Source organism: Planosporangium thailandense (assembly GCF_011947195.1).
Taxonomy (GTDB): Bacteria; Actinomycetota; Actinomycetes; order Mycobacteriales; family Micromonosporaceae; genus Planosporangium; species Planosporangium thailandense.
In genome coordinates this window covers 286,389-400,386 of sequence record NZ_JAATVY010000004.1, presented here as the reverse complement: position 1 = coordinate 400,386, position 113,998 = coordinate 286,389, and the positions used below count along the sequence as shown (strand labels likewise).

Annotated in this window: 110 protein-coding genes, 3 pseudogenes and 1 riboswitch (1 of these 114 running past the window's edge); of the genes and pseudogenes, 36 read left to right on the top strand and 77 right to left on the bottom strand. The window is 67.2% G+C overall.

Annotated features, from left to right (window positions below; translation table 11 throughout):
* The 3 genes from HC031_RS09555 to HC031_RS09545 form a co-directional block, all read left to right on the top strand.
* Positions 1–1,219 carry the 3' portion of an MmgE/PrpD family protein gene (locus HC031_RS09555; RefSeq protein ID WP_167924815.1) on the top strand. It extends 194 nt beyond the left edge of the window, so 1,219 of the gene's 1,413 nt are visible here — the last part of the coding sequence; its start codon lies beyond the left edge, outside the window; it ends in the stop codon at positions 1,217–1,219.
* Positions 1,220–1,221: 2 nt separating this feature from the next.
* Entirely contained in the window at positions 1,222–2,385 is a 1,164-nt protein-coding gene (locus HC031_RS09550; protein ID WP_167924814.1) for an acyl-CoA dehydrogenase family protein, read from the top strand.
* A gap of 65 nt (positions 2,386–2,450) precedes the next feature.
* The gene (locus HC031_RS09545; RefSeq protein ID WP_167924813.1) at positions 2,451–3,287 is read left to right on the top strand and encodes an HpcH/HpaI aldolase/citrate lyase family protein; all 837 of its coding nucleotides are present in this window, start codon (positions 2,451–2,453) and stop codon (positions 3,285–3,287) included.
* A 496-nt stretch (positions 3,288–3,783) separates the two neighbouring features.
* Here HC031_RS09545 and HC031_RS09540 read toward each other — a convergent pair whose 3' ends face one another.
* A complete protein-coding gene (locus HC031_RS09540; protein WP_167924812.1) occupies positions 3,784–4,506 on the bottom strand; it encodes a FadR/GntR family transcriptional regulator in 723 nt (240 codons plus the stop codon).
* A 359-nt stretch (positions 4,507–4,865) separates the two neighbouring features.
* On the opposite strand from HC031_RS09540, the pseudogene HC031_RS09535 reads away from it, so the two are divergent.
* The 5 genes and pseudogenes from HC031_RS09535 (at position 4,866) to HC031_RS09520 (ending at position 8,309) form a co-directional block, all read left to right on the top strand.
* A pseudogene (locus tag HC031_RS09535) lies at positions 4,866–5,725 on the top strand (IS5 family transposase).
* A complete protein-coding gene (locus HC031_RS09530; RefSeq protein WP_205862471.1) occupies positions 5,716–6,123 on the top strand; it encodes a hypothetical protein in 408 nt (135 codons plus the stop codon). Before HC031_RS09535 ends, HC031_RS09530 begins: the two are co-directional and overlap by 10 nt.
* Positions 6,124–6,789: 666 nt before the next feature.
* The gene (locus HC031_RS33005; RefSeq protein WP_240942254.1) at positions 6,790–7,062 is read left to right on the top strand and encodes a hypothetical protein; all 273 of its coding nucleotides are present in this window, start codon (positions 6,790–6,792) and stop codon (positions 7,060–7,062) included.
* A 77-nt stretch (positions 7,063–7,139) separates the two neighbouring features.
* Entirely contained in the window at positions 7,140–7,886 is a 747-nt protein-coding gene (locus HC031_RS09525) for an integrase core domain-containing protein (RefSeq protein ID WP_338090558.1), read from the top strand.
* Between the two features lie 45 nt (positions 7,887–7,931).
* The gene (locus tag HC031_RS09520) at positions 7,932–8,309 is read left to right on the top strand and encodes an integrase core domain-containing protein (RefSeq protein WP_167924811.1); all 378 of its coding nucleotides are present in this window, start codon (positions 7,932–7,934) and stop codon (positions 8,307–8,309) included.
* Here HC031_RS09520 and HC031_RS34735 read toward each other — a convergent pair.
* Positions 8,199–8,429 (bottom strand): annotated as a pseudogene (locus HC031_RS34735) (hypothetical protein); the annotation flags it as partial. The gene HC031_RS09520 and the pseudogene HC031_RS34735 sit on opposite strands and share 111 nt — an antisense overlap.
* Positions 8,430–8,622: 193 nt before the next feature.
* On the bottom strand, positions 8,623–11,505 hold the full coding sequence (locus HC031_RS09515; protein ID WP_167924810.1) for a tetratricopeptide repeat protein: 2,883 nt from the start codon (positions 11,503–11,505) through the stop codon (positions 8,623–8,625).
* A 215-nt stretch (positions 11,506–11,720) separates the two neighbouring features.
* On the opposite strand from HC031_RS09515, the gene HC031_RS09510 reads away from it, so the two are divergent.
* Entirely contained in the window at positions 11,721–11,966 is a 246-nt protein-coding gene (locus HC031_RS09510) for a hypothetical protein (RefSeq protein WP_167924809.1), read from the top strand.
* Between the two features lie 211 nt (positions 11,967–12,177).
* Here the strand turns inward: HC031_RS09510 and HC031_RS09505 are convergent, their stop codons facing one another.
* The 3 genes from HC031_RS09505 to HC031_RS09495 all read right to left on the bottom strand — a co-directional run bounded on the left by HC031_RS09505 (position 12,178) and on the right by HC031_RS09495 (position 13,020).
* Entirely contained in the window at positions 12,178–12,393 is a 216-nt protein-coding gene (locus tag HC031_RS09505; protein ID WP_167924808.1) for a hypothetical protein, read from the bottom strand.
* Between the two features lie 30 nt (positions 12,394–12,423).
* Positions 12,424–12,561 (bottom strand): hypothetical protein, encoded by a 138-nt coding sequence (locus HC031_RS09500; protein WP_167924807.1) that lies wholly within the window; start codon positions 12,559–12,561, stop codon positions 12,424–12,426.
* 93 nt (positions 12,562–12,654) lie between these two features.
* Complete coding sequence (locus HC031_RS09495; RefSeq protein ID WP_167924806.1) at positions 12,655–13,020, bottom strand: IS3 family transposase; 366 nt, start codon at positions 13,018–13,020, stop codon at positions 12,655–12,657.
* A 703-nt stretch (positions 13,021–13,723) separates the two neighbouring features.
* On the opposite strand from HC031_RS09495, the gene HC031_RS09490 reads away from it, so the two are divergent.
* Together HC031_RS09490 and HC031_RS09485 are read left to right on the top strand one after the other, a co-directional pair.
* Entirely contained in the window at positions 13,724–14,098 is a 375-nt protein-coding gene (locus tag HC031_RS09490) for a helix-turn-helix domain-containing protein (RefSeq protein ID WP_338090556.1), read from the top strand.
* A complete protein-coding gene (locus tag HC031_RS09485; protein ID WP_167924804.1) occupies positions 14,086–15,216 on the top strand; it encodes a tyrosine-type recombinase/integrase in 1,131 nt (376 codons plus the stop codon). Before HC031_RS09490 ends, HC031_RS09485 begins: the two co-directional genes overlap by 13 nt.
* Before the next feature lie 951 nt (positions 15,217–16,167).
* Here the strand turns inward: HC031_RS09485 and HC031_RS09480 are convergent.
* Complete coding sequence (locus HC031_RS09480) at positions 16,168–17,139, bottom strand: aldo/keto reductase (RefSeq protein ID WP_167924803.1); 972 nt, start codon at positions 17,137–17,139, stop codon at positions 16,168–16,170.
* 34 nt (positions 17,140–17,173) lie between these two features.
* Positions 17,174–18,547, bottom strand: coding sequence for an MFS transporter (locus tag HC031_RS09475; RefSeq protein WP_167924802.1), 1,374 nt, complete (start codon positions 18,545–18,547; stop codon positions 17,174–17,176).
* A gap of 120 nt (positions 18,548–18,667) precedes the next feature.
* On the opposite strand from HC031_RS09475, the gene HC031_RS09470 reads away from it, so the two are divergent.
* On the top strand, positions 18,668–19,162 hold the full coding sequence (locus tag HC031_RS09470) for a MarR family winged helix-turn-helix transcriptional regulator (RefSeq protein ID WP_167924801.1): 495 nt from the start codon (positions 18,668–18,670) through the stop codon (positions 19,160–19,162).
* Here the strand turns inward: HC031_RS09470 and HC031_RS09465 are convergent.
* From HC031_RS09465 to HC031_RS09420, 10 genes are all read right to left on the bottom strand, one after another.
* Positions 19,129–20,232, bottom strand: a complete 1,104-nt coding sequence (locus HC031_RS09465) for an alkene reductase (RefSeq protein WP_167924800.1) — start codon at positions 20,230–20,232, stop codon at positions 19,129–19,131. The two genes, HC031_RS09470 and HC031_RS09465, sit on opposite strands and share 34 nt — an antisense overlap.
* 41 nt (positions 20,233–20,273) lie before the next feature.
* A complete protein-coding gene (locus HC031_RS09460; RefSeq protein ID WP_167924799.1) occupies positions 20,274–20,738 on the bottom strand; it encodes a cupin domain-containing protein in 465 nt (154 codons plus the stop codon).
* 23 nt (positions 20,739–20,761) lie between these two features.
* Positions 20,762–21,535, bottom strand: a complete 774-nt coding sequence (locus HC031_RS09455; protein ID WP_167924798.1) for a cyclase family protein — start codon at positions 21,533–21,535, stop codon at positions 20,762–20,764.
* 10 nt (positions 21,536–21,545) lie between these two features.
* The gene (locus HC031_RS09450; RefSeq protein ID WP_167924797.1) at positions 21,546–22,766 is read right to left on the bottom strand and encodes an FAD-dependent oxidoreductase; all 1,221 of its coding nucleotides are present in this window, start codon (positions 22,764–22,766) and stop codon (positions 21,546–21,548) included.
* Positions 22,767–22,783: 17 nt separating this feature from the next.
* Positions 22,784–23,539: an SDR family oxidoreductase gene (locus HC031_RS09445; protein WP_167924796.1), complete on the bottom strand. Its 756-nt coding sequence runs from the start codon at positions 23,537–23,539 to the stop codon at positions 22,784–22,786.
* Positions 23,536–24,264, bottom strand: coding sequence for an SDR family NAD(P)-dependent oxidoreductase (locus tag HC031_RS09440; RefSeq protein WP_167924795.1), 729 nt, complete (start codon positions 24,262–24,264; stop codon positions 23,536–23,538). Before HC031_RS09440 ends, HC031_RS09445 begins: the two co-directional genes overlap by 4 nt.
* On the bottom strand, positions 24,254–26,131 hold the full coding sequence (locus tag HC031_RS09435; RefSeq protein WP_205862470.1) for an AMP-binding protein: 1,878 nt from the start codon (positions 26,129–26,131) through the stop codon (positions 24,254–24,256). Before HC031_RS09435 ends, HC031_RS09440 begins: the two co-directional genes overlap by 11 nt.
* On the bottom strand, positions 26,128–27,096 hold the full coding sequence (locus tag HC031_RS09430; RefSeq protein WP_338090555.1) for an aromatase/cyclase: 969 nt from the start codon (positions 27,094–27,096) through the stop codon (positions 26,128–26,130). Before HC031_RS09430 ends, HC031_RS09435 begins: the two co-directional genes overlap by 4 nt.
* Positions 27,097–27,124: 28 nt before the next feature.
* Positions 27,125–27,904: an SDR family NAD(P)-dependent oxidoreductase gene (locus HC031_RS09425; RefSeq protein ID WP_167924899.1), complete on the bottom strand. Its 780-nt coding sequence runs from the start codon at positions 27,902–27,904 to the stop codon at positions 27,125–27,127.
* Positions 27,905–27,972: 68 nt separating this feature from the next.
* Positions 27,973–29,550 (bottom strand): GMC family oxidoreductase N-terminal domain-containing protein, encoded by a 1,578-nt coding sequence (locus tag HC031_RS09420; protein ID WP_338090554.1) that lies wholly within the window; start codon positions 29,548–29,550, stop codon positions 27,973–27,975.
* Between the two features lie 235 nt (positions 29,551–29,785).
* On the opposite strand from HC031_RS09420, the gene HC031_RS09415 reads away from it, so the two are divergent.
* Positions 29,786–30,223, top strand: a complete 438-nt coding sequence (locus HC031_RS09415; protein ID WP_167924517.1) for a nuclear transport factor 2 family protein — start codon at positions 29,786–29,788, stop codon at positions 30,221–30,223.
* A gap of 69 nt (positions 30,224–30,292) precedes the next feature.
* Here HC031_RS09415 and HC031_RS09410 read toward each other — a convergent pair whose 3' ends face one another.
* The 8 genes from HC031_RS09410 to HC031_RS09375 form a co-directional block, all read right to left on the bottom strand.
* A complete protein-coding gene (locus HC031_RS09410; protein WP_167924793.1) occupies positions 30,293–31,213 on the bottom strand; it encodes an amidohydrolase family protein in 921 nt (306 codons plus the stop codon).
* A 26-nt stretch (positions 31,214–31,239) separates the two neighbouring features.
* A complete protein-coding gene (locus HC031_RS09405; RefSeq protein WP_167924792.1) occupies positions 31,240–32,613 on the bottom strand; it encodes an acetyl-CoA carboxylase biotin carboxylase subunit in 1,374 nt (457 codons plus the stop codon).
* Positions 32,614–32,634: 21 nt separating this feature from the next.
* Complete coding sequence (locus HC031_RS09400; protein WP_167924791.1) at positions 32,635–33,114, bottom strand: acetyl-CoA carboxylase biotin carboxyl carrier protein; 480 nt, start codon at positions 33,112–33,114, stop codon at positions 32,635–32,637.
* Positions 33,111–34,820: an acetyl-CoA carboxylase, carboxyltransferase subunit beta gene (gene accD, locus HC031_RS09395; protein WP_167924898.1), complete on the bottom strand. Its 1,710-nt coding sequence runs from the start codon at positions 34,818–34,820 to the stop codon at positions 33,111–33,113. The genes HC031_RS09400 and accD overlap by 4 nt, the downstream gene beginning before the upstream one ends.
* 2 nt (positions 34,821–34,822) lie before the next feature.
* A complete protein-coding gene (locus HC031_RS09390) occupies positions 34,823–35,080 on the bottom strand; it encodes an acyl carrier protein (protein WP_167924790.1) in 258 nt (85 codons plus the stop codon).
* A 29-nt stretch (positions 35,081–35,109) separates the two neighbouring features.
* Positions 35,110–36,330, bottom strand: coding sequence for a beta-ketoacyl synthase N-terminal-like domain-containing protein (locus HC031_RS09385; protein ID WP_167924789.1), 1,221 nt, complete (start codon positions 36,328–36,330; stop codon positions 35,110–35,112).
* Positions 36,327–37,619, bottom strand: coding sequence for a beta-ketoacyl-[acyl-carrier-protein] synthase family protein (locus tag HC031_RS09380; protein ID WP_167924788.1), 1,293 nt, complete (start codon positions 37,617–37,619; stop codon positions 36,327–36,329). The genes HC031_RS09385 and HC031_RS09380 overlap by 4 nt, the downstream gene beginning before the upstream one ends.
* Before the next feature lie 220 nt (positions 37,620–37,839).
* Entirely contained in the window at positions 37,840–38,694 is an 855-nt protein-coding gene (locus HC031_RS09375) for an AfsR/SARP family transcriptional regulator (RefSeq protein WP_167924787.1), read from the bottom strand.
* A gap of 489 nt (positions 38,695–39,183) precedes the next feature.
* Between HC031_RS09375 and HC031_RS34730 the strand changes: the two are divergent.
* Positions 39,184–39,626 (top strand): annotated as a pseudogene (locus HC031_RS34730) (transposase family protein); the annotation flags it as partial.
* Between the two features lie 462 nt (positions 39,627–40,088).
* Here HC031_RS34730 and HC031_RS09365 read toward each other — a convergent pair.
* The 7 genes from HC031_RS09365 to HC031_RS32980 form a co-directional block, all read right to left on the bottom strand.
* Positions 40,089–41,090 carry a zinc-binding dehydrogenase gene (locus tag HC031_RS09365; protein ID WP_167924785.1) on the bottom strand — a complete coding sequence of 334 codons (1,002 nt, stop codon included), beginning with the start codon at positions 41,088–41,090 and terminating at the stop codon, positions 40,089–40,091.
* A 31-nt stretch (positions 41,091–41,121) separates the two neighbouring features.
* Entirely contained in the window at positions 41,122–41,829 is a 708-nt protein-coding gene (locus tag HC031_RS09360; protein ID WP_167924784.1) for an HAD family hydrolase, read from the bottom strand.
* Positions 41,829–42,650 carry a carboxymuconolactone decarboxylase family protein gene (locus tag HC031_RS09355; protein ID WP_167924783.1) on the bottom strand — a complete coding sequence of 274 codons (822 nt, stop codon included), beginning with the start codon at positions 42,648–42,650 and terminating at the stop codon, positions 41,829–41,831. Before HC031_RS09355 ends, HC031_RS09360 begins: the two co-directional genes overlap by 1 nt.
* A 56-nt stretch (positions 42,651–42,706) precedes the next feature.
* A complete protein-coding gene (locus HC031_RS09350) occupies positions 42,707–43,441 on the bottom strand; it encodes an AfsA-related hotdog domain-containing protein (RefSeq protein WP_167924782.1) in 735 nt (244 codons plus the stop codon).
* A gap of 145 nt (positions 43,442–43,586) precedes the next feature.
* Positions 43,587–44,999: an NsdA family TPR-like regulatory protein gene (locus HC031_RS09345; RefSeq protein WP_205862468.1), complete on the bottom strand. Its 1,413-nt coding sequence runs from the start codon at positions 44,997–44,999 to the stop codon at positions 43,587–43,589.
* A gap of 737 nt (positions 45,000–45,736) precedes the next feature.
* Entirely contained in the window at positions 45,737–46,351 is a 615-nt protein-coding gene (locus HC031_RS32985) for an integrase core domain-containing protein (RefSeq protein ID WP_338090553.1), read from the bottom strand.
* A gap of 140 nt (positions 46,352–46,491) precedes the next feature.
* On the bottom strand, positions 46,492–46,749 hold the full coding sequence (locus tag HC031_RS32980) for a hypothetical protein (protein ID WP_240942253.1): 258 nt from the start codon (positions 46,747–46,749) through the stop codon (positions 46,492–46,494).
* A gap of 629 nt (positions 46,750–47,378) precedes the next feature.
* Here HC031_RS32980 and HC031_RS09330 point away from each other — a divergent pair.
* Both HC031_RS09330 and HC031_RS09325 read left to right on the top strand, forming a co-directional pair.
* Entirely contained in the window at positions 47,379–47,549 is a 171-nt protein-coding gene (locus tag HC031_RS09330; RefSeq protein ID WP_167924781.1) for a hypothetical protein, read from the top strand.
* A 179-nt stretch (positions 47,550–47,728) separates the two neighbouring features.
* Complete coding sequence (locus HC031_RS09325) at positions 47,729–48,544, top strand: alpha/beta hydrolase (protein WP_167924780.1); 816 nt, start codon at positions 47,729–47,731, stop codon at positions 48,542–48,544.
* 292 nt (positions 48,545–48,836) lie between these two features.
* Here the strand turns inward: HC031_RS09325 and HC031_RS09320 are convergent, their stop codons facing one another.
* Both HC031_RS09320 and HC031_RS09315 read right to left on the bottom strand, forming a co-directional pair.
* Complete coding sequence (locus HC031_RS09320) at positions 48,837–49,052, bottom strand: hypothetical protein (protein WP_167924779.1); 216 nt, start codon at positions 49,050–49,052, stop codon at positions 48,837–48,839.
* Between the two features lie 452 nt (positions 49,053–49,504).
* Positions 49,505–50,503, bottom strand: coding sequence for a LysR family transcriptional regulator (locus tag HC031_RS09315; protein ID WP_167924778.1), 999 nt, complete (start codon positions 50,501–50,503; stop codon positions 49,505–49,507).
* Between the two features lie 71 nt (positions 50,504–50,574).
* On the opposite strand from HC031_RS09315, the gene HC031_RS09310 reads away from it, so the two are divergent.
* Together HC031_RS09310 and HC031_RS09305 are read left to right on the top strand one after the other, a co-directional pair.
* Positions 50,575–51,513: an EamA family transporter gene (locus HC031_RS09310; RefSeq protein WP_167924777.1), complete on the top strand. Its 939-nt coding sequence runs from the start codon at positions 50,575–50,577 to the stop codon at positions 51,511–51,513.
* A 297-nt stretch (positions 51,514–51,810) separates the two neighbouring features.
* Positions 51,811–52,875 carry an integrase core domain-containing protein gene (locus tag HC031_RS09305; protein ID WP_167924776.1) on the top strand — a complete coding sequence of 355 codons (1,065 nt, stop codon included), beginning with the start codon at positions 51,811–51,813 and terminating at the stop codon, positions 52,873–52,875.
* On the opposite strand, the gene HC031_RS32480 is transcribed toward HC031_RS09305, so the two are convergent.
* A complete protein-coding gene (locus HC031_RS32480) occupies positions 52,850–53,197 on the bottom strand; it encodes a virulence activator alpha C-terminal domain-containing protein (protein WP_205862467.1) in 348 nt (115 codons plus the stop codon). The genes HC031_RS09305 and HC031_RS32480 overlap by 26 nt on opposite strands.
* A 299-nt stretch (positions 53,198–53,496) precedes the next feature.
* A complete protein-coding gene (locus HC031_RS09295; RefSeq protein ID WP_205862466.1) occupies positions 53,497–54,411 on the bottom strand; it encodes a maleylpyruvate isomerase family mycothiol-dependent enzyme in 915 nt (304 codons plus the stop codon).
* A 130-nt stretch (positions 54,412–54,541) separates the two neighbouring features.
* On the opposite strand from HC031_RS09295, the gene HC031_RS09290 reads away from it, so the two are divergent.
* Positions 54,542–55,513: an integrase core domain-containing protein gene (locus HC031_RS09290; RefSeq protein WP_338090569.1), complete on the top strand. Its 972-nt coding sequence runs from the start codon at positions 54,542–54,544 to the stop codon at positions 55,511–55,513.
* Positions 55,514–55,802: 289 nt separating this feature from the next.
* Positions 55,803–56,114, top strand: a complete 312-nt coding sequence (locus HC031_RS32475) for a hypothetical protein (RefSeq protein ID WP_205862465.1) — start codon at positions 55,803–55,805, stop codon at positions 56,112–56,114.
* Positions 56,115–56,474: 360 nt separating this feature from the next.
* On the opposite strand, the gene HC031_RS32975 is transcribed toward HC031_RS32475, so the two are convergent.
* The 11 genes from HC031_RS32975 to HC031_RS09235 all read right to left on the bottom strand — a co-directional run bounded on the left by HC031_RS32975 (position 56,475) and on the right by HC031_RS09235 (position 66,749).
* Positions 56,475–57,020: an OsmC family protein gene (locus HC031_RS32975; RefSeq protein ID WP_167924773.1), complete on the bottom strand. Its 546-nt coding sequence runs from the start codon at positions 57,018–57,020 to the stop codon at positions 56,475–56,477.
* Positions 57,021–57,050: 30 nt separating this feature from the next.
* Positions 57,051–57,677, bottom strand: a complete 627-nt coding sequence (locus HC031_RS09275; protein ID WP_205862464.1) for a VOC family protein — start codon at positions 57,675–57,677, stop codon at positions 57,051–57,053.
* 34 nt (positions 57,678–57,711) lie between these two features.
* Positions 57,712–58,311 (bottom strand): alkylhydroperoxidase domain protein, encoded by a 600-nt coding sequence (locus HC031_RS32970; RefSeq protein ID WP_167924771.1) that lies wholly within the window; start codon positions 58,309–58,311, stop codon positions 57,712–57,714.
* 1 nt (position 58,312) lies between these two features.
* Positions 58,313–58,918 carry a CMD domain protein gene (locus HC031_RS32965; protein WP_167924770.1) on the bottom strand — a complete coding sequence of 202 codons (606 nt, stop codon included), beginning with the start codon at positions 58,916–58,918 and terminating at the stop codon, positions 58,313–58,315.
* A complete protein-coding gene (locus HC031_RS09260) occupies positions 58,915–59,952 on the bottom strand; it encodes a putative FMN-dependent luciferase-like monooxygenase (RefSeq protein WP_167924769.1) in 1,038 nt (345 codons plus the stop codon). The genes HC031_RS32965 and HC031_RS09260 overlap by 4 nt, the downstream gene beginning before the upstream one ends.
* Positions 59,949–61,568 (bottom strand): dipeptide ABC transporter ATP-binding protein, encoded by a 1,620-nt coding sequence (locus tag HC031_RS09255; RefSeq protein WP_167924768.1) that lies wholly within the window; start codon positions 61,566–61,568, stop codon positions 59,949–59,951. Before HC031_RS09255 ends, HC031_RS09260 begins: the two co-directional genes overlap by 4 nt.
* A complete protein-coding gene (locus HC031_RS09250; RefSeq protein WP_167924767.1) occupies positions 61,565–62,425 on the bottom strand; it encodes an ABC transporter permease in 861 nt (286 codons plus the stop codon). The genes HC031_RS09255 and HC031_RS09250 overlap by 4 nt, the downstream gene beginning before the upstream one ends.
* Positions 62,422–63,366, bottom strand: a complete 945-nt coding sequence (locus tag HC031_RS09245; RefSeq protein ID WP_167924766.1) for an ABC transporter permease — start codon at positions 63,364–63,366, stop codon at positions 62,422–62,424. Before HC031_RS09245 ends, HC031_RS09250 begins: the two co-directional genes overlap by 4 nt.
* Positions 63,367–63,381: 15 nt before the next feature.
* Positions 63,382–65,016, bottom strand: a complete 1,635-nt coding sequence (locus HC031_RS09240) for a TIGR04028 family ABC transporter substrate-binding protein (RefSeq protein WP_167924765.1) — start codon at positions 65,014–65,016, stop codon at positions 63,382–63,384.
* A gap of 256 nt (positions 65,017–65,272) precedes the next feature.
* The gene (locus tag HC031_RS34310) at positions 65,273–65,380 is read right to left on the bottom strand and encodes a putative leader peptide (RefSeq protein WP_338090552.1); all 108 of its coding nucleotides are present in this window, start codon (positions 65,378–65,380) and stop codon (positions 65,273–65,275) included.
* Between the two features lie 100 nt (positions 65,381–65,480).
* Positions 65,481–66,749, bottom strand: a complete 1,269-nt coding sequence (locus tag HC031_RS09235) for an aminotransferase class V-fold PLP-dependent enzyme (protein ID WP_167924764.1) — start codon at positions 66,747–66,749, stop codon at positions 65,481–65,483.
* A gap of 31 nt (positions 66,750–66,780) precedes the next feature.
* A riboswitch (SAM riboswitch) is annotated at positions 66,781–66,898 on the bottom strand.
* Positions 66,899–67,328: 430 nt separating this feature from the next.
* On the opposite strand from HC031_RS09235, the gene HC031_RS09230 reads away from it, so the two are divergent.
* Complete coding sequence (locus HC031_RS09230; protein WP_167924763.1) at positions 67,329–67,484, top strand: hypothetical protein; 156 nt, start codon at positions 67,329–67,331, stop codon at positions 67,482–67,484.
* A 746-nt stretch (positions 67,485–68,230) separates the two neighbouring features.
* Here HC031_RS09230 and HC031_RS09225 read toward each other — a convergent pair.
* The 3 genes from HC031_RS09225 to HC031_RS09215 all read right to left on the bottom strand — a co-directional run bounded on the left by HC031_RS09225 (position 68,231) and on the right by HC031_RS09215 (position 70,792).
* On the bottom strand, positions 68,231–69,391 hold the full coding sequence (locus HC031_RS09225; protein ID WP_167924762.1) for an epoxide hydrolase family protein: 1,161 nt from the start codon (positions 69,389–69,391) through the stop codon (positions 68,231–68,233).
* Between the two features lie 227 nt (positions 69,392–69,618).
* Positions 69,619–70,041 (bottom strand): tautomerase family protein, encoded by a 423-nt coding sequence (locus tag HC031_RS09220; RefSeq protein WP_167924761.1) that lies wholly within the window; start codon positions 70,039–70,041, stop codon positions 69,619–69,621.
* A 49-nt stretch (positions 70,042–70,090) separates the two neighbouring features.
* Positions 70,091–70,792 (bottom strand): SDR family oxidoreductase, encoded by a 702-nt coding sequence (locus HC031_RS09215; RefSeq protein ID WP_167924896.1) that lies wholly within the window; start codon positions 70,790–70,792, stop codon positions 70,091–70,093.
* 495 nt (positions 70,793–71,287) lie between these two features.
* Between HC031_RS09215 and HC031_RS34305 the strand changes: the two genes are divergently transcribed.
* Positions 71,288–72,100 carry a sensor histidine kinase gene (locus tag HC031_RS34305; protein ID WP_338090551.1) on the top strand — a complete coding sequence of 271 codons (813 nt, stop codon included), beginning with the start codon at positions 71,288–71,290 and terminating at the stop codon, positions 72,098–72,100.
* On the top strand, positions 72,100–73,665 hold the full coding sequence (locus HC031_RS09205; protein WP_167924760.1) for a DHA2 family efflux MFS transporter permease subunit: 1,566 nt from the start codon (positions 72,100–72,102) through the stop codon (positions 73,663–73,665). Before HC031_RS34305 ends, HC031_RS09205 begins: the two co-directional genes overlap by 1 nt.
* Positions 73,666–73,871: 206 nt before the next feature.
* On the opposite strand, the gene fumC is transcribed toward HC031_RS09205, so the two are convergent.
* Positions 73,872–75,350: a class II fumarate hydratase gene (gene fumC / locus HC031_RS09200; protein ID WP_167924759.1), complete on the bottom strand. Its 1,479-nt coding sequence runs from the start codon at positions 75,348–75,350 to the stop codon at positions 73,872–73,874.
* Between the two features lie 5 nt (positions 75,351–75,355).
* Positions 75,356–77,071 carry an NAD-dependent malic enzyme gene (locus tag HC031_RS09195; protein WP_167924758.1) on the bottom strand — a complete coding sequence of 572 codons (1,716 nt, stop codon included), beginning with the start codon at positions 77,069–77,071 and terminating at the stop codon, positions 75,356–75,358.
* Between the two features lie 244 nt (positions 77,072–77,315).
* Between HC031_RS09195 and HC031_RS34725 the strand changes: the two genes are divergently transcribed.
* Positions 77,316–78,611, top strand: coding sequence for an LLM class oxidoreductase (locus HC031_RS34725; protein ID WP_420813622.1), 1,296 nt, complete (start codon positions 77,316–77,318; stop codon positions 78,609–78,611).
* 1,076 nt (positions 78,612–79,687) lie between these two features.
* Here HC031_RS34725 and HC031_RS09175 read toward each other — a convergent pair.
* The 17 genes from HC031_RS09175 to HC031_RS09095 form a co-directional block, all read right to left on the bottom strand.
* Positions 79,688–80,029, bottom strand: a complete 342-nt coding sequence (locus tag HC031_RS09175) for a hypothetical protein (protein WP_167924757.1) — start codon at positions 80,027–80,029, stop codon at positions 79,688–79,690.
* Positions 79,984–80,823 (bottom strand): polysaccharide deacetylase family protein, encoded by an 840-nt coding sequence (locus tag HC031_RS09170; RefSeq protein WP_167924756.1) that lies wholly within the window; start codon positions 80,821–80,823, stop codon positions 79,984–79,986. The genes HC031_RS09175 and HC031_RS09170 overlap by 46 nt, the downstream gene beginning before the upstream one ends.
* Before the next feature lie 54 nt (positions 80,824–80,877).
* Positions 80,878–81,642 carry an aspartate/glutamate racemase family protein gene (locus tag HC031_RS09165; protein ID WP_167924755.1) on the bottom strand — a complete coding sequence of 255 codons (765 nt, stop codon included), beginning with the start codon at positions 81,640–81,642 and terminating at the stop codon, positions 80,878–80,880.
* Positions 81,643–81,704: 62 nt separating this feature from the next.
* Entirely contained in the window at positions 81,705–82,079 is a 375-nt protein-coding gene (locus HC031_RS09160; protein WP_167924754.1) for a cupin domain-containing protein, read from the bottom strand.
* Positions 82,080–82,129: 50 nt separating this feature from the next.
* On the bottom strand, positions 82,130–82,615 hold the full coding sequence (locus HC031_RS09155) for a MaoC/PaaZ C-terminal domain-containing protein (RefSeq protein ID WP_167924753.1): 486 nt from the start codon (positions 82,613–82,615) through the stop codon (positions 82,130–82,132).
* 73 nt (positions 82,616–82,688) lie between these two features.
* Positions 82,689–83,915: an NAD(P)/FAD-dependent oxidoreductase gene (locus HC031_RS09150; RefSeq protein ID WP_167924752.1), complete on the bottom strand. Its 1,227-nt coding sequence runs from the start codon at positions 83,913–83,915 to the stop codon at positions 82,689–82,691.
* Positions 83,916–84,077: 162 nt separating this feature from the next.
* Positions 84,078–84,929 (bottom strand): substrate-binding periplasmic protein, encoded by an 852-nt coding sequence (locus tag HC031_RS09145; protein ID WP_205862463.1) that lies wholly within the window; start codon positions 84,927–84,929, stop codon positions 84,078–84,080.
* Between the two features lie 33 nt (positions 84,930–84,962).
* Entirely contained in the window at positions 84,963–85,610 is a 648-nt protein-coding gene (locus HC031_RS09140) for an amino acid ABC transporter permease (protein WP_167924750.1), read from the bottom strand.
* On the bottom strand, positions 85,607–86,260 hold the full coding sequence (locus tag HC031_RS09135) for an amino acid ABC transporter permease (RefSeq protein WP_167924749.1): 654 nt from the start codon (positions 86,258–86,260) through the stop codon (positions 85,607–85,609). Before HC031_RS09135 ends, HC031_RS09140 begins: the two co-directional genes overlap by 4 nt.
* Positions 86,257–87,039 (bottom strand): amino acid ABC transporter ATP-binding protein, encoded by a 783-nt coding sequence (locus HC031_RS09130; RefSeq protein ID WP_167924748.1) that lies wholly within the window; start codon positions 87,037–87,039, stop codon positions 86,257–86,259. Before HC031_RS09130 ends, HC031_RS09135 begins: the two co-directional genes overlap by 4 nt.
* A gap of 200 nt (positions 87,040–87,239) precedes the next feature.
* Positions 87,240–88,787, bottom strand: a complete 1,548-nt coding sequence (locus tag HC031_RS09125) for an AMP-binding protein (protein ID WP_167924747.1) — start codon at positions 88,785–88,787, stop codon at positions 87,240–87,242.
* Positions 88,788–88,835: 48 nt separating this feature from the next.
* Complete coding sequence (locus tag HC031_RS09120) at positions 88,836–89,888, bottom strand: NAD(P)H-dependent flavin oxidoreductase (RefSeq protein WP_167924746.1); 1,053 nt, start codon at positions 89,886–89,888, stop codon at positions 88,836–88,838.
* 102 nt (positions 89,889–89,990) lie between these two features.
* Positions 89,991–90,770 carry an SDR family oxidoreductase gene (locus HC031_RS09115; RefSeq protein WP_167924745.1) on the bottom strand — a complete coding sequence of 260 codons (780 nt, stop codon included), beginning with the start codon at positions 90,768–90,770 and terminating at the stop codon, positions 89,991–89,993.
* Positions 90,771–90,816: 46 nt separating this feature from the next.
* Positions 90,817–91,239 carry a YbgC/FadM family acyl-CoA thioesterase gene (locus tag HC031_RS09110; RefSeq protein ID WP_205862462.1) on the bottom strand — a complete coding sequence of 141 codons (423 nt, stop codon included), beginning with the start codon at positions 91,237–91,239 and terminating at the stop codon, positions 90,817–90,819.
* A complete protein-coding gene (locus HC031_RS09105) occupies positions 91,236–92,135 on the bottom strand; it encodes a nitrilase-related carbon-nitrogen hydrolase (protein ID WP_167924744.1) in 900 nt (299 codons plus the stop codon). Before HC031_RS09105 ends, HC031_RS09110 begins: the two co-directional genes overlap by 4 nt.
* Before the next feature lie 87 nt (positions 92,136–92,222).
* Positions 92,223–93,437: an FAD-dependent oxidoreductase gene (locus tag HC031_RS09100; RefSeq protein WP_167924743.1), complete on the bottom strand. Its 1,215-nt coding sequence runs from the start codon at positions 93,435–93,437 to the stop codon at positions 92,223–92,225.
* A gap of 64 nt (positions 93,438–93,501) precedes the next feature.
* The gene (locus HC031_RS09095) at positions 93,502–94,302 is read right to left on the bottom strand and encodes a citryl-CoA lyase (protein ID WP_205862461.1); all 801 of its coding nucleotides are present in this window, start codon (positions 94,300–94,302) and stop codon (positions 93,502–93,504) included.
* 357 nt (positions 94,303–94,659) lie between these two features.
* On the opposite strand from HC031_RS09095, the gene HC031_RS09090 reads away from it, so the two are divergent.
* A complete protein-coding gene (locus HC031_RS09090) occupies positions 94,660–96,129 on the top strand; it encodes a PucR family transcriptional regulator (RefSeq protein WP_167924741.1) in 1,470 nt (489 codons plus the stop codon).
* A gap of 239 nt (positions 96,130–96,368) precedes the next feature.
* Here HC031_RS09090 and HC031_RS34720 read toward each other — a convergent pair whose 3' ends face one another.
* From HC031_RS34720 to HC031_RS09080, 3 genes are all read right to left on the bottom strand, one after another.
* Positions 96,369–96,956 (bottom strand): CocE/NonD family hydrolase C-terminal non-catalytic domain-containing protein, encoded by a 588-nt coding sequence (locus tag HC031_RS34720; protein WP_420813621.1) that lies wholly within the window; start codon positions 96,954–96,956, stop codon positions 96,369–96,371.
* Positions 96,875–97,276, bottom strand: a complete 402-nt coding sequence (locus tag HC031_RS34715) for a CocE/NonD family hydrolase (RefSeq protein ID WP_167924893.1) — start codon at positions 97,274–97,276, stop codon at positions 96,875–96,877. Before HC031_RS34715 ends, HC031_RS34720 begins: the two co-directional genes overlap by 82 nt.
* A gap of 138 nt (positions 97,277–97,414) precedes the next feature.
* Positions 97,415–98,617, bottom strand: a complete 1,203-nt coding sequence (locus HC031_RS09080) for a zinc-binding dehydrogenase (protein ID WP_205862459.1) — start codon at positions 98,615–98,617, stop codon at positions 97,415–97,417.
* Between the two features lie 765 nt (positions 98,618–99,382).
* Here HC031_RS09080 and HC031_RS09075 point away from each other — a divergent pair.
* Together HC031_RS09075 and HC031_RS09070 are read left to right on the top strand one after the other, a co-directional pair.
* Positions 99,383–99,826: a squamosa promoter-binding protein 15 gene (locus HC031_RS09075; RefSeq protein ID WP_167924740.1), complete on the top strand. Its 444-nt coding sequence runs from the start codon at positions 99,383–99,385 to the stop codon at positions 99,824–99,826.
* Positions 99,823–100,224, top strand: a complete 402-nt coding sequence (locus HC031_RS09070; RefSeq protein WP_167924739.1) for a hypothetical protein — start codon at positions 99,823–99,825, stop codon at positions 100,222–100,224. Before HC031_RS09075 ends, HC031_RS09070 begins: the two co-directional genes overlap by 4 nt.
* A gap of 268 nt (positions 100,225–100,492) precedes the next feature.
* On the opposite strand, the gene HC031_RS09065 is transcribed toward HC031_RS09070, so the two are convergent.
* Positions 100,493–100,705, bottom strand: a complete 213-nt coding sequence (locus tag HC031_RS09065; protein ID WP_167924738.1) for a hypothetical protein — start codon at positions 100,703–100,705, stop codon at positions 100,493–100,495.
* A gap of 292 nt (positions 100,706–100,997) precedes the next feature.
* Between HC031_RS09065 and HC031_RS09060 the strand changes: the two genes are divergently transcribed.
* The 3 genes from HC031_RS09060 (at position 100,998) to HC031_RS09050 (ending at position 103,041) form a co-directional block, all read left to right on the top strand.
* Positions 100,998–101,339 carry a hypothetical protein gene (locus HC031_RS09060; RefSeq protein WP_167924737.1) on the top strand — a complete coding sequence of 114 codons (342 nt, stop codon included), beginning with the start codon at positions 100,998–101,000 and terminating at the stop codon, positions 101,337–101,339.
* A gap of 162 nt (positions 101,340–101,501) precedes the next feature.
* Positions 101,502–101,783 carry a hypothetical protein gene (locus tag HC031_RS09055; protein WP_167924736.1) on the top strand — a complete coding sequence of 94 codons (282 nt, stop codon included), beginning with the start codon at positions 101,502–101,504 and terminating at the stop codon, positions 101,781–101,783.
* 193 nt (positions 101,784–101,976) lie between these two features.
* The gene (locus tag HC031_RS09050; RefSeq protein WP_167924735.1) at positions 101,977–103,041 is read left to right on the top strand and encodes an integrase core domain-containing protein; all 1,065 of its coding nucleotides are present in this window, start codon (positions 101,977–101,979) and stop codon (positions 103,039–103,041) included.
* 632 nt (positions 103,042–103,673) lie between these two features.
* On the opposite strand, the gene HC031_RS09045 is transcribed toward HC031_RS09050, so the two are convergent.
* Both HC031_RS09045 and HC031_RS09040 read right to left on the bottom strand, forming a co-directional pair.
* The gene (locus tag HC031_RS09045) at positions 103,674–104,267 is read right to left on the bottom strand and encodes a hypothetical protein (protein ID WP_167924734.1); all 594 of its coding nucleotides are present in this window, start codon (positions 104,265–104,267) and stop codon (positions 103,674–103,676) included.
* Between the two features lie 79 nt (positions 104,268–104,346).
* Positions 104,347–109,176, bottom strand: a complete 4,830-nt coding sequence (locus HC031_RS09040; protein WP_167924733.1) for a polymorphic toxin-type HINT domain-containing protein — start codon at positions 109,174–109,176, stop codon at positions 104,347–104,349.
* A 314-nt stretch (positions 109,177–109,490) separates the two neighbouring features.
* Between HC031_RS09040 and HC031_RS09035 the strand changes: the two genes are divergently transcribed.
* From HC031_RS09035 to HC031_RS33830, 6 genes are all read left to right on the top strand, one after another.
* Positions 109,491–109,634, top strand: a complete 144-nt coding sequence (locus tag HC031_RS09035; RefSeq protein WP_167924732.1) for a hypothetical protein — start codon at positions 109,491–109,493, stop codon at positions 109,632–109,634.
* Between the two features lie 471 nt (positions 109,635–110,105).
* The gene (locus HC031_RS09030; protein WP_167924731.1) at positions 110,106–110,261 is read left to right on the top strand and encodes a hypothetical protein; all 156 of its coding nucleotides are present in this window, start codon (positions 110,106–110,108) and stop codon (positions 110,259–110,261) included.
* Positions 110,262–110,588, top strand: coding sequence for a hypothetical protein (locus tag HC031_RS09025; RefSeq protein ID WP_167924730.1), 327 nt, complete (start codon positions 110,262–110,264; stop codon positions 110,586–110,588).
* A 273-nt stretch (positions 110,589–110,861) separates the two neighbouring features.
* Entirely contained in the window at positions 110,862–111,146 is a 285-nt protein-coding gene (locus HC031_RS09020; RefSeq protein WP_205862458.1) for a hypothetical protein, read from the top strand.
* Between the two features lie 725 nt (positions 111,147–111,871).
* Positions 111,872–112,345, top strand: coding sequence for a metallophosphoesterase family protein (locus HC031_RS09015; RefSeq protein ID WP_205862457.1), 474 nt, complete (start codon positions 111,872–111,874; stop codon positions 112,343–112,345).
* 163 nt (positions 112,346–112,508) lie between these two features.
* Positions 112,509–112,637: a hypothetical protein gene (locus HC031_RS33830; RefSeq protein WP_277349653.1), complete on the top strand. Its 129-nt coding sequence runs from the start codon at positions 112,509–112,511 to the stop codon at positions 112,635–112,637.
* 224 nt (positions 112,638–112,861) lie between these two features.
* Here the strand turns inward: HC031_RS33830 and HC031_RS09010 are convergent, their stop codons facing one another.
* On the bottom strand, positions 112,862–113,971 hold the full coding sequence (locus HC031_RS09010) for an ADP-ribosylglycohydrolase family protein (RefSeq protein ID WP_167924728.1): 1,110 nt from the start codon (positions 113,969–113,971) through the stop codon (positions 112,862–112,864).
* Positions 113,972–113,998: the final 27 nt, after the last annotated feature.

The following is a 113,998-nucleotide window of genomic DNA, read 5'->3' as shown; positions in this document are numbered from 1 at the left end:
TACTGGCCGGCAAGGCCTTTCGGCTCCGGCGGCAACGCTTGCCACCGGAGCGCTCGTGCATGCCCTCGACTTCGATGACACTCATTCGTTGGGGCTGGTCCATGCCACGACGGTCAGTCTGCCCGCCGCCTTTAGCGTGGGACAGGAAGTGCAGGCAAGCGGGGCCGAGATCCTTACCGCCGCAGTCGTGGGGCTGGAAACCGTCTGTCGCCTGGGTGCCGCCAGCCCGCATGGCTTTCATGCGCGCGGGCTGCACGCCACGGCCGTGTGCGGAACGCTGAGTTCGGCGCTGGTCGCCGCGCGGCTGGCAGGAATGCCCGTGCCCCGGATGGTTGACGCCTTGGGAATCGCCGGATCGGCGTCGGGTGGCCTGATGGAGTTTCTCCATACCAGCGCCGACACGAAGTCACTGCACCCCGGGATGGCCGGGCTGAACGGCGTCCTCGCCGCCCGGCTCGCTGCGGCTGGCGCGTCCGGTCCCGAATCAGTGATCGAGGGCAGCCACGGTATCTATCGCGCACTGTCTGCGCACGCCTTCGAACCAGAGGCCGTAACCCGCGGTCTCGGCGACTTCTGGGAGACCGAACACATCTCGATCAAGCCGTACCCGTCCTGTCAGCTCATGCACGCCACGCTCGATGCCGTGGCTGCGGCTTGCCGCGCCGCCACGGAGCCGGTGGAATTGCCGATGATCTCCGCCGTCGATGTGGAGGTGCATCCGGACAGCATCTCGATCGTCTGCGTGCCCCGCGCCGGAACCGCCGTCCCCCGCAGCAGTTATGGCGCCAAGTTCGACCTACCCTGGAGCGTCGCAGCTCTACTCACCGACGGCGCCGTGACGCTGGAAACTTATACCGCCGATTCCATCGCAAGGCCCGACGTGGCCGCCCTCGCCGATCGCGTTCACGTACTTCCCATGTCCACCGAAGGCCCCGCTGCGGACGCACCGGGACGTGCGGTTATTCACCTCGCGGACGGCGGCACCGTGATCGGAGAGGTGGCGGGAAGCCGCGGCACCCGCGCCAATCCACTGACCGACGACGAGGTACTGACGAAGTTCACAGCCAACTGTGGTGGGCACCGCCGCGCCATCGAACTCGCTGACCGGATCCGGGGCCTCGCCGATGAGAGCTCCCTTGACGCCGTACTGGCTCTGGCCGCCGACATCGCCGAGTCCGACACCGCCGACCGTAGGTCGCGCGCCTCAAGCAAGGGGTAGACATGCACTTCGAGTTCACGGAGGAACAGCAAGACTTCCGGGCCGCTCTGCGCGCCATGGTGGACCGGGAAATCGTCCCCGTGGCAGTGGAATGGGAGCGTACCGGGCGCTACCCGACCGAGATCGTGGCTCACTTGCGTGCAATGGGTCTGTTCGGGATGACCACTCCCCCGGAATACGGCGGGCTTGGCCTGGACTTTGTCTCCTTCGCCCTTGTCTATGAAGAGATATCCAGAGGATGGATGGGCATCGCCGGCATCCTTGGCAGTCACAATCTGGCCTGTTGGATCATCGCCCGGCACGGTACTGAAGAGCAGAAGCGAAAGTTCCTTCCCCGGCTCGCCTCCGGTGAGCATCGAACCGGGATCGGTCTGACAGAGCCCGGAGCAGGCACCGACCTACAAGGCATCTCCACGAGGGCGCGCCTGGACGGCGACCACTACATCGTGAACGGAACGAAGACCTGGATCACCAATGCTCGCCATGCCGACGTGCTTCCCGTTCTCGTCAAGACCGACCCTTCGTCGACACCGGCTCATCGCGGGATTAGCCTCCTGCTCGTCGACACCGCAAGCCCAGGCTTCTCCGTCAGCCGAGACCTGGGCAAGCTGGGCTACAAGGGCACCGAGTCCTGTGAGGTCGTGCTCGAGGACGTGGTGGTGCCGGCGTCGGCACTGCTGGGCGGCGTCGAGGGCCGAGGCATGCAGCAGGCGCTTTCCGGCCTCGAGATTGGACGGATCAACGTCGCGGCCCGCGCGGTGGGCGTCGCACAGGCGGCGTACGACGCCGCGTTGCGTTATTCCCGGGAACGCCACGCGTTCGGACAGCCCATTGCGAACTTTCAGGCGATCCAACTCAAGCTCGCCGACCTCGCCACACGGCTCCAAGCCGCCCGCCTCCTCACCTACTGGGCCGCGGCAAAAGCCGACTCCGGGGAGCGGGTGGACTCCGAGGCAGGGATGGCGAAGTACTTCGCCTCGGAAACAGCACTGGCCGCCTCGCTGGAGTCGATGCGAATCCACGGCGGATACGGCTACTCAACCGAGTTCCCGGTCGAGCGCTACTACCGCGACGCCCCGCTCATGGCCATCGGGGAGGGGACCAACGACATCCTCCGGATCGGCATCGCCAAAGCCCTTGTGAACGGCGCCTGCACGATCGGTTGAACGATCCAGGAGTCCGGCTCACTTTCGGATTCGGTGCCGTTGCAGGGACGAAGGGGACACAACTCATGGCGTACCGCAGCTGGCTGTACGTACCGGGTGATCAACCCGCCATGCTCGACAAGGCACTCACGCGGGGTGCGGACGCGGTGATCGTCGACCTGGAAGACGGCGTAGCGACACGTGACAAGGACAGTGCGAGAGTGCTCGTGGCACGGTGGCTGTCCGAACTCGATCCGGATCACAACCCCCACGTCTGGGTTCGCGTCAATCCAGGTGCCCTGCGCGAGCGCGATGTCCGGGCTGTCGCGACGATGCCGGCCCTGCATGGAGTGTGCACCGCGAAGACCGACAGGGCCGAGGAAGTCGCAGTGGTTGACCAGCTGCTCACCGAGCTGGGCTCGACAGCGCTCGTCAGTCCGTTGTTGGAGTCTGCGGCGTCCCTGCTCGACGCGCTGAGAATCGCGAGTTCCGCCCGAGTGCGGTGTCTCCAGATCGGTGAGGTCGACCTGACCGCCGACCTCGGCATCACCCCCGGCGCGGCAGAGCTGGAACTGCTGGCGATCCGGACTCACGTCGTCGTCTGCAGCGCCGCGGCACGCATTGAGCCGCCCGCTGGTCCAGCATCGCCTGACTTCCGCGACTTGGACCGCTTCCGTCGCTCCACGATAGCGCTGCAGCGATTGGGCTTTCACGGACGCGTGTGCATCCACCCGGCCCAAGTCGAGGTTGCCAACGAGGTCTATACGCCGACAACAGAAGAGATTCGCGCAGCGACGTCATTACTTGAAAGATTTGAGGCCTGCAATTCGGGCGTCACAGTCGACGACGACGGTCATATGGTCGACGAGGCTGTACTCCGACACGCGCGTCGCGTCCTGGAGGCGGCCCCACACCAGCGGTAGGCGGCAGCTGCACTTATGTCTCGGCAGCGAGCAGCTGCGGACGACTATCGCCGACCTTGGGGAGGTCGCCCAGCTCAGCAGCATGACATCACGCCGGTAAACCGTGTCCGCGGTACACGTTGCGTGATCAACCAGTCTGAATGACCGATAGTCCACACTAGAGGAAACTGCCGCCGACCGCGCCCGCCGCCGTAACGGCGGTCGCCACCCCGGCGTCACCCCGCACCGGTCCAACGTCGTTCAGCAGATCGCCGAATATTCGACTTCTCAATCCACTGGAATCGTGGCGCACTGCGTTATGCGGCCCGGACGTCCAGGGCCCAGTGGCAACACTCCGGTCCCGGCCGCCCGGCACACGACCGACTGGATCATTCGACCCAACGACAAGCTCGCCGACGACCACCGAGCCGGGCTGACGGACGTACCGCTGCTACGGGAGACCTCGAGGCGAGGTGCAAGATGATCCGACGGGTTTGTCGCATCTGTCCGGGTCTGGTCAGCGGACGCCGAGACAATCGATCTGGGTGTAGACGTGGCCTAGATGATCCAGGTGCCGACGCATCGCCGCCATGGCGCCGAGCGAGTCACCGTCCTCGACGATCTCCAGAATCTCGCGATGGTCAGCGTCCACCTTCATCCAAAAGTCGGCGGGAGCACGATCCCGACCGAATCGACTTGCCATAACCCGGAACACCGGTGCGGTGGTGACCTCGAGCAACGGGTTCTTCGCGGCGCGCAACAGCACGAGGTGGAATTCTTGGTTCTTGGCGTAGGTACTGGGCCCCGGCGTACCGGCAGGGTCGAAGATCGTATCTCGGAGTGCTTTGAGTCCAGACTCGTCAATCCGGTGAGCGGCAATCCCGGCAGCAGGGACCTCCAGGATTTGCCGGGCCTCCATCAACTGTTTGACGGAGACATCCTGCGCGGCCGCCATCAACCCGACACCCGTCTCGAGATGGGCGCTCATCGAATCCACGGTGGGGATCACGACGAAACTCCCACCTGTTACCCCGCGGGTAGTCAGGATGAGGTTTTGGCTGGCCAGAGCGATCAGCGCCTCCCTAACCGTGCTGCGCCCCACCCCAAACTCAGCACTGAGCTCGGACTCGTTCGGCAGCCGGGAACCTGCTGGAAGTTCCCCGTTCAGTATCCGGGCGCGTAAGGCGTCGGCTAACGCCGCGTAGGCGGGGCGAGCGGGAAGGGCCTCGTCCTTGGACATGGGTCGAGTTTATTGGGTGTCGCGAAATACAGGTGATCCGGCGGTTCACCTCCACCGCTCGAGCCTCGCCCAGCTGGTTGCGCCCGCCCGGCCAGTGCCACCGCGCTGTCCGCTTGGCGCTTGGAGGGCCATGGTAGTCCCGATGTTGGCGTGGTGCGTCTTCGTCGAGACGACCTACTACGTCACGGCGATCACCCGCCTGTTGGGCAACCGGACCTATCTTCGCCTACAGGTCGGCTACCTCGTCCTCGCGCTCGGGGCATCGCCCGGTTCGGATTGTTGCCCGCAGCCCTGGTCGCCTAGGGCGTGTTTTAGAAGAGGGTTCCTGGTCAGTTCGCTCGCCGCGATGATCTGACGGCGTGGGGCGTGGAGATCTGTCGGATGAGCAGTGGGCGGTGTTGCTGCCGGTGGCGGGCGTGGGTCGTCCAGCGGGGTGTAGGCGGAGGCTGATCGACGGAATCCGGTGGCGGGTGCGCACGGGCGCGCCGTGGCGGGACATGCCAGCGGAGTACGGGGCCTGGCAGACGGTCTACGGACTGTTCCGCCGGTGGCAGCGCGAGGGTGTGTAGGCGCGGGTGCTCACCGGCTTGCAGGCGCGGGCCGACGCGGCCGGGTTGATTACCTGGGAGGTCAACGTCGATTCGACGATCTGCCGGGCGCATAGCACGCCGCCGGCGCCCGCCGCGACGGGGCCGGGCAGAAGGAACCGCCCGACGGCGTGGGCGTCGAGCCGGCCGACCATGCGCTGGGCCGATCCCGAGGTGGGCTGACCAGCAAGATTCACCTGGCCTGTGAGCAGGGGCAGAAGCCGTTGGCGCTGCTGGTCACCGCTGGCCAACGTGGCGATAGCCCGCAGTTTGTGACCGTGCTGGAGGCCATCCGCGTGCCGCGGCTCGGGGCGGGTCGGCCGCGGGTGCGACCGCTGCGGGTGCGCGCGGACAAGGCGTACTCCTCTCGGGTCAACCGGGACGACCTGCGCCGACGCGGAATCCGGTGCACGATTGCCGAGCCGGCCGACCAGATCCGCAACCGCCGGCGACGCGGGCCGGCCGGTGGCCGACCGCCGGTGTTCGACCGCGACGACTACAAGGCCCGGCACGCGGTCGAGTGCGGCATCAATCGCCTCAAGCGCCACCGGGCGGTGGCCACCCGCTACGACAAACTTGCCCTCCGGTTCGAGGCCACCGTCCATATCGCCGCGATCAACGAATGGCTGTGATCGTTGCTGCCGTGCGTGCCATGCTGACTGCTGCACCTGGTCAGCGCATGGCACAAGGGGGATCGCCGGTGGCCGCCACCTACTACTGCGCCGACAGCGAGAGCGGCGATCATATCGACGACCCGTCCGAGGACGCCCTGTTCATGCTGATCGGCGACCTCAACACCAGCGACAACACCTTCGTCGTTATCCAGCCTGACGAGGACGAACCGGCCTGGTACACCTCGGTCACCCTGCTCGATACCGGCAGCTACGAAGTCGTCCGCCACGACAGCACGCGGCGAGAACACGAGGCCGCCACCCACACCGATCCCGACGCGATTGCCCGGGACCTCACCATCTGGATGGCCGCCCGGGACTTCCCCGGTCAGTCATCCCCGCAGGCAGTCGACTTCTGAAACACGCCCTAGCTGTCAGTGTGGGCTGCACCGCTTGCTGGACCTGGATGACACCGAGACAGACCGGCTGGTGGAGATCGTCAACTGGCCGCTGTTGTCGGGTCACGGGTACGGCGCTGTCATAGCGCACGCTGAGTTCGCGGAAGCCTCTTCCGTACGGGGCGGTGTCCCTATGGGCTTCGTCAAGGCCTCAGGTCGTGTCGGCTGCAGTTGGTAGGCGTGGTCAGACGCGGTAACTGAGGTCGGCTGTGGTCAGGAAGGTGGGACGCAGCCGTAGCCAGACGGTGCCGCGTTCGGTCGGGTCGTCGTGTAGGTAGTCACGGAAGCGAGCGTCCCAGCGGGCTCGATGGCGACTGCCGCTACCTCCTACCCGACGACCGACGGCCTGGTCGCCGACGCGGATGCAATCGCCGTGGCCCGAGAGGCTCAGTCGAGCGAGGTCTCCGGTCGGGAACTGTAGGCCAGCCGTATGACCTCAAGCTCGGCGGCGACGTGGTCGGCCCAGGTGTTCGTATTGTGACGGATACTGCGCGCGCTGAAGTCGTAGGAGGATTGCGCCTGCCGAAAATGCCATCCGTGCAGGTGGCGGGCTCTGCCTGGCTCCTCATGGCCAACGCGTGGCCCCGGCCGTCAAAGCGGTAGCGGAACGGAGCAGGATGATCTCTCGTGCTGCTGCGCCTGGCTTATCTGACCGTCACGAACGCGTTCGCCGCGCTGCGGCTGCTGCCGGTGGGGGACCGGGACAAGGACGCAGAGATTCTGGCTCTGCGGCATCAGATCACCATCCTAGAACGGCAACTCGGCGCTAACCGGGTGACGTTCGCGCCCGAGGACCGGGCCCTCCTCGCTGCCCTTCTCGCGCCCCTGCCCCGCCAGGTACTGCGCCGGCTGCGGTTGCTCGTGGACCGGACACTGTCCTGCGCTGGCACCGCGACCTGATGAACCGACGTCATGCGCGCACCTGCCGACCCAGGCGTCCCGGGCGCCCGCCCACCGTCCGCTCCATCCGCGTCCTCGTGCTGCGCCTGGTCAGGGAGAACCCGAACTGGGGCTACCGGCGGGTGCACGGCGAGCTCGCCACCCTCGGCATCAAGGTCGCCCCCTCCACCGTCTGGGAGATCCTCAAGGCCGAGAGCATTGACCCCGCGCCCCAACGCGGCGCCGCCACCTGGGCCGACTTCCTACGCTCCCAAGCCGAAGCGCTGCTCGCCTGCGACTTCATCGAGACCCTCACACTGACAGGGCAGCGCCAATACATCCTCACGGTCATCGAGCACGCCAACCGCCGTATCCGCATCCTCGGCACCACCGCGCACCCGACCACAGACTGGGTCGCACAGGCCATCAAGAACCTCGTGATGGATCTCGAGGACGCGGGCCGCCGGGCGCACTACCTGATCAGGGACCGGGACGGGAAGTTCCCCACCATCATCGACGAGATTCTCACCGACGCCGGCATCCAGACCGTCCGCTGCGGCGTTCGTGTCCCGAGAATGAACTCGATCATGGAGAGATGGATACAGTCCTGCCGCCACGAGCTGCTCGACCGCACCCTGATCTGGAACGAACGCCACCTACGCCACGCGCTACGCCAGTACGAGCAGTTCTACAACACCCACCGCGCCCACCAGGCCATGAGGCAAGCCGCACCCCTACGAGCTGTCCCCCCACCAATCACAGATCGGGGACGAATCGACCACCTCGACATACGCCGACGAGACCGACTCTGCGGTGTCCTCCACGAGTACCAACACGCCGCTTGAGCTGCACGGACGAGATATTCGGCACACGCAGACGCCGGCGCCACCGTGAAGTACCTGGTCCGCGACCGCGACGGCAAGTACACAGCCGCATTCGACGCCATCGTCGAAAACGAAGACATCACCATCGTCAAGACCGGTATCCGCGTACCGCGCATGAACGCCATCATGGAACGCTGGGTGCGCTCATGCCGGACCGAACTCCTCGACCGCACCGTGATCCTGAACCAGGCCCACCTGATGCACGCGCTGCGCGAGTACGAGACCTTCTACAACCAGCACCGGACCCACCGCACGCTCCACGCCGCAGCGCCCCTACGCCCGCTCCCCCAACCAATCACCAAACCGGAACAGCTTGACCGCCTCGACATCCGACGACGCGATCGACTCGGCGGCATCCTCCACGAGTACCGACACGCCGCTTGACCTGCCCGGACGGCATTTTCGGCACCTACACCGCTCCACCACCCAGCGTCGAGATAGCACGTGGACGCCGGTCGCGCTGTCACTGCGCTTGACGATCTCCAGCCAGATGCCCAGTTCCTGGTCGACCCAGTCGATCACGCTGGCATCCACGCTGTTGCGCACGGGTAGTCTCGACGGCGTCATCCCCGCCAGCGTTGCAGCTCTCACAAACCTACGACCTCGCGGGGATGACCCAATCGGGTCACCTCGACACGCCGCAATCCTCGCGTCGCAACGGATCCCGGCGCCCGGATCGCTTCAGGTGATTACCCGGTTACCCAACACTCTCTGAGCCGATGGCCGCAGTCAGCTTCGCGACAATGGACTTGGCGCGAGCGAGATCGGAGGTGCTGTCTGGATGAGTCTTCGCCAGACTCTCGAGCATCCGAACCGCTTCAGTCGATGCGTCCAATGCCACTGGTAGCTCGCACCGATCGCGCGCACAGATGGCGACGAACTGCAACAAGGCCTCAGCGAAATCGCGGGAATGACGTTTGCTCCGGCGCAGATAGTGTGCTGCCGGACCGTGGATGGCCTCACGAATGGCGACCGAAGCGTCGTCAAACTGCCCGGCGTTCAAAAATAGGCAACCTACCTTCGCTAACATCATTGTAGACGATGACGCGTATGCCGCCGGGTCTGCGGCGGCCAAGTGCCGGAGGACGTCCAGCGCCTCGGCCGCCGACTTCAACGACTCCGCCCGTTCGTGCATGCCGAACAAGGTAGTGGCAAGGTTGTACAAGGACATTCCGAGTTGCAGCCCGTAAACGGCGGTGTTCTTACTGGCCAGGCGGCGATAGATCTCGACCGCGTTTCTGCCGGCCACCACCGCCGACTCCTGCTGCGAGAGTGCGGACAGGTGATTTCCGAGACTCATCAGCGCTGCGGCAAGTTTCGGCTCGACCGACCCGTCTCGGGGCAGGAGCCGTTGATAAATGTCAACAGCCCGTTGGCCGCTCGCCGCCGCTTCCTCATATTTCCCCGTTCGCGCAAGGTCGACACCGAGGTTGTGCAGGGCACCTGCCAAGTAGGTCTCGAAGCTGTCGTCGCGTACTGCCAGTTGTTCGTATATTTCCGCTGCGGACCGCGTTGCCGCCTGGGCCTCGTCGAACCGACCGAGTTCGGATAGAGCCAGGCTGAGGGCCTGAAATCCCTGCCCGACGTGATGCTGGTATACGTCGAGGTCGTCCTGGGGCATCTGTTGCCACAGCCGCAGGGCCTCCCGGGCTGCATGCAAAGCTTCCTCATGCCTGCCGAAGACCGCCAGGTCCCGTGCCTGGTTCCGCAAGGCGGCGGCCAGCCCTCCTGCGCTGGTACGAGGGTTCCTCTCGAGAACCTCGCGATGGATTTCCGCGGCCTTGGTGGAACAGGCTAACGCTCGTTCGTACAGGCCCGCTTCTCCCAGCCATTTGCCTAATCGGGCGTACAGGAAAGCGCGCCCGCGGTCGTCTGTCGTGGGTAACCGGAGCTCGGTCAGCCGTTGGGCGACTGCTGCGATTCCCGCCGGAACGTCGCTGTGCCAATTCGATGGGAACTCGGTCTCGATTGCCTCGAGCACCTCGACGTCGATATCCGGAAGGCTGGCGACAGCGGCAAGAGCCGCGCTGCCGGCGGCGAACGCCAGCCGAGGGCGCGTACGCAACAAAGGGAAGAGCTGAGAACGGCCGACGTGGGGCCAGCGACCAGCAGCCTCCGCGAGGACGCTCACCAATCTCGGTAAGTAGGTGGGTGTCGGATCCTCCAGCGTCGGCAACAGGCGCTGAACGGCGCGGCTGGCCCAAGGGTCGGACGGGCCGGGCACGCCGTGGCCGGGAATTTGGAGTGCGACGAAGTCCTCGGCAAGACGATCCGGGTACAGTGGCTCCAGGACGGCCAGCTCGTCTGCCGGGGGGTAACAGATGGCGTGATCGTCCACTATCTGCTCCGGCGACGTGTCCGAGCCGATGCCCACGCGGTTGAGTACCGATATTCCGTAGTCCCAGTCATGCGGCCCGGTCAGCGTGGCGGCGAAAACAGCGCGAGCCATGACGCTCGGTGGCGTCGGGAGGCGGTTCTGTGGTTTGTCGTGCATCGCGTACCAATGATCACGCTCGCGCTCGAGTAGATGCCGAGAGAACGACGCCGGGTCGGTCGGCGGCCGAATGCCATGTTTCTTGGCGTCCACGGCGATCAGCGCCGCCATGTGCAGAGTGAGTACCTGACCTGGCCCGGCGTTTTCCAGCAGGCTGGAAGGTGGTGAAATTCCTTGGAATTCCGTCATCCCGAGGAGTTCGGCGAACCGGTCGCGCGCCGCGTCAAACACGGCGAGCCGGTCTATGCGACCGGGTGCAATGCGTGGAAGCGGCATGTGATCCGCGATCACGTCGGACTTCTCAAGGCGCGTGTGGAGAACATTCCACCACGTTCCACCTGAGCGCGCGATGAGCAGAATGCGGACAGGAACTCCAGTGGCGAGCAGCGGGTCGTTGACGAGGTCAAGGAGGTCCGTAAGCGGCCAGCGTTCCGCGTAGTCGACAATCAGCAGAAGTCCGCGTGCCTGGGAGACTCGTCGCGCGCTTACGGCTCTCCCCGGACGGTGAGGTTGCGTTCCATGGAACGCCTCCGCGACCACCCAGCCTTTGGACTGGCGCGCAAAGTAGGTGGCCAAGCGTGTCTTCCCTTCACCGCCAGCCCCGGTGATCAGCTTGGCGGTGATGTCGTCCCGGCCGTCGCGCCACGTCCCGAGTTCGCGCAGCTGATCCGAACGGCCGAAGAAGTCGATCACTTCATACCGCTCGGCCAGGAGCGCGCTCAGCGCCATGCCGTTCTCGATCAGCGTCTCGGCCGGCGGCACGGCGCGACTCCAGGTCTGCACGGAGTAGTGGGCCACCGGAACGCGGGCCGGCGGCTTGGGGTCATCCTGCGCTCTCTCCGCGTAGAACCGAGCGAGCCGCGTCTCGACCGGCGTAGCCCCTAACGCCGCAGCCAACCGCTCCGCGACGTCGGGCGAGGGCGTCTTCTGTCCTCCCAGGATCTCGCTTACGTACCCCGCCGAGATCTGTGCCTGTCTGGCGAGTTGTCGCACCTTCGGCCGGGACTTTCGTGCGAGCAGCTGCGACCACAGGTCCATCAGGTCGCGTGCGCCACCGTACGAAGGCGATCTACTGTCGCGGTCCATTCGTCATCCTCGGACGAGATCGATGCTGCTCCGTGACCGGGCAGCATATCCCGACGTCCCCGGTCTTTGCGTCTGTTCGCTGACAGTCAGCGAACACGGCAGGATATGGCCTGATCAAGGCCCCGCGTCACCCCAACATTTCACTGGAGGGCCGCGGTTCCCGCGCGGCCTTCCAGCCTGGATCTGTCAAACCCGTGCTTACCCTGGAGGTTCCCGTGCGGCAGATCCGCTTGCCCCTACGAACGGCGGTCATCCTTGGAACCGCGATCTTCGGCGGTTCGTCGGGAGGGACGGTCGCTCACGCTTTCGAGACAGCGGGGGGACACGTCATCCCCGGAGCCAGTCAGCTCGCGAGTGCGGTCATCGCGCTCTGGATTGCGGAGAAATTGGACCGACTCATCGATGACCGGGAGAACATTGAGTCCAATGCCTCGAACACCGAAGCGGACGACGGCTCCTGACGTTGATCGACTCGGCCGGTCGCACCACCGTCAGCGGTGCGACCGGCCGATGACACCGACACAACGGACCGAAGCGCACCGCGGCCTCGCCGCCCGCAGTTCGCGGTGCCTTCAAGAGGCCCGAAGTCGTGCCGGATCCCGATCTGGTCCATGGGGTTGTTGGGGTGGTTACATAAGCGCCGGCCCCGCTGGATCAGCCCGTCTAGCTACCTCACTTAGGCCGCGGCCCGTACTTGCACTCCAACTCGGTTTTGTCTTCCGCCTTCTTCGGGGACAACCGCTTACTGGCGAACCGCTTCGGGTCTTGCTCGTCGGTCACGTCGACAACGATGGATTCGAGCGGGTTGAGCTTGCTCGTCCACACCAGTCGCACCGCTTGGTCAAGCACTGAATCCAGGTCGGCGCCGGGCTTCACGATCGCGGTCACGCTCGCCGTGCCGGGTGCGGTGATGTTGTCCTAGTAGACGACCCTGGCTTGGGTGACGGTGGCCTGTTGCCCGATCGTCGTCTGGATCTGCTGGGCAATCGCGTCCATGGCCTTCTGGTCCGTTGGCTGCTTCGGCTTGGCCGACATGCACGCGGTGGCGAGGGTCATCACGAGCACTGCCGATGCCGTCGCCTGCGCGGCCTGTACTAGCCGAGCGGCTTCGCCGGTGCGCCTCTGGCGCATGGTGGTTTGAAGTGACCCCTATCGGCCGGACACCTCGATGTCTGTCAGGGACTCGTGGTAGATCGTCTCGTATGTAGCCGGGCTGACGTTACCCAGACGGCTGTGTCGGCGGCGGGGGTTGTAGAAGCCCTCGATGTAGGAGAACACCTCCATCTCCAGTTCGTGCCGGCTCGGCCAGGCCCGGGTGTAGACCAGTTCGGTCTTCAGGGTGGCGAAGAACGTCTCGGCCAGGGCGTTGTCGAAGCAGTCGGCGACCGAGCCCATCGAGGCGAGCACGCCGCAGGCGCGTAGGGTGCGGCCGAACTCGAACGAGGTGTACTGGGTGCCGCGGTCGGAGTGATGGATGAGCTGGTCGCGGGCGGGTCGCCGGGCCTGGATGGCCATGCCACCCGCCCAGAACTGATCTGCGCACGGCAGCTCCACCCGGCCGCACAGCCCCGATGAAGATCCGCCGGCACGGTCACGACGTCGGTCCGGAAGGTGTACCGGAGTTGCTCACCGATCCGTATGCCATGGTCGAGACGCTTTGCGGCCGCGCTTTCGATAGCACGGGCCGGCCGATGCCGGGGCCGCGTGGCGTGGGTTCGGCGCGGGCTGCGGCAGCCAGCCTATGAACTGGTCGTGCAGCTCACCTGCTGGCGTGGCCCGCAGGTCGGCCGCCGACTCCACCATCGCCGTGCTCAACACCAGGACAAGACTTGCCGGTGCCCGGTCATAGTGCGCCCGCAGTTGCCGTCGCCTGGTCTTGCAGGGCCACGGCAGCCAGCACGAATCGCACAAGGCGATAACACGCTTTATGTAAGGCAAATAGGTCACACGGTGCAACTATTGCCGTGGCTTGCCACGCAGCGCCGTCTCCTCCATTACCAACGGCTGGCATTAGACTTCAGCGATCTTCTAATCCTACAGTCGCAGGCTCGAATCCCATCGCTGCGCCTGGCGGAGCTGGCGGCGGTCCGCCGCAGCGAGGCATTCGCAATTCCTGAATACGAAGGTCCGGACCGCTCGAAGTACGAGGTCCGGACCTTGCCATGTCCCCTCGCCGTCGTGGCTAACGCTGCGGCGGCATTCCAATTTGGAGTTCGTCGTGTCCACTCCCCAGTCACCGTGCCCCCAGCATTGGGACGCCACCGGTCAGCCAACCAGAGCCACCGTCACCGAACCGTTGCTCTACACCCCCGCCGAGGCCGCGCAGCGGCTACGCGTGCGCGAGTCCTGGCTGCGCAAGAAGGCCGCCGCCCGCGAGGTGCCCTGCACCTTCCTGGGCAAGCACCTGCGCTTCTCCCCCACCGATCTCGCCGCGATCATCGCCAACTCTGCCCGTCCGGCTGTCGGCCGCAGTGGCCGGCGGAAGACGCCGCCCACCGTCCGGGATCGTGACTTGCCACCCGGCCCAAGGCGAAGCGTCCATGCACACGTCAATGACCACACATCGAATGGGAGCACCTCATGGCGTGGGTAGAACAACGCGGCTACAGCTTCCGCGTGCGCTACCGCAACCCCGACGGCAGCGTCGGCACCGACTCCTCACACCCGACCCGTGCCGCGGCCGAGATCCGCTGCAAGCAGGTCGACGTCGACCTAGCTCTCGACACCTACCTCGCCCCTGCCGCCGGGCGGATCACTCTCGCCGAATGGGTAGAAATCTGGGAAGCCGGCCACCTCGCCGGCGACGCGAAACGGGCGGCCTACCGCAGCCACCTGCGCAACCACATCCTGCCCCGCTTCGGCCACGTGCAACTGTCAAAGATCACCCGGCAGGCGGTGAAGGTCTTCGTTAAAGACCTCAAAACCCACCTCGCCGACTCCAGCGCCGCCAACGTCATGGCACTGCTCAGCCGGCTCATGCGCGAAGCCGTCGGCGACCGGCGCATCGGCTACAACCCCTGCACCGGCGTAAAAGTCATCACCCGCCCGGCTCCGGAACGCCCGCACGCCACCCCGGCTCAGGTCAACACCATCGCCGCCCGCATCGACCGGCGCGCCGACCAGATCCTGGTCATCACCGCCGCCTACACCGGCATGCGCTGGGGCGAACTCACCGGTCTGGCCCGGGCCAACGTCCACCTCGGCGAGGGATTCCTCCGGGTGCACGCAGAGGTCGGCGCCATGCACGAGGTCCAGGGTCGCTTCTACCTCGGCCCACCCAAGACCGTCAGCTCCGCCCGCGACGTCCACCTGCCGCCGTTCCTGATCGGCCTGCTGCAGGAGGTGCTTGACAGCCACGACCAGGACATCGTCTTCTGCGGTGCCCGCGGCGCCTTCCTGCGCCGCTCCAGCATGTCCCGCCGCGTCTGGGGGCCCGCCGTCAACGGCAACCCGCGCACCCGCACCGGCCCAGTCATCGAAGGCATGCACTTCCACGACCTCAGGCACACGCACAAGACCTGGTTGATCGAAGACGACATCCCCGAGATCGCCCAAGCCAAGCGCCTCGGGCACCGGCTCCCGGGCGTGCGTGGCATCTACAGCCACGTCACCCCCGCCATGCGCCAGCGCATCACCGACGCCCTCCAGGCCCGTTGGCTGGCCACCCAGCCCGCGCCCGCCGCCACAGTGCGGCACCTGCACGCCGCGTAATCCACACGGCATCCGTCTGCGGGGCCGCGCCGATGACGGCGCGGCCCCGCCGCCGTTCACCGTACCGGCGGCGCCACCCACCAGCCCGTAGCGAATCCACCCGCCGAGACCGCCGCGCACCCCTGGTGACGCTAGAGAGATAGACGATTATGCGCTCCCATTGTGCTCCCAATGTAATGGGCAAAACGCGAAAGGCTCGTTACCGAAGATCCGGTAACGAGGCTTTGACCTGCTGTTTCTCTGGTGGGCGATACTGGGTTTGAACCAGTGACCTCTTCCGTGTCAACGAAAATCCGATCTTGCGCCGGCCTGCACAAACACGAGAACCGGCAGGTCACGGCGAGACGATGCGAGAAGCTCAGCCCTGTCGGGCGCGGTTCAGCACCGTTGAACGCGCCCCGCTGCTCCCATTCTGCTCCCTACCTCGCCCCGGATCCTGCCGTGGATTACGGGTCGGATGGCGCGGGTTCAGGGCGTGATGGTGGGCGCTGAGTCCCACGGCCCGGGTCGTCGTGCGGCTACCACGTCGACGTGGGTGCGGACGCGTTCGTCGAGCAGCGTGGGGTCGGTCGGACAGTCGGGAAAGGTCAGCACCTCGGCTCGGGCGCGTCGTGCCACTGACACCCGCCGACGGAAGTGCCGGACGGCGTGCACGTCGAACCCGCCGGAGCTCCGGTACGCCTCGCCGGCCACGGCCGGGGTCGAGGCCCGACGGTTGAAGTTGGAGCGGCCTGGAAGCTGCCCCTAGCGCCGGGAAACACGATCGGGAAGTCATAAGCCGTGGGGGCCTGGGCGAACGGCTTTCTGGCACCCAGCCGGCGATCGCCACCGCTCCTCCTTCGGGAGAATCTGGCTGATCCGATACCGTCAGACTCTCCCGAAGAAGAAACGCTCTCCGCTACCTACATGACGAAGACGAGCCGAACGTGATGATCACGCCCGACGTACTGATCAACGATCGATAGTCTTGAGTAGGGCCGGATTGTAGCGGTCACCGCTCGCCGCGGGGATCATGGTGCTGAGCTCTTCGAGCTCACCGTCGCTCAACGAGATACCAGCGGCCTCGATGTTCTCCTCAAGGTACTTGCGACGCTTGGTGCCCGGGATGGCGATGATGTCGTCGCCCCGGGAAAGCACCCAGGCGAGGGCGAGTTGGGCCGCGGTCACACCCTTCTTGTCCGCGAACTCCTGAACCGCGGTGAGCAGCCTGAGATTCTGGTTGAGGTTGTCACCCTGCAGCCGCGGATCCCCAAGCCGGAAATCACCACTCCGCAACCGGTCGACAGTCACCTTGCCGCTGAGGAAACCACTGCCGAGGGGCCGGTACGCCACCAAGGCGGTGCCAAGCTCCCGCAGTGTCGGCAGAATCTCCGCCTCAACATGCCGCTCCCACAGCGAGTACTCCGTCTGCAGCGCGGCGATCGGATGCACCTTGCTGGCTCGGCGAAGCGTCTTCGCCGAGGCCTCACAGAGCCCGACGTGCCTGACCTTACCGGCGGCGACCATGTCAGCCAGCGCCCCCACCGACTCCTCGATCGGCACCTCCGGGTCGACCCTCGCGAGATAGTAGAGATCGACGTAGTCGACCCCCAGGCGCTCGAGCGACCCATCGAGCTGCGACTTGATGAATTCCGGCCGGCCGTTCGGCCGAGGGCCGCCGGGACCGAACTGCATCCCGGTCTTCGTCGCTACTACTGCGTCATCGCGGCGTCCGGCCAGTGCCGCCCCCACGGCACGCTCGCTGGCGCCCGCACCGTAGAAGTCAGCAGTGTCGATGAGGCTGATCCCGCGGTCGAGCGCAAGGCGGACCGTATTCAATGCCTCCTCTTCGTCGGCCGGACCGTAGGAACCCCCAATGCCCATGGTCCCCAGTCCGATCGCCGATACGGAAGGCCCACTCGATCCCAATTTCCTCGTCAGCATGCCCGGTCCCTTCTGTTGACAACGCAGGATTAGGTCAGGTAGTTCCTGCTGATTCCATGTGTGCCCCGGTCATCGGCACCCGAGCGGATCGCGCGTGCAGGCCGCACGCCAGTGCCAGCACGCCGCACGCGGCCGCCAGCGCGAAGCCGACCCGCATGCCAGGCAATCGATAGTCACTGAATGCCCAGGCCGCCGAGGCGAGCGCCGGGCCGAACGCGAAGCCGAGGTTCTGCGCCAGGCCGCTGGCCGCGCTGGCCACGGTGGCGAGTCCGTCCGGCGCGGCGCCGACGATCGCGGACTGGTTGGGCGCGGAGAACAGCGCGAGTCCGCTACCGAGGATGCCCAGCCTCCAGGCGAGCGACAACGGACTCCACGCCGTGCCCAGATTCACGAGCAGAGCGAGGCCTGCGATCAGCGCGATCAGGCCTACCAGCGCCACCCGCCTGGCGCCGAACCGGTCCGCGAGGATGCCGCTCATCGGCCCCCAGGCCACCATCGCGGCGGTCATGGCCAGCAGGGTCACGCCGACCACCGCCGAGGACCGATGCCGAAACTGCGTCAGGTAGAACGGCACCAGGAACGGCGGCACGGCCACCGCGGTGAGCACAAGCAGCCGCATGGCCACAAGGGTGCCCTCCTCTCGGCTCCGGAGGACGGTGAGCACCTCGGCGGTGCCCGACGCTCTGCTCCACAGCACCAGGAGCAACGCCGACGGGACGAGCAGGAGCAGCCACCACGGACCGGCCGTGGGGCTCAGCGTGACCGCCAGCATGACCCCGAGCATCGCTGCACCGAACAGCAGCACATCGACCAGCAGGTGGCGGTCCGGCCGTGTCAGCCGTCCGCCGCCCGGAACTACGGCCATTGCCAGCGCGGCCACCAAGGCCCCGACCGGCACGTTCACCAGGAAGATTGACGGCCAGCCGAACCGCGAGGTGAGCAAGCCTCCGACGACGGGCCCGCTCACTGCTCCGAGCGGCCCGAAGACGCCGAGGAGGCCCATGGCCCTGCCGCGCTCCTCGGGACGCACCGCTTCCGAGATCATCGCCGGAACCAGGGCGAAAACAACCGCGCCGAACGCACCCTGGGCGATTCGCGCCAGCACCAACATCCCGAGGCTGTGCGCTACGGCTGCCAGCACGCTGGCGCAGACGAAACCGACCACACCGAACATCAACGATGCCCGACGACCGACGCGGACCAGCCATCGCCCGCACGGCATGATCAGCGAAACCAAGGCCAGCAGATAGCCCTGCAGCGCCCACTGCACCAGCGCCGGCTGTGCATGCAGGTCCGCGCTGATCGTCGGCAGCGCAACACCGACGATACTTGCGTCCAGCATCACCAGGAAGAACGCGCAGCCGGCCGTCAAGACCACTATCCATCGACTGTGCACGAACTCCCCCATTACATATCAGTAGTCAGCTAGTCGATGCCCAGCTAGTAAAAAACACTAGCCAGCTAGTGAGTGCGCGTCAAGTAATCTGGTAGGTGGCCGCCGGGTGCGGCCGGGCACCGGAGGGCTGGGATGGACGAGAGCAAGCTGATACGGCTGTTCACCAAGACGACCAAGAGAATGCGGGATGTAGCCGCCCACCTGCTGGGGCCGTACGACGTCCGGCTGGGACAAAACCTCCTGCTCGAGGAGCTATGGCTCACCGACGGCCTGACTCCCGGCGAAGCGGCGACGAGACTCGGCATCACCGGGCCGACGGTTGTCCGCATGGCCCAGCGCATGGAGGAGACCGGACTCGTCACGCGGCGAAGGGACGACCGGGACGGCCGGTTGGTCCGCATCTATCTCACCGACCGCGGCCGCCAGTTGCAGGAACCGATCGAAGTGGAGTTCCAGCAGCGGGACGTGCGGCTGCTCGCGGGGTTCAGCCCGCAGGAGCGCGCCCAGCTGGCCGGCTACCTCGAGCGCATTCTGGCCAACCTGGACAGCTACGACCGCGACCGGCAGTCGACGCGTGACAGGGCGCCGGACGCTCAACGACCCAACAGGCGAATGGCCGCCGGGTAATCGGTGTAGCCGTGATGGTCTCCGCCGTAGAACGTGGACGGGTCCGGCGGGGTCAGCGCCGCCCCGACGCGGAGCCGCTCCACCAGATCGGGGTTGGAGATGAAATGACGACCAAAAGAGATCAGGTCCGCTACTCCCTCGTCGAGCGCTTCCTGGGCCAGCGTGCCGTCGACCGGCGGCCGGTCGACCGGGTGCGGATTGACCATGAACGTCGACGGCCAGATCTCCCGTAGACGCCTGATGGTCTCACGGTTGCCGACCTCGTACACGTGCAGATAGGCGATGCCGAGAGGCGCTACCGCCGCCAGCAGAGCTGGATAGAGCTGGTCGGTGTCCGACTCATTCATGTCGTTGAACCGGTTTCCCGGTGACACCCGTAGCCCCACCCGGCTCGGTCCGATCGCGTCGGCAACGGCCTCAGTGACCTCGCAGACGAATCGAATCCTGCCGGTCAGCGACCCTCCGTAGTGGTCAGTCCTCCGATTCGTTCCGTCAGCGAGGAACTGGTGCAGCAGGCACCCGTTGGCGCCGTGCAGCTCGACGCCGTCGAAGCCTGCGGTGACGGCGTTGCGGGCGGCCGTCGCGAAGTCGCGCACAGCGCTCCGGATCTCCGCCAGCGTCATCTCCCGGGGCCACGGATACTCTTTCGGGCCCTCGTACGTCTGCGCCATTCCGACGGCCGGCCGCACTGCAGAAGGCGCCAACGGATACCGGGCGTCGGCCAAGCCGCGGTGCCGAACCAGGTCGGGATGGCCTATCCGCCCGGTGTGCATGATCTGCGCGAAGATCCGCCCTCCCTCGGCGTGTACCGCGCCGGTGACCTGCCGCCATGCCCAGAGCTGGGCCTCTCTGTGCAGACCCGGCGTGTTCACAAAACCTTGCCCGAGCGGGCCTGGCTGACTGCCCTCGCTGACGATCAGTCCCGCGGTGGCCCGCTGCGCGTAGTACGTAGCAGCGAGCTCGCCCGGCACCCCGTCCCGGTCCGCCCGGTTACGGGTGAGTGGCGCCATCACCACCCGGTTGGGCAGCACGACACCACCCACCTTCACCTCGTCGAACAACGTTGGCATCGCCAACTGCGCTCCTTCCGATTCGACCCGACCGTCCCCGATCACGCCGGCTCCTGGTCGTACCGGTCGAAGATCTCCTTCAGCACGGCCGAATTCGCCTGCCGCGGCGGAATCGCGTTGATTTCCCGGAAATGGTTTTCGTATCCTGCGGGGTTGATGACACTAAGCAGAGTCCCGGGCTCGTCGCCGATATTTTCGAAGGCGTGCGGAACGCCCCTGGGCGCATAGCAGAAGGCACCGCTGCCCACCTCGACGATCTCGTCGCCGGTTCGCACCCGGAACAGTCCGGAGACAACGTAGAAGGACTCGGTGTGTGTGCGGTGCAGGTGCGGCGGAGCATTGCCACCCGGCGGAAACACCGCCTCGATGATCGCTAACGAGCCACCGCTTTCGTTGCCGCTCAACTTCATGGAGAAAGCGTTGCCGAAGATATTCATGTCCTCACCGGAGCCCGGCGGTAGCAGCACGTACCTGCACTCGCCGCCGGCGGTATGGAATGCGGTCATGACACCCTCCGTGCGTTGTCGGGTCAGTCGTCGAGGAGGGCGACGGCACGCGACCAGCCGGCGCCGCCACGTGCGATCTTGATCGGAAAGCAACTGACCGTGAATCCGAACGGACGAGGCACCTCGGTCAGATTGCCCAGTCGTTCGATCTGGCAGTACTCGACGCGTCGGCCGGCCATGTGCGCAGGCCAGAGGACGTTGGGGTCTCCCGTCTCCTGGAACCGCTTGATGATGTGCGGAAAGGGGGCGTCCAAGCTGAAAGCGTCGGTGCCGATCACCCGGATCCCCTGGTCGAGCAGGAACTCGGTCGCGGAACGATCGAGGCCGACAAATGTTGTGAAGTAATCCGGGGTGCCGAGCAACCGGCTGGCACCGGTGTTGAGCAGCACGATGTCCTGCGGGGAGAGCTCGTAGCCGATGCGTTCCAGTTCGGACCGCAGCTGACCGGCTCCGACGGTGCCGACAGGAAACTGGCTGAGGTCGATCAGGACACCCGGATTGTGAAACCACTCGAGGGGCAGCTCGTCGACCGTGCGCGGCCGGCCGTAGGAGCCACGCGAGCCGTAATGCGCGGGGGCGTCGATGTGGGTGCCGGTGTGCGCCGACAAGTAGAGGAAGTCGTTGTTGAGGAACTCGCCGCCCGGGAAATCCTCGACCCGAAGGTCGAGCCCGAAGTGCTCCCGCATCTCGGCGACGACGTGCCGAGCACCGTCCGCCGGGCTCATCACCTCATGTTTGACCGGATCGGGCTCCCAGAAAGTAGCGTCGATAGGAGACGAGATATCAATGACGCGCATCGTGGACTCCTCAGGCGACCAGCAGTTCGTAGTGCACCCGTACCGGGCGATCGCCGTAGGCGATCTGGTTCAGCACCTTGCGGTACAGCGGCGTGTAGGAGAGCAACTTGGCCGCCACAGGTCGGATGGCGTCCGCGACCGGCCCGGCCGAAAGCATCGCCTTGCCCTGCCGGCTCTGCAACGCGTGCACCTTCTGGATGGACGGCCGCCGCTGGCGCTCGAACTCCGACAGCACCGCGACGCCGTCGTTTCGCGTGTTGAGGGAGCGCATCAGGACGGGATGGACCGTGACCGCGTCCTGAATGGCCAGGTTCAACCCCTGGGCACCGATAGGTCCATGCGTGTGGGCGGCGTCACCGATCAGTACCAGGCCGTCTCGCGCCCACTGCCGGGCGGTGCCGGAGAAGACGTCCAGCAGCGTCAGGTCAGTCAGGCTGGTGATGTGTTCCCGGATCGCGTCGGCATACGGGGGCACGGCCTTCGCGATCTCGCCGCGGACATGCTCGATCCCCCGCTCGGCGATACGTCGGTAGCCCTTGTGCGGCAGCGTCCAGCCCACCTGCAACCGGTCGGGGTACGAGTCGTGCAGCAACACCGGGCTGCCGGCGTCCCGGTACACCCGCACCTCGTGTACCCGACGCTCATCGGCGGGGATCTTGAACCACAGGACGTCGTGTTCGAAGGCCTCGATACGGTCGTACTCGATGCCGGCCAGCCGGCGCACCTTCGAGTACCGGCCGTCGGCGGCGACCACGCAGTGCGCGTACACCTGTCGAGCCCCGTCGCCGGAGCCGTGCACCGCACCCACGACCCGGTCCTCGTCGAAAATGAGGGAATTGACCGACGAGCCGTCGATCAGGTGCAGGTTCTCCTGCGCCGAACACGCCAGGTGCAGCGCCTCGATGAGGATGCGCTGCGGCAGACTGAGAAGGAAGTTGTACGGCTTCCGCAGGCTTCGGTAGTCGACATCCATCAGGACTCTGCCGTGGTCGACCAGTTGGAAGCGTTCCAGCTCGTAGCCGCCGCGCCTGCGGATCTCCGGCAGCACGCCGAGCTGGTCCAGCAACTCGAGCGCGCCCGGCTGAAGGATCTCGCCGCGGTACTCCCGATCGAACGACCGGGCCCGCTCGATGACCACAACGTCCGCCCCCGACCTGGCCAGCAGCAGCGCCAGGGACAGGCCGGCCGGTCCTCCGCCAACGACACAGAAGTCCGTAGTCATGCTTGTCATCGCGACCTCCGCAGTTCCTATGCCCGCAGTCCGAGGCCACCGTCGACCATCAGCACCTGGCCGTGGATCCAGTGCGCTTCGTCGGCGCAGAGCAGGGCGACAGCGTCCGCGACATCCTCCGGCCTGGTCAGCCGACCGGCCGGCGTCCTCGCCGCGAGCATCCCGAGCAGGCCCGGGTCGACGCCCGGGTCGCCCTTGTCAAGCATGGCGGTGGCGACGACGTTGACGTTGATCTTCCGGGCCGCCAGTTCAACGGCCAGGTAGCGGGCAAGGTTTTCCAACGCCGCCTTGGCAAGGCCAACGCTGAGATATCCGGGAATCACCCGCGCCGCACCGTTACTCGAGATCAGAATGATCCGGCCGCCGTCACTCATCAGGCCGGCGATCCGGTTGGCACCATGCAGCAGCGGGTTGAGCGCCAAGGCCTGCTCGGCGAAGACCACGGCTGGATCCACGCCGGTGGCCGGCATCGGCTGGAACCGTGCCGCGCTGTGCACCAACACGTCCAAGCGCCCATACCGCCGCTGCACCTCGTCGAGGAGTTGGTGCACCGCGGCGGGGTCCGCCATGTCGCCTCTGATCGCGACCGCGGTGCCCGCCAGTCCTTGGCAACTATCGACCATGGTTTTGGCGTCGTCGTCCGAGGTGGCGTAGTTGACGACCACCCGGCACCCGCTGGCGCACAACTTGCGCGCGACAGCCCGGCCAAGACCCCGGCTTGCGCCGGTGACGATCGCTACCTTGCCGTCGAGCCCGAGCCTGTCCTGATTCACACTTCGCCTCCGTTCACCACGAGCACCTGGCCGCTGATCGGAGAGCTGGCGGCCGACGCGAGGTACGTCGCGGCGTTGACGACTTCCTGGGGCGTGCTGACCGCGACCCCCGGTGGCAGACGCGTTGGCCGGCCCTGGTCGGCATGGACGATCGGTCCGGGCGCCACGCAGTTCACCGCGATGCCGTGCGCCGCCAACTCTTTCGCCAGGGCCAACGTGAGCCCGTGGACGCCGGCCTTGGCCGCGCACAGGTGAGCGGCGCCGGGGCGCCCCCGCAGTCCTGCGACCGACGAGAACAGGACGACCTTGGCGCCCTTCTGATTGATCAGCAGCGGGAGCAGTTCACGCACCAGCAGGAAGGCACCGACCAGATCGGCGTCGACAACCCTGCGGAACTCGTCGCCGGTCAACTCGGCGATGCCCGCCACCCCACCGGTGTAGGCCGTGGTGCAGTTGACCAGGGCGGCCAGCGCCCCTATACCGCGTTCGGCGAGTGTGCTGTTGAGCCGGGCCAGCTGCTCGGCATCGGTTACATCCGCGGTGACGGGCACCGTGTGCACCCCGTACTGCGCGGTCAGCCGCCCGGCGAGTTCCGTGAGCGACTCCGTGCGCCCCGAGCTGTGCAGCACCAGATTCTCTCCCTGGCTGGCGAGAGTCTCGGCGGCTGCCGACCCGACGCGTCCCGTCGCGCCGGCGAGGAACAGCCAGGCGCGCTCAGACGCCATACTCGATCACCACCTGGCACAGGTGGGGCTCGGGCTTCGCCACCTTCGCCAGCTCGGCGATGTGTGACTTGAAGTCGGGGCCGCTCATCACCCGCCGATGGGACTCCGCGTCCTCCCACTGCGCGATGTTGATGTAGACCGTCGGATCGGTGAGTGACCGGACGAGCCGGAAGCTGACGAAGCCGGGCTGCTGTCGCATGAAGTCCGAGCTGGCCTGCCAAATCTTCTCGAACTCGGACGGGTCGCCGGAGACCACGAACTTGTTGACCAGAGTGACCATCGTGGCGCCTTTCTCACGCAGAGGGACGTCTCGCTGTCGGGTGAAAAACCGATCGCGCAGTTCGGATCGGGAGATCTTGCCGTTGGCCGAACGTGGGATGCTCGGCACGACCAGGAAGTCACGTATGCGTTCGTAGTAGGGCAGTCGTTCGTTCGCCTCGGCGATGGACGCCCGGACACGTTCGGGCGGCAGGTCACCGGGGTCGGGCACGACCAGCGCGTGCGCCACCGCGCCGCTGAACCGATCGGGCACGTCGACGACACAGCAGGCCGCGATCTCAGGTTGCTCGCAGACGGCCTGTTCGACCGAGCTCGGCGACACCAGCCAGTTGTCGCACTTGAACACGTCTTTGATCCGATCGACCAGGAACAGATAGCCGTCGGCGTCGACACGGCCGATGTCCCCCGTCGAGAGCCAGCCGTCCGGGTCTATCCCGGAATCGGCGTCGTCCAGGTAGCCCAGCATCAGCTGCGGGCCGCGGAGCTGTACTTCTCCAACCTCACCGACGGCCGCCACACGCCGGGTGTCCAGATCCACCACGCGGCACTCGGTGTCGGCGACCGGTGGCCCCACCGATCCGGGCTTCGGCCGGGACAGCACGTCGGAGTGCGTGAGCGGAGCCGTTTCGGCGAGCCCGTAACCCTGGATGACCGGCACGCCGAACCGCGCACGCAGCGTTGCCGCCGACGACCTCGGTAGCGAGGAACCACCGGAGGCGATCACCCGCAGCGTCGGCACGGCCGGTTCTCCCAGCCGCACGTCCTCGGCGAGGTGCGACAGCCGTACCGGCAGACTGTAGTAATGAGTCACGCCGTGCTCAGCCGCGAAGGCCACCGAGTCAATCGGGTCCGGCATGGTGCACAGCACCTGTGTGGCGCCCGCGACGATCGCCGAGTTTAGATGCATTGGGTGGTAGGTGGGCAGGTGGTTAGCTGCGATCGCGGACTCTGACAGTTCGTGCGCCCGAGCCACCTGGATGGCGTTGACCGTGATGTTGCGGTGGCTCAATTGAACAGCCTTGGGACGGCCGGTCGTGCCGCTGGTGAACTGGATGGCGGCAACCTCGTCCCAGTCTTTCGCGGTGATCGGCTCGGTAGGCGCCGGACAGGCACCGGCCAGCAGGCCCCGCATCCCCGGCGCGGGGCCGTCGCCGTCAAGCACCACCAGCTGAAGATCCGATGCCCTGTCCAGCAGGGACGTGAGCGTCACGGCCACCTGGGCGGTGACCACGGCCACCCGCGCCCGCACCCGCGCCAGCTGCTGCACAACCACAGGCGCCGGCAGGAGCGGATTGAGCATGGCCACCACGTGACCCGCCCGGATCGTGCCGTAGTAGGCGATCGCAAGCTGCGGGTCCAGCGCGGCATGCAGAGCTACCACAGCACGGCTTCCGACACCCACCATCGCCCGCACCGCGGACGCCCACCGCGCCACGTCGGCCTCGAGCTCCGCGAAACCGAGGGTGACGGACGGGGTCACGATTGCCGGCCGGTCCGGATGCCGGGCAGCCGAAACCGCCAGTAACTCGTCGAGCCGGGCCTGCGGAAACCGGGTGAGTTCGCCGTCGCCGTACACGGCCGGCCTCACACCGCCGCCGTGGCGTCGGGCGCCTCGGCGAAGTTCTTCGCGTAGCGCAAGGTCGTGCCGCTGTTGCGTCCCAACGCTTCACGAACGAACTTCCTGGCGTCGGCGACTGTCGCATCCGGACCGAGGACCGTGGTGACCGTCTCGGGGCGGATCACCACGGTGTGCCGAGAGGTGGCCAGCACGCCGTCGTCGTTGGGAGCGATGATCCACTCTCCGGTGTGGACGGCCATCAACGTCGGTGTCTGGACCTGCTTGTACACGATGCGGTTCGACGGGAAGCAAACCCGCACCGACCGGGTGGTGTGCACCGAGCCGTCGGCCGTGCTTGTATCCATCGTCATGACCTGCAGGCCGGGGCTGGGCTCGGTCAGCTCCATGCTCGAGACGTGCGGGATCCGCTCCGGCCATCGTCCGGCGTCACAGAGGAAGTCGTACACCCGTACCGCGTCCCCCGCGATCTGAACGGAATCGTCGAAGGTCATGGTCAGATCAGCCCGGTCGGCCCAGTTCTCCGCCAACCGCTTCATCGCCGCGAGCTCTTCGGTGCTGTTGCGATCCACCGCCGTCGTGAACCACTCCAACGCCTCGGGGTCGTTGTCGACGACGCTGAAGTCATGGTCGAGCACCACCTCGGTGACGTCCTCCGCCACCGGCCGCAGTATCCACGCGCCGCCCATGGATGTCAGGGGCGGCGGAGACTGCACCTGCCGGAACGAGATGCGCCGGGCCTCGGGGTCGAGGTGACGGCGGGAGCGCCAGGTGCGCACCGAGTCGTTCGCCGTCGCCCACAGTTGAAGCACCTCGTCGACTCCGTTCGACTCCAGTCGCTCCACATGGATCGTCGGGCCCAGTACGGTCGGCCAACTCGGCGCGTCCGCGATCAACTCGTACAAAACATCGGCCGACGCCGAAACCCGCGTGGTGTGCTGGACGAAGCGGGAATCTGCTGCGATGGGTTCAGTCACGACAAAGCCTTTCTCAGAGCGATCCGGACTAGTAGTTGCCCAGCCCACCGCAGACGTTGATGGCCTGAGCCGTGATCGAGGCAGCGGTCGGCTGGACCAGGTAACCCACGAGCGCCGCCACCTCCTCCGGAGTCGAGTACCGCCCGAGGGGGATCTTGGCGTTGAACCTTTCCAGCACGTCGTCCTCGGACGTGTCCCAGGCCGCTGCGTACCCTTGCCGGACCCGCGAGGCCATCGGCGTCTCCACGTATCCCGGACAGACCGCGTTCACCGTGATGCCGGTCTTCGCGAGCTCAAGGCCGAGCGCCTTGGTGAAGCCGACCACGCCGTGTTTGGATGCGGAGTACGGCGCGCCGAGCACAACGCCCTGCTTGCCACCGGTCGATGCGATGTTGATGACCCGGCCGGTCTCGCCCGCCAGCATCTTGCCGGTGGTGAGCGTCTCCCGGGTGACCAGGAAGACGCTGTTGAGGTTTGTGTCTATCACGTCGAACCAGAGATCGTCGGTGATCTGAGCGGTCACGCCACCGCCGCTGCGACCGGCGTTGTTGACGAGAATGTCGATCCGCCCGAACCGGTCCACCGCGGCCTGCACGAAGGAGCGCACGTCCGCAGCCGACCGCACGTCGCACGGGCCGCCGTCCACGTCGAGATCCTTCGCCCGCAGATCGGCCACGGTCTGCGCTACCCGATCCTTGTTCCGGGCACAGATGAAAACCTTGATACCTTGTTCCGCCAACACCTTCGTGACGGCAAGCCCGATACCACTGGTGGCACCGGTCACCACCGCGACGCGATCGGCCATCATGCCAAGCTCCGTCCGTTCCATCGGATTGGTGTCGAACGATCTGTGGCGAGACATCGCCACTCCGGCCATCAACAGGCGGATGCGGCCAACGCTGTGGCGCAGCGGTCCGCCAGCGCGGTGACCGTGAGCGCGGGGGGCACGGCGCCGGTCGATCCGGGCAGCAACGCGCTGTCGAAGACATAGAGATTGCGGTAGCCGTTAACCGCGCCGAAGCTGTTGGCGCTCCGTCCGATTGATACCCCACCACAGGTGTGCGACGTCATCTGAGCGTTCACGAACGAGGTGGTCGACGGCGGATCGGCCGCATTGAGCTTGTTCAGCGTCTGCGTCACAGCCTGGGTCACACTGCTGGCCGCCGGGTCCGACGCGGGCCAGGTCAGATCGACGGAGTCGGTGGCCGAGTTGTAGGCGAAGGAACCCAGGCCCGGCACGTAGGAAAGGCCCAGTGTGGCGACCGCCCCGCTACCGTCGGCAGGCGGTGTCCGCCACGGGAAGTTCAGCAGCGTCACCGGACCGACCGTGTTGGCGGTCCAGTCCGTCATGGCGATACCCGACGGTCCACCCTGTGTCGGATTGTTGTACGCCATGCCGGTGCGCAGCGCGTTGTTGTCGCCGTTGTTGCCCCAGTTGGTACCGACGGAGGAGTCCAGGTTGGGCAGCTGGCCCAGGGCCTTGGCGCGCACCAGCAGCCTGGTCGTCCCCAGCGAGCCAGCCGCGAGGATTACGTACTTGGTCGTGATGGTCGCGTGCGAGACCACATTGCCACTGGTGTCGATCCGGTCGTAGCCGACCACGTATCCGGTGCCGCGCGGCACGATGTCCGTGACTCGGCACAAGGTTTGGACCGACGTACGGCCGGTCGCGAGCGCGGATGCGAGGATCGTACGGTCCACGCTTCGCTTGGCTCCGCTGTTGCAGCCCCAGATTCCGTCGTTGATGATGAACGACGCGACCTTGGTGCCGGCCATCTCCTGCCGCACGGTGTCCCAGTCGACGGCCATGTCGAGCTTCACCGGAGAATACCCCGCGGCCCCGATCTCCTTGTAGAACGACAGGGCGGCCTGGTAGTAACTGGAGTTCAGAACGTCCTCAGGCATTTGCGCGACGCCGATGAGGCCGTGGGCCCGCGGATACCAGACCCGCGTCATCTCCGCGTAGTCGAGGGTGCCGCCGAAGGACTTGTTGAACAGGTTCTCCGAGGGCTCCATCATCACACCGCTGTTGACCAGGGAGCCGCCGCCCACGCCGGCACCGGCCAGCGCCGCGATCCCGTTCGCTTGATAGGTCTCCAGAACGCCGGTGTAGACCGGCAGGGTCGCTTTGGTGAACGGCGACGTGGTGCTCAACCACGCGGCCCGACCGTCCGGTTTGGCCGCCGTGGCGAAAGTCGTGCCGTTCGGCGTGATCGGCCAGGACAGGCCGCGTTCGAGGATGACCGACTGTACCCCGGCCTGGGCAAGACGGAGCGCCGCGACGCAGCCCGCGTAGCCCGCCCCCACGATCAGCGCGGTGGTGGTCGCGGTCTGCTGTTCGGTGGAGGACCAGCCCGCACCGGGACGGATCACGGATCCGGTCGCCGCCGTGGCGGCAAGGCCGAGCGCCCCGGTTAACAGGCGACGCCGGCCGAAAGACGCCTGAGATTCCACTGTGTTTCCTCCGGTAGGTGGTCTTGACCAATGTTCACGGCAACGGGATGAAGCAACACATTCCCGCAGTGAGCAGTCCTGATGTGCTCGACTCAGTCTTGCGTACCGCAATGGAGCCGGGATGGAATGCACGGTCCGATCCGCACGCTCCAGCAGGTTTCCAGGTCGGGACGTCACGCTGGAATCTCCATGTCCGCCGACCGACGTTTCCGCACCACGAGGAGGGAGCACGGCTGTGACGAGCGATTCCGTCATCAGCAGCGCCGACGCGAAACTGTATGCCGAGGTGAACGACTTCTACGCCCGACAGATGCACGCCATCGACTCCGGACAGGCGGAGACGTGGGCGGCGACTTTCGCCGAAGACGGCGTCTTCGCCGCCAACGCCTATCCGCGGCCCACGGTGGGCCGCGCGGCGATCGAAGAGGCGGTCCGAACCACCGCAGCGGACCTCGCCGCGGCCGGTGTGGTGCACCGGCACTGGTTCGGCATGCTCGCCGTCGATGACGAGCGGGACGGGGTGATCCGCGCCCGCTACTACGCGTTGGTCATCCGCACACCGAAAGGTGGCGATCCGGTGATTCACCGGTGCACGTCCGCCGAGGACGAGCTCGTCCGCCGGGACGGCCGACTGCTGGTACGTCGGCGCCTGGTGACCAGGGACGACCTCTGACCGAACCGTCACCCGCGGCCGAAGGGGCCGCCCACCGGCGTGGTGGGCGGCCCCGATTGCTTGTCCGGCTCAGCGCATGATGCGAGCGAAGAGCGCTTGGGCGTTGCCGTAGTTGATGGCTGCCCGCTCCTCTTCCGACATCGGGTGGTTGTCGAGGAAGCCCGTGTAGTAGGGGATCTCCTCCTCGGCGAACGGCCAGTCACTGCCGTAGAGCAGGTGCCCGGGCTTGGCGAACGCCAGCAGGCTGGGCAGGCTCGACGGGCTCGCGGTGAGCGCCAGATCGAAGTAGAAGGAGCGCAGCTGCTCCACCACCTCAGCGGTGGTCAGATCGCCCCATGTGGCTGGGGCGGTAGCCATCCGGTGGGCGGCGAACGGGACGAAGCCGCCCCCGTGGGAGAGGATTATCTTGAGGTTACTGAATCGCACGGTCCGGCCGGTCCGAACGAGGTCGATGGCGGTACGCACGGTGTCCAGCAGATAGTCGGCGACATAGGACGGGATGCCCGGCGCCGGCGTTCCGCCGACACCGGTCGGGTGGGTGAAAATTACCGCGTTGCGGCGGTTGAGCTCTTCAAAGACCGGCTCAAACTCGGGGTCGCCGAGGTAGCGGCCGTGCACGTTGGTAGGAATCAGCACGCCGTCAGCGTTCAGCTCGTCGTAACTGAACCGGATCTCCTCCAGCGCGGCCTCCACGTTCGGCAGCGGTAGGGTCGCGAAGAAGCCGAACCGGTCCGGACGGTCCTTCACCATCTCGGCGGTGTACTCGTTCACCTCGCGCGCCTTCGGCGCCTGGTCCTCGGGGTCGAGCCGCAGACCGATCGGCGCCGTCGAGACGACCGCCGTCTGAATCGCCGCCTCGTCCATCATCGCGACGGTCCCAGATACGCTCCACGGCACGGGCCGCGCCTTGTACAGCCCTTTGTCGATAAGCCAATTGCGGTACTGCGGAGGCAGCACGTGATGATGCGTGTCGATGCGCCCCTGAGTCATCCGACTTCCCTTCTCTGCCACTGCTATTACCTTCGGGAAATGTTGCCAACGCCGGTGGTGACGATGTGATCGACGAGTACGGTGCTGTGCTCGGCGCGCACGAAGCTGGGATGCTCCAGCACCTGTCCGAGAAAGTCCCGGGTAGTGTGTACTCCCGGACCGGCCACGTGGAGTTCGGCGAGGGCCCTGCGCATTCTGGCCAGCGCCTGGGCACGATCAGCCCCCACCACGATCAGCTTGGCGAGCAACGAGTCGTAGGCGGATGAGACCCGGGAACCGCTGCTCAGGTGGGTGTCCACCCGGACGAACGGACCGCTGGGCCACACCACCTCGGTCAGCAGGCCGGGTGTCGGGACGAAGTCGAGCGCGGGGTTCTCCGCGTTGATCCGACATTCGATCGCGGCGCCAATGCGAGAAACCTCGGACTGCCGCAGCCCCAACCGCTCGCCGGCGGCCACCCTCAACTGCTCGCGAACCAGATCGACTCCGGTCACCATCTCCGTGACCGGGTGCTCGACCTGGATCCGAGGGTTGACCTCCATGAAATAGAAGCATCCGGAGTAGTCGACGAGGAACTCGAAGGTACCGGCCCCGACATACCCGGCGGCGAGGGCACCACGTACGGCTGCCTCTCCGATCCGGGCGGTCAGTTCGCTCGGCAGACCTGGGGCCGGTGACTCCTCGATCAGTTTCTGATGACGTCGTTGCACGGTGCAGTCACGCTCGCCCAGGTGGATCGCGTTGCCATGACTGTCGCAGAGCACCTGCACCTCGACATGGCGAGCCCTGTCCAGGTACCGCTCTACGAACACCGCGCTCGAACCGAACAGAACCTGCGCGGTTGCCCGGGTCTCCAGGTAAGCACGCTCGAAATCGTCGGGATCGTGCACGACCCGCATCCCCCGGCCGCCGCCGCCAGCGGCCGCCTTGATGATCACGGGGAAGCCGATACCGTCGGCCGCCGCACGGGCGTCCTCGGTATCGTCGAGCGGACCGGTGCTGCCGGGCAGTAGCGGCAGGCCGGCGGTCGACATGAGCGACCGGGCCTGGATCTTGTCGCCGAGGCTGGCCAACACCGACGGCGGCGGTCCGATGAAGGTGATGCCGTTGTTTGCGCACACCTCGGCGAAGTCCGGGTCCTCCGAAAGAAAACCGTACCCCGGATGCACCGCGTCGGCCCCGGTACGCAGGGCGGCTTCGACAATGGCCGGGATGTTCAGGTAGCTGCGTCGGGCTGGCGCCGGACCGACGCACACCGCCTCGTCCGCGTAGCGCACGACGGCGGTGTCCGAGTCCTCCGTGGAGTGCACCGCCACCACCCGGATGCCCATCTCCCGGCACGCCCTGGCGATACGAAGAGCGATTTCGCCGCGATTTGCGATCAGCACCTTGCCGAACATCTGGTCCTCCTCCGCGAAGCGCTAGTCATCGCCCAGCGGGGTGATGGCGAGCAGCCGTTGCCCGTACTCGACCGAGGTCGCGTCGGGTACCAGTACCTCGGCGACCGTGCCGACGCGATCCGCGATGACTGGGATCATGGTCTTCATCGCCTCGACGATTCCGACCTGCTGGCCGCTGTCGACGGATTGGCCCACCTGGACGAGCGGCGGCGCCCCCGGCTCGGGCGCGTGATAGAAGACGCCTACCGTCGGCGCGCTGACGTAGGACCTGGCGTCATCCTCTGCGGACACCGGCTCACTGTGCCCGTTCGTCGGGTCGCCGGGATCGGCGGCGAGGTTCACTCCGGCCACTACGCCGTGCTGCCATGTCAGTTCGACTCCGACGTCGCCCGCTGTCACCCGCAAGTTCGTCGGCGTGGTGGGCGACAGCGACAGCATCCGTCCGACGCTGTGGTGCAGCACGTCCAACACTTCTGCGAGGTTGCCGGCATTCTCAGTCATCGCTTCTCCTTCGCCGCGCCGACAGAGGTTGGTTCAGCCGTCCGACCAAGGTCACGGAATCGCCTGCGCCTTCCTGCCACAAGTTCGGCGGGGTGAATCAGCGACAGCTCGGCCAACAGACCCTTGAGGACGATGCGAAGCCGGTCTGCGGCCATCCAGTGGTCCGCCTGGCTACCACCCGGTGGTTCGGGCACCACGCCGTCGACGACGCCCAGCCGGAGCAACTGCTTGGCACCCAGCCCCAGCGCGGCGGCCGCTACGGGTGCCGCGGCCGCGTCCTTCCACAGGATGGCCGCGCAGCCTTCCGGACTTATGACGGAGTAGACCGCGCCCGAATTGATCAGTACACGGTCGGCCACGGCGAGAGCGAGCGCTCCCCCACTGCCGCCTTCTCCGATGATCACGGCTATGACTGGAACGGGCAGACCGGCCATCAGCCGGATGTTCTCCGCGACCGCGAACGCCTGTCCCCGTTGCTCAGCCTCGATGCCGGGGTACGCGCCCGGTGTGTCGATAAGGGTGACCACCGGAATTCCCAACTTCGCCGCCAGCCGCAGCACACGGGCGGCCTTGCGGTAGCCGCCAGGCGTGGGCATGCCGAAGTTGCGTGCCGCCAGTTCGCGAGGCGTATGCCCCCGCTGGTGGCCGATCAGGGCGATCGCCTGACCCTCGAGCATCCCCACCCCAGCTATCAGCGCCGGGCAGTCCTCACCGAGCCGGTCACCGTGCAGCTCGACGAAACGATCGAGAACCAGGTTGGCATAGTCCATCGTGGTCGGTCGATTGAGATCTCGGGCGGAGCGCACTGCCGCCCAGGCATCCTGGTCGGGAAGCTGGCTCGGTTCGGTCGTCAGCACGGCCTCGACCGCGGACGGCTGCCACGATCGACCGGTTCCGCCCTCGGCCACGGCGAGCAGTCGGCTTAGGGTCGCCCGCAACTCCGACCGCGGACAGATCCCGTCGATCAGGCCGTGTTCGAAGAGAAACTCCGCGGTCTGGAAGCCCTCGGGCAGGCGTTGTCGGATGGTCTGCTCGATGACGCGAGGACCGGCGAAGCCGAGTCGCGCGCCCGGCTCGGCGAGGATGACGTCGCACAGCGTGGCGAAAGAGGCCGCCACCCCGCCGTACGTCGGATCCGTGATCACGGAGATCGTCAGGATTCCGGCCTCATCCAGCTGGCCCAGCGCCTGACTGGTCTTCGCCATCTGCATCAGCGACAGCGCGCCCTCCTGCATGCGGGCGCCTCCGGACGCAGCCACGATCACCAAGGGCGTGCGCTCAGCCAAGGCCAGTTCGGCCGCTCTGGTTATCGCCTCGCCGACCGCCGTGCCGAGACTTCCACCGAGGAAACGGAAATCCATCACGGCTACCACGACGCAGTTGCCGTCAATGGTTCCCTGCGCGCACATGACGGCTTCGTCGAGGCCCGTCTGCCTCCTCGCCCGCTCCAACCGCTGCGAATACGGCTCCGTGTCCACGAAGCCGAGCGGATCGCCGCCATCAGCGATCTCGACAATGCTGCGGACCGACCCGGGGTCGAGTAACTGGGCCAGCCGTTCCAGGGCGGTCAGTCGGTGGTGGTGGCCGCACTCCGGGCACACCGACAGCTGCCGGCTGAGTTTCTTGCCGTACACCAGAGTCCCACAGGACGGACACAGCACCCACTCGTCCTTCCACTGTGGCGTGTGGTGGGATAACTGGGTCATGGTCATGCCGCTCGGTCGAGCTTTTCATTGACGAAGGCCACCAGCTCAGCCGGCGTTTCGATGCTGGTGACCACGTCATCGGGCAGCGAGACGGCGTACTCGCGCGCGATCCAGCCCGTGGCTTCCAGCAGCGCGAGTGAGTCGTAACCGAGATCTTGGAACGGTACGTCGGCGATGTCTCCGGTGAGCTGGACCTCGTCCAGCTCACCGGCGCAACGGCGCATGATCGTGATCAGGTCGTTCAGGGTGAACGCGCTCATGTCGTCTCCTCACTTGTGACTATCGACAGTCAGACCTGGGGAGCGGTCAGCACGACCGCCGAGTTGAAACCCCCGTAGCCGCGGGCAAGGACGAGCACGGTTCGCACCGTGCCCGGTCGCGCAGCTCCGGTAACGAGATCGAGCTGGTATTCGGGGGCTGGCCGGCCGGTACCGACAGTCGGTGGCAGGACCCCGTCGCGGATGCTGAGCAGCGCGGCCACCACATCCAGGGCAGCGCCACCCGAGAAGAGACGGCCGGTCATGGACTTCGGTACCGTGACCGGCACGCCGTACGGCCCGAACACCGCGCTGATCGCAGCTGCCTCGACCCGGTCAAGCTCCGCGACCCCGGCGCCGTCGGCGAACACGGCGTCGACATCGTCTGCAACGACCCCTGCATCCGACAACGCCAACTCGATCGCCCGGCGCAGACGCGGTTGCCGGCCGGACCTCGGCGGAGGGTCGAAGGTCGACGCGTAACCGGCCAGCACGCCGTAGATGGGCCGATCACATCCGGCCTTTGCGATTTCGAGCTCCTCCATCACCAGAATCGCTCCGCCCTCGCCCGGCACGTAGCCCTGCGCGGCCGCGTCGAACGGCAGATAGGCCCGCCCGCGCTCGGTCGACCTGCTCAGAAGGCCACTGGGGATTTGCGCGGTCAGACCCCATGGACACAGCGAGGAGTCCACTCCGCCAGTCAGCACCAGTCGGGTTCCCTTCCGCAGATGCCTGCGGGCGTGGGCGAGGGCGTCCAGGCCGCCGGCTTGCTCGCTGACGAGCACGCCGCTCGGTCCACGCATGCCGTTACGGATGGATATTTGTCCAGTATTGACCGCGTAGAACCAGGCGAAGGACTGGTAGGCGCTGACGTACTCGGGCCCGCGACCCCAGAGGTTCTCCAACTCCCGCTGGCCGAATTCGAACCCGCCGGAGGCGCTCGCGGTCACGACGCCCATGTCGAACTCAGGCATCTCGCCGGGCTGCACCGCCGCGTCCGCCAGCGCCCAGTCAGCGGCGACCAGCGCCATCCGGGTCATGTGGTCCGTCTGCGGGAGCAGCCGACTCGGTAGATGGGCTTCAGCGGCAAACCCGGAGACTTCACCGGCCAACTGCACCGGATAGGAGCTCGCATCGAAGCGAGTGATGCGGTCGATGCCGCTGGTTCCGTTCAACGTCGCCGACCAGTACTCTGCTGTGCCCAGGCCGTTGGGCGCCACCACCCCGACACCCGTGATCGCTGCAATGCTCACGACCGAACCCCAGAGCCGGTCAACACCATGGCGCTCTGGAAACCGCCGAACCCGCTCCCCACCGTGAGCGCCACATCGACGCGTTGCTCGCGTGCGGTAATCGGCACATAGTCCAGGTCGCACTCCGGATCGGGCGTATGAAGGTTGGCGGTAGGCGGCACGACCCCGTACTCCACGGCAAGGGCACACGCCGCGATCTCGATCGCGCCGATGGCACCCAACGAGTGACCGATCATCGATTTGATCGAACTCATCGGGATCGTCCGGGCATGGTGCCCCAGGCTGCGCTTGACCGCCGCTGTTTCATGCCGGTCGTTCTGCTTGGTGCCCGAGCCATGCGCGTTGACGTAGTCGACCTCGGTCCGGTCGAGTTTCGCCTCCGCCAGGGCGGCGGTGATGGCCTCTGCCATCTCTCGCCCGTCCGGGCGCAACCCGGTCATGTGGTAGGCGTTGCACCGGGAGGCAAATCCCTTGATCTCGGCGTAGATGTGGGCGCCACGCCGGCGCGCGCGGTCGAACTCCTCGACGACCAGGACCGCGGCACCCTCCCCCAGCACGAAGCCGTTGCGGCTCTTGTCGAACGGCCGGGAGGCGTGCTGAGGGTCGTCGTTCCGCGGCGAAGTCGCCTTGATGGCGTCGAAACAGGCGACCGTGATCGGCGAGATCGGAGCGTCCGTGGCGCCGGCGATCATGACGTCGGCGCTACCCTCGCGGATAAGATCGACGGCGTAACCGACCGCGTCCAGACCGGAGGTGCACCCGGCCGAGACCACCGTCGCCGGGCCCTCGGCGCCCGCCACCCACGCGACCTCACGAGCCAGCGAGCTGGGCACCAGGTAGTCGTACAAGGCGGGCACGCCGTAGCTGTGATCGACCAGCCACCGCCGTCCGCCGTCACTGACCACCGCGTACTCCCGTTCCAGGCTCATCGTGCAGCCCACGGCGCTGCCGATCGACACGCCGGTACGGTCGGCCGGCAACTGCTCCGGTTCGATGCCGCTGTCGGCGATCGCCTCCCGCGCGCTGACCACAGCGAATTGCGCGGCGCGGTCCATTCGCCGCAGTTCCTGCGGTGACAGGCCGTGCTGCTCGGGAACGAAATCGCATTCGGCCGCGATACGGGACCGGTACGGCGTTGGATCAAAGAAGGTAATTGATCGGGTGGCTGTCTGCCCACTCGTAATCAGCTCCCAGAAACGCTTTGCGCCAATCCCCCCCGGGGCTATCACGCCGATGCCGGTAATCACGACCCGGCGACCACCAGCCTGGTAAGACCTGGACGGAGACATCAGAACTCACTCCTCGGCCGCGTCTCGGTTGTCGGCGGACCCGGCGGCGACACCACCACTGTGGCCACGACGAGCAACCCTGTACGCCAATAGTGGCACCATGCGCTGGAGCACAACTGGAGCGTGAATGGCCGTGCGGCACGTCCAGTGTCTACAAAAAACTCGCGCCGGCACTCAGAGATGTGCCGGCGCGAGCAGGGGCGACCAGGGGAGGTTCTAATCAGTCAGCGACGCCCACCGGCGCGTTCGACAGAGACCCGATCAACTGGTCAACAAGCGATGCCGACGATGTGTGCGGCGGCAGGTTCAGTGAGGGTTCGGAGTTAAGCACGGCGTAGTGGAGCTGCGTCAAATTCATCGTCGGCTCAAGCCCAGTCTCAGCGACCAGGGTGCTGCGCAGTCGCTGAAACACCGCCAGCGCCCGATGTCGTTGTCCCGACCGATAAAGCGCCAGCATGAGCTTGGCATGAAGGCTTTCGTTGAGCGGATAGTCAAGGGTGAGCTCGACGAGTTCGCCGAGAAGGTGCTGATGCCGCCCCAGCCGCAAGTCGGCCTCGATCCGCTGCTCAAGCACGCCTAGCCGACACTCGTCCATACGGGTGACATGGGCCTCGAGCAAGGGGCCTTTGGGCACGTCCGCTAGCGCGGCCCCGCGCCACCTCGCCAGCGCGCGATGCAGGAGGTCGGCCGCCAGTTCGTTCTCTTGCCGAGACAGGGCCTGCATGCCCGCCCTCGATTCTCGCTTGTAAACCTCGAGGTCGAGTTCATGGGAGCCGAGCCTGAACAGGTACCCTCCGGGCACGGTGCAGACGGTCTTCTTTGTCTCCGCGTACGTCGGGGCACCGTCGAATGATGCGAGTATCTTGCGCAGCTGCATGACGTAGGTTTGCAACGTTGTGTGGGCCGTGGCGGGCGGGTCGTACTCCCAGATTTCCTCAATCAGCTGATGCTTTGAAACCGTCGAGTTTGCGCGGAGCACCAACAGCGCGAGCATCTTCTTGACCTTACCGGCACTTGGCGTCGTCGTGACTTCATTCGAACCGATGGTCAATGGACCCAAAATGCCGACTTTCATGTCTCCCCCGTTGAGAAGTCGTGGCTGCTAAATGCCTGCAGGTGGTTGCAACTTCCATCGGCTTTCCGGTGCCACTTCGGGACGCTGGATGTCAACTACTTTCTATATCACCCTTCCCCGTGGCCTCCATGTGAGAAATACCGCCTCGACGATCCGGCGCACGTACCGCGAAGGCGGCTTCGCTCACTTCACCATGACTGACGTTGCCTTTGACCCTGTACGGCGCTCGCGTCCCGCCTCTGTCGGCATCCCGGCTGGTACAACTATCGGCCTCAAGCTGCTGTGCCACCACTCCAGTTGGTAGCGCGCAATTTTCTGCCGGCACAAGCCGCTGACCAGCGCGTACCGACGGAAGGAGAGAAAATTTATCCTGCTCGAAGGAAGAAACCTACCCCGCCTTCCAACGCCAGGTACGGCAGCCGTACGTCGAGAAGCTGTGGATCTAACGGCTGCACCCTGATCCGCACCGACGACCGACTGTCCGGATCAGCCGACCGGCGCCACCACGCCGACAAACACCATTGCCATGGTGTCAACGCCCAGGTCATCGCCTACCCGGCCGGCCGGCCGCGCCGGATCTCCCAGGCGCTGCCCGGCTCGACGCACGACCTGACCGCCGCCCGTACTCACGGCATCGTCGACGCCTTGGCCGTTGCCCAGGTCTTGACGTTCGCAGACAAGGGATATCAGCGGGCCGGCGGCCGGTCCGCACCCCGTTCCAGCGTCATCACCGGCATTCGCGCCCATCCCGACGGCAGAAGGCCGTCGACCGCGTGCACGCCAAGGTCCGATCCATCGGTGAGCGTGCCATAGCCCACCGTCAAGTGCCGGAAGCTTCTGGCCAGGCTGTACTGCTGTCCCAGCGTGCGGCCGCCTTGCTCGCGGCGATCCTCCTCCTTCAACTCGTGGAGGAGCAGCGTCAACCAAGATGAAAACAGCTGGATGTGCATCATTGCCGCATTCATGGCTGATCGGTGGAAGAAAGCTGCCGGTCGGTAAGGATCACTTCGATCTTGACCACAGCCAGGTCGGGCTCTACCCGGACCTGCTATACCACCTCGTCCTGACCGTGATTGTCCAGAGTGCCTGCGCGGTGACCACGGCCGTGATACGGGCGGTCACCAACGCCCTGGTAGCACCGCCGATCCGCCGCTACGGCGAGCCGCCCCAGGACTGCAACTCCTTCCGATGCCCGTCGCGGAGATCAAACATCGAGCCTGGCTGCCAGCCCGAGCCGGACGCGCACTCGCTCACCATCCGCGACCGCCGTGGTGGCGCTGACGCCACGACGCCCGCGAGCGCAGGTCCCACACCCCGCACCTGGACTACGTCGCGGCACCAGGTGAGCACGAACATGACCAGATCTCGGGGTGCGGCTGCAGTACACGGTGCGCTCAATCGACCTCTAGGACAACCTTGCCGACATGCGCTCCGGACTCCAGGTACCGGTATGCCGAGACGACCTCGTCGAACGCGAAGCGCTTGTCGATCACCGGACGCAGGCCATGGCGCTCCACAGCCTGGTTCATCTCCTCGAAGGTCTCGCGACTGGCGTTGGTGAGGCCCCTCAGGGTGAGCTGCTTGGCCAGCACCATCAGCGGATCCGCGCCCGTTCCCTGGGTCAGCACTCCCACCACGCTGATGTGCCCGCCCATGCGGGCAGCGATCATCGACTGCCCGATGGTGCCGGCGCCGCCCACGTCGACCACGTGGTCCACCCCGCCGGCAGTGAGCTCCGCCGCCGCTGCGCCCCACGCGGGCGTCGTCAGGTAGTTGATGACGTCCGCGGCGCCGACAGCGCTCAGTTTCTCCAGCTTCTCGTCGGAGCCGGACGTGGCGATGACCCGGGCGCCACCGAGCGCGGCGAACTGCACGGCGAAGGTCGAAACGCCGCCGCTGCCCATGGTGAGCACGTTCTGGCCCGGTGCCAGACGGCCTTCCTCGACCACCGCCCGCCACGCGGTGACCCCGGCGCTGGGCAGCGTCGCGGCCTCAGCGAAGTCGAGATGCGCCGGTACCGCCACGACGGCGTCCGCGCTGAACGTGACGTACTCGGCCAGCACACCGTCCACCGTGCCGCCGAGGTCGTGCGAGGTCTTGTCCTCGGTCCCCGGACCCGAGACCCACCGCGGGAAGTAGGTACCGACAACACGATCGCCCGGCGACCACCGGGTAACGTCCGCGCCGACCTGGACGACTTCGCCGGCCCCGTCGGACAGCGCCACCACGTCGGCCTTCACCGCCTTCGGGTACAGGCCCTTCGCGATCATCAGGTCCCGGAAGTTGACCGACCACCCGCGCATCCTGACGAGCACCTGGCCGGGACCGGGTTCAGGGACGTCGCATTCGCGCTGGACCAGCCCGCCACCAGGCTGCGGCACACAGAAGTACTTCACCGTTGCTCCAAGTTGAAGTCGGCAGAATCCGTCAACGTCGCGTGGACCAGTGCTCCGACGTGGCCAGCTCGTCATCGATGCGCGCCAGCAACTGCGGTGTGATCTCGTCGAGCGACCCGACGATGTGCCGCACGCCGGCCTCCGCCATGAACCTCCGTTGCCGCCGATGTGCGGGGCCACCGGGAAAGCCGATGAACCCCGTTCCGTGCTCCCGTGCGGCCTCGGCCACCCGGCTGACGTCATCGATGAAGACGGCCTCGTCGAAGGCGCACCCGATGACCTCGCGAACGATCCATTCGATGCCCGGGCGGTGCTCGTTGACGCTCACATACGGAACCTCGGGATCGAGAAGGTCCACGAGGTGCCCCAGGTACTTGTCGAACGTGTGCTCGCGCGTGCGACCGCCGTAGCAGACCACCCGGACGTCGAGTTTCCGCAGCGACGCCAGGAGATCCGGCACACCGTCGTTGACCCTGATGGGGTGCTCTCGCAGGTACTGCTCCCGCTCGGCCCAGATCGCCGCCAGGGTGTCGGCGTTCGACTGCTCGAGCCCGCACAGCTCCGCGATCAGGTCAGCGACGACCACGTCCCGCAGGCCGACAATTCTCCGCTCGGCCTGTTCGTCGTAGTCACCGCCGTGCCTGCTGATGAATCGTTCGATGACGGCCAGGTAGGTGTCGTTGATGAGGACCCCGTCGCAGTCGACCGCGACGAGGCGGACCTTGCGAAGTTCCGCCACTAGCCCACGCCCCGTTCCGCGAACACTTCCCGCGCGGCGGCCATGGCGTTGAGCGCTGCCGGGAAGCCGCAGTAGAACGCCACGTGCAGCAACGTCTCGACGACCTCCTGGCGGGTGCCGCCGACGTTGAGCAGGCCGTGGATGTGCACCTTGAGTTGCGGCAGGGCCGAGCCGAGCGCCGCGCAGGCCGCCACGGTGACGATCTCGCGATGTTTCAGGTCGAGGTTCGGCCGGGTGTAGATCCCGCCGAAGGTGAACTCGATGATGTACCGGGCCAGGTCGGGCGCGACGTCCTGGAGCGCCTCCACGACCTTCCTACCCTCGTCTCCGTCGACCTGCTCCATGACGCGCAGGCCGCGTTCGTAGCGGTCCTCGACGTCCGACGCCGGCCGGTGGTCCGCCTCGTCGGACGGGCCCTCCGCCACCTCGGCTGCGCCGAGCGCCGCCTTCACCGCGGTGAGCGCGTTGAGCGTGGCCGGAAAACCGGCGAACGAACTGACCTGAATGACGGACTCGATGATCTGCCGTCGGCTGCACCCGACGTTCAACGCGGCCTTGGCGTGGAATTGAAGCTGCGCGGACGCATAACCGAGAGCGGTCAGGGCGCCGACGGTGGCCAACTGGCGGGCCGGCAGGGACAGCCCCGGCCGGTGGTAGACACCGCCGTAGATGAACCCGACGCACTCCTCACCGAAGGCGCCCTCGTTGAGGCTCTCGAACAGATCGAGCACCGCCGGACGTTCCACGCCACCCAACTGTTGGATGAGCTTCAATCCTCGATCAAAGTCGGACTGCGCGCCAGCTACGGGTACGTCGCCCATTGTCCACTCCTTTCCGTCGTCGATCGGTGCATCAGGGGCCGGTCCGGGTGCCTGGGTCAGGGCTCGAGCAGCCCGGCCAGTTGCGTTCGAACAGCGCGCGCGGCCTTGTTACGTTCCAGGCGGTCGATACGTTCCTGCCGCACCATGGAGTACTCGATCTCCGCCGAGGCCACCACGTCGTCGTACTGCCGCACCGACGTCGCCACCCGGAACCGGAGGTTGGTCTCCGTACTCAGGTCCGCGTCGGCGATTTCGCAGACCACCGTCGCGGGGAGAGCGAAGAGGAATCCCCCGAAGGTGACGTTCATGCGCCGCCAGACTCCGACATAGTCGTACGACGGCAGGTCACGACGATAGGCGGTTTCGAATTGGGCGATGCATATCTGCCGCATGGCTTCGATGACCACCATGCCCGACACGTGCCGCGCGGTGTGATCCAGGATGAGTTCGTTGTTCCGGTGTACCCGCAGGGCAGCGACGCAATGCGTCCTCGACAGGTTGCTGAGATCTGCCAGCAGGACGTTCTCCGCCCGGTTCTTGTGCACCGCGGACGGCGGAACCGGCCGGCTCGCAAGAGGGGCGGGGCCCGCGAACCGGATCCGCAAACCGCCGGCTGCCGCACGAGCGGCTTCGAGCGCATCCCAGTCCGGTCGTTCTGTTCCCTGGCCGGCATGGAGAACCCATTCAGCGCCGGACTCCGCCGCGGCGCCGGAGGACACCAGCGTCATGAGTTCCGACACGGTAAGCACCTGCTCGCCATCGGCGAACTGCGCGAACCTGTCCGCCACCACGATGACGCGTCTTGAGCCGCGTTCTTCCCGCCTGCTTTGCGGTAGCGATGAATCTGATCGAACCAAACCCGAAGGCGGCCCGGCTGACGCGCGTAGCAACATTCCCCCCGTTAACCTCAGCGCTACATCCGAAAAGGTTCTCACCTCAGCGCGGAACAGATACTTGTGTGTCGCGTAAGGCGTCGACTAGGTTGCAAGCGGTGCTCGAACTGCACCAGCGTGGACCGGCGAGTTCCCCCGCAAGGACTTTCAACATCGCCCGCACCATGTCCGGTTGTCGGCCGACATCCACCGAGACAAAGGGTTCTAGTTCGGCGGCAGCGGCGTCGAACTCACCCAGCCGCAGATAAGCACGGCCGGTGTCGATCCTGATCATCGGCTCCATTGCCTCCCACCGCTCTTCGGGCGCCAACCCCTCATAGACCTGCCGTGCGGTCCGGAGTTCCTTGAGCGCGAGGCCGGTACGCCCCACCGAAAGCAGTGAGGTTCCGGCCATGTAGTGCCGCCGATCCTTGCTGATGTTGAAAAACCTGTCCTCGTCGGCGACCGTCGGTTCGGAGTCTTCAATTCTTGCCCAGCGCCCGATCGCGTCGAGAACCTGGCGCTCGGCCTGAATACTCGCCCACCCTCTGGCCTCCGCCAGAATAAGAGGCGCATCGGCCATCCGGGTGCCCGCCGGGTGCCTCAACCCGTCTTGAGCCAGCCGAGCCGACTCCGCACCGTTGCCGGCCCAATACTCCACTCGCGACTGTGCGGTGCGTACCCATCGCCGCGCGAAATGGTCGTCTACATACTGAGCGTAGAGCCAGGCGGCGGAGTTGAGCTCCTGCGCGGCGCCGTATCTCCCCAAATCCGCGGACATCCATCCCATCATCGCGCAGCACTTCGCGCTCACTAGATACAGATCTTTGGTCTGCTTCGGTCGCTGGCGCCCCTTCAGCAAGGTCATGGTCCGTTCCCGCACCAGGGACAACTGACGGAGAACGGAGTCCGGCGAACTGCGCGCGTAAGCATTGCCGAGATGGATTGTGTCAGACCACAACTGGTCCAACTGAACATCGTCAACGTTTGTAGTCGTTAGAATCATTGCCTCGGCCAGCGGCTTCGGTGCATCGGCGGTGGCGCGATGAGGTATCTGCCTCCCGGTTTCGAGGGGTTGGCGCACTGTCACCGCAGCTGTCGATACCCGTGGCTCCTCCTCCTTCGTGCCGTGGTATTCGGCAAGGTCCCTCGGCGGTAGATGTTCCAGGTCACGAAGGTCGAGCAGGGATTTCCAGGATGTGCCGTACACCTGGGCCAGAGTGCGCAGCGCCGATAACGTGGGGCGAACGCCCCGGTCGGGCCACTGCTCGTACTCCCATATTCGAGAGCCGCGCATTCCCGCACGAGCGTCTCCGTTGACAGCATTGTAGTGGCGCGCCGCCAGGTCCAGGGACATGTCGCACGCTAATCGCCACGCGGTGCGTGGGCGGATCTGGCATTCTGCAGTCAGGTGTTGCGCGACCCGGGCGGGGATGGCATCTTCAGAAAATCCCAAAGCGGCCAGCCGATCACGCAACTGTGTGCGGTATGGTTTACTCCCGGGCTTGACCTGCCGACTCATCCCTCATCCAACGATTCCGCGGGTGTTGGGTTCGCCGAGGAGACGGGAAATATCCCATTACAACCTCAACGTTAACTTGATCTCACCTGATTTCCACGCGGCACATGAATCCTATTGAACGAGCCTTTCCGAGAACCTCGGATGAACTCCGCCAGTCGACGAGCCGTCTCGCCGCTCTCGACGTCAGCCCTCGTATTGGCCGCGCTCACTCGTGTAACGCGCCGGACCTTGCGCCTTTCAGGCCGCGTCGAGTCACCTGACAATCAATCACGGCCCCGAGCCTGAGGCTAATTCGGCACGGCCGCGCGGGATTCGCAACGCCGAGAAATGGAGAGATCTCCGACAGTGTCATCCATGACTAATAGCCCCCGCTAGATCGATAGATTTATTGTCATGATACTTTCGATGGAGCACCTTCGTCAAATCATTGTCGCGCCTATCACTCAGCCCACGCGCCCCTGGGACCCGTGCGGGCGCCGTTGGGTTGAGCGTTGGCAAGATCGAGGCAGACTTGAGCAGCGAGCTGTTTTCAACCTGAGCTGGGCTGTTGCAGGGGCGTCGTCGCCGCCGGTCAGCTCACGCACGCGCGCAATGCCTTCCTCGCCGCGTTCGGCGACCACATCGGTGGCCCCGAACTAGCGGCACAGCTCGGTACGCGTCTTTGCCGTGTGGATGCCAGCTAGTCAGTCACATCACGCGGGCTGCGAATACTCGCCGATCAGACCGCCGAGACGATCGCGCCGCACTACCCGCCGGCCGGCTACCGCCGTCGATGGTGGCGCTGGTCCACGCGGCGGTCGCTGTCCCAGCGAGCGGTGTGGGCGATGCATGTTGTAGTGATCGACATACTCGGTCAACACCGACTGCAGGTGCCGGCTCCCGAAGTCGAGCATCCGGTCGAGTAGCTCCCGGCGTGCCGTGCCGACCCAGCGGTCTGCGTACGCGTTGGCGCGCGGCGCTCGCACCGGTGTGGTGAGCACGTCGATGCCCACGGCGGCGAAGACCGCGTCGAACGCGGCGCTGAACTTCGTGTCTCGGTCTCGGATCAACAACCGGAACCGATCGACTCGGTCACCGCGGTCCAGCATCAGGTTCCGGGCCTGCTGGGTCACCCACTCCGCCGCTGGATGCGCGGTGACGCCGCGCAGATGGACCCGCCGGTTGCCTATCTCGATCACGAACAACACGTACAGCCGGCACAGCACGACCGTGTCGGCGCTGAAGAAGTCGACCGCCAGCATGCCGCGCGCCTGGGCCCGCAGGAGCTGTCGCCAGGTCAGCGCCGAACGCATCGGTGCCGTGTCCACTCCGGACCGCTTCAGGATGGCCCAGACGGTGCTCGCACCGACCCGGTAACCCAGCCGGCACAACTCGCCGTGGATCCGGCGGTAGCCCCCAGGTCGAATTCTCCCGAGCCGGCCGCAGCACCAGGCTGCGGACCTCGGCACTAACCGGCGGTCGACCGCAGCGTTGCCGGCCGCACGAACAACCCGCCCCGCAGCCGGTCAGACAACAACCGCGCCAGACCGGCCAGTACCGCCCGGTCGGCCCAGTCGACCCGAGGCCGCAACACCTGCCGGCACAGTACCGCCACCTCGTGCCGCAACACCAACAGCTCGACGTCCTTCGCGGCCGAGTCCCGGGCCAGCAACACCAACCACTGCATCAACTGCGAGACCACCAGGTAGAGCAGTCGCAGTGCCACTCACCGATCATCGCGGCCGGTACCCGGCCCACGAAGCCCCAGCTCAACCGCCACGGACGGCTTTCTGGCACCCACGCCCCGAAGAGGTAGACGATCATGCGCTCCCATTTTGCTCCCAATGTAATTGGCATAGAGCAAACGGCTCGTTACCGAAGATCCGGTAACGAGCCGTTGACCTGCTGTTTCTTTGGTGGGCGATACTGGGTTTGAACCAGTGACCTCTTCCGGTGTCAACGAAAATCCGATCTTGCACTGAACTGCACGAACGCGAGGGTCCGCAGGTCACGGCGAGACGATGTGGGCAGCTCAACCCGGTCGGACGCGGTTCAACGCCGTTGAACGCGACCCGCTGCTCCCATTCTGCTCCCCCACCGATCGGTCCATGTCCGGGACGTGCACCCACGATTAACCACTACAAGCCGAGCTACCGTCCCAGAGGCCAGGATTGATCTTGTGGTGACAACTGGCGTTAGTCGCGCGCTGGGACCCAGCCCTGAGGCGCGCCGGTGGGTCGAGGGCTGGGCGCTGCGGCCCTCGCTTTGACAAGCCGCAGCGTCCACATGCACCTTTGCTCAGCAGCAACTGGTACGGCCGTCGGCGGTGACGGCCGGTTCGCCCGCTTCTGCGGATTGACCGCAACACTCGCTGCCGGGCTCCTTGGCGAGGGTGTCGGCGTCGCCCTTGACGACGTACACCTCCCAGGGTTCGTCGCCGAGGTGGTCCGGACCGCCTGCGACGACATCCGTGCCCACGTCGAGAAACTCATCAACGACTTCACCTCCGGCCCGGCGCAGCCCTGACCGACGCCTTCCCTCCCGCTCATGCACGACCACCCGGCCCTGAAGCGCAGTCACGACCGCGCCGTGAGCAACACACTCTGGGGCGCATCGGGGCGGTTGAGGTGCCGAACGGGTGGACGGATACAACGCCGACTGACACCCTGAAGGCACCCGGAACCGCTACCCGACGAGGAGCGCCCATGGCCGAGTCGCGTGAATGGACGTACGACGGGACGCAGGGCAAGCTCGCCGCCAGAACTTGGAGCGGGCCGGACCAGCCTACGCACGTCGTGGTCATCGCCCACGGCTACGGAGAACACATCGGCCGGTACGAACGCCTCGCGGGCGCACTGGTCCAAAACGGCGCGGTCGTCTACGCCGTCGACCATGCAGGCCACGGTAAGAGCGAGGGCGAGCCTGTCGTCGTGAGAGACTTCGAGGACATCGTCTCCGATCTCCACCTGCTGGACGAGACGGCTCGGCGCGTACATCCCGACCTACCGGTCGTCCTGCTTGGCCACTCGATGGGCGGCCTGATCGCTGCGCGCTACGCCCAACGCTATGGACACACCCTCGCCGCGCTCATCCTGTCCAGCCCGGTAATCGGCCGCTGGGACGCGGTATCGCAACTGCTCGCCCTCGACGAGATCCCGGACGTACCGCTCGACGTCACCACGTTGTCGCGCGATCCAGCCGTCGGGCAGACCTATGCGGCCGATCCCTTGGTATGGCACGGCCCGTTCAAGCGGACCACACTTGAAGCCCTTCAGCGCGGACTGGAGACGATCGCCCGTGGGCCGAGCGTGGGCGACCTGCCACTGATGTGGATCCACGGTGAGGACGACCAACTCGTACCGATCGATGGAAGCCGCCCAGGGATCGAACACCTACGTGGCTCCCGCTTCGCCGAGCGGACCTACCCGCAGGCCCGCCACGAGTTGTTCAACGAACTGAATGCCGACGACGTCCTCCGCGACGTCACCGAGTTCATCCACGCGCAGGTGACGACTCGCTGACCGACATGCCCAGACCGGCATGACCGACGAACGCTGATCGGTTCCACTGTCCGGTGTGAGCTGCCCGAGCATGCTCAGACGACTTCCTCGGCCACATGACCAACACCTGTACGGTGCCAATACGCGCCGCATGACCTCTGACCTGCGGCTCGGGTGATCGGTCAGGCGGCAAGGTCCTCCACTGCCAGCCCCCTGGATCCGAGAGTTCTCTGTCGAAGTTTGTCAGCCGGCGCGCCCGAGAGCTCGAAACAAACTTCGTAGGCGACTTGTTCGTCGTGGTGAAGCTGTCCAACTACCCCTCCCTGAGCTTGTCGAAGTGCGCGCGGACCACCTCGACGGGAAGTCCCATGCGCACAGCGAGCGTCTCTATCGCCCTGTCCACCGTCTCGGACGTGACGGGGTTGTCGGGCAGGGTTCCGGCGCGACGTAGCGCGTCAGCATTGTTGCCGTCGCGGCGCTTGCTTCCGCGCTTGAGCGGCTCGAGATCCGGCTCTCGGTGCTTGGCCATGCCGAGCAGGTTAGCGATCTTCGAACACTTGTTCCAGAGGCGTTTTCGCTAGTGGGCCGTTCAAGGGCAGCAAGCGTGCCTCTGAGCTGCAATTTCTCTCCGGCGCTTCCGGGCGGAGCGGGAGCGCGGAGCGGGAGCACAGTGTCGAGGCAGGTGAGACAGCGACCATCACCGTCTCCGGTCGCCCCGCCGCCGTGCTCAGTCCGGTCACGTCACACACTTGGCGACGGTGGGAGGACGTCAGCGACGCGTTCGAAGCGTCAGCCGTTCCCGACCAGGAAGGCGACCAGGGCCTGCTCGAGCACGGCCTACGCGACCTGTGGGAGCAGCAAGGAGCCGAGCGGTGCTCGACAACAGCCTGCTGATCGACCCCACCCGCACCGAATCCCCGGGAGCGCGCCGAACACCTGAACTTCTGGCCCTCCGAGCCCCTCGCAGGCGGCGGTGGGAGTTCAACCCGACAGATGGCTCAGCAGTAGACCTCGGCGGTCGTTCTCGCTGACGTCGTGGCCGGGACTGCTGAGCGGTCGTCCGTGGCTGTCGATCCCGGCGGCCACGTCGGCGAGCTCGTCGAGCACCCGCCGAACCACCAGGCGCTCGGCCCGGTCGCGACGCACGAGCGCGTCCACCCGTCGGCCCGCGCGCACTCCGCTGATCGGCAGCAGCCGGACGCCGGGGTGGCCTCCGGCGCTGTAGCGGGGCAGCAGGGAGACGCCGTGCCCAGCCGCGACTAGCGCCTCGACAACGCTGAAGTCGTTGATCCGGTGGGTGATCCGCGGCGCGGTTCCGGTGTGGGCGGCGATCGCGGTGAGCACGATGGCGACCGGGAAGCCCTCACGCACCGTGATCCAGTCCTGGTCGGCCAAGTCCTCGAGCCGGACGTGGGGACGCTCGGCGAGCGGATGGTGCAGGGCCACCGCCACGTCCAGCGGCTCGCGCAGCAGCGGCACCACGCGCAGCGGCACGCCGTCGGCGTTCCAGTCCACACCCTCCTCCGGGCCCTCGTCCGGCCGGTGGGCGATGACGACGTCGACGCGGTCGGTGAGCGCGGCGAAATCGGCCTGGGCGACGTCCTCGTCGGAGCACTCCAGGGCGATCCCGCCGAGCCGCTGAACCCGGGTGAGCAACTCGGGCAGCAGCAAGCGGGCGCCGCTCTGGAACGCCGACACCCGGACGGTTCCGGTCGGCTGGTCCAGGAAGACCTCGCAGGCGGCGCGGGCCCGCTCGACAGCCAGCACCACGTCGTCGGCCGCAGTGGCCAGCGCCTCGCCGGCGGGTGTCAGGCGCACGCCGCGCCCGACGCGCTGCGTGAGGGCGACCCCCACCTCCCGGGTCAGCGCCGCCAGCTGCTGGGACACCGCCGAGGGGGTGAGGTGCAGCACCGCGGCGGCCGCGGTGACACCGCCCTGGGTGCGTACCGCTCGCAGCACCTCCAACGCTCGAAGATCCATGAAGCGAAACTACACCGACATGAGCAGAATCGTTGATGGTGCTGAACAGTCGGGGCTGCGAAGCTCGAGGCATGCCAGCCCGGGACCGCCTGCTCGCCCTCACCGTCGCCGCCCTCTGGGGGCTGAACTTCCCGGCGATCCACCTGTCCCTCCAGCAGTTCCCGCCGTTCTTCCTCGCCGCGCTCCGGTTCGCGGTCATCGCCGTCCCCACGGTGCTCCTGGTCCGGCGTCCGGCGGTGCGGTGGCGGTGGCTGCTCGGCTACGGAGCCGGATTCGGCATCCTGCAGTTCCTGTTCCTCTACCTTGCGATGTCCATTGGGATGCCCTCGGGGCTCGCCTCGCTGGTCCTCCAGTCGTCGGCCCCGTTCACGGTGGTCCTCGCAGGTACGCTCCTGCGTGAGCGGCTGACTGCCCGTCAGACCGTCGGCGTCGGCCTCGCGGTGGCGGGGCTGGCCGGCATCGCGGTGCACCGCGGCGAACTTGGTGGCGGCGCCATGCTCCTGCCCGTCCTGCTCACCCTCTGCGGCGGCCTCGGCTGGGCGCTGGGCAACCTGAGCAACCGCCTCGCGCAGACGTCCGAGCCGTTCCGGCTGACACTCTGGATGAGCGTCGTCCCACCGCTGCCGCTGCTAGCGGTCTCCCTGGTGGCCGAGGGTCCGGCGCGCATCACCTCATCTATGACCACGCTGGCCGACCGCCAGGGCGTACTGGCGCTGGGCGGCCTGGCCTTCACGGTGCTGGCCGCGACGCTGGCCGGTTCGGGGATCTGGACCGCCCTGATGAGCCGCCACCCGTCGAGCGGCGTGGCGCCCTTCTCGATGCTCGTCCCGGTCATCGGGATCGGCGCCTCACGGCTGTTGCTCGGAGACCCCGTGTACCCGGTCGAGCTGGTCTGCGGGGCGGTCGTGGTCGCCGGGGTCCTGCTGGGTACCGGTGCCCGACCGGCACGGCGCGTGCGCCGCGATGCGGCCGAGGAGGGTGCGTCGGTCCCGACCATGCCGATCCCGTAGGCCTGTGGGCGAGCGAGGGGCCATATGGGTGCCTCACGGGCGGCAGCCAAGCCCTGCCCCACCGACAGCGGCGCCGAGATTGGCACACGCAACTCTTGGCTCACGCAACTTCTCTGCCATTTCCGTGCAACTGCTCAGCTGTACGCGACCGGCGTGACCACCAGCGGGCTCGGCAGCCCGGGCACATCCGTCGCCGGCGTACTCGTCGGTGCTCGTGTGGGGCTCGAGAATTGAGTTACGTCGGTTGACCTGCGGTTCGGCACATGCTCGACGCCGACGTACCCGACGATGGAGGCCATGAGCGCGTCGCTTGTGTACTTGCTGCTGCGCCAGGTCCTGCAGATGTTGACCCAGCTCGCCCGCGACGGCGGGGCCAAGGACGTGGAGCTCCTGGTGCTCCGCCATCAGGTGGCGGTACTGCGCCGCCAGGTGCACCGCCCTGATCTGCAACCGGCCGATCGGGTGGTGCTGGCGGTGTTGTCGCGGCTGCTGCCCCGCCCACGATGGTCGGTATTCTTCGTCACCCCGGCGACGCTGCTGCGGTGGCACCATGAGCTGGTCGCCCGACGGTGGACGTACCCGCATACCCGGCCCGGCCGGCCACCGATAAGCAAGCAAATCCGTGACCTGATACTGCGGCTGGCCGCCGAGAAGCCCACCTGGGGCCACCGGCGCATCCAGGGTGAACTGCTCGGTCTGGGCTACCGAGTGGCGGCCAGCACGGTGTGGAAAATCCTGCACAACACCGGTATCGACCCGCCACCGCGACGGTCCGGACCAACCTGGAGACAGTTTCCGCCCGCCCAGGCACACACGATCCTGTCCTGCGATTTCTTCACGGTCGACACGGTGTTCCTCAAACGGGTCTACGTACTGTTCTTCGTCGAGATCGCCACCCGCCAGGTCCACGTGATCGGGGTGACCGCCCACCCGACTGGCGCCTGGGTAGCCCAGCAGGCACGCAACCTGCTCATGGACCTCGACCAACGTGCGGCATGCCTACGGTTGCTGCTCCGCGATCGGGACACGAAATTCACGGCGGCCTTCGGCGCCGTGTTTACTGGGGCCGGCATCGACGTGATCAAGACTCCGCCGCAAGCGCCTCGGGCGAATGCGTTCGCCGAACGCTGGGTCGGCGCCGTACGCCGGGAGTGCACCGACCGGATGCTCATCGTCGGCGAGCGGCACCTGGCGGCCATGCTCGCCGAGCACACCTCGCACTACAACGGTCACCGTCCACACCGTTCGCTCGGCCAGCAGCCACCCAACCCGTTACCGCACGTCGCTGACCTGAACGCCGCCCGGATCCAACGACGGCCGATCCTCGGCGGGCTGATCAACGAGTATGCGCAGGCAGCGTAGGCGAGCCGAATTTACGAGCCCGACAACGGCCGCCGTTGTCGTCCGACAGCGTCACCGTGGGCCGGGTCGTCCCGGGGTCGCCGGCGAGTTGTGGCCCCAGCCCGTCCAGCCAGCGGATCGTCGCCCGTGCCATGGCGATCCCGTACCCGAGGGTCGCGAGCACAAACGGATCCGCGCCCGACTCACATCGCCGGTCACGGCCGCGGAGGTATCCGGCCAGCAGTTCGGCCTGCTGGCGGCGTTGCTCGAGGAGCATCGACGCGAGCCGGTCGGCGCCGATGTGGCGGCCCAGCACGACGAACAGCAACAGCGGCATCCGCATGGTGGCACTGTCGGGCCCGCCGGCGGCCCAGTCGGAGAACGCCTGCCGTCCGGCATCCGTGATCGTGTACGGCCGGACGTCGCGCCGCCCCCACGGGTCCGGGCGCGACCAGGCCGTGCTCAGTCATGTAGGACAGCTCCCGATAGACCCGGCTACGGGTCAGCGACCAGAATGGCCCGATGGTCTGCTCCGCCCGGGCAACCAGATCCCGGCCGGTCTGCGGGCCGTCGTGCAGGAAGCCCAGCAACGATTCCGCGGTTGAGTTGATGTTGACCTCGCTCACCGGAGCGCCCGGCCGGTCACGGGTTCAGGAACAGGCTTCGAAACCGCAGCCCGAGCCAGGGCCGACGACCGTAGGAGATCACCTGGCCGGTGGTGAGCGCGCGCCACACCGACATCCGGTTGAATCCGATAAGCAGCGCAGCGCCCGCGGACAGGGATATCACACAGTCGACCTGGCGTTCGGTGGACGGGGCGGGCGCGCTGCGCGCGGCACCGTCGGACATGTGCAGCACGAAGCTTCGCCCGCCACGGATACGAAGCTCGAACGTGGCGGTGAGCCCGCGGGTGGCCTCCGGGTCGACCAGCAACGGCAGCATCTCGGACATAACCGTCGGCGCGGCGAAGACGGCCGCGGCGTCGGGCACCCGGGGATCGCCGCCCAGAGCAAGAGCGAGGTCGCGGCCGTGCACGAGGGTCTCACTCACGCCGATCGCCCCAAGCGTGGCGACATAGCGCGTGACGCCAGGACCGTACCAGGGCGCGGGTCGGGCCACCTCCAAGTCCGGGCTCGCCGACAGCGCGTCGGCCAACTCCGACGCGCCCGCCGCAAGCGCGTAGGCCGCGTCCGACGGCTTGTCGAAGTTGACCTCTTCGACCATCCGCGCGTTCGTCGCGGCCAGCACTTCGGGCAGGGTGTCGCCGTCGCCGATCGCGCTTTCGAACTCGGGCCCGAACGGCTCCCCGCGCACCGTGCCGGCGAATGCTCGGTAGACCACGCACAGGTGCCCAGCGAGCTGGCCGGCGGTCCAGGCGAGCCCGGGCACCGCGGCGTTGAGCCGCTCGGCGCGCCGCACCATCGTGACGACCCGGCGGCTCTCGCGCCGCAAGGTGTCGACGAGCACGTCCCGATCCGGGGCCGCAGTCATCATGGCGAGCAGTCTGGCGGCACCGCGCGTCTGCCGCAAGACCTGTCTAAATGGGAGCAGACGCAACGCGTGACGATGCCGTCGGGCATCATCATGATGCGTGTCGCTGCGTCTAATCTACCGCGTGTTTTGCCATGTTGCCGGTTGGCTCGCACTCCTCGCCCGCACCAGCGCAGCCAAAGATGTAGAGATCTTGGTGCTTCGTCACGAGAACGCCGTCCTACGCCGGCAGAACCCGAAGCCCCGGCTGGACTGGGCCGACCGAGCGGCGCTCGCCGCCCTGATTCGGCTCCTCCCCCAGGCACTGAAAAGACACCGCCTGGTCACCCCGAGCACGGTCATGCGCTGGCATCGGCGGCTGGTCGCCCGACACTGGACCTATCCGCACCGGTCCGGTCGGCCGCCGATCGCACCGGCCCTCGTCGCAATCGTCGGGCAGATGGCCCGAGACAACCCCGGCTGGGGCTACCAGCGCATCCAAGGCGAGCTGCTCGGCCTCGGACACCGCGTGAGCGCATCCACGATCCGCCGGATCCTCAAACGACTCGGCATCCCGCCAGCGCCGGTACGCTGCGACCACACCACCTGGCGGCGCTTCCTTGCCGCCCAGGCGTCGACCATGCTCGCCTGCGACTTCTTCCACGTGGACTGCGCGCTCACCCTCCAGCGCCTGTACGTCTTCTTCGTCCTCGAAGTCGGCAGCCGCTACGTGCACATCCTCGGCGTCACCGCCAACCCCGACGGGGCCTGGACCACCCAGTCCGCCCGCAACCTGCTCATGGACCTGGGCGAACGCGCCGACCAGTTCACCGTCCTCATCCGCGACCGGGCCGGGCAGTTCACCGCCGCCTTCGACACCGTGCTCGCCGATGCCGGAATCACCGTCTGCAAGATCCCACCACGCAGCCCACGGGCCAACGCCTACGCCGAAAGGTTCGTCCTCACCGCCCGCACCGAGGTGACCGACCGCAGGCTCATCCTCGGCGAGCGACATCTACGTCGAACACTCGACGAATATGCCCGTCACTACAACGGACGCCGCCCACACCGGGCCCTGCAGTTGCAGCCGCCACGGTCCGACCGACCCGCCGTCGACCTCACCCACGAACGGATCAGGCTTCGATCAGTCCTCGGCGGGCTCATCACCGAGTACGAACGAGCCGCATAGAACTGCAGGTGACCCACAATGCCAGAGTTTTGATACCCCACAGGCTCGACGGCGGCGGCTACTGGTGACGACGACGTAACCGGCACAGCCGCGATCGACAGTTACCGTGGGAGCAAAACTGCTCCCACAAGAAAAAGATCGTCGATCTGTAAGATCGACGATCAATGCCCTGACCTGCAGTTTTGGTGGGCGATACTGGGTTTGAACCAGTGACCTCTTCCGTGTCAACGAAAATCCGATCATGCCCTGACCAGCACAAACACAAGAACCCGCAGGTCACGCCCAGACGATGCGAGCAGTTCAACCCGGTCGGACGCCGTTCAACGCCGTTGGAAGCGCCCCGCTGCTCCCATTCTGCTCCCCCACCCTCGTCCCGGTCCAGCCCGGGTGTTGTGCGGCGAGTCCGACCCGTGGTCGGCTGTCGCCGCGGGACCGCGCCCGGCAGTTCACCGCCGCCTTCGACGCCGTACTCACCGACGCCGGCATCACCGCCTGCAAGATCCCACCGCCGCAGCCCGCGCGCGTACGCGTACGCGTAGATCTCATCACGGACGTCCGGTACGGCTTCCACCCCACCGGCGCCGGCGGGCCCTGTGTCTAGTAGCGCACTCGCTTTCGTTTGTGCGTCGGCGGCGGCCTCGGCCCGAGCGGCTGCCTCCTGTGCCTGTTGAGCGAGGGCGTGAGCGTTCGCAGCCGCTTGCTCGGCGGTGGTGGCGTCACGGTCGGCCTGGGCCGCCGTGTCGCGAGCGCTCGCAGCGTCCCTCTCGGCGCCCGCCCGCAGACGACGCCGCGGCCTGGATCGCCGGCGCGGTACCCGACGACTGGTTCACCGACGCCCCTCCCTTCGCCAGGATCGCGCCGGTCGACCCAGGCTCCGGCGCGGTGTCGGTAGGCGTGCCGGTGCCCAGCACGGTGGCGCGAGCCGGTCGACGCCCTCACCGATGCGCAACCGGGTGACCGGTCACGCCGTCCGGTGCTGCCCCCCTTCCGCGGAGCCCGTCCGGACCACCGAGCCGTTGATCTCCTGAGGATTACGGAGCAGGTTCAGAATCGGGCATACCCGCTGCACCTCGGCGTGCAGGCGGGCCAGGTCCTCGTCCGAGGCGGGCGAGGAAACTTCTACCTGGTAGCGGAAGTTTTGCGGGTAGACCGGCACCTCGGTGTTGCCCGGTTCCTGGGCGCGCGGGTCGTACTCGGCCTGCACATCGACCGCGAGCGAGTCGAGCGGGATCTCCAGTTCCGCAGCCTTGATCAGGAAGATGTGCGTCACGCAGCTGCCGAGCACGCCGGCCTGCAGTTCCGGTGAGCCGGGGCCGAGGTCGTAGCCGGCGAAGTTCGGGCCGCTGTCGCTGATGATCTGGAAGTCACGGATCCGGATCCGCCGTATGCCGCTGCGTCCCTCGGCGGTGACCCGCGCGTGCAGGGGGACGGTACCCCGGTTCGGGGCCGCGCGGCGGGCGGTCAGCGCTGCCCGTTTCTGGGACAGGTATTCACGAAGGTTGCTCACGCTTCTGCTTTCGTTAGAAGTTGCGGGTTGTCAGCGCAGCGTCACGGGGCCGCGCGGGGTGTCGAGCAGCGCCTCCAGCGCGGCCCGCGGTCCGGCGGTCACTTCGAGCTCGACACCGACCGCGGCGAGATAGCGGCGCACCGCCGTGGGATCGGGATGGGTGGCCGTGAGGGAGGTGAGCCCCAGCTGCGGCAGCCGAGAAGAGGCGGGGTGTTCGGCGCCGGTCCAGTCGATCAGGAACGGCACCAGGCCGTCCGCGCCGCGTTCCGTCCGTCGGGTGAGTCGCCACGACAGCAGAACTCCGTCGGGTCTGCGGCGCGACAGCGGCTGGATCTCGCCGGGGTCGTACCCGTGTTCGCGGGCGAGGCTCACCGCGTTCTCGATGTCGTCGGTGTGCACCGCCCAGGTCGCCAGGCGCGGTTCGGTCAGGGTGTCCAGCCCGAAGGTCGCGGGCCGGTCGGTGGCGTCGGCCTCCGGGTCCGGGCCGAGGATTTCCAGGTACGAGGTCGGTCCGAACCCGACGAGGTAGTTGGCGGTGCCGCTCGGGTGCCGGCCACCGGGGACCGGGCTGACTCCGGTGCGTACTGTGAAGTCCGCGACAGCGGCGGCGAGGTCGGGCACCGTGTAGACGATGTGGTCGAGCTGAGGTTCGGTCACGTGACTTCCCTTTCGTGGGAGGTGTCGGTCGCGCTCAGGCGGCCGGTGGCGTCGGTTCCCCGAGGGAGAGCATGAGCCGGTTGGCCCAGTTGAAGAAGGCGGCGGCATGCAGCAGGTCGCTGATCGCCAGGTCGTCGAGGCCGGCCGCGCGCAGGGCGTCGATGTGCTCGGTGGTGAGTGCTGCCGGGGTGGCCGTGAGCGCCACCGCGGCGTCGATGATTGCCCGCCAGCGCTCGTCCTGCGGTGCGAGGACGCCCTCGTCGAGCAGCCGCTGCACGTCGTCGTGCCGCTTGGAGTAGTGCGAGGCGAACCGGGCGTGCACGGAGGCGCAGAACACGCAGCCGTTGTGCCGTGAGGTCGCGGCCGCGGCGAGCTCCCGCTCTGCCCGGGGCAGCCCGCCGTCGGCGTTGTAGAAGATGTCGTTGTCGGTCTTCGTCCGCGCCTGCAGGATCTCCGGGTCACGGGCGAGCAGCCGGAAGTACGGCGATTTGGCGCGCGCCTTGTCGACCAGCGCCTCCCGGTGCAGATCGGTGAGTTCTTCCTCGATCAGCGGTGCGAGCCAGGGCTCCCAGCCCAGTTGGTCGGTGGTGAAAGCGAACGGGCGCTCGGCGGCGGAACGGTCGAGAACGCTCACGTCAGGCTCCTTTCCGGGGCGCAGCGGCCAGGAGCCGCAGGCCCACGACGGCGCGTACCTGGAAGCTGAGAAAGGCGACGAGTTGCGACAGGGTCACCACGTCGGTGGCGCTCCAGTCCGCGTCGGCAAGCGCCTGCAGGGCTTCGGGGCTGGATTCGCGGGGACGGAACACCAGCAGGTGGGCGTGTTCCAGCGCGGCGGCGAGCCGCGCCCCGAGGGCGTCCGGTCCGGCCGCCCGGTAGACCGGTCCGGCCACGCTCTCGGCCGCGAGCGGGCCCGCCGCGGGATAGGCGCCGTAGGGTCCGGTGGTCCGGCCGGCTTCAATCTCGTTGGCGATCGGTGCGGCCAGCTCCGGTGCCTGCTCGGCCAGCCGGGCGGCGTAGAAGGCGGCGGTGGCGGCGTCCTGGTGCAGGCCGGTCACGAACGCCGCGACGGCCAGCCGCTCGGCTGCGCTGAACCCGCCGGGACGGCGCGGGGCGAAGAGCGCCTCGAAGCTGGCCTGTGCGTTGCTTCTGGCCTCCGGTCGCTGGCTGCGTACCCGGTCGAGGTGGGAGCCGGGATCAATGCCGGCCAGGTGGTCGATGACGTCGGTGATGGAGGTGCTCATGCCCTGCTCAGTTCGGTTGACGGGGTGGCGGTGGTCTGCGGCGCCCAGCCGAGTGCGGGCGCGACCTCGGTCGCGAGCAGCTCGATCGAGCGGAGGATGTGGGGGTGCGGCGGGTCGACCGAGTGCACCTGGAAGACCAGGTCGGTTGACCGCTGGAGGGTCGGGTCGGCCCGCAGGCTGGCGATGACGTCCTCCGGGGTTCCGACGTGGACGTCGAAGGCGGCGATGAGCTGCTCGAGACCGCCGTCCGGCACCGGGTGACCTCGCTCCTTAAGTTGCCGGGCGGCGCGGCCCAGCCCCGCCTCGGCCAGGCGCAGCGCCTCGGCGCGGCTGTCGGCGACGAACGCGGTACGCGAGGTCATGATCCGGGGTGTCCTGCCGTCCGGCAGGTTGTCGTAGTAGGCGTCCACAATGGGCCGCTGGATCTCGCCCAGCGTCGCGTGGGGGGCGTCCTCGGTGCGTGGCTGGGTGCGCGAGAGCATCAGCCCGTGGCCGGCTCTGCCCGCACGTACTCCCCCGCTCACCGAGAAGGTCGCCTCCCAGACGGCGCCGAGCAGGCGTGGTGCCGCCGGGTAGAGATGGTTGCCCTCGCCGCTGAGGGAGCGCCCCGCCCAGGCGTGGATGAGTACCGCCAGATGCTCGGCGTAGATGGCCGAGCGGTTGGCGCTGTCGTGCCCGAACGCACTGAACGATGAGGGGGTGCCACCGTTACCGACGCCGATTTCGAGACGGCCGCCGCTGAGCAGGTCGAGCACCGCGGCGTCCTCGGCGACGCGTACCGGGTTCTCCAGCGGCAGCGTGATGATGCCGGTGCCGAGCCGGATCCGGCTGGTCCGCGCGGCGACGTGGCTGAGGAACACCAGCGGCGCGGGCAACCCGCCCTCGGCCTCGTTGAAGTGGTGCTGAGCCACCCAGGCGGAGTCGAATCCGTACGCCTCGGCGTGGCGGATCTGCTCGGTCGCCAGCCGATAGCGCAGATCCGCCGGTCCGTCGTCGAGCAGCCGGGTGAAGAACCCGAGTCGCAGCCGGTTCATGCTGCCTGCTCCGCTCCAGCGCCGGGTACAGCGGCCAGCAGCTCGCCGGTGTAGGCGTGTTGTGGTGCATGGAAGACCTGCTGTGTGGTTCCAGTTTCCACGATGCGTCCCTTTCTCATGACCGACACGGTGTCGGAGATCTGCCGCACCACCGCGAGGTCGTGCGAGATGAACAGGTAGGTGAGCCCGAGGTCGCGCTGCAGTCCGTCGAGCAGGTCGAGGATCTGCGCCTGCACGGTCACGTCGAGCGCGGAGACCGCTTCGTCGAGCACGATCACTTCGGGGTCCACTGCCAGCGCTCGGGCGATCGCGACGCGCTGACGCTGGCCGCCGGACAGTTCGCGTGGCCGGCGGTCGTATGCGGCCTGCGGCAGGGCGACCCGGTCGAGCAGTTCCCTGACCCGCTTGCTGCGGCCGGCCCGGTCGGCCAGCCGAAAGTTGCGCAGGGGTTCGGCCACGATGTCGCCGACGGACTCCCGGGGGTCGAGCGAGCCGGCCGGGTTCTGGTAGACGAGTTGCACGCGGCGGCGAAACCGGCGCAGCGCCTCGCCGCGCAGCCGGGCCACGTCGGTGCCGTCGATCGTCACCGAACCGGAGGTGGGCGTGGCGAAGCGGACGATCATGCGTGCCGTTGTCGTCTTGCCGGACCCTGACTCACCGACGAGGGCGTGCGTGGTTCCCCGCCGTACCTCGAACGAGACTCCGTCAACCGCCCGGAACGGCTTGCGCCCTATCCGGTACTCCTTGACGAGGTCCCGAACGGTGATCGCGGACGGCTGCTCGTCCGCGGCCGGGGTGTGCGCCGGAGGGCGGGCGTCGCGGAATCGCCGCGGTGTCAGCGAGGGTGCGTCCTGCAGCAGCTTCCTGGTGTAGTCGGCTTGCGGGCCGGCCAGGACCGCACGGGTGGTGCCCTGCTCCTCGACCTGTCCGTTGCGCATCACGACGAGACGGTCCGACCGGTCAGCGGCGACGCCGAGGTCGTGGGTCACGAGGAGCACGGCAGTGCCGAACTCCCGACGGAGGTCGTCGATGAGGTCGAGGATGCGCCGTTGCACGGTGACATCGAGGGCGCTGGTCGGCTCGTCGGCGATGATGAGCCGCGGTCGCAGGGCGATGGCGCCGGCGATGAGGACCCGCTGGCGCATCCCGCCGGACAGCTCGTGCGGGTACTGCCGGGCGCGCATCTCCGGATCGGACAGGCCGACCCGGGTGAGCAGTTCGATCACCTGGCGGGCGATGGTACGGCGGTCACCGCGCTTGTGGATGCGCAGCGTCTCGCCGATCTGCGCGCCGATCGTCTTGACCGGGTTCAGCGAGCTGGTCGGGTCCTGTGGAATGAGGCCGATCTGGGCGCCGCGGACCGACTCCAACCGCTTCGACGACCAGCCGGCGATGTCCGTGCCGCCCAGCAGGATCTGGCCGGAGTCGACGGATCCGTTGCCGGGCAGCAGACCGATGATCGCATGAGCGGTGGTCGACTTGCCGGAGCCGGATTCGCCGACGACCGCGACAACCTCACCCGGTTCGACGGTGAAGGAGATCCCGCTGACCGCCTGGTGGACCTGGTTGCCGGTGCGGTAGGCGACGGTCAGATCGCGTACCTCGAGCAGGCTCATCGGTCCTCCCTGCTGATCGAGCGGCTGATGCGGCCGGCGGCGACCACGACCAGGACGACGACCAGGCCCGGCAGCGTGGTCAGCCACCACGAGGTGGCCAGGTAGTTTCGCCCTTCGGCGATGAGCAGCCCCCACTCCGGGTCCGGCGGTTTCGCGCCGTAGCCGAGGAAGCTGAACGTGGAGATGGCCAGGATCGCGGAGCCGAACTGCACCGCGGCGAGCGCCACAACGGGACCGAGCGAGTTGGGTAGCACGTGCCGGCGCAGCACGGTGAAGAACCGGCCGCCGCTGCCGAACGCGGCCTCGACGTAGTCGGTGCGCCGCACGCGTACCACCTCGGATCGGGTCAGCCGGGCGAAGGCCGCCACCGAGCCGATGCCGACGGCGATCGCCACGTTGGTGGTGCCGGCGCCGAGCAGGATGATGGCCGTCAGCGCGAGCAGCAGCCCGGGTACCGCGAGCAGGACGTCGACCACCCGCATGACCAGTTCGTCGAGCAGGCCGCCGACCGATCCGGCGAGCAGGCCGAGCAGGGTGCCCACGACGAGGCCCACCGCCACAGCGACGAACCCACCGGACAGCGAGCGGGCCGAGCCGTGCACGACCCGGGCGAGGAGATCCCGACCCAGGGCGTCCGTGCCGAACAGATGCGCCGCGCTCGGCGCCTGGAGCTTCTCCGCCGGTACGCCGTTGATCGGATCGTGCCCGGTGAACAGGCCCGGCACGGTCGCCCACAGCACGGCGACGGCGATCGCGAGCCAGGCGAGCATCAGCCCGGCGGGGGGAAGGCGCAGCGATAGCCCGGTGCGGGCCGGCGACGTCGGCTGGAGAACGTCGATGCCGGATTGGGCGGTCATGCGGTGACACCAACCTTCGCGGCCAGTCGTGGGTCGAGGACGGGATACAGCAGGTCGACCACGAGGTTGACCAGGACGAACACGGTTGCCGAGAGCACCACGATGGCCAGCATCACCGGGGTGTCCTGAACGGCGACCGCCTGCTCGGTGAGCCGGCCGATGCCGTTGCGGCCGAAGACGGTCTCGGTCACCACCGACCCGGCGATGAGTTCACCGAAGGTCACCCCCGCGATCGTCAGCGTCGGCAGCAGCGCGTTGCGGGCGACGTGCCGCCACAGGATCCACCGCTGTGACGCGCCCTTGGCTGCCACCACCGCGACGAACGGTTGTGCCTGGACCTGGTCGAGGCTGCGAGCCAGGACCTGGGCCAGCGGCGCCGAGATCGGTACGGCGAGAGTCAGCACCGGCAGGATGAGCTGCTCGAACCCGGTGCCGCCGATGACGGGTACCAGTTTGAGCTGGAACGAGAACACCTGGATCAGCACGATGCCCAGCCAGAAGGTGGGCACCGAGACGAACAGCGACGGCAGCGCCAGCAGCGCACCGCGGATCCAGGCGAACCGGCTGTAGCTGGACACGAAGGCGATCGTCACGGCGATCAGCACGGCGACGAGGAAGCCGAGGGTGGCGAGCTTGGCCGTCGCCGGCAGGCCCTCTGCCAGCCGGTCGAGCACCGGTGTGCCGGTGTCGATCGAATAGCCGAAGTCGCCGTGCAGGAACCCGAGCAGCGTGTGGACGTACCGGACGATGGCCGGCGCGTCGCTGCCGTACAGCCGGCGGATCTCGGCGATCTGGTCGGGTGAGAGCCCGAGTTCGGGGTTCTGGAACTTGATCAGAATGGAGTCGCCCGGCAACAGTTGCAGCAGCACGAAGCCGGCGGTGAAGGCGGCCCACAGCACGAGCACCGCCTGCCCGACCCGCAGAGCGAGATACCTGGTCATGAGCCGCCGCCCGCCCTACTTGTCCTTCTTGGACAGCCACACGTCGTAGAAGCTGGGTCGCGCGACCGCCTCGAAGCTGACGCCGTGCACGTACGGCGCGGCGCCGTACACCTGCGGCTCCTCGAACAACGGGATCGCGTAGCCCTGGTCCACCACGTACCGCTGGATCTCGGCGACCTTCGCGTTGCGCGCATTCGCGTCGACGAGCGCGGACTGCTCCTCCAGCAGCCGGTCGAGCTGCGCGTCGTTGGACAGCAGCACGTCCCGGTTCCTGGTGTGGAACTGGCTCTTGATGACGTCCTGGTCAGCCCGGCCCACCATCGAGTGGACGAGGGGCGTCTTCTCGGCGTCCTTCAGCGCCGCCGCCTGGGTGCCGGAGTCAGCCTGCCGGACGTCGAGCTTCACTCCGATCTTCGTCCACTGCTGGGCGACCAGTTCAAGGGTCTGCTTCGACAGCGGTTGCGGGCCGGACACGAAGACGCTCAGTTGGAGCTTGCGGCCGCCCTTCTCGCGGATACCGTCGGCGCCCCGGACCCATCCGGCCTGGTCGAGCAGACTGTTGGCCTTGGCGGGGTCGTAGCCGAGCTGCGCGGACAGGTCGACGTAGCCGGCGGCGAGCTTGCTGAGCACCGAGGTGGCCACCGGGTAGCTGTCGGTAAAGAGTGTCTCGACGACCTCCTTGGCGTCGGTGCCCGCCTGCAGGGCCTTACGAACATTGACGTCCTGCAGGATGCTGTTGGCCGGTCGCAGGTAGAGACCGTTGTTGACGCCGCGGGTCGGCTCGGCGTAGATGCGGTAACCCGCGGCCTTGACCGTCGCCTCGTCGTACGCCTGCACATAACGCACGTAGTCGGCCTGCCCGGAGGTGAGCGCACCCACCCGGACGTTGTCCTCGGGAGTCACGATGATCTTGATCTTGTCGAGGTATGCGCGCCCCTGGTGGGCGAAGGACGGGGGCGCCCAGCTGTAGTCCTTGCGGGCGACGAGGTCGATCTCCTTGTCGACGACCTGGTTGGCCACCGTGAACGGGCCCGAGCCGACGACGTTCTTGAGCTGGCACTGCTCCTCGTACGGCAGTGAGATGGTCTTCTTTGACACGAGACCGGCCCCGATGACCGAGGTGCCCTGCAGGAAGCCGGGCGACGGCTTGTTGAAGTGGAACTTCACCGTGCTCTTGTCGATGACCTCGCTGCGCGCGTAGTTGTTGACGAACTCCGCCACCGGAAGCTTCAGTTCCTTGTTACCGAGGCCGTAGACGTCGAAGTTCGCGGCCACGGTCTCGGCGTCCAGCGGGCTGCCGTCGCTGAAGGTCACGCCGTCGCGCAGGTGGAAGGTGTACTCGGTCGCGTCCGCGTTGATCTCCCAGGACTTCGCGATCCAGGGCTCGATCTTGAGCGTCTTCGGGTCTTGCCAGGTGAGCTTGTCGGTGAGCTGGTTGAGCACCCCGCCGTTCGGATAGAAGCCCGCGGCCGGCAGGTAGAGGCAGCTCGGCGGCTGGTGCTCCAAGTAGGTCAGCGTGCCGCCGTAGACGGGCTGGCCGGCGTCGCCCGCGTCGGACGCGGCATTGGCCGAGCAGGCGGCGAGCAGGCCGATCGTGGCGAGGGCGGCGACCCCCGCGCGCAGCGTCGACCGCAGTCTGGTTCGTGGCATGGATGATGGCCTTTCGATTTTCTACGGGGCAGCCATTGGGCAGCGTTGCGCAGCCGCGACCTGGGCGGGGCCGAGGCCGGGAACGGAGCCTGTACCCATGGCGTGTGCCGTGCGGCACGGACCACGGGTCCAGGGGATGGGGATGAGCCGGAGGATCTGGCGGTCAGAGTGCGCTCCCGCGCGACAGCGCTGCCTGCCGGGCGCAAGCCGGAGTACCGGCCTCGGGTCCGGCCATCGAGCGGCCGGATCTGGTGACCTAGGCCGGACAGAGCGCGCTGGAGATGCGCATCAGATCGACGTGACGCCGCGCAACCAGGCAGGTCATGAGACCCAGCCTCGTCGGGTGGTCACTGCGGATGATCATGGCTTGGAATATATCCTATTGGTTTAGTATGGATCAAGGATGCCACCCTGGGACACCGGTCACGTGAACGCCACGCCACGGCTAGGGCCTCACCGCGCGACTACGACACGCCGACCAGGTCCCGCAGCCCGGCGAGCAGTCGGTCGACGTGCTCGACGGTGGTGCCGATGCCGATGCTCGCCCGTACCGCACCGCGGGCCACCGGCCGGCCCAGGCGCGCGGACGCCTCGCCGAGCAGCCGGCGGGTCAGCGGATGCGCACAGAACAGGCCATCGCGGACGCCGATACCGTGCCGGCGGGCGAGGTGGGCGGACACCTCTGGGGCGGCCACACCAGCGACGACGAAGCTGACGATGCCGACCCGGTCGTGGTCGGCGGCGAAGGTACGCAGTTCCGCCACGCCGGGCAGGCCCGCAAGCCCCGCGCGAAAGCGAGCCAGAAGCTCGTTCTCGTGCGAGGTCAGCGCATCCCGGTCGGCGGCGGCGATGTCGGCGCAGGCGGCGGCGAGCGCCACCGCGCCGAGCAGGTTCGGGGTGCCGGCCTCGTGTCGGGCCGGCCCGACGTGCCAGTCCACATCGCACAATGCGTCGCCGACACGTGCGGACGCGCCGCCGCCGGCCAGGTACGGCGGCGCGGCGTCGAGCCAGTCGGCCCGCCCGGCGAGCACCCCGGCCCCGAACGGGGCGTACAGCTTGTGCCCGGACAGCGCGAGGTAGTCCACGCCCCACTCGGCGAGGGAGACCGGCCGGTGCGGGGCGAGCTGCGCGGCGTCGACGGCGATCCGGTCGCCGAACCGGTGCGCCACCTCGGCCAGCGCCGCGATCGGCCACACCTCGCCGGTCACGTTCGACGCGCCGGTGACCGTCACCAGGACCGGGCCGTCGAGCCGCCCGAGCGCCTCCGCTAGGGCGTCGACGGCGGCGGCCGGGGAGTCGGGCACGGGCAGCCGTACCGTGCGCGGCCAGGGCAGCAGGTTGGCGTGGTGCTCCCCCGCCCAACCGACGACGGTCGCGCCGGCCGGCAGGCAGCGGGCCAGCAGGTTCAACGCGTCGGTGGTGTTACGAGTGAAGACCACGTGGTCACCCGCGCGGGCGCCGACGAAGTCGGCGACGGTCTGCCGGGCCTGCTCGTAGGCCAGCGTGCAGCGTTGCGACGCCGCCCCGGCGCCCCGATGCACGCTGGAGTACCAGGGCAACAGCTCATTGACCGCAGTCGCCGCCACGGTCAGGCAGGGCGCGGTCGCGGCGTAGTCGAGGTTGACGTGGTCGACGGTACGACCGTCGGCGAGCCTCACCGGCAGCCGGTCGCCGAGCACGACCGGGCCGGTCCGAGCAGTGTGGACGATGGAGCTGGCGAACGTGGCAACCATGATGAATCCCTCCGGACTCAGGACCCCGGAGGATCCGCGCTTGCCCGAGCGCGGACACGCGCGGGCCTGGTCTTCACCCGGGGCACCCCACCGCGAACAACGAGGGTTGCCGGCCAGCAAGCCGGGGCTTGACGCTGGCGCTCGTGACCTTCAGCAATATCCTATAAAAACAATAGGTTTGATGGGCAATGCTCGGGAGCAGTGCGCTTGATCACTCCAGCCAGGCAATTCCCCGCCCTCACGCTCCCGCTGAGAGCGCGGCAGCGATGGGCCACCGGAACCGGCTGTCAGCGAGCTGGCGCCTTTGTCGAACGCCGTCGGCTACTGCCGTAAAGGTGGACCCGCTCGTCGCTGTCGCGGTCAGGTCTGGCCAGCAGGAACAGGTCCGTACTGGCCGGCGCGTTGGCCACCTGGATGGCCTCTGGTCGCCGCATTCGTCCTCATCATCCAACCCGAAGCCGTCACCCGGTACGCGGCCCGAGCGGACACTCGGTCGACCGCCACCAGCTCGCCGCAGCCACGGCCAGCCGGTCGTCGCGCCGACGCCACCACACTCCGTCCAGCCTCCACCCGCCGGCCATGATTATCGTCCGGTACGGCGACCAAATCCGCCAGCGCCTGGACCACCAACTGCCCGGCATCCGCGGCGTTTACGCCCACGCCACCGAACCCATGCAGGCGCCGCTACTGGCAGCCCTGCAAGACCGCTGGCTCGACAGCGGCGGCCACTGGTGACCACGGCGTAACCGATACACCCCCGACCAGCAGTTACCGTGGGAGCAAAACTGCTCCCACAAGCAAAAGATCGCCGATCCGTAAGATCGGCGATCAATGCCTTCACCTGCAGTTTTGGTGGGCGATACTGGGTTTGAACCAGTGACCTCTTCCGTGTCAAAAACGAAAATCCGATCATGCGCTGACCAGCACAAACACGAGAACCCGCAGGTCACGCCGAGACGATACGAGCAGCTCGGCCCGGTCGAACGCGATTCAGCGCCGTTGGACGCGCCCCGCTGCTCCCATTCTGCTCCCCTACCGTCGGCCGCCGCAACGCCTTCGAGCTTGGCGCACCGTCATCTTCCATCCCGCGCCCCGCGGCCGAAGCACGGCGTAAACGCAAGCACAACGCGGCCGGCGGTGGGCCAGGCGAGATTCCTGTTCACCGAGGACCTTGACATCATTGGCAACCTGCCGAGTCCCTGATCCAGCTCAGGAAACACCCCTTTGATCAAGTCAGAGCGACACCGGGTGGGCAGCCTGCCGCAGCTCTACTGACCGCCGAGGACACCTCACCGCCGTCTTCGCACCAAAGCCGTTTGATCGGCAGTCCCCCCACGGCCCGACCGACCCGCCGGTTACTTCACCCATGAACGGAACGGACGTCGATTCGTCCTCGAGGGGCTCGTCACCGAGTACGAACGAGCCGCGTAGAACTGCAGGTCACCCACGATGCCAGGGTTTTGACACCCCACAGGTATGTGTCAGCGCATGGTGCGGAAGGCGCGCCGGATCTGGTCGACGAACAGTTCCGGCTGTTCGAACGCGGCGAAATGGCCGCCACGGGGAAGCTGTTCATAGAAGCGAAGATCGGAGCAGTACCGCTCGCACCAGCGCCGCGACGGACGGAAGATTTCGCGTGGGAACACCGACACACCGACCGGCACGGTGAGGAGCCCGGGATCGGGCCCGTGGGCCGACGGCCGGCCGAAGCCGTGCTCCCAGTAGATGCGGGCCGAGGACGCGGCTGTGGCGGTGTGCCAGTACACGCTGATGTTGTCGAGCATCTGGTCGCGGCTGAGCGCGGCGAGGGGATCACCGTCGTGGTCGGTCCAGGCCCAGTACTTCTCGGCGATCCAGGCGCACTGGCCTACCGGGGAGTCGGCCAGCCCGTAGCCGACGGTCTGCGGTCGGGTCGCCTGTTCGACGGCGTAGCCGCTGCCCCATTCCCGGTGGTGGGCGGCGTCGGCCAGGCTCTGCCGCTCGAAATCCGTCAGGTCGTCGGAGGCGAACTGGTCGCGGCGGGCCATCGGGAATAAGTTGAGGTGGATGCCCACCATGCGTTCGGGTTGCTGCGCCGCCAGCGCGGCGGTCACGATCGCGCCCCAGTCGCCGCCCTGTGCGCCGAACCGCTCGTAGCCCAACCGGGTCATGAGCGTCGCCCAGGCGCGTGCGATCCGCGCCGGACCCCAGCCCGGCTGCGTCGGTCGGGCGCTGAACCCGAAGCCGGGCAGCGACGGGCACACCACATGGAACGCATCGCCCGCCTCGCCGCCGTGGGCGACCGGGTCGGCCAGCGGCTCGACAACCTCGAGGAACTCCACCACCGAACCTGGCCAGCCGTGCGTGAGGATCAGCGGCAACGCATCCGCGTGGGGTGAGCGCCGATGCAGGAAGTGAACGTTCAGGCCGTCCAGTTCGGTGGTGAACTGCGGCAGCGCGTTGAGCTGGGTCTCCAGGCGTCGCCAGTCGTATCCGTTCTGCCAGTACCCGCACAGGTCTCGCAGCCAGTCCAGCGGTACACCCTGGCTCCAGTCGGCAACCGTCGCCGGCTCCGGCCACTGGGCGCGACCCAGGCGCTGCCGCAGATCGTCGAGCGCATCCTCGGCAACGCTGACCCGGAACGCGGCCAGCTCAGCGGTCATGCTGCCACCGTACGCCGGAACCCGGCCACCACCGTGCCCCTCGGGCGCTCTTCACCTGGCGCGGGTGACCGGAACCAGGCGGCGACATCCGCCTCGCCGCGGCAGCTGTACTCCTCGCCTTCGACCTGTGCTGGACCCGCCACTCTCGCTGACCACGCCCTGGGCCGCGTCCCGGGCCAGCCGGTTGGCGCTGTCCGGCTCGTGCCCGATCGCGGCGTGTCCGTCGATCAGTAGGGGACCGGCCGGTTCTCGCGCGCCCAGAGCTGTTCGGCTTCGCTGCCCGAGGCGGGAGGCCACATCCCGTTGATCATCCATAGGTCCCGAGGGGTGTCGTCGATGTGGAACTCGTAGTAGAGGCCACGGTCCACGGTGTGGGGAGCCAGCAAGCGGCTCAGGGCCTCGCAGATCTGTGTTCGCGTGGCGGGATCCGGCGCGTGGCGAGCGATGTGATCGATCATGATTCGGACGGTGGTGCTCGATGGTTCTCCGCCGACGAGAAAAGAGGACTCGGGGATCTCCTGGAAGATGGTCACGACATAGAACTTCGGCAGACCTCGTCCGGCGTAGAACGCCGTGACGTCGGCGGCGAACTCCTGTTTCTGCCGCGCGGTGTAGGCGCCGGCCGGATGGTAGACGTTCCATAGCGGCATCGCCGTTTCCTTTGCACGTGGCGGTGGTAGGACGGGGTGATGGTGATGGTCAGCGCCCGATGGGAACGGTGAGGCCCGTTACCGGTCCGGAGAGCGCCGCCTTCATCTGCCTGGTCAGGGTGTCGACGAGTACCTCGTCGCTGCCCTCCTCGACGCCGTCCAGGGCCAGTTCGGCGACCTCGGCCGGCGAGATCTTCTGGGTCGGGAATCCAGCGACCATGTCGGTGTCGGCGAAGCCGAGGTGCACGCCGACGACCTGGGTTCCCTGCGGCGCCAGTTCGACTCTCAGGGAGTTCGTGATTGACCACAGTGCGGCCTTCGAGGCGCCATAAGCACCTGCACCGGCACCCCAGGAGAACAGCGAGTGCATGTCGACCAGCGCACCGCCGCCGTTCGCTGCCAAGACCGGGGCGAAGCTCTGGGCGACTCGCAGGGCCCCGAACACGTTGGTCTCGAATGTGGCCACCACTTCGGCCATGTCGGCCTGCAGCAGCGGCGACGGAAACAGGACTCCCGCGTTGTTGACGACGATGTTCACGTCACGGGCATGGTCGGCCAGCGCCGAGACCGCGGCTGGGTCGGTGACGTCGAGGGCAACGGCCTCGACACGCGGGTCTTCGCTGGGACCGGGCTTGCGTGCGGTCGCGTAGACCTTTGCCGCACCGCGCTGCAGCAGCGCCTCGACGAACGCCTTGCCGATACCACGTTGACCGCCGGTCACCACGGCCACGGAGTCATTGATCGCCACCATCTGAGACCTTCTCGCACCTTTCGCCGGGACCGTGACGGCCGCTGTCACATCGGCGGCCCGTGACCGCGACGAGCACGCGCTGGGACGCCGGTCGCGGCCACGTCGGTCGCTGTGTGACCGGCGTCAGGTCCGGCCGGCAGCCTGGCATCGGCGGTCATGACATATGGCAAGACCACTGCGGAACCCCGACGGCCTACCCGTTCAAGGGCGCGGGAAACCGCACCGGCCAGTGTCCACGCCCAGACCCACGACCCGCCGGAGTCTCATGCTCGGTTGGTGACCGGGGTGCTGTCCCCTCGGTCACGTAGAGGCCCGCCGCGATCTCGGCGTCGTCAGCTCACGACAGCTGTGGATCGTGGCCCTACGCTGGGACAACTCGGTGTTGTGATCGTGCGAATGGTGGACGCCGCGTGCGGGCGCGTGGTGGAACACTGATGATCGCTGACTCCGAGGGTCCCGTACGAGGGTCGGTCCACCGACGCGGTGGTGCCAGCTGTGACAGGCGGTGCGGGATACGTTGAGTATTGGATCGAACGCGCCGCCAAGGCGCCCGAGCTGAGCCCCCTGCAGGCCAGCGACCGCGAAGACGAACTCGGCGACTGGATGGACGAGCGCGGCATCGCGGCCGGCTGGGATCTGGCACCCGTCCTGGCCGCGGGCGGCCTCGACGTCGACTGCCTGGACGAGATCGCCCGCAGCCTGGCGCCCGGTCTGCTCGACCAGGCGCTGCGGTGGATCGGGTACGCCCTGGAGACCGAGCAGCTCATGACCGACATCGAGGACGCCGGCAACCGGATCTCGTCGCTGGTCGCCGCGGCGCGACAGTACTCCCAGCTCGACCGGGCCTCATACCAGTGGATCGACGTGCACGACGGGCTCAACAGCACCCTCGTCATGCTGACCCACAAGATCGGCGACGGGATCCGGGTAGTCAAGGACTTCGACCGCACCCTGCCCCGGATCCCGGCCCATCCGGGCGAGCTTAACCAGGTCTGGACCAACCTCATCGACAACGCGGTGCACGCCATGAATGGCTCCGGCACGCTCACCCTGCACACCGGCCGGGACGCCGACCGGGTCCTCGTCGAGATCGGCGACACCGGCCCGGGCATCCCGCCGGAGCTGCGCCGACGGGTCTTCGAACCGTTCTTCACCACCAAGCCGGTCGGCGAAGGAACCGGCCTGGGCCTCGACATCGCCTACCGGGTCGTGGTCAACCGCCACGGCGGCGACATCAGCGTCGTACCGAACCCGGGTGACACCCGCTTCCAGGTCAGACTGCCGTTGAGTGAGCCGGCCTCCCACTGATGGCAGACAGCGGCGCTGCGCCTGCCCCGGTCCATCAGCGCACTGCTGGCGCGCCGACGGTCGAGTTCGGCACCGCGCGAGGCAGGTGGGTCCTGCTGGCGACGATTCTCGGTTCCGGGATGGCCGCGATCGACGCCACCGTGGTCGGCATCGCCCTGCCGGCGATCGGCCGCGACTTCCGGGCCGGGTTGAGCAGCCTTCAGTGGATGGTCACCGGGTACATGTTGACGCTGGCAGGGCTCCTGCTGGTCGGTGGGGCGCTCGGGGACCGGTACGGCCGGCGCAGAGTGTTCGTCGCCGGCGCGGTGTGGTTCGCTGCGGCGTCGCTGCTGTGCGGGCTGGCTCCCACCGCCGGACTGCTGATCGCCGCCCGTGCCGTGCAGGGAGCGGGGGCGGCGCTGCTGGTCCCGAGCAGCCTCGCCGCCATCGAGGCCACGTTCATGCCCACTGACCGCGCCAGGGCCATCGGCGCCTGGTCCGGTTTCGGGGGCGTGGCGACGGCGGTCGGCCCGTTCGTGGGCGGGTGGCTGATCACCAGCGTGTCGTGGCGGTACATCTTCCTGATCAATCTGCCGCTCGCGGTACTCGTGGTGATCATCTGCATGTGGCAGCTTCCGGAAACCCGGGACGAGTCAGCGACCGGGTCGATCGACCTGCTCGGTGGCGCGGTTGTCACGCTGGCGCTGGTGGGCCTGTGCTTCGGGCTCACCGAAGGGGCGCGGCTGGGGTGGCGCTCGCCCGCCGTCGCCGGGTCCCTGATCGCCGGGGTGCTGCTACTCGCGGCGTTCGTGCTGCGCGAGCGTTCGGTCCCTGATCCGTTACTGCCGTTGAGCCTTTTCACCAGCCGTCGGTTCAGCGCGACGAATACGGTCACATTCATCGTGTACGGAGCGCTGGGCGCCATCCTGTTCCTCCTGCCGATCCAACTGCAGCAGGTCAGCGGCTACAGCCCGCTGGAGTCGGGGTTGGCACTACTGCCGGTGACAGTGATCATGTTGGTGTTGTCCGCCCGGTCCGGGGCACTGGCCGCCCGGATCGGCCCCCGGCTGCAGATGTCCGTAGGCCCTATCGTCGTCGCCGCAGGCATGATCCTGTACACCCGCATCGGCGCCGGCGGCACCTATCTGACCGAGGTACTTCCGGCCGTGGTCGTCTTCGGCCTCGGCCTGGCGGCCACGGTAGCGCCATTGACAGCGACCGCGCTGAGCTCCGTGCCGAGCGGCCACGCGGGCATCGGGTCGGCGGTCAACAATGACCTTTCCCGGATGGGCGGTCTGATCGCAATCGCGGTGCTGCCAACCGCCGCCGGCATCGGGGAACTGACGTACCTGCACCCGGACGCCTTCGCGGCGAAGTTTCGGAGCGCCTGCTACATCGCCGCCGCGGTGTGCGCCCTCGGCGGTCTGCTGGCGGCGGCCACCCTTGGCGGCGGTAACCCACCCGCCCCTGAACCCGTGCCCGTCCCGTCCGGAACCCAACCGATTCCGGACTTCCACTGCGGGCTCGACGCGCCACCGCTCCAGTGCCAGACGCCCGCTCGGCCAGCGGCGAGTGGGCGGACCTGACCGATCGGCTCGAGGTACCCGCTTGACGTCTTCTCCTCATGGCGGGTCCGGCACGTGCATGACCAGCACAGGTGCGCCGGTCATCGTCGTTCCCGTGCGCGTGTCCGCGCGGGCTCGCGCTGCCTGCTGACCGGCGAACCCTCCCTCGGGGCGCACAGAACGACTCCTCATGTGGCCCCGCACCGCGTCGCTCGTGTCGGTGGACCTCAGCGCGTTGCTGCCGTGTCGGCGCTGCCGGGCCGGGTCATGTCGACGGGTACGACGACCCGGTTGTACAGGTCCTCGCTGACGCCGCACTGGAGTGCGGCTTGCTTGAGGGGCAGGTCGTTGTCGATAGCCAGGTGGGCGATCTCGGACGCCCGGTCGTAGCCGATCACCGGGGAGAGCGCGGTGACCATCATGACCGAGCGGTCGACGTTGCGCCGCAACTGCTCGTCGTCCACCTGGGCGCCCTCGACGAGGAACCGGCGGAAGTGGTCGGCGGCGTCGGCGAGGATCCGGATCGAGTGCAGCACGTTGTCGATGATGATCGGTCGGAACGCGTTGAGTTCGAAGTTGCCCTCGTTGCCGGCCATGCCGACGGCGGCGTCGCAGCCGGCGACCTGGATGCAGACCATGAGCATGGCCTCGGCCTGGGTGGGGTTGACCTTGCCCGGCATGATCGAGGAGCCTGGCTCGTTGGCCGGCAGGTTCAGCTCGTGCAGGCCGGTGCGCGGTCCGGAGCCGAGCCAGCGCACGTCGTTGGCGAACTTGAACAGCGCCGTGGCGACGCCGCGAATGGCAGCGGAGGTGCGCACGAGCGGGTCGAGGGAGGCTTGGGCGGCGAACTTGTTGGGTGCGGTGACGAACGGCCGGCCGGTCAGCTCGGCTATCAGCCTGGCGGTGGCCGCATCGAAGCCGGGTGGGGCGTTCAGCCCGGTGCCGACGGCGGTGCCGCCCATGGCCAGTCGGTACAGGCCGGCCATGGTGGCGGTGAGGTGGGTGCCCGCGTCTTCGAGTTGGGCGGCGTAGCCCGACCACTCCTGGCCGACGGTCAGCGGGGTGGCGTCCTCTAGGTGGGTACGCCCGATCTTGACGACGTCGGCCCACTGCCGGCTCTTCTCCGCGGTCGCGTCGTGCAGCCGGATGAGTGCCGGCACCAGGTGCTCTTCGATGGCGGTCACGGCGGCGATGTGCATCGCGGTCGGGAAGGTGTCGTTGGACGACTGCCCCATGTTGACGTCGTCGTTGGGGTGTACCGGGGTCTTGCTGCCCAGTTCGCCGCCGACGAGCTGGATCGCCCGGTTGGCGATGACTTCGTTGACGTTCATGTTGGACTGGGTGCCGGAGCCGGTCTGCCAGACGTAGAGCGGAAACTCGCCGTCCAGCTTGCCGGCGATCACCTCGTCGGCGACCCGGGCGATCAGGTCGGCCTTCCAGCCGGGCAGCCGTCCGGCGCGGGCGTTGACCATCGCCGCCGCCTTCTTGACGTAGCCGTAGGCGTGGTAGACCTCCTTGGGCATCCGGTCGTCGCCGATGTCGAAGTGCTCCAGCGAGCGCTGCGTCTGCGCGCCCCAGTAGTGGTCGGCCGGGACCTCCACGGCGCCGAGGGAGTCGGTCTCGGTGCGGGTGCCGGTGGCGCGGATGCCGATGGGCACGTCGTGGATGGTGGGTGCCTGCTCGCGGGTCTTCTGGCGGGTGGTCATCTCACTCACCCCGCCTTGATCGGGCGGTACTCGGGCTGCCACATGGCGTCGCGGACCTGACGTGCGGCGTCGGTCAGCCTGGTACGAGCGAGGCCTTCGGTGGCGGCCTGCTCGGCAACAGCAGCTCCGACCGTGGCCGACACATCGCGCAGGTTCTCCACCTGCGGCAGCAGCGACGCGCCCGGGGTGCTCACGTCCACCAGGCCGGCGACCGCGTCGGCGGCGGCGTGGAACATCCCGTCGCTGATCTTCGTCGCCCGGGCCACGATGGCGCCCAAGCCCAGCCCGGGGTAGAGCAGGGCGTTGTTGGCCTGTCCGATGGCGTACGTGACACCCCGGTAGGTGACCGGCGGCACCGGGATGCCGGTGGCGACCAGGCCGCGGCCGTCGGTCCACGGGATCAGGTCGCTGGGCATCGCCTCGATGCGCTCGGTGGGGTTGGACAGTGGGAAGATGATCGGTCGGTCGACGTGCCGGGCCATCTCCTTGACGATCGGTTCGGTGAACGCGCGGTGCGCGGTCGAGGTGCCGATCAGCATGGTCGGCCGGACGCGGGCGACGGCCTCGGCCAGATCGATGCGGCCGTCGCGGGCCCAGCCGGCGACCTCACCGGCCGGGCGGGCGTACGGGACCTGGAAGTCGCGCAGGTCGGTCATGTCGTCGGTGAGCAGGCCCTGCTTGTCCACACACCAGACCTGGCGGGTCGCGGTGTCCCGGTCGAGGCCGTCGCGCGCCATGGCGTCCCGCAGCTGGTCGGCGATGCCGATACCGGCCGTGCCGGCGCCGAAGATGAGGATCCGCTGGTCGCGCATGCGGGTCCCCGCCACCTTGACCGCGCTGAGCGCCGCGCTGAGCACGATGGCGCCGGTGCCCTGCATGTCGTCGTTGAAGGTGCAGACCCGGTCCCGGTAGCGCTCCAGGATCCGCCGGCCGTTGCTTGGGCCGAAGTCCTGCCAGTGCAGCAGCGCATGGGGGAAGAGCCGGGTCGCCGCCCGTACGTACGCGTCGATGAAGTCGTCGTAGCGCTGGCCGCGCACCCGGGCGTGCCGGTTGCCCAGGTAGTTCGGATCCTGCAGCAGGTGCGGGTTGTCGGTGCCGACGTCCAGCGACACCGGGATCACCCGCGCCGGGTCGATGCCGGCCGCGGCGGTGTAGACGGCGAGCTTGCCCACGGCGATGTCGATCCCGCCGACGCCCCAGTCGCCGATGCCGAGAATCTCCTCGGCGTCGGAGGCGACGATCAGGTCGACGTCGCCGGCGCCCAGCCCCAGGTCGGCGAAGGCCGCCTCGATCCGGTCCGGTGCGTCGACCGACAGGTACACCCCACGCGGACGGCGGTACTCGTGGCTGTAGTGCTTGATCGCCTGGCCCACGGTCGGGTCGTAGACGACCGGCAGCATCTCCCGCAGGTGTCCGGCCAGCAGTCGAAAGAACAGCACCTCGCTGTTGTCCTGCAGCATCGCCAGAAAGATGTTCTTGTGCAGGTCGCTCGGCTGTTCGTGATACTCCTGGTACACCCGCCTGACCTGGTCCTCCAAGGTCTGCACGGCCGACGGCAGCAGCCCCTCCAGCCCCAGGGCCTGCCGCTCCTGCGGGGTGAACGCGGTGCCCTTGTTCAGCAGCGGAGTGTCGAGTACCTCCGCCCCGCGCGCCGTGGTGACATAACCGCCATCCTCGACCCGGAACTTCCGCTTCGTTGACACCAAAGTCGCGGCGGTCATGCGAACACTTCCTTTCGGGACGCTCAGGCTTACCGGTTCGCCGCTGTGAGGAGTCTTTTGATCTCGTTGCCGTCGCCGCAGGTACATGCCCCACGGTGAACCCGATGTCCCTACCCCGCAGGGGTCGGATACACCGTTTGCCGAGCACGAGGGATGGAATTGGCGACGTTGTCCCGGTCCCTGGCGGCGGTGGCAGCCAGGGCAGCCGGCCGCATAGGTGATTGGTGGCGGGTAGCCGGGCGGCATGAAGCTCGGGTACATCCTGTCGTGTGAAGAGAACGGGCCGGCTGACCTGATCGAGCGGGCCAGGGCGGCCGAGCGGGCCGGCGTCGAGGGGCTGTGGATCTCCGGCCACGTCCACCCCTGGCTGGAGGAGCAGGGTCAGTGCCCGTTCGTCTGGTCGATGATCAGCGCGCTCAGCCAGGTCTGCTCGCTGCCGATCACCACCGCGGTGACCTGCCCGAGCATGCGGATCCACCTGGCGATCGCCGCCCAGGCCGCGGCGACCGGCTACGCCGGCGCGCTGGTCGGCTGGGCCCGGGCCACGCTGCGGCTGACCGTCACCGTCGTGCACAAGCTCGCCGGCCAGATCGGCTTCCAGGTCCTGCCGCGCAGATGGGTCGTGGAGAGAACCCTGGCCTGGATCAACCGCTGCCGCCGCACCGTCCGCGACTACGAGCGCCGTCCCGACCACCATGCCGCGATGGTCCAATGGACGATGATCATCATCATGACCCGGCGCCTGCCCGCCAGCGCAAACCACCCACCCGACCGCCCCGAGCAGCCTGAACCCGTTATTTCACAGGCACTGAGACGCCCCACTGGACGGCACACCCGATACCCGCTCGGATGCCGTCATCTACAGCGCCATTCCGTGACGGCGTCCCATATCCGTCCGATTCGCACCGTCAGCGGCCCCCACCAACTCGCACGGTGCACATCGCAAGAAGCGCAGCTAACCGCACAGCCTCATCGATCGATCGACTCGTCGCTATCGACCACCCGGCCCACCTCACACACGGCAGCGGCCGATGCCCAGGGCGTCGGCCGCTTATTCATGCCCGACAAGGCAACCGGCAGTCTCATCCCGCTCTCGCAAGGAGACCGTTCATGGCTACGCCATCCCAGGCACGCCGATCCGCCCACCCCACACCCCGACCAGCCAGCGGCCCGTCTGCCAACGACGCGCTGCTCTACACCCCCCGCCGAGGCCGCGCAGCGGGTGCGCGTGCGTGAGTCCTGGTTGCGCAGGAAGGCCACCGCGCGGGGTGCCGTGCACGTTCCTGGGCAAGCACCTGCGCTTCTCCCCCACCGACCTCGCCGCGATCGTCGCCGCCTCCGCCCGTCCCGCGGTCGGCCGGCGTGGCCGGCGAAAGACCCCGCCCACGGTCCGGGATCGCGACTTGCCACCCGGCCGCCAGCGAAGCGTCCATGCACCCACCGACGACCACACATCGAATGGGAGCAGCCCATGGCATGGGTAGAACGACGCGGCAACAGTTTCCGCGTGCGCTACCGCAACAGCCACGGCCGCTGGTGATCACTACGCAATCCGTACATCCAGGTTCGGTCGTTACCGTGGGAGCAAAACTGCTCCCAAAAACAGATGATCGCCAATCAGTAAGATCGGCGATCATCACCTTGACCTGCAGTTTTGGTGGGCGATACTGGGTTTGAACCAGTGACCTCTTCCGTGTCAACGAAAATCCGATCATGCGCTGACCTGCGCAAACACGAGAACCCGCAGGTCACGCCGAGACGATGCGCGCAGCTCAAACCGGTCGAACGCCGTTCAACGCCGTTGGAAGCGCCCCGCTGCTCCCATTCTGCTCCCCCGCCCTCGGCCCGGTCCAGCCCGGGCATTGGGCGACGAGTCCGACCCGTGGCCGGCTGTCGCCGCGGGACCGCGTCGGGCAGTTCACCACCACCTTCGATGCCGTGCTCGCCGACGCCGGCATCACCGCCTGCAAAATCCCACCGGTCCCTGCACCTACAGCCGCCGCGGTCCGACCGTCCCGACGTCGACCTCACCAACAAGCGGATCAGACGTCGATCCGTTCTCGGCGATACGAACGAGCCGCATAGAAGCCCAGGCCACCCACGATGCCAGGGTTTTGACACCCCAAAGGGTCATGGCCGCCGCCGACGGGCGCTCGGCGTTCACCCGGCCCGCCGTGACGTGACGACCATGCCCAGCGGGAGGTCTGGCGATTTCCGCCAGGATGCGCGTCGCCGCCCGCGGATCCGTACCTCGACGGCTTCGTCGACGTCCGGGGCGGGGCGCCGATACACGCGGTGAGGGTCTGGCGGTCGTGGCGCCGGTTGGCCCGGTGTGGGAACCGCTTGTTGCGCCGGATGCTCGCGCGCGAGCTCTTGTCGTTCTCGCCGTAAACGTTGCGGCAGTCCCGGGCGTAGCTCAACGCCACCCCCTGCGGCGACCGACGCCTCACCGGTGACTCCCGCCCTTACTTGCTGCGAATGATCGTGCCGACGCTACCTATGGCGACTGCGGCGCGTCACGGGAATTTCGGCCGGTTGCCAGGCCACGGCCAGGCACTTCCCCACCCTCACGCCTCCACGGAGCGGCCGGAAGTGATGGGCCACCGGCCCCGGCCGTCAGCGAGCCGGCGCCGTTGTCGAACGGCGCCGACTGCCGCCGTAAAGGTGGACCCGGTCGTCGATGTCGCGGTCGGGTCGGGCCCGCAGGAACAGGTCCGTAATGGCCGGAGTGTTGGCCACGTGGATGGTCCACTGGTCGTAGTACCACTGCGGCGCGCAGTGGCAGCCGGTGGCACGGAGGTTGGCCCGGTACCGCCCAACCTGACCGGCAGCCAGCGTGAACAGCCGTCCCCGGATCTGCCACCACCGCGGGTAGGCGGCCCATCCGGGCAGCCGGTCGACGGTGACCGTCCCTAGTCGGTCCAGCAGTCGTAGATCTCGGACAGCGTCGCAAACCACACTCCGTCGTGCTGGAGGACGTGGTCCAGAAAGCGTTCCAGCATCAGAAGGTTCGCAGGTCGCCCGATCGTCTGCGGATGAAGGATCCACGCCAGCATGCCGCCTGGACAGCGGTCGTACGCGAAGTCGAAGGCATCGATCCACCGGCGGAGAAGTACGTGCGCAGACTGCATCAGCGCATTGCCCTTGAATGTCTCGAGCTCAGGGAAGTCGTCGAGGGTCCACGACACAGGGAGTTCCAGGACCTTGCTCGGCGGCCCGAACGTATTGCCGTGCTCGAAGTCAACAGTCTGGACCATTCGCGGGCGATACGGCGTCACATCGCGGCCCATAAGCGACGAGTCCCATTCGAATCCGAACTCGGCGAGCAGTTCCAGGGTGCGCCCGGTGACGTCGAGCGCCGGCGACCTGTACCCGCGCGGACGGCGGCCGAGCAGCTCTAGGTGCTGCCGCACCTGGAGATCGAGCAGCCGCCGCTCCTCATCTGGGGATAGCTTGGGGACGTACTCATGGTAGACGCCGTGGGCGCCGATCTCGTGCCCATGCTCGACGATGGCGTCGACCTGCGACCGGAAGGTCTGCATCGTATGCGTCGGTACACACCAGGTCGTCGTAATGCCGCGGCGCGCGAAGGTCTCGAGGAGCCGTGGCACACCCACCATGGCACCGAACTCGCCCCGAGACAGGTCTGTCTGGGACGAGGATCTGAACGTGCCGTGCCAGACGCTGTGCGCGTCGAAGTCGGCTCCGACTGATACCGCGAGGCGCTTTCCCTCGGGCAGGTGCAACGGCATTAAGCTCCTCGTCGGGTTGTCGTGATCGTCGTCGCCGGGGTGTCCGGTTGTGGCCTAGCTCAGCAGGTCGAAAACCTCTGCCGCGGCAACCGGGTCGTGCTGGTCCAGGGGTTGGTAGTAGGCGGCCCGGCTGATCCGGTACTGGCCCTGGCGGTTCATGTCGGCCAGCACCTCGGCTTGCTTCAGGGCGACGATGTTCGGGTTGATGACCGACAGCTTCTGGTAGTCCGCATTGCCGGACGAGGCCACCTTCTCGTAGCACGCCGAGACGATCGTGCATCCGATGATCACCGTCTCGGCGCCGGACTCAGCCAGGACCCGCGCGCTGGCGTCGTACGCGTCCTTGGCGACGCCTTCGGTGTCCCGGACCATGGCGTTGACGAACCAGCCCACGGACGTGACCGTCTTGCAGTTCGCCTCCATGCCGTACAGCCGGATCCGGTCGGCGATTTCGGGCACTGCCTTGTGATGGTCGGTGACGACGGCGAAGCTGTGGCCGAAGGCGCGCGAGATGCCGACGGATGCCTCGAGGGGCGCGACGACGGGGATGTTCACCAGCTCGCGGGCTTGTGTGAGGGCGGGGTCGTAGCAGCATCCGATGACGAACGCGTCGAAGCCGTCACGTTCCGCGCGGATCGCCGCCTTCATGATGCCGACCTCGATCAGGTGCTTGGCGGCGTAGTAGTCGATATTCTCCGGGCGGAGGTCGAGGTGCTGGACCACGACCTCCGCGTCGGCACGTGCCGCCGAGGTCAGGGCGTCGGTGACCAGCTCGTCGTACGCGGCGGTGCCGAAGGGGTTCAGGAAGGCGATACGCATCGGCGGCTCTTTCTGCGGTCGTTCGGTCGATGGAGGCACTGGAACCGGACTACCCGACTGTGCTAATTGGTGCGGTCGCGCCAATTAACGGGCGTGATGGACAGCACCAGCCTGGTGCCCTTGTCTGCGCGATACCGCACAGTCGTGCCTTCCGGGAGCACCAGAAGTTCTCCGACATCGCCCACAACGGTCGCGCCGGTCACGCCGGTCACGCCGTCTTCGATGATGTCGAGCTCCAGCCGACCGGCGACGACGTAGATGGTCTCCTCGTAGCGCAGTGTCCACGGATCGCTCGCGCCGGTCTCGGTGAACTCCATGAACGAGGTGCCGAGGTTGGCGAGCGGCGTGTTGGCGGTTCGCTTCTCGATGACGGCCGGCCCGAACGGAGCGGCGTTGGCGGCGTCGCATGGCGGCTTGAAGTCGGCGGTTGCGCCCATCGCGAGTGGCTCTCCTATCGGGGTTGGCGGGTGATCATGACCGGCGCGGTTCAGGCCGGGCGGCGCGAGAGCAGGACGACCCAGTCGCCCTCCTGGCAGATCTCGTCGCGCTGGTTGCAGATCTCCACCCGCGTCACGACGACGCCGCGGTCCGGCTTGGAGGACGACGGCCGAACTTCGATCACGCGCTCGCGGACGTAGATGGTGTCGCCGATGTGCACTGGGGCCTTGAGGTTCCAGTCGCGGATGCTCAGGAACGCGATCGCCGAGGGGTTCTTCCACCCGAGTCCCATCTCCAGTCCGAAGGCGATGGCCAGCGCACCGGGGCCGTGGAAGATCCTGGTACCGAACTGGGTCGACCGAGCGAACTCCTCGTTCGTGTGGAGCGGGTGCATGTCGCCGGACCACGTCGCGAACGTCACGACGTCGGTTTCCGTGATGGTCCGCGCCCGGGTGACCCAGCTGTCGCCAACCGAGATGTCCTCGAGGTAGCGGACGGTCTCGGATCGGTTCTGCTGAACGGTAGGCGTGCTCATAGGGGTTCTCACTCTCAACTCGGTGCTGGCGGGCGCACGTTCGAAGTCAGGGATGCCGGGAAACGCCGGCTCGTCACCACCGCACCAAGCCGTCCTCCGTCGCCTGCAGGCCAGGCCGGTCCAGGGCCAGCTCGTCGATCCGGAGGCTGGTTTCCACGCCGGAGGCCAGCTCGGAGATCAGCTTTCCGGAGATCGGACCGGCGACGTTGCCGTAAATGTGTCCGGTGGCCAGGAGCAGCCCGGGCACGGCGTCGACCCGGTCGACGATCGGCAAGGAGTCCGCGGTACTGGGGAGGATGCCGGTCCACACGCCCTCGACACCGAGGTTGCGGTACTGAGGGAACGCCTCCAGCAGGGCACCGATGCCCATCTTCAGCCCGATCGCCGACATGCGGTGGTCGAGATCGTCGGGCATGTCCATCGGGCAGCCGATGAACAGATTGCCGTCCTCGGTCTTGGAAACGCACTCCAGGTGTTCGACACCGTGTCCGGGATCCTCGTAGGAGGCGGTGAAGTACTCGTCCTTGTAGCTGGGCAGCGAGCGGATCATCGCGTAGTTCTTGGCCGCCAAGGGGCCGTACAGGACCTTGTCGAGTTGCTCAGGGACTCGGCCGAGCATGATGGCGCCGAGCCGCTCCGGCTTGAACGGGACCTCGACGCCGTCGGCCTGCAACATGCCCGACCACGCTCCGGTCGCCCAGACCACCTGGCCGGCCGGAACATCCCCGCTGACGGTCCGGACGCCGACGGCCCGGCCGCCCGACCGCAGCAGGCCGAGGGCCGCAGTGTCCTCATAGATCCGCACACCCATCCGGCGGCAGGCCTGCGCCAGGGACCGCACGAACTTCGGGGTACGAATCTGGCCGTCCTCCGGGCTGAAGGTGGCGCCGATGACGTCGGGCGACAGGATCGGCGCGGCCTCGTGGGCGGCCTGTTCGTCGAGCAGCTCGATCTTTAGGCCGTCAGCGCGGCGGGCCTCGACGAACTCGGCGTACACGCGACGCTGGTCATCGGTGTGGAAGTAGATCATGCCGCCGTTGCTGCGGTACTCGAAGGACGGGCCGAGCTCCTCCGCGAAGCCGTCGTACAGGGCTCGGCCGGCGCGCGCGAGTTCCAGGGAGTAGCCGGCATTCCTGTTGTGCATCCAGAGGTAGCCGAGGTTCCTGCCGGAGGCGCCGTGAGCCAGCTCGTGCTGCTCCACGAGCGCGACATCGTGGCCTCGTTTCGCTAGGAAGTAGGCCGAGCTCACGCCGACGATGCCACCGCCGACGACGACGACGTCTGCCTTGTCCAGAATCATGTACTGCTCCTGCTGTCGGTATGCACGGTCCGGTTGTGCTGAGACTCGTCAGCCGGTGCGGCGTGGCGTCGCCGCGCCGGACCGCGATGCGGGGTCGACTGCTTGGGCTGGCCGAGCGCGGAAGCCGCTGGTTCGGCCAGCCCACGCGCCGGATCGGTGCGGCTACTGGATGAGCTGGAGTTCCCCGGTGTTGGCGGCCGAGCCGCTCAGCCCGTTGTCCTCAAGGATCTTGGCCAGCTTGCCGTTGTCACGCAGCGTCTTCAGGTCCTCGTTGACCGCGTTGTACAGCGCCTGGTTGTTCTTGGACATCGGGAAGCACACCTGCGGCGGCTGCTTGCTCGCGGCCACCCGCGAGTCGGCCGCGGGATTGACGACCTTCCACTTGTCGCCATTCTGCTTGTTCGCGTACGTCGCCGAGCCGAACGAGTCCGCGGCGACCTCGATGCGGCCCGCCTTGAGGTCGTTGTACATCGCGGTGGGCGTCGGGTAGACCTTCAGGTCCGAGCCGTAGATCTTCTTGAACTCCTCGTTCCACAGGTAGCCGTCGACCGTGCCCATCGCGCGACCCTGGAGTTCGGTGAACGTGCTGGCGCCGTTGGTCGAGATGATGCCGATCTGGTCGCCGTAGACGGGGCCGGCGAGGTCGACGACCTTGGCCCGCGCGGCGGTGCAATACCAGTTGCCGGAGGCGATGTCGGCCCGACCGTTCTGCGCGGCGGTGACGACCGAACCGGTATCGAGCGGCTGCCCGGTCAGGCTCAGACACTCCATGCTGGCGATCTCTTTGAGGATCCCGCCTTCGGCGCCCGTCACCGTGGTGCCGTTCACGTTCGTGAACGGGGGGAACGTGTAGGTGGACGTGGTCAGCGTGCCGCTCTTGGCGGTCTTGAGGTTGGCGTGCGCCGGCTTGCACCCGGCGTTCGCCGCAGGGGCATTCTGGTCGTTGCCTCCGCAGGCGGCGAGTGTCGCCGCGGAGAGCAGCAGTACCCCTGCCAAGGCTATCTTCTTGTACATCGTTGTACCTCTCTACGGGGTGTGTGCACGGCTTCAGACGTGCCGCGAGAGCCTGCGCTCGACGCGATCGGTGAAGGCACTGGCCGAGATGGTGATCGCCGCGTACATCACGGCGGCGATGATGAAGAGATTGAAGTAGTGGAAGTTCGAGTTCGCGATCGACTTCGCCTGCGACATCAGCTCTGGAACCGCGATCGTGAAGGCCAGGGACGTCGCCTGAAACATGATCACGCTGAAGGACATCAGCGAGGGCAGCGCGATGCGCAGTCCCTGGGGGATGACGACGTCGCGCAGGGTGTCCCAGCGGCTCATGCCCAGCGCGCTCGCCGCTTCGATCTCCCCTTCGGGGACGGCCTGGAGCCCGCCGCGCATGATCTCGCTCGTGTACGCGGCGGTCGTGAGGGCGAGCGCGATGCCGGCCGACAGCAGGCCCGATAGGGTCACCGGGATGCCGTTGTAGACCAACTGAAGCATCACCAGCGCGGGCGTGCCGCGACCGATCTCGGTCAGGGCGATGGCGACGTAGCGGGTGAGCCGCGTCCGTGACGTGCCGGCGATGGCGAGGATCAAGCCGCCGGGCAGGCCGAACAGAAGGGTCAGCCCGGCAAGCTGGAGGCTGACAATCAGTCCGTCGATCAGCTGGCCTTGGTGCGTGACGAAGTCCTGCCAGATGCCGGTCATCGCATAACCTTTCTGCGCAGGTTGCTGTCCAGCCGACGTGCCGCCCAGGCGGCGGGAATGGTGAGGGCGATGTAGTACACGCCGGCCACGACGAACGGGGTGGCTGAGCTCAACGTGCTGGAGATCGTCGTGGCGTAGTAGGTGGTTTCGAAGACGCCGATCGCCGAGACCAGCGACGAATCCTTGATCAGCGACAGGGCGTACGTCGTCGATGCAGGCACCGCGACCCGCGTGACTTGCGGCGCGATGATCCGGGAGGCGGTGTCGAACCGGCTCATCCCGAGCGCTTGGCTGGCCTCCCACTGCCCGGCGTTGATGGCGCGAAGCGAGCCCCGGTAGATCTCGGCCATGTAGACCGCCGAGACGAGACCGAGTGCCGCGACGCCGGAGCGCCAAGAGGTGAAAACGGTTCCCAAGGAAGGATCGAACTGGGTCGGTCCGTTGTAGATGAGGAACAGCCAGACGATCAGCGGAACACCGCGGACCAGTTCGATGAATGCCCGGCCGGTCCAGCGGGCCGGCCGCCACGTGGAGACGCGGAGCAACATGACCGGCACGCCCAGAACGGCACCGAGCGCGAACCCGAAGACCGTGAGCTGGACCGTCGTGAGAATCCCGTTGGCGACGCCGCTCCAGACCTCGCCGCTCATTCGCGGTCCAGGACGGCGCGAAGGAACTGGCGAGTGCGGGCCTGTTGGGGGTCGGCGAAGATCTGGTGTGGATCGCCTTCCTCGATGATGTCCCCGTCACCCATGACGACCAGGTGATCGCTGACGTCGCGGGCGAACTGCATCTCGTGGGTGACAACCGCCATAGTCATGCCCTCGTCGGCCAGCTCCCGCATCACCTTGAGCACCTCCAGGCCGACCTCCGGGTCGAGCGCCGAGGTGGGCTCGTCGAAGAGCATCACCTTGGGGTCCAGCGCGAGCGCTCGGGCGATGGCGATGCGTTGCTGCTGCCCGCCGGAACATCGCGCCGGGTACTGGTCCGCCTTGTCGGCCAGCCCGACACGCGACAGCAGGGCGCGCGCCCGCGCCTCCGCCTCCGCCTTGCTACGACCGAGGACCCGCTGCTGCGGCAGCGTGATGTTCCGCAACGCGGTCATGTGGGGGAAAAGGTTGAACGACTGGAAGACCATCCCGACCCGGGACCGCAGCGCCGCGAGATCCCGCTCCTTGATCTCGTGGTCGGCATGCACCGTGACACCGTCGACAGTGATCGTTCCCGCGGTCGGACGCTCCAGCAGGTTGATGCACCGCAGCAGCGTGCTCTTGCCGGCGCCGGAGGGCCCGATCAGCGCGACGACCTGACCCGGCTGCACCTCCAGCGAGATCCGCTTGAGCACCAGGTGATCGCCGAATCGCTTCTCGACGCCGTCGAGCCGAATCGCTGAGGTGGTTTTCGATGCCGCCGCATCGGCCAAGCTCATAGCTGCACTCACCTTCTGACCAACCTCCCGGGCCGATGCGCTGCCGCACGGGGATGACGCCTACTGAGATCTGCACCACGTCTTCGCGGTCTGGTAGGACCCTAGGCTCTGGCTATAGGGCCCCGGCACTGGAAGATCCGCGAAGTTCTGCGGTTCCGTCCGTGGAAGTTACGAACCAGATGCCGGCCCGGCAGTGACGGTCAGGCGTCGTGCGCCAGGAGCTGGTTCAGCAGCTCCTTACGACTCAGCTTGCCGGTGGAACCGACCGGCAACGCCGGCACGGTCACGATTCGGCTGGGCACCTTGTAGGGCGCCAGCCGGGAGCGCGCGAAGGCGATCAGCTCAGCCGCATCGACGGCGTGTCCTGCGCGCGGGACGACCGCCGCGACCACCGCCTGGCCGTAGGTGTCGTCGGGCAGCCCCACGACACCTGCATCGGCGACGTCGGCATGTTCGCGCAGCACGGTTTCGACCTCGGCCGGCGAGATGTTGGTGCCGCCTCGGATGATCAAGTCGGAAAGACGGCCGACGACGAACACGTAGCCGTCTGCGTCGATACGGACCAGGTCTTTGGTTCGGTACCAGCCCTCAGGCGTGAGTGCCTCGCAGGTCGCGTCCTCGTCGCCCCAGTAGCCGAGCATCAGGCCCGGCCCGGCCGACAGCGCCTCGCCGACCTCGCCCACCCCGACGTCGGTCCCGTCCGCGCGCAGGACCTTGAGCTTCGCCCTGGGCACCAGCCTGCCGGCCGAGCCGGGCTTTGGTGTCGTGTCGACCTCGGGGTCGTACGTGACCAGGGGCAGGCACTCAGAAGCGCAGTACGCATCCAGGACCGCGGTGCCGGTGGCCTGCCTGAACAGTTCGAACGCGACCTCGTTTCGCGGCTCTCCTCCCGAGATACACAGCCGGAGGGTCTGAAACCATCGCCAGTCGGGTTGATCTCGCGCGATCTCAGCCAGCTTCGCGAAAGTTGCCGTGACGCCCGGAAGGAACGTCCCCCCCTCGCGTTCGATCGTGGCGGCGATGACGTCGGGCCGGCCGCGCTGGAGCACGACCACGGTGCCTCCCCCGATCAGCGTGGCGAGCGAGGTGCTGGCCAGTCCGTACATCCACGCCAACGGCAGCGCCACCACGGTCGTGTCGTCCGGGCCCAGGCGCCACACCTCGCGATAGGTCTCGGCGCAGTTGTAGATGGCCAGCGACGAGACCATGATCGCTTTCGGCCGGCTCGTGGTGCCCGACGAGAAACAGATCATGGCGAGCTGTTCCCGAACGCTCTGCGGCGTTGGTGCCGCTACGCGTCGGACGTGCGTGACGTCGAAACGGTCGACGGACGCTACCGGAAGCTGCATGTCCTGCAGCGGCACGGCCGACAGGTCGCAGTGCCCGTCGGTGAGCAGCAGCACCGGATCGGCCAGCTCCACCGAGTACCGCATGTCCGAACTGCCGGAGGAAGGGTAGATCGTCACGATGACGGCGTGTGCGCGCCAGACCGCGAGCACGGACACGAGGTAGTGCGCCGAGCTTTCCGCGACGATGGCCACGCGGTCGCCGGGGCCGATCCCCGACGCGCGCAGCGCCTCGCTGCGGGCCGCCACCAGCGACCAGAGCTGCCGGTAGGTGAGGCGCATGTGGTCGTCGACGACAGCCAGGTGATCCGGGTGCGCTGTAACCACCGACTCCAGCGCGGCCAGCACGTCGCCGTGCGGCAGGCCGTACAGGGTGCCGTTGGGAAGCAGATCGCGTTGCACGGTGTCGCCTCTCTAATTCCGAAGTGGTCTCACGCCCTTGTGCTCACCTCAGTTTCGAGGGGCTGCGGCGCGCAGGATCTGCTCGGCCTCGGCCGCCATGGTGCGCACGATGTCCCCGGCAGGCGTGATCTTGTGAATCAGCTGCACGCCCTGGCCGACCGGCATCATGCCGAACTCCGTGTCACCGTCTTGATAGCCGGTCTCCACCCGGGTGCCGGCCACCGCGTACTGGCCGGGGAAGCCCGCCGGGCGCTCGCCCGATGTCTCCCACTGACGCGTCCAGGCATTCGTGAACGCGCGCATCCGCTTGCCGCTGTAGGAGAAGGTGATGGTGGTGTCCTTCGCCTGCCCGGCCAGGACGCGCTGCTTGAAGGTGTCGTGGCCGTACGCCTCGGGGCTGGCGATGAACCTGGTACCGACCCAGACGCCGGCCGCGCCCAGGCAGAGCGCCGCGGCCAGACCACGACCATCCACGATGCCGCCGGCGGCCAGGACCGGCTGCTCGACTGCGTCGATGATCGCGGGCACCAAGGTGAGCGTCGAGACGTAGCCGGTGTGCCCGCCGGCTTCGTAGCCCTGCGCCACGATGAAGTCGACTCCGGCCCGGGCGGCCTCCTCGGCCTTGCCGAGCGAACCGACCAGGGCGATCACCTTTATGCCGCGGGCCCGGCATTCCTCGATGAACCAGTCCGGCGTCGCGAACGTCAGGACCACCGCTGCCGGTGCCGCGTCCAGCACGACCTCGACCTGGCCGGCCACGGCACCGGGCGTCAGGAGCGCCTCGACGCCGGCCAGCTTCGCGCGGTCGGTCTCGTCCAGGCTGCCCCACAGCTCGCGAACCGGCGCCCACTGGGCCTCGTCCTCGGTCGTCAGGGAGTCCGGCAGCAGGAGGTTCACGGCGAACGGCCGGTCGGTGCGGCTCATGATGTTGCCGATCTCGTCACGCAGCCGGTCCGGCATGAAACTGACGCCGCCCAGGCAGCCCATGCCGCCGGCGTTGCTGACCGCGACAACGAGATCGGCCTGCGCCACTCGGGCCATGCCGGCCGAACAGATGGGGTGGTCCAGCCCGAAGGCGTCGGTGAGAGGCGTGGTGAGCAAGCTGTCACTCCATGGTTAATCGGTGATGACCGGAGAAGGCGGCCGATACCGGACCCGGCTTCCGGAGCCTGCGTGGCTCCGGGCGGCCGCCGCGGTTAGTGGTCAGACGGCGTTCCATCCACCGTCGACCTGGATGACCTGGCCGTTGACGTAGGAGGCCTGCGGCGAGGCGAGGAAGACGACCACCGACGCGATCTCGTGCACCTCGCCCGGGCGCCGGGTGGGAATGAGGAAATTCCAGATGTCAGGGGACACACCGATGCCACGGTTCTGGTCGGCGACGAGGTCGCCGAGCAGTTCCTCGGACGTCGCCCGCAGATTCGTCTTAATCACGCCGGGCGCCACGACATTCGCGGTGACGCCATGCGCCGCGACGTCCACCGCCAGGCGGCGGTGCATGCCCTCGATGCCGGCCTTCGACGCCACATACGACAGGCCGTCGGCAGCGCCGCGCTGCCCGGCGACCGATCCGATCGTGATGATCCGGCCGTGCCCCTGCTTGACCATCACCTGGGCCGCGGCCCGGCAGCCGTAGAAGGTGCCGGACAGGTTTACGTCGATGACTCGCTGCCACAGCTCCGGCGTGGTCTCCAGGACGTCGGCGTAGCCGTCGAAGACGCCCGCACTGTTCACCATCACGTCCAGCGCGCCTTCGTGCTCGACGACGTCGGCGACGACGCGCTCGACGGCCGCCCAGTCGCTCACGTCGAGCACCCGGGTCAGCAGGTCGTCCGCGCTACTCGCCGCCGCCTTGGTTGAGGCCAGGCGGGCCTCGGAGATGTCGGTCGCGTAGACCCTGTAGCCGGCCTCGACGAGGGCGTAGGCGATCCCTTGCCCGATGCCCGAGCCGGCGCCTGTGACGATCGCGATTCGCTGCTTCACAACTGGTGACCCTAGGCCGACGGCGTGCGCGGTTGGAGTGGGAGGTTCACGGAGGATCCCCCGGTTCATTGTGAGGACTACCAACTGAACCCAGGAGGTGGGCGATCGCTTCTGGCAGCGGCCGTGAGCGTGCCGACGCAGCGGTGACGTTCACATAGGTGATCTCTGCCCGGGCGGCGACGTGCTCGTCGGTCGAGTACGTCGTCTCGAGGGTGAAGCTTGAACGGCCCACTCGCGTGCACTGCACGTGGACCTGCACCACCTGGTCGAACCGGATCGGGCGCTGGAAGGTCAGCTGCGCCGCCACCACGGAGGGGTCGACGCCGATCTCGTTCAGTTGCGGATAGGTCCACCCGAGGTCACGGAAGAACTCGGTCATGGCGACGTCCGCGAGCTCGAGGTAGCGGCTGTTGAACAGGAATCCCTGGGCGTCGGTCTCGTGGTAGCGGACCCGGTGTTCGTGGATCACGAGCGGGCCGTGCTGCGAAGCTTGTCGTACAGGTCCGGACGGCGCAGGGCCAGGCCGGGAGTTTCCGGCCGCTCGCGCGATGCCCGCAGCAGGTCCTTGTCGATCGTGACGATCAGCAACCCCTCGGCAGGGTCGCCCCGCTCGGCCAAGATCCCGTTGTTGAGCCCGAACGTCTTGTCGACGGGCGCCGCGACGAACGGAGTACCAACGGCGTGCAGCGGGGCATCGGCCGGGAGCCCGCTCGAGCCCACCAGCGGGGCCATCGCGACGTACAGCTGGTTTTCCATCGCGCGGGCCAGCGCTCCGGTCCGCACGCGATGCACCCCGCGCCGGTTCCAGGTCAGCGACGGGCAGAGGATCAGCTCGGCGCCGTTGTCGACCAGATACCGCGACAGCTCCGGGAACTGGATGTCCGCGCAGATCAGGACCCCGGTGGTGAACGGACCGACGTGGGCGACGAGGAGTTCGTCGCCGCCGGTGGCGCCGAGCGCGTGCTCCTGCGGCGTCAGCTGGATCTTGTCCTGGGTCTCGACCCTACCGTCGGGGTGAATCAGGAAAGCGCTGTTGCGAAGGGTTCCGTCGGATGCGCGACGGTTGTGGCTGCCGGCCAGGACCGAGACGTGGTGCTGCTGAGCCTGCGCCACATGACCCTCAAGAATCTGGTCGGCGAGGCCGGCGAGATGGTTCCAGTACGCGTCGGAGATGGTGCCGGCGACGACGCGCCCGCCCGGGGCGGCCGCCAGCAGACCGGTGCTGGCCAGCTCCGGGAACACCACCAGGTCCGCGCCTTCGCGCGCGGCCTGATCGACAAGCTCGCCGGTATGGGCCAGGTAGTCGTCGACCGAGTGCTCCGGGCGGAGTTCGAACGCGGCGAGGGCGAGGGTCAGGCGGCTCATGGACGTACTCCTGCAGAATTCGGCGCCTGCAGCAGCGGTGCCGCAAGGCGGAACGTTGGAGGCGGGATGGTGTGCCGGCGCTCGGATTCAGCCGATCACGTCGGACTCGAGCGCACTCCGGTCGATGCTCAACGCATCGGCGAAGTCCGACCGCTCGCCGGAGATGATCTCCGCCATCACCTGCCCGGAGATCGGGCCCGTGGCGACTCCCCAGGTGTGCCCCACGTTCACGTACACACCGTCGACCCGGTCGAGGATCGGCAGCCCATCCGGCGTGGTGCTCATCAGGCCGGCCCAGAGGCCGGTCACGCCGAGTCCGGCGTGACCGGGGAACCGCTCGAGCGTGGTTGAGATCATCGCCTGGGTCGCCGCCATGCTGATGTGCGGGTTGAGCGACCCCACCGCGTCGATACTGTGCCCGATGAACAGCGACCCGGCCCGGTTCTGCGTGATCACGTCGTCGTAGCCGACGGATTGCCCATGGTTCCCGGTGGGCGGAGCGAACGTTGCCGCGGTGAAGCCCGGCAGGTCCCGTAGCGCGCCGACGAGGTCGACACCTCGAGGTCCGTGCATGACGGGGCCGAGCAGAGCGTCGATGGATTGCGTCACGACCTGGCCCATGCGCGCCGTGCCGACCGGCACCATGGCGCCCTCGTTGCCGAGGCCCGTGATCCACGCGCCGGTCGCCCACACCACCCCTGAAGCGAGAATGTCCCCGCGAATGGTCTTGACGCCGGTCACTGACGGCCCGTTGCGCAGCTCGGACAGCACCGCCGTGTTCTGGAAGATACGGACCCCTGATCGGATGCATGCGGCGCTGAGCGCCGCAACGAACTTCTGGGAGTCGATCTGGGCATCGTCGGCGCAGTACACCGCACCGAGCGCGGTGGCCGGAAAGGCAGCCGACAGATCCTGCGCTTCCTTCACCGAGAGGATGCTGACGTCCAGTCCGGCCGCGCGGCGATCCTCGACGTACTCCTCGAGGATCCGGCCCTGCGCCTCGGTCTCGAAGAAGAAGAGGCCACCCTTCTCCTGGTACTCGAACCCGTCGCCGAGCTCGGACACGTACTGGCGCAGCTTCGCCTTGCCCGCGCGGGCGAGGTCGAGCTCGGTACCGGTTCGGCAGGTCTGCAGCCACACAGCGCCGGCGTTGCGGCCGGAGGCGCCGAAGGCGGCGAAACGCTGCTCGACGACCACCACGCTGAAGCCGCTCTTGCGAAGCTCGTACGCCGTGCTGAGGCCGGTGATGCCGGCACCGACGACGACGACGTCAGTCGTCGCGAGCGTTGCGGCCTTGGTCACTCGCCCCACCGTCCCTCAGTCGGCCTGGCCTCTTCGTCCACTTCGGCCACCTCGTCGCAGTCTCTCAGGAGGAATGCTCGGAACTGCCGAGCTCTCGCCGCGGAACGTCGTAGTCGACGTCCTTCGCCTGCAGCACGCGGATCCGCCGACCGCTCGACAGCTCCTCGGAGATGTGAGCGACCACACCGGGGAGTGTACCGATGACGGCGAGTGCCGTTGCCTCCTCAGGCGTGAATCCGAGCGACACGCAGAGCAGCGCCATCATGCCGACGTCGTTGATTGGGATGTCCGCCTTGCCCGGCAAGGAGGTGAACTCCGCGTGGATCGCCTCGTACAGGGTGGCCGCATCCGACCACACCCCCTCATCCACGGCAATCTTGCGCAGCACCTGAGCCCGCGGGTCGATCTGCTTGAAGACGGGATGGCCCAGGCCCGGGATGCGTTCCTTGCGGCTGCGCAGGTCTTCGACGATCGTCCGAGCGAACGCCCGCATGTCGTTCGAGGCCGAGGCCACGTACTGCTCGTACACCCGGGTCGTGAACCGGGCGGTGGCCTCCGGCGCCAGCGAGTACTCCCCGGCCGCGAGCGCCGCCGCCGCCAGGCCCGCCTGCATGCTCGGGTTGCTCGAGACCACGAACCGTGCCGCGACCGTCCCCGGCTTCTCCAGTGCGTAGTCGAGTACCGCAGTGAGGATCGCGTCGAGGACGCGAGCCTGCCCCGCAGTCGGCAACTCGCCCCGGATCAGCAGGTAGGTGGCGGCGGTGAAGGACGAGCCGATCAGGTCATCGAGCCGATAGCCGCGAATCACCACCGAGTCGCCGGTGATCTCGCTGACACTCGACTTCCAATAACGGTCTTCGCTCACCGCATCCTCACTCACTCGACGCCTCGATCCTCCGTGACTGGACGTTAGGCGCGGGAGCCCACCACCCGTATGGGACGAAGTCCAAAGACTCGCCCCGTTTGTTGATAGATTTCCAATACTCGGTCACGGCCATTGGCTAGACGCTGACCAAAACGTGCCGAGGCCGGGAGAACGGATCGGAAACTCATGACGCGGTTAACGTCTCCATCGCTGCGCGACGTGCTCGCTCGGCTGGGCGTCGACGAGCATTCGGTCCCGCCATCAGCGATGGACAACCGCGTCACGGACGCACGCATCTGGTGGCCCGGGAACCCACTTCCCGCAGATCCAGCGACCCTGGTCATCTGCCCTCCGCGCTTGGACGAGGGCGGACGCCGGCTACTGAAGGAGCTTCTGGCAGCAGCCGAGCCTCGAATCGTGATTCTGGCCTCGTCCGAAGGAGACCGTACTGCTGACCGCGGCCATGTAATCGTGCCGATCAGCCCCGACGATTACGACGTCGAATCGCTGATTCTCGAAATCAGACATGTCATCGAACACCCGGATCAGGCAACGACCCGGCACCTGGCCGCGTTGCAGCGCTCGTTGAGCATCTCACTCAGCCACGACCAGCCAATACCCGATCTGCTCCGACGGCTCAGGATGCGGTACAACGCCGCCTTCGCGTTGATCGACAGCGACGGCCGGGCGGCTCACGCAACCGGACCGGTCCCACTCAGGATGATCTACGAACAAATCTCGTTGACAACCGCAGACTCACAACGTATCGCCGTCGAGGGCTGGAACGGCGTGGCAGCGCGCATCCACCCTGTGGACGAAACGGACACGATGGGCGGCTGGCTCGTCGCCGCGACCCGCCGCAACGACTTCGCCGACCAATCGATCACGGCTGCGGTGCACATCGCCGCCACCTTGGTCGAGACCAGTCAGCGCGTTGCGGCGGTGGCCCGCGGCCAGGAACGCGCGGTGCGTGCAGCGCTACTCGAGCAGGCGATCGCGCTGCGCCCCGTGCGAGGGGATCAGCAGCTCGGTGGGCGCATCGCCGGGCTCGGCATCTCCTTCGGCGAGGAACTCCGCGTCGCCGTGTTGCGTCCGCGATCCACGCGCCCGGGAGCGACGCGCAACAGCAGCCTCGCCGAACTCGACGTCGTCCTGCAACAGACGCTCGCCGCGGCTCATGTTCCCGCGCTGACCGCGACCCGCAACGGCGTGCTGACCGCCCTGCTGCAGACCTCTCCGCGGGACCTGCGACGGCTGCTCATCTCCAGCCCAGTGAAGTTCGGGGGCGTCACCGTCGGCGTAGGACGCCGCGTGACCGATGTCGGTGACGTCGCCGACTCGTACCACGATGCACAACTGGCCCTTCGCATGATCCACCGCCGGCGAACCGGGACGCTGCTGTTGTCCTACGAGGACTTCGACATGGCCTCGCGGCTCTTCGCCGACGTCGGCCTGGAACGCATGGAGTCCTGGGCACGCCGGTACCTCGACGTCGTCATTGACAAACCCGGACTGCTGCATGCGCTGGTTATCTACTTCGAACACGACCAGAACATCAACGCCGCTGCTCGGGCCTTGGGGATTCATCCCAACTCACTGCGCTACCGGCTAACAAAGGTCGAAGAGCTACTCGACATCAGCCTGCGGTCGCCGTCGGCCATTGCATCGCTCCTCCTGGCGCTCACCGCACTCGACTTGAGCCTGAATGAGAACCAGCGCATCAGGCCGGGCGCCCAGTCACCGCCCGACAGCGACGCGACGGGCGCCGCCACCGACTTCGGGCAGGAAGGTCCGCGCACGGGCGTGGTCCGAGGCTCAGACTCGTAGCGCTTGCCAACGCTCGGCCTACGAGCCTGGTCCCTGACCTACAATGCCTACTGGTCCCAGACCTCGGTCGACGAACGGTAGAAGCCAGCCGCAGCAGCGGCAGATTCACCCCTGCCCTATCTTGCCCGCTATTGTCGAGGCCATATCGGGCATTTGCCTCGAACTTTGCCTCCGGCTGGTCTGCACCGCCAACGATGGGTGTCCCCCAATGGCGACAATCTGGTTGATTGTATGGATCGTTACGTGGGATCGAGGCGGGTCTGTGTCCACGATGGTCGGCCGACCATGGAGGACAATCGAGCACACTGGTGGTCGGTGGCGTCTGATCCAGTCCCGGATATCGCGCATTGCTTGTCCATGTCGACCCACGGCCCCCGGGTTGTTGCAGCTTGAGGTGTTTTTTTCGTGTTGAGGACAGGACAGAGCGGGGGTTGTGGGACGAGCGCGACTTCTGACTGCGACACGAAGTCGCACATTGCGAGTGGGCTCGCAGATTGGAGGGCCGACGTTTGTCGGTTGTGTAGCCTCGGGTGAGTGCTCGATGCCCGTCCCCGCCCTGGCGTGCGCCGCAGGTCTTGCCTGTTGGGGTGCGAAGCCCAGGGAAGAAGCGGGTTCGGCACGACGGGAAGCGTGAGGTAGGACGAGCCGCCGGCGTGGACGACCTGGTTGGCCAGTTGCATCGTCGACGGATCGGTCTGCTGCAGCGAGTTGAGATTGCGGTCCCACCGCGGGAAGCAGCTCGGCGTCACGTGCACCCAGAGGCGGTGGCCGGCCTTGAACAACGTGCTGGTCGACCACAGGTCGACGTCGACCGAGCGCGGGGCCACTGGACGTTGCCCATGTAGCTGGGTCCCCACATACCGACCCGGCCGTTGCTGCCGGACAGGCTTGCCGCCCAAGCGATCGTGTCGAAGCCTTCGTGAGCGTCGGCTGCGCCTGGCTGCCAGGTGTAGCCGCCGGAGGCGTACCGGCCGCGGACGTCCTGGATGACCGCGATGAGTCCTTGGCGGATTGCGGTCAGGGGGTCGAGGAAGGAGTTCTCGTAGGTGCCGGACTTTCCGTACGGGGCGCGAGCGACGATGATTGGCCAAGGCCCCTCGTCGGAGGGGCGATAGACGTCGGCGTAGAGCACGACTCCGTCACGCATCGTGGCCGGAACGTCGTACTCGATCGTGGTACCAGACAACGGCTTCTTCTGTTGTGGACGCGGGTTGTCCCCCGAATGGGCATGGACGTGCGGGGCGTCGAGGTCCCAGCCTCGCCAGCGGTATGTCGTCTCGGCGACTCAGGGCACGATGACGAACTTGCCGACGTGCTGCCGCTTGACAAACTGCGCCTGTGCTTCACCCAGCTGCTCGAGTGAGAAGGACTGCTCCAGCATGGGCTTGAGCTCACCGGACTCCACCAGACTGACGATGCGCCGGAACGTCTCGGACGTCGGGCACGTGATGCCGTACATCTCGAGATCCTTGTAGATTAGGTCGCGCAGGTCGATAGTCTCAAGCGGTCCGGCGATCGCACCGGCGGTGGTGTAGCGGCCGCCACGACGCAGGATCTTCAGGAGGCTGCCGAATGCGGGTCCGCCCACGACGTCCGCGACGACGTCGACGCCACGGTCACCGCAGATGTCTCGGACTGCGGACTCGAGATCGTCGGTCTCACGTGGAATGAAGTGGTCGGCCCCGAGAGATCGGATGCGTTGCTCCTTCGATGCGCTCGCAACCGCGACGACGGTGGCGCCGCGGATGTGCGCAAGCTGGAGGAGCGCTGTGCCCACTCCGCCGGCAGCTCCGGTGACGAGCACCGTTTCGCCGGCTTGGAGCTCGGCTCGGGCCAGCATCTCCTCGGCGGTGTCGTAGGAGCACGGGAAGGTAGCCAGCTCGGCGTCGCTCAGGTTGCTGCTGATGGACAGCGCGTTCTCGGCAGGGACTGCGATGTACTCCGCGAATCCCCCGTCACGTTCGCTTCCGAGGTATTCAACCAGCTGCGCGCGCTTCGGGAGGCTGGTATCACGCACGCACGGGTCGACCAGAACGCGTTCCCCAACTCGCGACGGGTCGACGCCGTCGCCGACCGCGACGATCGTCCCAGCGGTCGCGGCGCCACTGATGCGCGGGAAAGTGACGGTGTTGGTGTTCCACGAGGCGGCGTCGTCGCCCGTGGGCTGCGGCGCGTCGGCGCTGCCTTCACGACCCGAGACGCCAAAGTCCTCGGTCAGCTCGCTTGCCACGACGCGGTCGTACCAGCCCGTCCGGGTGTTTATGTCGGTGTTGTTCACGCCACAAGCACCGACCTTGACGAGAACCTCGCCCGCGCCCGGCTCAGGGATGATCAAGTCGTCGCGGAAGGACAGCTTGTCCAGACCCCCATGACCGGTCAGTACGACACCTCGCATGGTGTTCGGTGCCTGCTGTGCCTGGGCGGTCTCGCTCATCAGGCCACTCCCTGTCTTCATGGTTTCTCCTCGACGTTCCAGATCGGTGGTCACGAGAACACGGCGACAGGCGACCCGAGCACGTCGAGGTCGGGCGCGACGCCCAGGCCGAGCTCGGCCTCCACGACCATGTCCCTTTCGGCTGACGGCTTCCTGTCAAGTGCACGCGAGCCTCGTCCACGGGCCCTGCGTCGCAGTTCCCGCCAGTCTTGATCAGCCCGTCACCCCGGTGAACTGTTCATCGTCCAAAGGATCGCGGCGTCGCTTGGCACTTGCCCTAACGACTCCGCCTTCGCGGGCGGCCCCCGGCATACCGGAACGGTCGTGAGGATAGGCGCCACACGGCGTCACGTGGGCGATACTGGGTTTGAACCAGTGGCCTCTTCTGTGTCAAGGCTGATTGCAACTCCCGGCGGTTGTCGACGGGTACGGAATCGCGGCGTCCGGTGCTGGTCAGATGCGTTCCTGCGTCATCGGTGCGCGTCGGTCGGTACGGCGTTCGCTGCCTTTCTGCTGCCTGCCTGTCCGGGTGCGACCAGCGGCTTACCGGCGGTGGAGCTGGCTTTCCGCCCGGCCGACCACCGGGAGGCCGGGCGGCTTCCCGGGCCGCCGGCTCACCGCGTACCCCCAAACCGGCGAGACACCAGGGCAAGATCGCAAGATGGACAGGGCGGGTTGGAGGCTGTGGATGTGACCAGGCATCGTCCTGGCATCCTGAATCCGTCCTGATCTGCGAAAACGATGGCAGCGAGACCCGGTCACCAGTAGGGTCCTCGATCACGATGTTCCTGTCGGCTGCGAGGCCGGATCGGGTGTGCGATGAGCTGGGTTGCAAACGTGATGCTGTCGGTCGAGGGCGACGACCAGGCCAACGCTGAGGAGTTCAGCAGGTGGCTCGACGAGGAGTGCCCTCGTCGTGAGCTCGGCATGGCGCGAGGCGGCTGCGGCAATCTGGCCGTGATCACCGGGTCCGACACCCAGTGGGGCGGGTACAAGTATCCGGAATGCCACGTGTACGCCGGGGCGCTGAATCACGCTGATCTCGACGCCGTTGTCGATCGCTTCGGCTCTGTTCCGTGGCGTAAACCGAACGGCGTGCAACTGTTCCTCATGGACCAGGAGCAGTCGTTCTTCCGCGTTTGGATGATCCGAGACGGCAGGGTGCAGCAGTACGCGCCCATATCGCCCGACGAGGAAGACGACGAGTTCTGGCCCGCAGACGAGGCCTCCTCGTCGCTGAGCGCTAGGAGCCCGAACCGATGACGGCCGAGAACCTGGACACCGACGAACTGATCGCGCTGCTCCACCTCGGAACCGATGAGTTGTTCTACATCGAGGCGGCGGTGAGGTTGGTGGAGCGGCACCGGTACTGGCTGGAACAGCCCACCTTTCGCCGGTTCATCGAGCTGTTCGACAATCCATACCCCAGGTCAGCGGGCATCTGGTGGAAGGACGCCGTCGCAGCGCTCGACCGCGGTGAGTTGGAATGCGACCAGGAGGCGGCCAACGTCTTGAGAATCGCCGCCAGCATCGCGACCTTCTACCAGGTCTCGTTCCGCGACGTCATGGAGAGTCTTTCGCCGGAGACCATGAAGCATGCCGCCGAGGCCCTCATGTGCGCAGGTGGCTACACCGAATCGGTCGCCACACCGAAGTTCTGAGGCTCGTCATCAGAGACCGAGCAGAGCCGGGTTCTTGGCACCTCGCGTGCTCGCTCGCTGCCCTCCCGATACCCCCATGGATGGCAAGGGCCGGCGACAGAGACTTGGACGGAGTCACGCGGGTTAGGAATTGTCGATCGTCGGTCGACGGCGGTCCGCTTACCTGCTGCCCTTGCTGGTCACGGCCTGGTCGTCGCTCTCGTCGTTGACCGTGGTTGCCCGCCGTTGGCCGCCGTATCGAGCACGCAACGGGCACGCCGAAGCCGGTTCAGCGATCCGCCTCCCACTGTTCTGCACTCTCGTAGACGGTCACGAGGTTGATTGCCGTGGGCTCCCGGCGGCCTTCCGCACGCCAGATGTCGATCACTTTCTGGGCCTCGGCCTCAGTCGAGAAGGCGCCAGCCTGGTACACGATGCCTTCTTCGTCGTCTCGCAGCAGAACGGGCTCGTACAGCAGTCGCGGTTCACGGGGCGCGGACACCAGAGGAACCTATCTCGTCCTGGCCGCCGAAATGGCGCGGACGGCCCGGCGCGCCCGGCTGTCACCGCTCTGCCCCCGTCCCCCGACAGGTGCCGGATCCGCGGCTCGCGGGCGGGGTCAAGGGTGGCCGTAGGCCATCGGCGCAGCCGACGCGAAGCGCCCTTGACGCCGGCCGGGAGGCGTGGAGAGTCGAGCACTGGGACGGGACACCAACCCATACCCGGTTGCGCCGCGCCGAGGTTCGGAGTGAAGTCGCGCCGAAAGAGCGTCCCGAATGCCTAGGCTTCCCGGCGTGGGCGTTGATGTTGAACTGATCCGGGTTGAGCAACAGGGTACGAGCCCGAGACGACGCCGGGATACCCAGGTGGCGGTGGTCGCTGACGCACGCGGACGGTTTACGGAGGCACTTGAGCGGGTCCAGCATGGCGGCAAGACGCCGATGCTTGACCGCATCGACCCGTACGGGCTGCTAGAGCTGTCCCCGGTCGAGATGCCGCAGTTCCTCGGCGAGCTAAGCGAGCTGGTCGCCCGCGCGGAAGGCACAGCGGAGCACGAGGTCCTCGCGGCCGTACGTCGGCTGGCAGAGGCATGCCGTGACGACTCGGACCTCCGCCTCCGTCTTGTCGGTGACTGAGCCCCGCATGCTGGTGCGGCCGGCCGGCGCGTGCGCGGCGGGCCGGAGGTCCAGAGCGCGACGCGCCGCGCCGGCACGGTCGCGCCGCGCTTGCGCGGCGCGCTTGATCCTGAAGAGAACAATTCGGCAATACCAATCGCTGGCACGGCCTAAGGTAGCGACGTGTCACGGGTGTTGATGCCGTTATTCATTGGCGTGATGATGGGCCTGTTCTCGGCCGCCTGGATTATTGGCCGACCGCAGACCAGGCAGGAGGAACGCAAGCGACGGCAGGCACTGGCGGTACGTCGGCGACGCCGGGAGTGGTTCGCAGGCAAGGAGCTGTTTGCAGACCGAATGGGCTCCACGCGCCGCGGTTCGCTCTTGATGGCGGCATGCTTCGGTGCGTTCTCGCTCTATTGCTTCACACTGGCCGCCGCCGCACTGTTCGATGAGCTTCGTTAGCTCGGCACCGCTACGCCGCGAAGGACTGGATCTCGTCGAACAGCTCGGCGGCTTCCCGGGACTTGTCGTACGGCTCGTGACGGAGCATCCCCGCGAAGCGGCCGAGCCTGTGGGGCTCGAATACTAGGTTCGGCCGTCCTGAAGTGCAGTTCTGTGCAAGCTCGAGCCCTGCACAACCATCATGCTCGTGGCCATGAGCGCATCGCTGGTGTACCTGCTCCTGCGCCAGATCCTGCAAATGTTGACCCAGCTCGCCCGGGACGGCGGCACCAAGGATGTCGAGATCCTGGTGCTCCGCCATCAGGTGGCGGTGCTGCGCCGCCAGGTGCACCGCCCCGACCTCCAACCCGCCGACCGGGTGGTACTGGCAGTGCTGTCGCGGCTACTGCCCCGCCCACGCTGGTCGGTATTCTTCGTGACTCCGGCCACGCTTCTTCGTTGGCATCGAGAGCTGCTCGCCCAACACTGGACGTACCCGCACGCACGACCCGGCCGGCCACCGGTCGACAAGCAGGTCCGTGACCTGGTGCTGCGCCTCGCGGCGGAGAACCCATCGTGGGGGCACCGACGGGTACAGGGTGAGCTGGTCGGGCTGGGCTACCGGTTGGCGGCCAGCACGGTCTGGAAGATCCTCAACCAGGCCGGGGTCAACCCGGCGCCCCGGCGGTCTGGGCCGACTTGGAAGCAGTTCCTCGCCGCCCAAGCGCACACAATCCTGGCGTGCGATTTCTTCACCGTCGACACTGTGTTGTTCAAGCGGATCTACGTGCTGTTCTTCGTGGAGATCGCCACCCGCCAGGTCCACGTCGTCGGGGTGACCGCACATCCGACCGGCACCTGGGTAGCCCAGCAGGCACGGAATCTACTCATGGACCTCGACCAGCGCGCGGCGGGGCTGCGGTTCCTACTCCGCGACCGCGACACGAAGTTCACGAGCGTATTCGACGCGGTGTTCACCACCGAGGGCATCGACGTGATCAAGAATCCGCCGCGGGCACCCCGAGCGAACTCATTCGCGGAGCGCTGGGTGGGCACCGTACACCGCGAATGCACCGATCGGATGCTCATCATCGGCGAGCGACACCTGGCGGCCGTACTTGCCGGATACACCTCGCACTACAACGGCCACCGTCCACATCGCTCACTGGGACAACGGCCACCGGACCCACCAACGAGAGTCGTTGACCTGAACGCCGCCCGCGTTCAACGGCGGCCGATCCTGGGCGGGCTGATCAACGAGTACTCGCAGGCCGCGTAGCCCGAACCGACTTTACGAGCCCCACACGCTGCAACGGCCGGAGCCCGCCGCCCGCGCCGAGCGACGAGCTGCTCCGGCCAGGAAAGCCGCAACGATCGCGTGGGTGGCCGGCTGTCGTCGTGCTTCCGGCGATCGGCTGCCGCGCCGGCAGGCCGGCTTGCCCTCGAATCCGCTGGCTGCTGTCCGTCGGCGGCGACGAGGACCAGGGCGACACCATCCCCCAATACCCGAGGCTCCACGCCGCCCGCCCGGTTCACGGCACCGCAAACGCACGGCGCGACCGTGCCGGCTCGGCGCGTCGCGCTCTGGACCTCCGGCCCGCCGCGCACGCGCCGGCCGGCCGCACCAGCAGCCGGGCACATGAACCCAGTCGCCTCCGGCGGGGGCCTCAGGCTCCGGGATAGCCGCCACCGCCATCCCGAGCATAGCCGAGCACACCAGGGCCGGGGTGTCCCAAGGCGGGACGACGGCGACGGGATGGCACGACAACATCCGACGGGGGCGATCGCGGCCAGGGCTGATGACTACCTCACTGAACGATGACGGCAACCCTGACGGCAACCCAGGCGAACGACCACGCTCACCGACGCACTCCAGCGCGAGCTCACCACGCACCGCAACAACATGTCACACTAGCCGGTGACCGCAAGAACTGCTTCGAGCTGATCTATCACGCTGTTTTCCGCGAAAACTTCAGCACCAACAAGAACATCATCGAACTGACCGAACGACCGAACAACAAAAAGACCACCGGCAATCTGACGAACCGCCGCGCGGAGGAGCTCAACGGAGTCTTTCGGTATTGGTTCTAGGGACAACAAGAACCGTTCCCAACCAAAGTCATCCGGCTCACCAATCCGACCAATGCAAACGGCGTTCTCTCGCCGCGTAACCTCTAGTGCGACCGAAAGATCAGTCATCGCAAACTCGATGACGCCGCCGAATTGCCTGACGTCATCAGAGTGAGTGACGCCGACCTCGGCACTATTACCATGCGGAAGCACGACCCCAGCCTTTTCGAATGCCGCCCACAACTTGTCCCGCTCAGCGTTGTAGGCAGTGACACGGTTCGGCCGAGTGAGAGGTTGCCCTAGAGCCACGAGTGACAGTTTTCCCTGGTCAGGCCTCATGATCTCACTGAGAGCGTCCCCAAGAATCGCCGCAGCAGCCGCCGCCGCTGAGCCGATCGACTCGTCGGCCTGCCGCCGCACGTCCACAGAGGCCACACCGACCGTGTTAGGGATCTCCGAGTCGGAAGCGAAGATTGGCCACTCATGCACGACTTCTCGACGGAAAGTGATACGGCTAGTAATCATAGTGATCACCATTCTCCGTGTTAAAGTGCGGCCCACGGTTCTGCGATGGGTCATCGGGGAATATGTGCCCCGCAGAGTCATCTCGGATTCTGATAGTCCGCGTACCGCCACCAGGAGCCGGCACCTCGAATTCATAGATGGTACCAGGCTGCGGATTGCCTCTCCGGTCGACGTTCGGGAGTACACGACTCGGCGACTGACTCGTAGGTATTCCAGAATCGCGCTTAGCCTGATTGAATGCACCGCTCCGGCCAGCTCCAGCAGGCGACAGGTTCGGAGGAGCGCACCCGCCTTCGTTATGTACTAGTACCGGAGTGTTACCGGCCATCACATAGTACGTGTGGAGGTCGTTGACGGTGAGGTTGTGCATGTCGTGGAGTCCGCCGAAGCTACGGACGGCCACGACCCGGACATTGTCACCGTCTGGGGCATGAAGCGTGTCCCCCGGCCGCAGCGTTGCCGCTGAAGTCCACTGCTGGGTTGTGGCATCCCAGAACGGGTGATTCTGGGTGGTGTGCAGCACCGCCTGGGTGCCGTCGGCTGCTGCGACGGTGACGTCGGCGAGGTCGGCGTCGTGGTTGAGGTGGAGTTGCGTGACCTCCTCGCCATGAGTGGTTTGAGTTGTGGGATCGGTGGCTTGCACTCGATCGCCGATTTGAATGTCTTTAATGGGTTTGGTGGTGCCGTCGGCCATGAGCACGGGAGTGCTCGGGTCGAAGCTATTACATGAACCGGATTTGACACCACTGAATCGGCCGTTACCGAAACCGACTGACCCATCTACCATAACGGCGAAGGGCAGGGCCATCTTCGCCCATATTCCGCCCGCCTTCGGGTAGGTCAAATTGACGGCTTCATCGAGACGTTTATACATTCCCAAGTAGAACGTCTCGGAGCACGCGCCGCCGGCCAGGTTCATCAGTTCACAGCCTGCCAGCATCAACCGAAGCTCATTTTCGTAGTTGACAGAATTGAGGAAGGGGTACTTTTTGCGAGCCTGGTCGATGTATTTGGAGAAGGCGATGGCTTCGGGGTGGTCAGTTGGCAGAGTTATTCCATTGACGGTGGTTGTACCGTCGTTGCGCACGACGGTGTGTGTGCCATTTGGACCGTCGTACTGCTGGGCAGGGCTGTCTTGGGACCCACCACCCCCGCCGTTGTTGCCTGCGCAACTGGGTTGGCAGATGTATCCAGGGGCGTCGGGGCGGCAGTCGCCGTCGGGGCATGGGCGCGAGGTGAGCCCGCTGGGGTCGCTGGCGGTGGTGGGGTTGTTGTTGGCGTAGTTGTAGCCGTTCATCTGGATGGGGTCGGCGACGTCGAGGATGGGGTCGACGGAGATGAAGCGGCCGGTGGCGGGGTCGTATTCGCGGGCGCCGAGGTGGGTCAGGCCCGTGGGGTCGGTGACGCCGTTGATGAACCCATGGGTGGTCGGCCAGGTGGACTGCGAACCCCGCGGATTGCCGAAGGGGTCGGTTTTGCGGCGGGTGACGGTGAGGTCGCTTGAGTTGATGGCGAGTTCGCCGGTGCCGTGGCTGTCGGCGGCAAGCCAGGTGAGGTTGCCGGGATCGGTACGGACCGCCACGGTGTCGTAGTAGCGGGTGGCGCTGACCGCACCCGTCTTGTCCCGGTGCACCTCCGTGCCCCCGAGGTAGAGGGTGGTGCCGGTGGCGTCGTGGGCGATAAGCCGGTTGCCGTCGGCGCCGTAGACGTAGGAGGTGGTGCCGGTGCTGTCGGCGAGGGTGGCCAGGTGGCCTTCGGGGTCCCAGGTGAGGGTTTGGCCGGGTTTGCCGGTGATGTTGCGGGTGGTGGTGTCGCCGACCGCGTCGTAGCCGTAGCTGCTGGTGCCGGTGGTCGCGCCGGTCGTGGCGATGGAGGTGACGGCGTGGGGCCGGGTGGCCTTGGCGGCTGGGTAGGTGTAGGTGCGGGTGGTGTCGCCGGTGGTCGCGTGGGTGGTGTCGCTGGTGCGGTTGCCGGTGGTGTCGTAGCGGTAGCTGTCCCAGTACGGGTCGGGGCCGCCGACGGCCGACTGCGACGGCGAGGTCTGGCAGGTGGTGGCGGTGGTGGTCCAGGCCTCGGCGAGCTCGTGACGGCCGTCGTAGGTGAAGCACTGGTTGGACACCAGGGCGCCGCCGGTGGTCTCGCTGATGGAGGTGACCTGGCCGCCGGGGTTGTAGGTGTAGTTCTCGGTGAGCTGTTCGGCGAAGGTGGTGTCGGGGGTCTGGGTGGCCGTCGACACCTGGGTCAGCCGGCGGGTGGCGTCGTCGATGCCGGTGGTGAGCCGTACCTGTTTGGGTGCGGTGCCGAGGAACTGGTACTGGACGGCGCCGAAGTAGTAGTACTTGGTGTCGGCGATGTAGGTGTCCAGCCCCGCCAGGGTGATCGGCAGGCCGGTGGTGTCGTAGCCGGTGGTGACGGTTTCGGCGCCGAGGCCGGCGGCGGCCGGATAGGTCGTGGAGGCCACCGAGCCGTCGATGTTGTAGCTGGTACTGGTGGTCCAGTCGCCGGCCAGTCCGGTTTCGGCGCCGGGGATGCGCACGGTCACACCCTTGGGTCGGTAGGCGTTGTCGTAGCCGGTGACCATGGTGGTGTAGGTGTTGCCGTTGTTGTAGCGGCTGGAGGTGGCGGGCTGACCGTTGACGACGGTGCCGTCGGCGAGGGTGTCGTAGGTCCAGGCGGCCAGCTTCGTGCCGGTGTTGACCGCGCCCTGCCACAGCTGGGTCTTGCGGCCGAGGTTGTCGTAGGTGTAGGCGAGGGTGGTGTTGCGGGCGTCGGTGGTGGTCAGCAGCTGGCCGGCGTCGTCGTAGGTCGACGTGGTGGTGCCCTTGTCCGGGTCGGTGGTCTGGGTGACGCGGCCGCGTAGGTCGTAGCTGGTGGTCCACTTGTTGCCGGCCTGGTCGGTGACCGAGGTCTGGCGGCCGAGCCGGTCGTAGCCGTAGGTGGTGGTCGTGAGCGGGTCGCCGGTGGAAATTACGTCGCTGGAGGCGTACTGCTGGAGTTTGGTGGTGCGGCCGAGGGCGTCGACCAGGGTGGTGGTGGGGATGCCGCCGGCGGGTGGGGTGACGATGGTGCGGTCACCGTCGTAGGCGGCGGTGGTCTGCCACTGGAAGACATTGCCCGCGTACAGCCCGTCGAAGGTCTGCCGGCCGAGGGTGTCGTAGGCGTAGCGGTGCTGGTTTTGCACGTCGGAGTCGAGGTAGGTCAGCAGCGTGTCCGACGGCGCGGAGTGGTTCCAGAAGGTCGATTCCTTGGCTTTCAGGCCGCTGCGGTTGTAGGTGACGTCGGTGATGACCCGCCCGCCGTACCTCTGCGGGGCCGGGGTCTGGGTCTGGCGCAGCCGCAACCGGCCGTCGTAGAGGGCGTAGGAGGTGACCTGCTGCGGTGTCTTGGGCGAGCCGATGAGCTTGGTGGTGGCCACCACGTTGGCGCCGGTGGCGCGCAACGTGTAGGCGTACTGGATGTTGGGGGTGTCGCTGGTGAGCCGGCCGGGCAGCCACACCTTGAGCAGCCGGCCGAGCGGGTCGTAGTTGGCGGTGGTGACCTTGCCGTTGGGGTCGGTGACGGTCCGCGGCACGCCGAGCTGCTTGTCGAGGGTGGTGGTGGTGTCGAACCCGGCCGGGTTGGTGACGGTGACGGCGGTGACTGGGCCGCCGGTGGCCGGGGTGTAGGCGGTGGTGGTCTTGCGGTTGAGGGCGTCGTAGGCGGCGACCGGGCGGCCGTAGGCGTCGTAGTCGGTCTTCGCGGTCTGGGCCCAGTTGCGGGTGCCGCCGGTCACCGACGTCATGGCCAGGGTCTTGGTCGGCAGGCCCGTGGTGGGCGTGGAGTTGCCGCTGGCGCCGTCGTAGTAGGTGGCGTCGCCGGCCAGGTAGTCGCCGTCGCCCGGGGTGCCCGCGCAGTCGGTGGTGATGTGCTCGTACACGTAGTCGACCAGCCACCGGGCCGTGTCCTGACCGGCGTAGTAGATGGTGGTGCAGGTCTCGTCGCCGCTGCTGGCGACGTCACCGTCGTTTTGGACGTAGGTGGTCAGGCCGTAGGTGGTGTCGATCGTGTTGCGGGTGTGGGTGTGCCGCCAGCTTTTGCTGGCCGCGATGTAGGTGTAGCCGTCGGTGTCCCAGGTACGCACAATGGTGGCGTCGAAGGGGCCGAAGGCGGCCTGGTGGGCGGTGTAGGAGCCCCACGGGTTGTTGATCGTCTTGGCGACCGGCAACGCCGGGCTGACGTCGTTTTGGTAGCCGATGTGCTCGCGTAGGAACCCGGTCAGGTAGGGCCAGTCGGTCTGGGTCGTACCGTTGCTGTCGGTGATTTTCGCCGTGCGGGGGGTGGTGTCGGTGCTGTCGCCGTTCATGCCGCGGAAGTACAGGTCGGTGGTGTAGGTGACCGGCTCGCCGCCGCTGCCGTGCCAGGTGTACACGGTGGTGTAGCCGCGCCAGTCGTTCCAGGACCGGTTCGGCAGCGGTACGAAGTAGTCGTGGTCGTGGTGCCACAGCACGTTGGTCGACGATCCGGCCGTGCCGTAGTTGTAGGCCCATACCTCTTCCGGGCTGCCGCCGGTCATGTCGTCGACTTTGACGTCGGCGACGAGGTACTTGTTGAACCAGGCCCACCCTGGAGGGCTGGTGCCGTAGGTGATGTGTTGCGGGAAGCAGCGGTACGGATTCTGGGCCGGGTCGACCTGCCCGGCGGACAGCATCGCCGGGGTACAGTCGACGCCGGTGTAGTCCACGGTGGTCTGCGACCCGGCATCCGAGTCGATCCGTTTGATGCGCCACTTGTTCAGATACTCGACGCCCTTGCTCAGGTTGTAGTCGGCCCGGTTGGCCATGGTCTGCCCGTTGAAGGTCAGCGTTGGCTCGTCGAGACTGCCCCCGGCCAGGCCGGTGTGGGTGATACAGCGTCGGCGACAGGCTGTCGCCGGGATCCGGATAGATCTGGCTGGCCGTCCACCGGTCGACCAGGTGGTACGCGCTGGTGGTCGCGTCGGTGAGGACTTCGGTGGTGACCCGGTCAAGCCGCCACTCGGTCCAGAACACCGGTGACTGCAACGAACACGCGCTGCTGGCGTCGCACCATTTGTCCCACGGGGTGTCCGGCCAGTTGTCCGGATGGCCTTCGCAGTTGCCCGACGAGTAGAGGTAGGTGCAGCGCACTGCCACGTCGAAGATGACCTTGTCCGGCGCCGGCCCGGCGGCCTCCTGCCCGGCCCGGGTGCCGTACTCGATACGCGACAGGTACCCGCCCCGGGTCTCGTACAGCCGGTTGGTGCCGTTGTTGGCCGCGTAGTAGTGCCCCTCCCGCTTGTAGAACAGCGACATCGAGTTGCCGGCCGGGTCCACGACGTAGTCGAGGTTCCACCGCCACGCTAGCCAACACCATGAGTTGGCCCAGGTCGCGTTGTAGCAGGGGTAGCTGCTGTGGGTGCTGTAGACCGGCACCGACCACACCGACTGCTGCGCATCACCGGAGTCCACGCTTGGACGGCTGGAGCGGCCGAAGTAGTACTGGGTGCCGTCCTGGGTGGTGACCACCCAGTACTCGGCCCGCTTGTCGGTCAGGTACGTGCCGGAAACCGGAGCGTCGAACTTCCGCGTGACCTTCCAGCCTGGGTCGTCGACCAGCTTCCACTGATGCGTGCTGTCATCGACGATGATGTCGCTAGATACCCCGTTGAGGCTGATCGTGACGTCGTCGGACAGGTAGCACAGGTCGCCGGTGCCCTTGCCGGCGTCGGCGCAGCTTTGGAACTTGCGTTCGATGAAACCCTGGGTGAGGTCCCAGCCCTCACCCACCCACGACGGCTGCGCGTTCTTCGCCTCGGTCCGGCCGTCCACCGACTGCGCCGAGTACGACAACGCCAGGTTCGGCTGCGGGCCCGCCGGCGGCGTCGGCACCTTCATCGGCACGGAGTAGGTGAAGTCCCCGGCCTGCTTGCCGGCCGCCCAGGACTGCGTCATCGACAGCGGCGTGGCCGTCCAGTCCCCGGCCTGCGACGAGTTCGACGCCGTCACCGCCATCACCGTCGCATTGCTGGTGGTCGCCTGCGGGGTCGCCGACGACGCCGACGGGGAGCTTCCGGCCGGGCTGTCGCCGGCGACCGGCACGGCGTCGGCCGACACCACGTGCGCGCTCGGGATGTTGACCGCCCCGGGCACCGGCGTGGTCTGCTGGCAGGCGGGGTTCTCCGGCGTGGTCAGCACACACCCCGGCAAGGTCACCAACTGCAGCCGTGCGGCGTAGTCGCCGCCGTACGCGCCGGCGAACGCCGAATAGTCCACGTCGAGGGCCGCCTGGCCCGACCTGGTGACGCCGTCGGCGCGCGACACGCCGAAGATGACGCCGTTGATCCCGGCACGCTTGGCCAGGTCCTGCCCGGCCACCTGCACCCGCACCGACCCGGGCGGGGTCGCCGCGGCCAGGTTCGCGCGCATCTGCGCCGGCGTCTGCGGATCGTTGCCCGTCGCATCACCGGCAGCACCGCGCACCCGCACCGGCAGTTGACCCGGCGTACCCGTGCCCGCCGGCGCGGCACCAGCGGCCCCGCCGGCCGGCGGCACCGCCGCCCGCGCGGCACCGACCGCCGCCGTGTCCACCCCGACCACCGCCGCGCCACCGGCCGGCCATGACACCGACGGCGGCGTCCACTCCGGCATCTTGGCCGGCGCGGCAGCCTTGGCCGGCACCGGCGACACCGGCACCGACTTCGTATCCGGAACATCCGGCGGCGTCACCGGCGGCGCGGCCAACGCCGGCACCGCCGGCGACAACCCCACCGCCACCGTCGCCGCCAGCACGTAGGCGACCGCCCGGCGCAACCGGCGACGACGCCCGGCAGTGTTGCCGAAAACAGGTACGACGACGCCACGCCCCGATCGACCGGCCATGCCACAACTCCCCACCCAACGACAAGCTGGGCCGGACGCTAGAGCCACAGGGGGAAGAGATCAACAATCCCGCCGACACGAAGATCGTCTATCAGTGTCTCGAGATCAGCCAATCGGCCGACAAACAGATCGGATTAACCAGACAAGGGCAAGGAAAAGATCCCTGAAATGGAAGAAGCAGTTACAAAGATCTTCAAACAGTGCCCCTACGGCAACGCAAGTCGTCGATCCGGGCACGGGTTGGATCCGGGCCGACCTGCGCCGACACAGCACTACCGTATGGAGCACTGGCCAACAGCCCAACAATCAGAGGGCCAGCGGCTCGAGCGTTGGTCGGTGTAGCCCGTGCTCGCCCAACCGCGCTTCTCGCGGCGTCCCCGCCGTCTGACTTCGCGGCTACGGTAGCGACATGCGTATCAGCGGCCCGGGCGTCGAGGCGGTCACCGAGCTCGGGTACCGGCGGGCGCGTCCGGGTGGTGGGACCGAGGCCGCGCGGTTGACGGTGGGCCGGCTGGCCGTTGCCACCGTGCCGGACGGCTGTGATGCGGTCTTAGTTACGGGGACCTGCAAGGGGTCGCCGCGTCGCCGTGGGGCGGCTCACCGGTACTGCTGGGCGTCGCCCTGGCCGACTACCTGTCGGTGTGGGCCGGCCAGGGTGCCTCCGGCGCGGTCGACGACGTGTGGCTGGCGTTCGCGGCAGCCGGGTGCCCCTGGATTATCGGGGTGGCCGGCAACCACGATGTCGTGTCACCCGACGATCTACGTGACCTCGGCCCGACGGCGGCGCTGCTGGACGGCATTTGGGCCGACCGCGGCGCTGTCCGCTTCGCCGGCGACCCACCCCGGCCGGGATGCAGCAGTGAGAATCTACAGCTGGCGACAATCGATGCCGTGCTCGCCAGCAACCCTGACGTCCTTGTCCTGCACGAGGGCCCTCCGGGCAACCGAGCCGGCCAACCCGGCAACCCGGCTATCGGTGCGCGTCTGCGCGCCCACCCACCCGCGCTGACAGTCTGCGGCCACGTCCACTGGGACACGCCCATGGCTCGCCTCGGCGACGGCTACGTCCTCAACGTCGACGATCGGGCAGTGATCCTGAGGTCTTCACGGTGATCCACTCCCCCCCTCCGCGGCGCGGTGCTCCCGGCACGGCGGGGGTCAACGGCGAGATGAACACGCACTCCCACGTGTCCGTTGCCGTGCGACGCCGCGGCGCCTGCCTGAGGCCGGGAAATCACATCGATGAGCCTGCGTGTGTCCGCCTACCCTGATCGGCGTGGCCACTCCGTTCCTGTTCTGCAGCGACCCGCTCCACCCACGTCGGGTGGATGAACATCTCATTGCCGAAGCTGAGACGGTCCGCGCCGCGAGCGGCCCGGTCGCGCTGATCGACCACGACGAGTAGCCGCGGGGCCTGTGGCACCATGAGCTGCAGGCAGGCAGGTCGGACGTGGGCAGCCGGTGTACCTGCCGGAGATCAACGAGCGGTCGCTCATCGGCCTAAGTTCAACTCGGCGCTGCCCCGGCTGTTAGCCATGGCCACCCTGGCTGCACGGCTCTCCGATCTGCCGAACGCGCTGACAGCGCTACGCGAGCCAGCCCGATTCGTGGTTGGTTGACCCTCCGAGCTCACCAGCCGGGATAGCGACTCCACCAGTACGGATCGGTGCCCTCGCTGTATTCGCCCCCAGAAGGGTGCTCGGTGATTTGTCGGACAAGGTCGCGGGCCAAGGTGTCAGCAACCCAGACCAATTCGGTACGCGACAACCAGTCGATCGGTAGCGCGTCTGGACCGTGCAGACCCCCGAGCAACGTTCCGCTGACCGTGGCGACATGGCCGCCGTCGCCTGCGGACGCCGCGAAGCACAGTGCCTGGCGGATGTCTCCGCGTTCACTGAAGGATGCTGCTGTGTAAAGGCCTCCGGCGAGCGCCGATAATGCCGTGGCGTTGGAGGCAAAGTTCCTCAGCTGGGTGAGGTCACCTGGGTTCTCCCCGGCCGCTTTCATGGCGTCGAAAAGGATGGGAACGTCGGCGTAAACCTGCGGACGGACTGCTGTGTCTACTCTCGATCGTGCCAGCGCATACGCTTGTTCAAGGCGGTGGCCTTCCCCGATCATGCGTACCGTGCCGGCGCCGATTGCGGCGGCGACGACAGCTTCGCCGCGGTGCGTCAAGGCCGCGATCTCTGCCGCCAGTTCAACAGCAATCGGTAATGGGCTGAATAGCCCCACCGGCAGCGCGCGGGTGCAGGCATGCGCCCCGATGCTGGTGCCAATTGGCGCGGTAACAGTACCTGGTCTGTTCTCGCGCAGTGCTTTGACCGTGGTGGGCGCGGTGCCGCGCTTCTCTTTGAGGACAGGCACATCGGCGAGCCAGCCGTCCGGCCAGCCGAGAGGGTTGCCGTCCGCTTCCTCCGCGTGGGCGATGAGGCCCTGCATGGCCGCCCAGCGACGGTATGCATGCCAAACCACCCCAGGCGGATGACAGATGCCCTTGTGCGACATTCGGACGTCAGCCCGAATCAAGCCTTCTGTCGTCAAGCAGGCGAGTTGCCCTCCGGCTTTTGCGTGTAGCTGCCCGGTCGGCGGCACCTCGCCGTTCACTGCCCCAACCGCATCCCCCAGAATCAAGCCGAGCAGTGAGCCCCTTGCGAAGGTCAGCCACTTGTCCGGTGCCAGCATGCGGTCCTGCATCTGGGTACTCTCCTGCTCGTGCCACCTATTGGCGATCTTGTCCAACGTCTACGTACATTCGCAGATGAATGG

What these genes read in the sequence shown, in the direction of transcription:
- HC031_RS09550 (WP_167924814.1), top strand. Translation starts at nt 1,222, where the DNA reads ATGCACTTCGAGTTCACGGAGGAACAGCAAGACTTCCGGGCCGCTCTG.
- HC031_RS09545 (WP_167924813.1), top strand. Translation starts at nt 2,451, where the DNA reads ATGGCGTACCGCAGCTGGCTGTACGTACCGGGTGATCAACCCGCCATG.
- HC031_RS09540 (WP_167924812.1), bottom strand. Translation starts at nt 4,506, where the DNA reads ATGTCCAAGGACGAGGCCCTTCCCGCTCGCCCCGCCTACGCGGCGTTA.
- HC031_RS09530 (WP_205862471.1), top strand. Translation starts at nt 5,716, where the DNA reads ATGGCTGTGATCGTTGCTGCCGTGCGTGCCATGCTGACTGCTGCACCT.
- HC031_RS09515 (WP_167924810.1), bottom strand. Translation starts at nt 11,505, where the DNA reads ATGGACCGCGACAGTAGATCGCCTTCGTACGGTGGCGCACGCGACCTG.
- HC031_RS09500 (WP_167924807.1), bottom strand. Translation starts at nt 12,561, where the DNA reads ATGACCCTCGCCACCGCGTGCATGTCGGCCAAGCCGAAGCAGCCAACG.
- HC031_RS09495 (WP_167924806.1), bottom strand. Translation starts at nt 13,020, where the DNA reads ATGGCCATCCAGGCCCGGCGACCCGCCCGCGACCAGCTCATCCATCAC.
- HC031_RS09485 (WP_167924804.1), top strand. Translation starts at nt 14,086, where the DNA reads ATGGCGTGGGTAGAACAACGCGGCTACAGCTTCCGCGTGCGCTACCGC.
- HC031_RS09480 (WP_167924803.1), bottom strand. Translation starts at nt 17,139, where the DNA reads ATGCTGACGAGGAAATTGGGATCGAGTGGGCCTTCCGTATCGGCGATC.
- HC031_RS09475 (WP_167924802.1), bottom strand. Translation starts at nt 18,547, where the DNA reads ATGGGGGAGTTCGTGCACAGTCGATGGATAGTGGTCTTGACGGCCGGC.
- HC031_RS09470 (WP_167924801.1), top strand. Translation starts at nt 18,668, where the DNA reads ATGGACGAGAGCAAGCTGATACGGCTGTTCACCAAGACGACCAAGAGA.
- HC031_RS09465 (WP_167924800.1), bottom strand. Translation starts at nt 20,232, where the DNA reads ATGCCAACGTTGTTCGACGAGGTGAAGGTGGGTGGTGTCGTGCTGCCC.
- HC031_RS09460 (WP_167924799.1), bottom strand. Translation starts at nt 20,738, where the DNA reads ATGACCGCATTCCATACCGCCGGCGGCGAGTGCAGGTACGTGCTGCTA.
- HC031_RS09455 (WP_167924798.1), bottom strand. Translation starts at nt 21,535, where the DNA reads ATGCGCGTCATTGATATCTCGTCTCCTATCGACGCTACTTTCTGGGAG.
- HC031_RS09450 (WP_167924797.1), bottom strand. Translation starts at nt 22,766, where the DNA reads ATGACAAGCATGACTACGGACTTCTGTGTCGTTGGCGGAGGACCGGCC.
- HC031_RS09440 (WP_167924795.1), bottom strand. Translation starts at nt 24,264, where the DNA reads ATGGCGTCTGAGCGCGCCTGGCTGTTCCTCGCCGGCGCGACGGGACGC.
- HC031_RS09425 (WP_167924899.1), bottom strand. Translation starts at nt 27,904, where the DNA reads ATGATGGCCGATCGCGTCGCGGTGGTGACCGGTGCCACCAGTGGTATC.
- HC031_RS09410 (WP_167924793.1), bottom strand. Translation starts at nt 31,213, where the DNA reads ATGACTCAGGGGCGCATCGACACGCATCATCACGTGCTGCCTCCGCAG.
- HC031_RS09405 (WP_167924792.1), bottom strand. Translation starts at nt 32,613, where the DNA reads ATGTTCGGCAAGGTGCTGATCGCAAATCGCGGCGAAATCGCTCTTCGT.
- HC031_RS09400 (WP_167924791.1), bottom strand. Translation starts at nt 33,114, where the DNA reads ATGACTGAGAATGCCGGCAACCTCGCAGAAGTGTTGGACGTGCTGCAC.
- accD (WP_167924898.1), bottom strand. Translation starts at nt 34,820, where the DNA reads ATGACCCAGTTATCCCACCACACGCCACAGTGGAAGGACGAGTGGGTG.
- HC031_RS09390 (WP_167924790.1), bottom strand. Translation starts at nt 35,080, where the DNA reads ATGAGCGCGTTCACCCTGAACGACCTGATCACGATCATGCGCCGTTGC.
- HC031_RS09380 (WP_167924788.1), bottom strand. Translation starts at nt 37,619, where the DNA reads ATGTCTCCGTCCAGGTCTTACCAGGCTGGTGGTCGCCGGGTCGTGATT.
- HC031_RS09375 (WP_167924787.1), bottom strand. Translation starts at nt 38,694, where the DNA reads ATGAAAGTCGGCATTTTGGGTCCATTGACCATCGGTTCGAATGAAGTC.
- HC031_RS09355 (WP_167924783.1), bottom strand. Translation starts at nt 42,650, where the DNA reads ATGGGCGACGTACCCGTAGCTGGCGCGCAGTCCGACTTTGATCGAGGA.
- HC031_RS09325 (WP_167924780.1), top strand. Translation starts at nt 47,729, where the DNA reads ATGGCCGAGTCGCGTGAATGGACGTACGACGGGACGCAGGGCAAGCTC.
- HC031_RS09320 (WP_167924779.1), bottom strand. Translation starts at nt 49,052, where the DNA reads ATGGCCAAGCACCGAGAGCCGGATCTCGAGCCGCTCAAGCGCGGAAGC.
- HC031_RS09315 (WP_167924778.1), bottom strand. Translation starts at nt 50,503, where the DNA reads ATGGATCTTCGAGCGTTGGAGGTGCTGCGAGCGGTACGCACCCAGGGC.
- HC031_RS09310 (WP_167924777.1), top strand. Translation starts at nt 50,575, where the DNA reads ATGCCAGCCCGGGACCGCCTGCTCGCCCTCACCGTCGCCGCCCTCTGG.
- HC031_RS09305 (WP_167924776.1), top strand. Translation starts at nt 51,811, where the DNA reads ATGAGCGCGTCGCTTGTGTACTTGCTGCTGCGCCAGGTCCTGCAGATG.
- HC031_RS32480 (WP_205862467.1), bottom strand. Translation starts at nt 53,197, where the DNA reads ATGCGGATGCCGCTGTTGCTGTTCGTCGTGCTGGGCCGCCACATCGGC.
- HC031_RS32475 (WP_205862465.1), top strand. Translation starts at nt 55,803, where the DNA reads ATGCGAGCAGTTCAACCCGGTCGGACGCCGTTCAACGCCGTTGGAAGC.
- HC031_RS32965 (WP_167924770.1), bottom strand. Translation starts at nt 58,918, where the DNA reads ATGAGCACCTCCATCACCGACGTCATCGACCACCTGGCCGGCATTGAT.
- HC031_RS09260 (WP_167924769.1), bottom strand. Translation starts at nt 59,952, where the DNA reads ATGAACCGGCTGCGACTCGGGTTCTTCACCCGGCTGCTCGACGACGGA.
- HC031_RS09255 (WP_167924768.1), bottom strand. Translation starts at nt 61,568, where the DNA reads ATGAGCCTGCTCGAGGTACGCGATCTGACCGTCGCCTACCGCACCGGC.
- HC031_RS09250 (WP_167924767.1), bottom strand. Translation starts at nt 62,425, where the DNA reads ATGACCGCCCAATCCGGCATCGACGTTCTCCAGCCGACGTCGCCGGCC.
- HC031_RS09245 (WP_167924766.1), bottom strand. Translation starts at nt 63,366, where the DNA reads ATGACCAGGTATCTCGCTCTGCGGGTCGGGCAGGCGGTGCTCGTGCTG.
- HC031_RS09240 (WP_167924765.1), bottom strand. Translation starts at nt 65,016, where the DNA reads ATGCCACGAACCAGACTGCGGTCGACGCTGCGCGCGGGGGTCGCCGCC.
- HC031_RS34310 (WP_338090552.1), bottom strand. Translation starts at nt 65,380, where the DNA reads ATGATCATCCGCAGTGACCACCCGACGAGGCTGGGTCTCATGACCTGC.
- HC031_RS09235 (WP_167924764.1), bottom strand. Translation starts at nt 66,749, where the DNA reads ATGGTTGCCACGTTCGCCAGCTCCATCGTCCACACTGCTCGGACCGGC.
- HC031_RS09230 (WP_167924763.1), top strand. Translation starts at nt 67,329, where the DNA reads ATGATTATCGTCCGGTACGGCGACCAAATCCGCCAGCGCCTGGACCAC.
- HC031_RS09225 (WP_167924762.1), bottom strand. Translation starts at nt 69,391, where the DNA reads ATGACCGCTGAGCTGGCCGCGTTCCGGGTCAGCGTTGCCGAGGATGCG.
- HC031_RS09220 (WP_167924761.1), bottom strand. Translation starts at nt 70,041, where the DNA reads ATGCCGCTATGGAACGTCTACCATCCGGCCGGCGCCTACACCGCGCGG.
- HC031_RS09215 (WP_167924896.1), bottom strand. Translation starts at nt 70,792, where the DNA reads ATGGTGGCGATCAATGACTCCGTGGCCGTGGTGACCGGCGGTCAACGT.
- HC031_RS09205 (WP_167924760.1), top strand. Translation starts at nt 72,100, where the DNA reads ATGGCAGACAGCGGCGCTGCGCCTGCCCCGGTCCATCAGCGCACTGCT.
- fumC (WP_167924759.1), bottom strand. Translation starts at nt 75,350, where the DNA reads ATGACCACCCGCCAGAAGACCCGCGAGCAGGCACCCACCATCCACGAC.
- HC031_RS09195 (WP_167924758.1), bottom strand. Translation starts at nt 77,071, where the DNA reads ATGACCGCCGCGACTTTGGTGTCAACGAAGCGGAAGTTCCGGGTCGAG.
- HC031_RS34725 (WP_420813622.1), top strand. Translation starts at nt 77,316, where the DNA reads ATGAAGCTCGGGTACATCCTGTCGTGTGAAGAGAACGGGCCGGCTGAC.
- HC031_RS09170 (WP_167924756.1), bottom strand. Translation starts at nt 80,823, where the DNA reads ATGCCGTTGCACCTGCCCGAGGGAAAGCGCCTCGCGGTATCAGTCGGA.
- HC031_RS09165 (WP_167924755.1), bottom strand. Translation starts at nt 81,642, where the DNA reads ATGCGTATCGCCTTCCTGAACCCCTTCGGCACCGCCGCGTACGACGAG.
- HC031_RS09160 (WP_167924754.1), bottom strand. Translation starts at nt 82,079, where the DNA reads ATGGGCGCAACCGCCGACTTCAAGCCGCCATGCGACGCCGCCAACGCC.
- HC031_RS09155 (WP_167924753.1), bottom strand. Translation starts at nt 82,615, where the DNA reads ATGAGCACGCCTACCGTTCAGCAGAACCGATCCGAGACCGTCCGCTAC.
- HC031_RS09150 (WP_167924752.1), bottom strand. Translation starts at nt 83,915, where the DNA reads ATGATTCTGGACAAGGCAGACGTCGTCGTCGTCGGCGGTGGCATCGTC.
- HC031_RS09145 (WP_205862463.1), bottom strand. Translation starts at nt 84,929, where the DNA reads ATGTACAAGAAGATAGCCTTGGCAGGGGTACTGCTGCTCTCCGCGGCG.
- HC031_RS09140 (WP_167924750.1), bottom strand. Translation starts at nt 85,610, where the DNA reads ATGACCGGCATCTGGCAGGACTTCGTCACGCACCAAGGCCAGCTGATC.
- HC031_RS09135 (WP_167924749.1), bottom strand. Translation starts at nt 86,260, where the DNA reads ATGAGCGGCGAGGTCTGGAGCGGCGTCGCCAACGGGATTCTCACGACG.
- HC031_RS09130 (WP_167924748.1), bottom strand. Translation starts at nt 87,039, where the DNA reads ATGAGCTTGGCCGATGCGGCGGCATCGAAAACCACCTCAGCGATTCGG.
- HC031_RS09105 (WP_167924744.1), bottom strand. Translation starts at nt 92,135, where the DNA reads ATGAGCCGCCTGACCCTCGCCCTCGCCGCGTTCGAACTCCGCCCGGAG.
- HC031_RS34715 (WP_167924893.1), bottom strand. Translation starts at nt 97,276, where the DNA reads ATGCGTGACGGAGTCGTGCTCTACGCCGACGTCTATCGCCCCTCCGAC.
- HC031_RS09075 (WP_167924740.1), top strand. Translation starts at nt 99,383, where the DNA reads ATGAGCTGGGTTGCAAACGTGATGCTGTCGGTCGAGGGCGACGACCAG.
- HC031_RS09070 (WP_167924739.1), top strand. Translation starts at nt 99,823, where the DNA reads ATGACGGCCGAGAACCTGGACACCGACGAACTGATCGCGCTGCTCCAC.
- HC031_RS09050 (WP_167924735.1), top strand. Translation starts at nt 101,977, where the DNA reads ATGAGCGCATCGCTGGTGTACCTGCTCCTGCGCCAGATCCTGCAAATG.
- HC031_RS09040 (WP_167924733.1), bottom strand. Translation starts at nt 109,176, where the DNA reads ATGGCCAACCGGGCCGACTACAACCTGAGCAAGGGCGTCGAGTATCTG.
- HC031_RS09030 (WP_167924731.1), top strand. Translation starts at nt 110,106, where the DNA reads ATGAAACCCTGGGTGAGGTCCCAGCCCTCACCCACCCACGACGGCTGC.